This is a genomic window from Stenotrophomonas sp. YJH_SMC_8 (assembly GCF_059371315.1).
Map to the genome: position 1 here is coordinate 169,425 of NZ_JCAFUL010000004.1, position 111,952 is coordinate 281,376.

Consider the following 111,952-nt stretch of genomic DNA (forward strand, 5'->3'; position numbering starts at 1 on the left):
CGGGGATGGCGACCTGGACTTAGCACGCGTTGGCCAAGCATGGGCGCTGCCGTTGACGACGGCGCCGACCCTGCAGCAGGAGAGTCCCATGACCGACCAGAATCACCGCTCCAACCGGGGCTTCGCCTCGATGGACCAGGACAAACAGCGCGCGATCGCCGCCAAGGGCGGGCGCGCGGCGCACGCCTCCGGCAACGCGCACGAGTTCAGCCCCGACGAAGCGCGTGCTGCAGGCCGCAAGGGCGGCGAAGCGATCAGCCGCGACCGGCAGCACATGGCCGCGATCGGACGCGAAGGTGGGCACGCACGCCACGCCAATGCACGCCAGCAACAGCAGCAGATCGAGCACGGTGCAGAGGATCCACAGCCCCAGCAGGGGTGAACCCCGCACGGTCAGGCCGGGGCGCGCTGCCGATACAGCCCAAGCGCCACAAGCAGGGCCAGCGCACCCGCAGCCGCCATCGCCCAACCGAACCCGCTGGCCATCGCACTGCGGTACCACGTCAGCACCTGCGGCGTGGTGTGCATCGAGCCTGGGTGCAGGATCAGTTCACGCGCCTGCGCAACAAGCCGCTGCTGCCCTGCGGCCTGCGCGGATGCGGCGAACTGCTGTACAGCACGCTGGCCCATCAGGCTGCCCAGCAACGCGATGCCCAGGCTCATGCCGGCCTGGCGCAGCGCGTTCATCGTGGCTGAGGCAATACCTGCGCGTTCGGCCGGTGCGTTGGCCATGATTGCCATGCCGGTCGCCGGCACTGCCAGCCCCATTCCAATGCCAAGCAGCATCAGCACGGCACTGGCATAAGCGCTCGAAGTAGCCGGTGCGAACGTGGCCATCACGCACAGCGCCACCCCGGCCAGAGCGTAGCCCAGCACCAGCGCGGCATGCAGGCCGAGGTGGGCGACCAGACGACCGAACAGCAGCGAGACGACCCCCATCAACAGGAACTGGGGAGCCAGCTGTGAGCCCGCCAGCGCGGCGCTATGTCCCTGTGCCTGCTGGAAGAACAGCGACAGGAAGAACAGGCTCGCATAGGCGGTGAAGCCCAGCACGAACGAGGCCAGGTTGAGCATGCCGAAGCGGCGGTCGGCAAACAGGTCCAGCGGCAGCAGTGGGCGTGCCACCCGCCGCTCGACGATGCCGAACAGGATCAGCCCGGCAGTTGCGGTGCCCAGCGCCAGAAGCGTCATCGAGGCCAGCAGGCCATGCTCGCCAATCGCGATCAGGCCATAGCACAGCGCGCCCAGCGCAACGATGCTGAGCAGCTGCCCGGCCGGATCCAGTGCAGCGTGCTGCGGGTGCCGCCGCTCGGCAATGCCCCAGGCGCCAAGCACAAGCGCCAGCAGCCCCAAAGGCAGGTTGATCAGGAAGATGCTGGGCCAGCCGGCGCGCTGCACCAGCGCACCGCCCAGCAACGGGCCGAGCACCAGTGCCAACGCGCTGAAGGCGGACCAGCCACCGATCACGCGCGCACGCTGGCGTGGATCGGGAAATGCATGACTCAGGATCGGCATCGCACTCGGAATCAACAGCGCACCTGCCACGCCCTGCACCGCGCGCCCGGCGACCAGGGTCGAAAGATCCTTGGCACAGGCGCACAGCAGCGAGCCCAGGGTGAAGGTGGCGACGCTCAGCAGCCACATCCGCCGATGACCGTAGCGATCCCCCAGCGGACCGGCTGACAGCATCAGCGCTGACAGTGCGATCGCGTAGGCGTTGATCACCCACTGCAGGCCTGCCATGTCGGTCTGCAGCGCCTGCTGCAGGGTTGGCAGGGCCACGTTGACGATGCTGATGTCCAGCGAAGCGAGGAACGTACCGAGGTAGGCCGCCATCACCAGGGCGGGCCGTTGGAGGCGTTTCATGCGTGGATCCCGGGGGAGGATGTGCGCGCATCCTAGCGATTGACTGACCGTCGGTCAATGACCGACGGTCAGTCAGTGCGCAAAGGCCGCTAGAATGGCGGCCGTCACACCCGGATACCGCCCACCATGCAGACCCCAGCTGTCGCCAGGCCTCGCACCAAGCCCGCCGAAGCCCGCCAGGAAGAACTGATGGACGCGGCGCAGGCGTTGTTCCTGTCGCAGGGTGTGGACGCAACCACCATCAGCGACATCGTCGCCGCGGCCGACGTGGCCAAGGGCACCTTCTATACCTATTTCGCCTCCCGCACCGAGATCCTGCAGGCGCTGGCGCAACGCTACACGCGGCAGTTCATGGAAGAGGTCGAGCAGGCCGTGCAGCAGCACCCTGCCGGTGATGGCGCAGCGCGCCTGCGCGCCTGGATCCGCGCCAACATCGAGATCTACGTGCGCACCCACGCGTTGCATGACGTGGTGTACGCCAACCATCACCACCACCAGCGCGGCAACGCCGAGCGCAACGCGATCCAGCAGCAGCTACTGGGCATCCTCGAAACGGGCAACGCAACCGGACTGTGGCAGTTGCCCGCTCCACAGGTCACCGCCTCGTTGATCTATGCCGGCGTACATGGCGCCACCGACGACCTGATCGCCACACCGGCACAGGATGCCGATGCCTTCATTGCCGCCGTGGAAGCGAATTGCCTGCGCATGGTCGGCGTTCCAGCAGCTACGACGCGCGGCGGCAGACGCCGCTGAAGCAACGCTCCCCGCTCAGGTGTGGGCGAGAATGTTCAACAGCCGCCCGAACGGGTCGCGGACGAAAAAGCGACGCACGCCCCAGGGCTCGTCGGCCGGGCCATACTCCAGCGGGATGCCGGCCGCGTGCACGCGCTCCAGCACCTGCTGCAGGTCGTCCACTTCGATCGACAGGTCGGGCACCGCGGTGCCGGAACCCCCTTCGCTGGCAAAGCTCACCTGCGCCAGCGCACTGCCCTGCCCGCCATGGGTGACGATCCACCCATGATCCATCACCACCGGCATGCCCAGCAGACTGCCATAGAACGCTGCGGCACGCGCCGGGTCGGGCGTGGCGATGTTGGCGACAATACGTTTGACGGCCATGTGCAGCGGCTCCGATGCGATTTCCCATCCTCGCCGCTGCGTGCATGGCCCGCAAGCGGGCTCGGGCCAGATGCCCGCATCGCCAACGGAGGCGATCGCTGAAACAGAAGAGCCCCGTCGATGACGGGGCTCCACGTACGGCTCAAACGGCGCGACTCACACGCCCATGCACAGATCGACCACGCAGGTGTTGTACGCCTGCTGGCATTCACCGGCATCGCTGCCACTGGCCAGGCACATCTGATAAGCCCGCCAGCAGGGCTGGTCGCAGGGCTCGACCGGCCCAGCCACCGCGACCGAACCGGTACACGCCAACGCGAATACTGCCACTGCGATCATTTTCCTGGCAACACGCATCGCCATCACTCCTTGATAAGCCTGGTGAGCCCAGGCCGGCCCACGTTAGCGAGGACATGGGGAGACGAAGTGAAGCCATCTGTCACGCACACTTAACCCGTTCACAATTTTCCTTTCAAATTCATGGGGGATATCGCCGCAGATTGGCGTTAACGGCCTTGTTGTCCGTCCATCAAGGAAGTTGCCCGATGAATCACCCGCTGCACGGCCGTTCGTCCCACTCCCGCTCCCCGCTGCACAGCCGCCTCGCCCTGGCCGTGTCCAGCGGCCTGTTGCTTGCCGCTGCATCGCCCGCCATGGCCAGCGAAGCGCTCGACGCATGGCAGCAACAGCGCCAGCTGCAGGCGGCCTGGGCACAGCCCGCCGTCAGCGCGCCTGCAGCACCGACGGCCACCACGCCAGCGGCAACCGGCACCGCCCTGCTCGGCAATCCGGGCGATGCCGCCAGCTGGCGCAGCGATGAATTCAACGCCGACTGGGGCCTGGGTGCGATGGGCGCCGACTACGCGTATGCCCGCGGCCTGACCGGCAAGGGCGTGCGCCTGGCGCTGTTTGATACCGGATCGGCACTGGCTCACCCCGAATTCGCCGGCCGCAACACCTCCAGCATCACCATCGGCCCGAACTGTGCGTCACCTGGAACCGTCGCCGGTACCGGCGCGTGCAGCCAGACACAGGGTGATCAACCGGGAATCAACTACTACACGCTCGGCGCTGGCGTGCCTGCTTCCCTGCAGGCCACCATCATTGCCGCAGGCCGTGAATGGGGCTTCCGCTATGCCGATCACGGCACGCATGTCCTCGGAACCATTGGCGCCAACCGCAATGGCACGGGGATGCACGGCGTCGCCTTCGGTGCCGATCTGACGACTGCCCGTGTATTTGGTGACACTTACTACGAGTGGAGGCGCCAGGCGAGCGGAGGCTACCTGCCTGAAGCCGTGGAACGGACGGACCCCGACGACGCAGCCACGCTGGACATGTACGCACAGCTGCAGGCACAAGGCGTGCGTGCCATCAATCACAGCTGGGGCATCTCTACCCGGAACATGACCGTCGCCGCACTGGATGCACAGTACGCACGCATCGGCGCCGGCTACGACGTGTACGGAAGCATCTATAAGGACAGCGCGAACGCCCCTGCTTCGCAGTTGATCCAGGTCTGGTCGGCCGGCAATGGCAGCGGCGCCGTCGCGGGTATCACCGCGGCCTTGCCGCGCTGGAAGCCGGAGATCGAGCCTTACTGGCTGGCCGTCGCCAACGTCCGCCAGCCCAATGCAGCCAATGGCGAAACCGACTACGTGATCAACGCAGGCTCGAGCATCTGCGGCGCTGCCGCCAACTGGTGCATTTCCGCACCGGGCACGGCAATCCTGAGCACCATCGTTTCCGGTGACATCCAGGGACGGCTGGAGAAGACCGCAGACTACGTACGCCTTCTCATCGACAGCCAGAATCCCACGTACGACTACGGCCGGAAGACCGGTACTTCCATGGCCGCCCCCCATATCACCGGCGCACTCGGCCTGTTGATCGAGCGCTTCCCCTATCTGGACAACGCCCAGGTGCGCGACGTCCTGCTGACTACCGCGCGCGATCTCGGTGCCGCTGGCGTCGACCCGATCTATGGCTGGGGCATGGTTGACCTGCGCAGGGCCATCGAGGGCTATGGCTCGCTGCGCGTGGATACCAACGTGGTGATGAACCAGAAGGCCGGCGGCCTGAAGGTGTGGGAAGGCGATGCCTGGGACGACTGGACCAATGACATCGGCGGCCCCGGCAAGCTGACCAAATCCGGCATCGGCTGGCTGCGCCTGAGCGGCAACAACAGCTTCAACGGCGCGGTGCTGCGCGAGGGCACGCTGGAATTGAACGGCACCAACACCCTCACCTCCGCGGTCGAGGTGCAGGCCGGGCAGTTCCTGCTCAACGGCAGCCTCGTCTCCACCGCACTCACCACCACCGGTGGCGTCAGCACAGTCAGCGCCAGCGGCGTGCTGAAGGACGGCAACCTGACCGTCAACGGCGGCGTGGTGTCCTTCAATGGCATGCAGAGCGGCGGCACCACCACGGTCGGTAGCAACGGCCTGCTGAAGGGTGTCGGCACGTTGGGCAGCACCCGGGTGGACGGTACCATCGCCCCCGGCAACTCGATCGGCACGCTGACCATCAACGGCAACTACGTGCAGGGCCCGACCGCCGTCTACGCCGCCGAACTCGCGCCTGGCGGGCGCAGCGACCAGTTGCACGTGACCGGTACCGCCACCCTCGGCGGCACGCTGGTCGCCTTGCCGGAACCGGGCATCTATTATCTCGGCGAGCAGTTCAACTTCATCCGCGCCGACGGTGGCATCAACGGCCAGTTCGCGAAAACCGACTTCAGCGCGTTCTCGCCGTTCCTGAAGTTCAGCCTCGCCTACGGTACCAATGGCACCCGCATCGACGTGGCGCGGGGCGCCACGCTGGCCAGTGCGGCCACCACGCCGAACCAGCGCGCGGCAGCGACGGCCGCCGATCTCCTGGCAATCAGCCAGGGCCTGCCCAAGCCGCTGACCCAGCTGTTCCCACAGCAGGTTGGCGGCGTGCTCGACGGCCTCAGCGGCGAACTGCACGCAGCCACGCCGCTCGCACTGGTGGAGGGCAGCCGCTACGTACGCGATGCCGCGCTGTCGCGCCGTGCAGGTGCGGTCGCGCCGGGCGCCGATGCGGGTGACGCCACCGGCGCCTGGGTGCAGGCTCTGGGCGGCAACAGCAAGCTGGACGGCAACAGCAACACCGCCCGCACCGAAGCCAACAGCAACGGCCTGCTGGTCGGTATCGACCGCGAGTTCTCCGGCTGGCAGGTCGGCGTGCTGGCTGGCACCGGCCGAACCGACGTCAAGCAGCAGGCGCGTCGTGCCAAGTCGAAGATCGACAATAACCACCTCGGTGCATATGCCAGTCACAACTGGGGCGGCTTCGGCCTCCGTGGCGGCGTTGCCTGGAGCAAGCACAAGGTGAAGAGCACCCGCGATGTCGACTTCGCAGGGTTCAGCGACAGCCTGAGCGCACGCTACAACGCGCATACCCGCCAGGCCTTCATCGAAGCCGGCTACCGCTTTGGTGGCCCGGAGGCCGGGCTGGAACCCTACCTGCAGGTCGCGCGCGTGGAGGTGGACCTGAAGCAGATCAACGAGCGCGGTGGTGCGGCCGCCCTGCACGGCAAGGTGGACGACACCGGCACCACGATCGCCACCGCTGGCCTGCGCTTCGACAAGGGCCTGAAGGCATCGTTCCAGCAGGACAGCTGGCTGCATCTGCGTGGTGGCGTGGGCTATCGCCGTGCATCGGGCGACCGCAGCCAAGTGGGCAACCTTGCCTTCGCCAACAGCAGCACCACGTTCACGGTCGAAGGCGCGCCGATTGCCGACAGCGCCGTGGTGGCCGAGCTGGGTCTGTCGGCGTGGCTGACCCCGCGCCAGCAGCTGGAGCTGGGTTACAGCGGCCAGTACGGCAGTGAAAGCCGCGACCACAGCGCCAACGTACGCTGGTCGGTTCGTTTCTAGACGCGTGTTCTCTTGACGGTTTGGGGCGGCCTCAAGGCCGCCCCTTTTTTATCCACGCCCCAGGACCATGCGCGATACCCCCAGGATCATCGCGTCCTGGATCCATCCGTGGAGCGTCACGCGTGGATGAAGATCGACTGGAGCCGGGTCGCCCAACCATTGCACCCGGTGGAGTTGAAGGCCTCGAGCCGGACATTCTTCCCCGATGTCAGCGCTGCCAACGCCGCCGCGTAGGCTTCCTTTGCACCCGGCCGGGACATGTCGATTGCAAAGGTATCGGTATTGCAGAAAGCCGTACTCGAAACATGCACGTACACAATTCCCGCCGGGCCGTCCATGTACGGCCGCAGCGACAGAATCGTCATCTGATCGCTGGTTGGCTCCGCCTTCAGTGGTGCAGACAGGCACAAGGCCAACGTCAAGGCCAACCCCGCTCCCAATCTCCTGCGAAGACCCGGCGTCGCGTCATTCATCATCATGTAGTTCCCCTGTGGATTCAGACATCAGGCAGCGTCACGGCCCTCAACTGCATTGTCCCCGAGATGCAGCCGTCGACACGCAACCCGACACGCAGCTTGTTCTGCCAGGCGATGAGCAGCATCGACACCATCTCCCTCTGCATCGGATGATCATTGAGGAGAATGAAGCGATTGCCGGCACCACAATCCGAGCCCGCAGGAAGCACACCTTGCGTCACGAGGTAGAACCCTTCCCCGCCCCAGCCCGTTGCGACGGATACGATCCGATGGCCTTCCAGATTGTAAGGCTCTGCTTCTGCCGTTGAGGCCAAGCCAGTTCCCAGCACGGCAACCAGCGCCAGCAGGACCTTGCCGCCAATGGCGCCACGCAGGCGCGATACAGCACGTACTCCGTCCATGTTCTTCGTTCCCCTGTCATGAATAACCGGTTGCCGGTGCGCTGCGGCCCGTGCAGTCCGCTACGCTCAGCCCAGCAGCAGCTGGTACAGCAGGGGCACGATGTCGCCCTGCGGACGCTGGACATGCGAGACATCGGACACCGGCGTGCAGCTCCCCGTGGCGCCACAGGCAAGCACGCGATACGCATAGCTGGTGGCAGGGCGTGCTGCAGACGTCCAGTTCGCCGCGCTGCCTTCGTAGACCGTGGTCCAGGTCACCCCGTCCACGCTTTCCTCGACGACGTAGCGGACGGCAGAAGCCACAGGTGACCAGCCAACGAAGTCCTTCGCCGCCGGCGAATGCCGTATCGGCACCGCCGCCTTGGCGACCAGGCTCCCGCCCAGGGTGATGTAATCGGTCCGCTTGTCCTCGCGCTCGCTCGCCTGGTAGCGGAGGACGCCGGCGTGGTCGTACATCGAGGTGATCCGTCCGAGCGACGAATCCGTCTGCGTGCGGCGTCCGTCAGCGTCGTAACGGTAGCTCTCGGAACCTGCCGCCGTACGCAGCCGGTTGCCGAAGTCGAAGGCGAACTGCTGTCCGTTCTTCGCCCGCAGGTTGCCCTGCGCATCGTAGGCCAGGCCGACCACGGTCGCCCCACCGCAACCGTTGACCTTCACGTTGGTCAGGCGCCAAGCGTTGTCATAGCAGTAGTGATGGTCACGGCCGAGAATCGTCACGCGCGTGAGGTTGTCCAGCGCGTCATAGCTGTAGCTCGCCGAGCCGAACATGGGCGAGGAAGCCGAAACGAGCCGATCCAGCGCGTCGTAGCCCAGATTGCGGTTGCCACGCTGGTTGCGGCCCGTGGCACCGTCAGTGATTGCCACCACATTGCCGACCGCATCGTAGTCGTAGCCATCGCTGAGGATCCGGGTTGCGCCAAGCGCGTCCTGGCTTACATCCGGCAACTGGCGCGCGTTCTGCACCATCGTGTGGACAATACCGTTGCCATAGGTGAACTGACGGATCGCCCCATTGGGGTAATAGCCCACGCCAACGGCGTAGGAACCCGCCTGCCCGGCCTGTCCCAGCGCGTTCGGCGCATACGCGACCACGTTGCCGGAGGGGTAGCGATGCGCGGACAGGTTGCCCAGTGCGTCGTAGGCATACCCCATCGCCAGCGCTTCGCCATCGGTGGGGCTCTGCACCTCACCGATGAGCATCCCGCGACGGTTGTACGCATAGCTGTTGTGCGTCTCCACCCCGGCGTTCAACGTGGTGACCTGCTTGACCAGGCCATCGGGCCAGTAGCTCCAGCGCTGGTTGCCATTGCCGTCGGGGAACTGCAGCGATGCGAGCCGGTTGCGTGCATCATAGGAACGCACCACCCGGCGCCCGCTCGCCGCGGCAACATCCTGGTTGCAGTTGCCAGCATCGGACAGGTCCAACCCCTGTGCGCTTCCAATCGGGTTCGATGCGGCGTCGTAATCAAATACGGTGGCGCCGGTTTCCGGCTCGATCGTCTTGCACAGCCGTTGCGCCGCATCGTAGACATAGCGCCGGGTCGACGTCACCGAGCCATTGCCGGCCCTGCGGGTGATCGACGTCGGCTTGCCGAAGACGTCCCGCGGGATGTCCAGCACGGCTCCCTCTGCCAGTTCGATACGTACCGGCCAATCAAGCTTCGCGGCATCTGCACCGGTGTAGGTCACGACAGTCGGAATACCCCTGGCATTGGTCGTGCGCACGCGCCGCCCCGGCAGGTATTCGGTTCTGCTGACCAGCGCGCCGATCTCGGAATCCTGGCTGACCTGGACCACCCGCCCCAGCGCATCGTACGTCGTACGGACGCCAGTTCCGGCGTCCTGGACCGCACCGACCCCCGCGACAGGATAGGACTGGAAAGTGACCCGCCCCTCCGTGTCATAGGCGGTCACCGAGGCCCGCTGCGTGCCGGCTTCATTGCCCGCGTCGTACTCGCGCACCAGCAATGGGCGCCACAGCGCATCGTAGTAGGTGACCTTGCGCGCATTGCCGGTGCTGACCGTCTGCCGCCAATGGCCGGCAGGAATGCCGTACTCGGCGCCGCCCACCTGGGCAAACTGTGTCGTGGTGGACGCCCAGTCCACCGTATCACCGTCGGGATAGTCGACCAGCGACATGCGCCCCATCGCGTCGTAGTCGTAACGCGTGGTGTTGCCCCGGCCGTCGGTGATCCAGCGTATCCAGCCATTGTCATCCACGCCGGCAGACTGGGACGAACCATCTGCATACTGGATGTTCCCGGGGATGCCTCGCTTCCAGCCGGACAGGCTCACCGTATTGCCACGCCCATCCACCACGGCGCGAACGGTACCGTCGCCGTTGTAGTGAATGGTCTGCTGGAGCTGGCCGAAGGCATAGATCCGCTGGGGCTTTGCGGTGGCCGGGTCATAATCCACCTGGGACTCGATCCGGCCCGTGTCCTGGTTGACCGACGTCCGGACCTGGCCAAGCACCCACTTCGACAGATCATCGTGATAGGTGATGACGTTCGTCTTGCTGTAGGACTGCGCCCCGGCACTTCCCACAAACGTGCCCAGCAACATCATCGCGGAAAGTGCATTAACTCGACGCATCGTCAGTGGACCTGTTCGCAATGGATGGCGATGGGACAACCAGGACCAGGTACCGGAAAGACCGGCGAGGCACACATCACGGCAAACCGCGCACACGCAGAAAACCGGACGCGGCTGCATCCGGTTGGCGGTTGACGTTGATGATGGACGAAGCCCCCTTCGTCATGCCGTGCCTGTTCCCTGGACTCGGCCAAGTATAACCATGAAAACGGGGCGGGACGCCCGGCCCCTCGCAGCCCTTGCGGGCTGCGAAGGTTCCCGGACCATCATGCGCCTCCGGGCATCGACGGCCGCGATGGACCGCCCGGCGCTGGACCTCAGGCGGCCTTCATGGCGTGCTTGCGTGCCCGCATGACGTTGTGGCACTCCTGCACATCCGGCAGCAGCTGGGTCACTTCCTGGCGTACCGCCGGCGGCAGATCGTTGTCCTGCAGCACATCCTTGAACGCGCCCAGCAGGCGGTCTTCGGACTCTTCCAGTTCGGCCACGTAGCCATAGTTGGTATCACCAAACGCGGCGCGCACCTTGCCGTAGAACTGCTGCATCGAACCGACCATGGTGCCGTGCTCGGCCGGCTTGCCGCCGCTGGCGGCAACCGAACCACTCAGCGCCGCGACGATCCGCGCCTTGACCCCGGCGATACGGGTGAACAGTGCCGACAGTTCGGCATCCTTTACCTTCGTTGCGGCTTCCTCATAGAAGGACTTGCCATCGCGGGCGATCTCGATCAGGTCGTTGAGGCGATGTTCGATGGTGGACTGGGTGCTCATATGTAGTCGCTCCTGTTCGCTCGAATGTTGGGGAATGGCAGTGCGTTTGCATTGCCTTCGACTCCACTGTGGACGTCCGCGTGTGCCGATCTGGTGAGCGCGAATTGATGCATGCATCACCATGCGAAACCCGTGCTGACTTCTTCATTTCGCACTTCATCGGCGTTCACGGAATCTGAGCGCACGGAGCCCTCGTCACCACGGTGCGATAACGATGATCAGAGTAACCAGCAACGCAATTGCCAGGATTACCAGCAGCACATGCCATTGCTTCCAAGTGGGTTTCGGCTTGCCAGGCGTGTTCATCTGTTCGCTCTTCATGCTGGGACGGGGCTGCCAGACTGAAGCACAGCCATATCTGTACATGTGCAGGGTTCGTGCACCGGGCGTGCATGGCTCCGGACGCGATACGCCGATGCGAGCAGCATCAGGTCGCTTCAATACCCTGCCTGGCAATCGACCGCTTTGCTGCGTACTCGGCGAACACCACACCGGATACCGCCAGCACGCCCCCTGCCAGCACCCAGCCACTGAGCGATTCGCCCAGCAGCAGCACGGCCAGTGCGGCGGTCACGATCGGCACCAGGTTGAAGAAGCCGGAAACACGCGCTGCGCCCAACCGTGACAATCCGGTCATCCAGGTCAGCGGGGCCAGGATCGACGCGCATACTGCCGCAAACCCGATGCAGCCGACCGCAGTGAGATTGTTCACCCCGGTACCGACCAGCAGCTGCACCGGCAACAGGATCAGTGACGCGGCCGTGGCCTGCAGGAACAACGATTCCAGCACCGACAGCGGAATCTTCCAGCGCTGCATCAGCACGTTGTAGGCGGCGAAGGCCAACGCACCGATCAGCATGATCGCATCACCACGGTTCAGGCCCTGGGCAGCCAGTCGCGCCAGGTCGCCCTGCGAGACCACCGCCACCACGCCGACAGTGGAAATCACCGCACCGGCAATGGAGGTACCGCGCACAGGATGCCCCATGAACACGCGCGACAACGCCAGTGCGATCAGTGGAATCAACGCCTGGATCACGCCCATGTTGGTGGCCGAGGTGAAGTGCGCCGCATAGTACGCAAGGCACTGGTACATCACCCCACCCAGGCACCCCAGCACCAGGAAGCGGCCAAGGTTGGCGCGCACGGTCTGCAGGTTGTTGCGCAGCCGCGGCAACGCGAAGGGCAACAGGACAATGGCCGCCACCAGCCAGCGGAAGAAGCCAATATCGATGGGACCGACCGAGCCCGAGGCCAGCTTGGTCACGATGGTGTTCGCGCCCCACAGCAGGCAGGCGAGTATCGGGAAGAGGTAGTTCAAGAGCGTGGGTGTACGTGGGAGAGTGGCAAGCGTACGCTTGGCGCATATCGAGGACATCCTGAAAATGCGTCACTCCGACCCCGGGTTGCGGCAACCCATGGAGCCGATTCCCACCTTCCGCCAGCTGCCTGGCCCGATCTACTTCCGGCAGGGTTCAATGGAGCCCACCGACTGGGGCACCCACAGCCATCCATGGGGCCAGTTCAACTTCGTCGCGCAGGGAGTGATGGAGATGAAGATCGACGGAGAGTGGATGGTGTCACCGCCCCACTACGCGATCTGGATCCCGCCGGGAATGCCCCACTATTCGCGCAACCGGTCGCGGCTGGCCTATCGCTCGGCCTACCTGTCGCCGGCGTTGTCACGCCGCCTGCCCGAGCGTTGCAGTGCATTGGAAGTCAGCCCGTTGCTGCGCGAGCTGCTGCACGAGCTGGCGCGGCAGGGCGTGACCGATCCCCGGACGCCGGCCCATCGCCGCATGGCCGCGGTGGTGATCGACCAGATCGTCAGCGCTGCGGTACTGCCCAGCTTCCTGCCGATCGCCAGCAGCGATGCGTTGAAGCAGGTGATGGCCTACGTGGAGAAACACTTGTCGGCATCCGAGTCGGTCGCCGAGATCGCGCAGCGGCATCACATGAGCGTGCGCAAGCTGGAACGCCTGGCGCGCAGTGAACTGGGCATGTCGCTCGGTGACTGGCGCGGGCGGGTAAAGTTCGTGCGCGCCACCGAGGCGCTGTGTACACGCCGGCCGATCAGCCGGATTGCCGAAGAGCTGGGCTACTCCGGCGTCAGCGCCTTCGCCGAGATGTTCAAGCGGCACGCGCAATGCACACCGGACCAGTACCGGAAGCTGCATCGGGCGGGGTGAGGGGCGCGTCAGGCGTTGTCGATTCCCCGCCCCGTCGTTCGTCGGAACAGAAGAAACAGGCCTTCCCGCCTGCAGGAGCGCCCCGATGTCCCCCATCCTCACCGCCTTCGCCACCTCCCCCGACCGCGGCCAGGGCCTGGCCCGTGACATGCGCGTGCGCTGGGCACTGGAGGAGCTGGGCGTGCCCTATGACGTGCAGCTGCTCACCTTCGCCGAAATGAAGCAACCCGCGCACCTGGCACGGAATCCCTTCGGACAGATTCCCACCTGGCAGGACGGCGACCAGGTCCTGTTCGAGTCCGGCGCAATCGTCCTGCACCTGGCCGAGCGGCACCCTGGCCTGCTGCCGCGCGATCCGGACGCGCGCATGCGCGCGATCATGTGGGTGTTCGCTGCGTTGAATACGGTGGAGCCGCCCATCGTCGAGCGTTCCATGGCGTGGGTGCTGGAGCGCGAGCAGCCCTGGTATGCACAGCGGTTGCTGATGCTCGACGAGCGCGTGCGGATGCGTCTCTCACAACTGTCCGCGTGGTTGGGCGCGGCGGCGTGGCTGGACGGCGATTTCAGCGTGGGCGACCTGCTGATGGTCTCGGTGCTGCTGCGCCTGAGGAGCAGTGGCCTGCTCGACGAGTACCCGCTGCTGGTTGCCTATGTGGCACGGGCGACGCAGCGTCCCGCCTATCAGCGCGCGTTCGCGGCGCAGCTGGCGGTATTCCAGAACGGGTAGTTCCACGCCACGCGTGGAAACACTCAGCGCAACCTGCGCCTGCAGGCGGCCTGCACCAGCATCAGCTGCGCCACCAGGATCAGCATCGCGCAGCCTGACAGCAGCCACGGGTCGATGTACCACTGCGCGTTGAAACTGAAATCACCGGCGGAAATGCGCTTCCAGCCGTTGAAGTGCTGCATCGCCGCGACCACGAACGCGAAGCCGCCACTGGCGAATGCAAGCCAGGGCACGACGATGCCGCCCGGCCGCGCGAACAATGTCAGCACGCCCAGCACACCGATCACCGTGCGTTGTACGCGGCAGTACGGGCAGACATAGGCCATCCCGCTCCACTCCACCGCCCAGGCCAACAGGCTGACCAGCACGGCCGCGCCTGCGGCGGTGTACAGGACTTTCGGCGTGATCGTCATGCCACCCTCGTGTGCCATCCCGTGCTCCTTGGTTGAAAGACCCGGGCAGCGTAGCAGTGCCGCAGCCTCATCCCTTCTTGATGACGGTCCGCTTGCCGATGGTGCTGGTCCTGCCGGCGGTCGGCCTGGCCAGGCCAGGAATCAGGAAATCGGTGGCCTTGTGGCCCATCGACACCTTGGACGCCAACCAGCGCGGCATGCGCCCGCGACCGGTCCAGGTCAGGCGCTTGTATTCCGGATCGCGATATTTGGGCGCGACTTTGCCGGATTTGCGGCGGGCGGGCTTGCGGGCGGACGCAGGTGTTTCCGAGGCTTCGTCACCGAAGAGTTCTTCGAGGGTGTAACCGGCCTCCGCCGCGGCGGCCTTCAACATCCGCCGCACCGCGCTGGCCGGGCGGCGGCTGGAAATGAGCTGTTTCCGCTGTTCAGCGGCAACCACCAAGGCGCCCAGCTCCCGAAGGCTGAGCGATTCAATATCGATCGTCATGGTGGAAAGGTCTCCTGCGGGCGGCCAGCTGTCAAGGCGCCTTGCCCGGTACGTAGACACGGGCTTCACTGCCGGTGGGCTCCGATCGGCTTCGCCAGCCATCTCCGAGGAACCCGACGTGAGCAACTCACCGCATTCGCTCGCCTACCTGCTTGCGCGCATCCTGCTGATGGCGCTGTTCCTGGTATCCGGCATCGGCAAGCTCGGCGACCTCAACGGTACCCAGGGCTACATGGAAGCCATGGGGGTACCCGGCATCCTGCTGTGGCCCACCATCGCCTTCGAGATCGGCAGCGGCCTGTGCATCCTGCTGGGCTTCCAGACCCGGCTGGTGTCGGTCGTGCTGGCAGGCTTCAGCCTGGTCACCGCCGTCATCTTCCACCACAACTTCGCCGATCAGACCCAGCAGATCATGTTCCTGAAGAACCTGGGGTTGGCCGGCGGGTTCCTGCTGCTGGCCTGCACCGGGGCCGGGCGGTACAGCATTGATGGCAGGGGACGGCGCGGATAGGCGCCGATCCGTGATCTGTACGCGCTAGCGGCGAAGGTCAGCCTCCGGCGCCAAGGTGTGGATCACTTTGCCCTGCGCATCGAGGAACTCGATCGCGCCGTAGCCTTCCGCAGTGACGGTCAGCCGCAGTCGGGTGCGGTCTGCCTTGTCGTTCAAGGCGATGGCAGGTGTGCCATCAGCACCGACCACCAGGCCGATGCGGGTCGGTGCCTGCACCCCGGGAATCAGCTTGTTGCCCAATGCAGGCTCGCGGATCAGTTTCGGCGCCTGGTTGATCGAAAAGCTCACCGCACCATCGGGTGATACCCGCCAGCCGATCGCATCCATTGCCGGATGGTCCAGCGCAAGCACCGCCATGCCGCCGTCGACATCGGCGGTGCCGAAGCCACCGCGCTCGCTGCCCTTGTCGTCGTACAGCACCATGCCGGCAACGTTGAAGGCGCGCTTGTACTGCAGGCCATCGATGATCGGTGCCGGTGTCTTGCCGGACAGCGTCATGCGGATAACGCCCGTGTCATCGACGATATCGATGCGGCGTGCGGTGATGCGCTCGTGATCCGGCGTCTCCACGCGTGTCTGCGGTGCTTTGTCGACAATCAGGCGCTGCAGTGTTTCAACCGATGGATGCTTGGGTGGATCAGAAGGCTCTGCCGCCGCAGGCAGCGCGGCGACGGCAGCCAAGGCAACGAACATACGGGCACTACGCTTCATGCGGCCTCCTGGTCGTGCGGAACGGCGGAAGCCGCATGATGCCACTTTTGCCGCGCCCCGCTCATCATGGAGGCGGACCTTTCGGCAGCTGGATCCCTTGCTCCAGAGCGAATGCACGTGACGCGTGCCAGTACGCCTCCGGCGGCCTCCGCAGCTCCGGCCGTGACCAGTAGTCATCGAGGTGCAGCGCGCCCATCACGCCGCACCATGCAGCGCTCGCATCGTGGACGCGCATGCGCCAACGATGATGCGGCGGAAAGTAGGCGTAGTGTTCGAGCGCCTGCTGCTGCGCCTGCTCTTCGGCAATGCCTGCCTGATGGATCAGCGTCCACGCATGCATATGGCGGGCGTGGGCAAGTGCACCGAGATACTCATCCTCATCCAGCAAGGGAACCGACTCACCGCGGGCCAGGCACAACGCATCCGACTCGGTGTCGTACTCCAGCGACGGCTGCGCCAGTTCCGGGTTCTGGTGCCAGTACCCTTCACCCAACACGTGCAGCATCGCCCAATGCCAGGGCTCGTCGTGGAAGATCAATGCGTGCTCGTACTCGCAGCCGGGGGCCTGGTCGGGATAGCGTTGGCGTGCGTGTTCGATTGCCAGTTCTTCGGCAATCTGACCGTAGTGCATCAGGCACCAGGCAAACAGATGCCGGCTGTCTTCGATCTCGGTGGTGAAGTCTTCCACCTCTGCGTTGGTGTCAGGCATGTTCGATCCTTGTCTGCGGATCAGCTATAGCCGGAGCGGCAGAATGCGCAGGGAGGCAACATTCCGCAGTCGGTGGTGCGAGGTCGATTGGTGGCCCACCAGCAACCGCAATATCAAAGTAAACCATTGATTATATTCCTATTTAATCTACTTCAATCCACTTTAGACTCACTAATCGACTCACTTCCCGAGCCTCTAGGCTGAGGGATCCAGTTCTGGCATCTAGTCGGTTCGACTATCGTAATCCGCTCTCCCAGACACTTCGCTTGCAATCAATCCGCGGACATGGCTCATCCCCAAGCCCTGGCCACTAAGAAGTCACCGCCAAACTGTCAAACTCACAGGCGGTCGCATCCCGCGGCTCTACATCAGGAATTGGCAATGTTAAGGAAGCTTGTACTCGCCGCATCGGTTGCGACTTCAGTCGTGTCAGCTGCACAAGCGCAGAATACAGAGAATGAGTGGATCACCGTCATGGAAGAGCATTTCGATGACCCTAGTCTCAGCTACTGGATCCCGTGGGCAGGGGATGTGACCGACAAGTCCGGGAAAGTGTCGTACACCTACAAGCCTGGAAATGCGTTCGTGGCCCAAGGAGACGCTGTCTTCCGCGGTGATGTCCAAGACACCTTCCCGTTCTATCAGACAGGTGGCATCTACTACCCTAGGTACTTCACCTATGGTCGCTACTCTGCCCGTGTGAAAATGACTAACACGCCAGGCGTCATTCCCGCATTCTGGCTGGTGTCATACGGGCCTGCATGCGGTGAGATAGATATCTTTGAGGCCACTGGGCTGCAGAAGTCCGACCCACGCACGATCAATGTGCAACATTACTGGTTTACGAACCCTGCCGATTGCTCCACCGCAGTGGCTGATGCAACGCTTTCAGCCTACACCAAGCTTGGATCTGTCGACTATTCCAGCAACTATCATGTGTTCTCGGCAGAGTGGAGCCCCATCCACATCGCATACTCTGTGGATGGAGTGGAGTTCTATCGAACAACACTGAATATTCCGAGCGTTCCAATGCTCGTGAATCTGAATACTAATCTTGCACCTCCGACTACAACACCTGGAGGCATCAACAATCGGATGACATCCAACACCGTTCTGCCTGCAGATTTTCATGTCGATTGGGTCAAGGTGGAGCAGTTGGCACCACGAACATGTCCTGCGCGAGGCGATCATGCAGGAAGTCTCCGCCGCGCCAATGGCAGTTGCGCTGCAGTGCGCTCTGTGGACTACAACGGTGATGGTGGCGGCGACGTCATCCTGTACAACCCATCCTCTGGCAGCGCGTCGGTGGCGACCGGACAGCTGGCCCCCCATGCGGGCCTGGTGACCCATTCCCTGACGGATGCCCCCTCGGCACCATGGGCAACCTCGGCCAAACTGGTCAGTGGCGACTTCGACGCCGATGGCTTCTCCGATCTGCTGGTGCACGGCGGCGACGGTAGCGTACGGCTCCACTATGGACGTCCTGACGCTCGATTCACCGAACATCTTCCATCACGCACTGCATGGAATGTGGGCAGTCAATTGATGGCAGGAGATTTCAACGGTGATGGACGGAGCGACGTACTCATCCTGCAGGACAGCGGCGCTCTCGAGATCCGCTACGGAGGCAGTGATCGCGGATTGCGCTTCGCCCCACAATCGCAACGGCAGGTCGCCCTGGGCAGCCGCCCGCATGTTGGCGACTTCAATGGCGACGGCCTTGATGACCTGTTGCTGTATGGACCCAACGGCGAGGTCGACCTCTTCTACGGACAGGCCACCGACGGACTGCGCGCAGAACCCGGTCAGCATGATCAATGGCGGGCTGGCCATACATTGAAGATTGCGGATTTCAACGGCGATGGATACAGCGATGTGCTGATTTATGCCGCCGACGGGGCCACTGAGATCCGCTATGGGCAGATGAACGGCGGTTTGCGCTTTGCACCGAGCACGGCCGACCTATGGTCCACCGGGCACACGCTGTTGACGGGTGATTTCAATGGCGACGGCAGAGACGACGTTGTGATCTATGCAGCGAACGGACACTCCGAAATCCGCTACGGCCAAGCCAGTGATGGTCTTCGGTTCTCCGCGCAGAGCGTCTCCAGCTGGAGCCCTGGGCATCACTTATTGACTAACGACTTCGATGGCGACGGGCGCACCGACATACTCATCCAGTCGGCGAATGATGATGTGGAAATCCGGTACGGGCAGGCAACGGATGGCCTGCTGTTCTCACCAGCTTCCGCAACCCGCTACAACCCCGGCTGGCGCTTGCATACAGGGACCCGCTGAACCAAGCGCCCCGGTTGCGAGGAATCGCGACCGGGGCCTCCAAGAGTGGAATGGGATCGTTCGATGAACACGATAGGCTCCTAGTCAGTATGGAGTCGGCATTGCGCCGACATAGAAGAGAGGCTGTAGCCTCTCCCTATCGTGTTATGGGTTTGAAATCAGGTTGAGTGATCTTCGGGGTTCCGGCTTGGCTTTCACTGTGGCAGGGTGCAGCTAGGCGCGTAGGAGCAGATCCATATGGGCACCCCAGAAACCGACGTCTCCCTGCTGAACGAGATCAAGGCACTTCGACAGCAAATAGCGGTGCTATGCGTCGATCTGTCCGGCAAGGACTGGCTTACAGCAGACGAGGCCGCCCACTACTGCGGCGTGTCTGTTAGCCAGTTCAATGCCCGCGCCCACGAATACGATCTTGATCCGCGCAAGTTCATGGGGAAGAAGCTCTATGCGAAGGCGGCTCTCTACCAGGCAATCTACGGCGCGAAGGCTTGGACGCGTCCACCCGCAACTTCCGCACCAACCCTAGCTGCGACCTCCCCTGAGATGAAGGAGGCGCTTGCCCGGCTACGGCGCTATGACGAGCGCAAGGGGAAACGCTAGTGCAACCTCCCGGCAAGCTGATGACCGCTGCAGAAGCGGCTGAGCAGAGCGCGTGCTCTGCCAAGACGATACGCAGAGCCATTGATGGCGGGCAACTCGCCGCTGTGAGACTCGGGCAAAGCGCCAAGTCGGATCGCATCCATAGAAAAGACTTGGAGGCTTGGTGGAACCAATGCCGCCTGCGACCTGTAGCAGCTCCCAGAATATCTGTACGCGACATTCCCCCGCCGCCACTCGATACGGCAGAGGCAAGAATCGAGAAAAGGCTGGGAATCAGTGCCAAGGGCAAGACGGCCCCCCGCCGACGCTAAGCAAAGAGGGGCTGCAGCGCCAGCAAGGTCCGGCAATCGCCCCCCCCCGCCTGAACGGGGGATCAGATTCGAGCTCGGGGCAATAGGTCTCTACCTGCCCTGACCCACGCCTTCATGGGATCCCTCGCCCTGAGCTTGGTCTCCTTCGGCGGCAGGCGCGGCTGCTCGGTGACTATTCCTAAGAGACGATGGTCAACACCAGCGCCACGATCAGCGCTGAAGTCAACAGGAACGACGCTAGTACGAAGCCAAATGCCCGTAGATGCCCCCCTTCATTCAGCGCGACGAAAGTCTTCGTCCGAGCCCACAAGTACCAGGCTACGGCTGCAAGACCGATCAACGGCCCCAGCGGTTTCAAAGGCCCCGTCCCCGTCGAGGTCACTGCCTGCGAAATTGCGAGCAAGATCACGAAGGGACAGGCGATAAAAGCCTGGATGGAAAAAGGTTCCCTCAGGGTCTCTCGATTCACCGGGAGGCACTGCCTCCGAAGGGTGCTCAGCGCCGCACCAAGCGCATAAATGCAGAAGATGGCGGACCTGGTCAGCAGTAGCCCCTCCTCGCTGCCAAAGAGCAGCTTGCCGACAGGGCCGGAGACCGCCAGCGGAGCCATCCGCATTGCCATCTCGATGGCATGGGCTATCGCCACAGACAGGATCAGCATGAGAACCGGACTGATCGCATCCGCAAAGCGCTGCTCCTGATCCTTCGCGAACTCCCGGCGGGTGTACTGAGCAACCTCACCTGGTCGAACCAGCACGCGCCAAAGCGTTCGCGGATAGAACACTAGCCAACCTACAAGCTCGTACAGAAATTCCTCAAGCGATCGAAGAAGTCGTATCAAGTCCATTGGATCGAGTAGGCCGCCGGTGGTATGCCCGAGGTTACAGGTGAAGCGGGCACAGCAGATCAAAGGGGGGCATCTCACTTGGCTTATCGGGAGAGCGGCTCCCTCCCCGCCCTTGCTCATGCTTTCATCGGGCCCTTCGCCATGGGCTTAGCGACCGGCGGCCTGCGCGGCTCCAGCGCCTCCTTGATCCGCGCCAGTTCCACAGCTCCGGCCTCGGCTAGGCGCCGGGCCTGTTGCTGCTGCTCGCGGGTCGGCGGCAGGCCGGGCAGTGGCGGCAGAGGCTGGATCGGGGTGCCGTCGGTCAGCCGGGCGACCGCCTGGCGCAGTGGCAGATCGGGGTAGAGCCTGGCCGCGCACCAGCGCTCAGCGTAGCGCATGCCCTGCCTGATGCTGGCCGCGAGCACATCCTTGGTCTGCCACATCTTCCGGGCGTCCAGGTGTACTCGAACGCCCTGCTCCCTCGCTGGGGAAACGCTGGCGATCTGCCGGCCGCTCCACCACAGCACCCGGCTGTCCCCCATCTGGACCCAGCCAGAGGGGATCGGGGTGGTGCTGAAGCCTTGGTAGCCGTGCGAGGGGAGCATGGCAGAGAGGATAGGACTGGGCGTCGCAAATCCTGCGAACGCACCAGCGACCTACCTGAACCGTTCTGCATTGGTAGATTCGCGATGCATCCGGATTGGCTGCCAGGGCGTATCTGGGGTGTCTGCGCACCGCAGGCAACCTATCAAGGAACGCACAGTGAACGCTCTTAAGCGCATTGCCGCCGCAGTGAGTCTCGCCGTACTCGTTTCAGCAGCTTCGTCCAGCTTCGCCGCCAGCCCAGTCATGGTCGGTGGGGCAGAGATGTATCCGACCAAGACGATCGTCGAGAACGCCATCAACTCCAAGGACCACACCACATTGGTCGCAGCGGTCAAGGCAGCAGGCCTGGTCGACACCCTCAATGGGGCCGGTCCCTTCACCGTTTTCGCCCCCACCAACGCAGCCTTCGATAAGCTGCCGGCGGGTACTGTGGATACCCTAGTAAAGCCTGAGAACAAGGCTCAGCTGACCAAGATCCTGACCTACCATGTAGTTCCTGGCAACTACAGCTCCGTCCAGCTTATGGCGGACGCCAAGAAGCATGGCGGAAAGGCCACCCTGAAGACGGTTCAGGGCGAACCGCTCACCGTAGCGCTTCGTGATGGGAAGCTCTGGGTGGTCGACGCCAAGGGAGGCAAGGCTGGGATCAGCATTGCCGACGTTGGCCAATCGAATGGCGTCATCCATGTGATCGACACCGTCTTGATGCCGAAGTGACCCAGCGCGGGCCGTAGGCACCTCAAGGGTGCCTACGCTTGAGAGGCCGGCGAGAGATCTGGCATAAACAATCTCTCAAATCCAATTTCTTAACCGTTCATGCTGTATGGTTGACGCATCAGGCTCCTCTCAGGCGCGAAATTCTTCGCCCCCGTGTCTAGCCCCTTACAGGCACGACACATGACACCCTCAACTGCTTTCCGGGTCCTTCGGATCCGCCCTGTGCTGCGCCTCAACGGAATGATCGAGCGAGTAGAGACTCTGCAGGTTAAGTGCGGCGCATGTGGGGACGAATCGCGACGGTCGCGAGGGTATGGGCTTGCCGATGTAGAGGGGGGTGTAAAGCTCACCTGTCCAGGCTGCGGGGTGACGGGAATACTGACCGGCGACCAAGCTTGGATTCTCTGGGCCGAGCAGATGAGGCAGGACAGAATCTTGGCGCTAGCAGGGGTGGAGCCGGACGACCTAAATCGGCCCTAGGTCCTGAATCACCGCCTGCCCTTCACGGAGCACGGCGGCCAGAAGGCGCCCACCCGCCACCTGCCTCCCTACCTGTTTGTTGAGCCAGGTCGCTTGGATCCTGCCGGCCGCGAGGACGTCGGCTGGAGCGAAGCTATCCGGCCTGCCCGCCAGCGGATCGCCAGGAGAAGCTAAGCCACCGTCCAACGGGTGCACTACGGTGGCTCTGGAGCTATCGCTCTTTGCGTAAGCGGTGGCCACCATTCGACCGCTCTGGGGCGACCAGCCGCCCAGCACAAATTCAGCACCAAGCTTCTCGATTGGCAAGCGCGCCTCGGCTGCCGCTCTTATGTAGTTTGGCCACAGCTGGTCCACTACCAGACCCAACTCAGCGGACAGCCGTTCCATAGTGAAGTCGGCGCGGAAGCTCGCCTGCAGCGCCAGCTCGTAGATCCTAAGGAAGAACTGAGTGGAGCCACGAGTAGCCAGCACAAGGTTGTGCTGAGGAATCAGTAGCAGCTTTGCTCCGGAGGAATGGACCCCGGTTCTCGCGTCCTCAGCAAGGGTATCAACCGCAACAAGGAGCTGGTCAGGGCGCAGCAGAACATTGAGGATGCTCATAGCGGGCTCTTCTAGGCGTCCGCAGAATATCGCCTTCCCCGCCCCTGCCTGTCGAGACCACCATGACGACCGAAATCACGGAAATCCTTGATCGCCTCCAAGCCTGCGAGGCCGGTCTCGAGATGCATCGCGGCTACCTCAAGGCGATGGAGTATGCGGTGCGGCTTTCCGTGCTGACCCATCCTGCTCAGGATCAACTTTCTGAGGCATGGCTTCAACTACTACCCGGCATCGTCGCGAAGCACAAAGAGGACGCGAGCGATCTGTTCGCTGCGGCCTTCCAACAGGCATTGACCGTACTCACCGAACAAATCGGGGATAAGCATCAGGGAGATCAGGCAGCCAGGGCGTAAGGCCCAACTAAGGCAGCTAGGAGACCCATGGCCGTCGGGTTGGCGTACTCGGCATCTCCGCGCTGATTGAATCGGGTCCAGTCGGCGTGGGCCATGCGCTTCAGCTCTCCCGGTTCTACCGGAAGCCACTTCATTGGCCAGAAGGGCAGGCGGCGCTGACCAACGCTGCCCCGCTGTAACTCCACGATGCCGTTATGGCTGCTGGCGCCAAGCACGCGGGAATAAGCCACAGACAATCCGTCCTCCGGCCCCTCCATGTATTGGAGGAAGCGTTCGCCATCGAAGAGAAGCACCCCCGTAACTCCAGCGTTACGGTTGAACCGGGCCGCGTCGTCCACAATCAGATCAAGCTTTCCGTTGACCAGACCCAGCCTATCGCCGGAGATTTCCTCGCCGGCACCGCTCACGTATACAACGGCCCTGATGGGCATGGCGCCACTCCTTGATGAGAAGCAACCTTAGCAGCCGGTGCCAAACGAGAGAGTGAGGAATCAACGCTTTGTGATGAATCGTTCATGGCGATCTCACAGTGAACAGGGAAAATCCTCACTTCGCCCATGCGGTAGACCGCGCAGCATGTTAGCTACTTTCGGGGTTGCGGCAATGCCTGATACAGGACTGTTCTACGTAGTTGATGTTGAGTCGGTGCTCGATGAACAGGGAAGAATCGCCTACGTCTCGAGCTTAGCGGTACGTTGCGCCCGCTGCAGTACGATTACTAGCTCTACAAGAGCCGAACTGGAAGCGTTGCCTGGTGGCACTGTGCTCATTTGCGGAAAGTGCGGGGCCAGGCAGATGGTCAGCAACGCCCGTTTGGTGGAGTGTGAGCACATTCTGGGCGATGGTCGTTCAGCACCAAGCGTAGACTAAGCAGAGCCAAAGCTGCATTGCCGTTGAAATCGTTTCGAAAAACGATGAGCAATGCTAGGCGAATGTCCGTTCAGTCAGAAGATGCCTGCTGCTTGGATGAAGCTTGCCTCGCATAGCGAAGGACCGTTTCTTCGTCTTGAAGGGCGATTTTTATTGAAGAAAGCCATCTCCCCGCTGCACCACGATTCTCAATCAAAATTGCAAGGTCATCACAAAGGCAATTGGCACATAGATAACCACCAGGACTTGGCCTCCGGCACCTCTTACACGGCAGCAAAGTAGTCTCTGACGGGCTACGGAGCTGATAGGCAATCCGCACCATCAAAGCCTCTGCATCCGTGCTCCTATCTCTCAACCTATCCACGGATCACCGCTCCTTCCACAGAAAAGGGGCAGCGCAAGCCTGCGCCACCCTCTCTCAACTACTCGCAGTCGATCTTACTTATTCGACTTATGAGCCCCGCCTTCATTGGCGTTGCGCTCTTTGGACTCCTTGTCCTGGCGTTCCTGCTCCTGTTGCTGTTGATGTTGCTTCTGCTTCCCTGCATCCGGCTCCGCCACAGCCGGCTTGTTGGTATTGGATGCATCACGCTTGAAGTCATTCATAACATTGCTCCATCGCGGTGGACTCACCGCATCAGAAGCATGCACGTCCCCCTGTTAGCTGCAGGTCGCTTTGCAAGAGAAGACTGAATCGGGCACATGAATGAGCCCATTCGACCAACAGGCGTACAGTCACCTCGGTACATTCGAGGAAAATGCCATGAACAGGGATAGGAGTTATGTTGATGTGGAACAAGAAATTATCCACTGGCGCGCTAAGTTCGGGACTGGCGAATTCCCAGGCGCCAGTTTCGGGCTAGATATCCAGCCGATCATCAAGATTGCATGTGATATCTACATAAGAGATCCCCACGGAAGCCGCGAAGCTTGGGCTGACGACTTGATTCAAAGGCTAGAGATGCGTTCTGGCCGTACAGGCAATGAGGCCGCTGCAAGACGCCTTGGGTCTCGATGCTGGGACCATCTCCTCTCCTGATGCCCCCTATTTTGCTGACAACCAACTTCTCAAGCAGTCGCGCTGCACGGCCATCTAGATAGCCACACACCCAACCACCTGCAGACAAATGGAACGAAGATGGACGGCGCATCTATACGCCATCCATTCCAGCTTCACACCAGTCGTTCTCACTTACCCTTGCAAGACTTCAGCACTCCAAACTTGCTCCACTAGATTCGCGCGCGACTCTCACTGAACATCTTGAGCTGGATTCGCTGCTCGCAGGAACGCAGCCTCCATGGAACGATCACTTCTGCGTCGAGCATGTACCCGTATCGCTTGAAGCCTTTCACTCCGATACTTGACCCGTATCCATATCGCTCGCAGCCCTTCAAGTTGGTGCTGGATGCGTACCTGTAGCCCTCGACGTTGTTCATACATAAATCACTCCATCGCGATGAATTCACCGCAAGACGATGGTGCGCGCTGTCTCGTTACTACACTGCGATACGACACGAAAATAATGAACGGGAGGCGCAGCAAGCCACCAGCAGTAGCTGGCCTGCCGGGTCAGCCGGGCGGTCTACACGCCGAGGAACAACCGAGAGGATCTGCTGAAGGTCGCTTGGCAACTATGGTTGGGCTTCCCGTATCGAGCAGCAGCTCCGCCTTCTCCGGCCAGGCTGCCCTCCGGCCAAGTGTGGTCGATTCCTCCTGCCGCGTGCGCTCGCACTGCTCACAGATCAGATTGGGGCGCCGAACTAGGTCGATGCCTCCACTTCCGCCCAGCGCACGTCGCTGCTTGGCAAGTGCAGCAGAACCCCACTGCACAGCTAGCAAGGCAGACAGAGGACGCGAACCAATCTGAAACACAATGCGAACGCATCCCCAAAGCATGACGAACGCATTGGAAGTCAGTCGAGCAGTTGCTCGAGGCGGCTGCCCCAAACAGAGGGCGTTCGCCCTAACGTCACAGGCGACGTCACTGTGACGTAACGGTGCAGAAGGGTTCGAGAACCACTCTTCAGCTGCTCCGTATGCGCAATCGTCCTCGGGTCTTACGACGCTGGCAAGCTCGCTGACCGTATCGGTTAGTCTCTCGCCACTTCAATACCTCCCCGGCTACCCAAGTGGCTGGGCGCATGGTCAGACGGATCGGAAAGTCTGGGCGACACGCCACCGTCTCCAGAACGGATCGAGGTGTCCGCCCCAGCAGCTCTCCTACGGCGGCTACATTTATCGCCTTGAGTTCAAATGGCACTACGCTGTCGTGCTCGTTCATGACCGCGCCCTTTGATGAGGTGGCGCCTCTCAGCCTAGCTCCGGATGTTGCCCCTGTCGCTCACCGAGGAATAGGACTCGAACACCCCTGTCCTGCATTGGTTTCGGAGCCTCTGGCGTAATTTTAGGCGCCAGATTCTTCTGCGCGCAGGGCACAATGGGCAATGTAGCGATGGAAATCGTCCTCGGCCAGGACGAGCGGCTCGGCCCGCACAGGCTGAAACACCGAAGCATGACCGGCACGAAGGGCGACAAGAGGCAAGCCTGTGGTCACAAAAATGACGTGGTGATGCACGTCTATGACCATTCTCTCCTCGTTGTTCGCGAGTCAGGGACGATCGACATGACTGACCCGAGGCGTATTCAAATCCTTGACCAGTTGGCCACCCAGTTACCGCTAGCCGTATGCAGCATTACCCGCAGCGGAACTGATAAGGTCATGGACCTGCAACGCGATGCTCTGCACTTTGGCACCGCGAGAGATCTGCTGAATCACGTCTTTGCGGTTCAAGCTGTCATCCAAGAGGTAGTCTGCCGCCTCACGCGTCTCGCGCATGGTTCGCATAGCCATGACTAGTTGAGCCTTACTGTTACCCATAGACGTCAAGCGCGGATGAATGCTTGCAGTCCGCCACTCTTGAATACGACGCAGCATTTCCCGATGCCCGATGTGCCTCGCGGAACTATCACCACGATCAGAAACCGGCAATTGCTCTACAAACGGCAGAAGGGCGTGATAGGCACCGTAATATGCTCGGCTTGCAGCTGCCCGCAATGTCGTCTCGTCCATGTCCGGGCCGCAATTCGCTTTAGCGAACCGCTGCAAATCCATTGCATTAATTGGCATGAGATTCCTTCACTTGTACCCCAATAGCCGCGAAGGCAACATCCTCCACGTCCACCAAATCAGGACTCCGCTCTGCCATGAATCCGTGCAAGTCCCATTCCGCCTCTGCGGCGTCTTCAGACGTCTGATCCACGTAGAAATTGACCAACAATCCGACATGACCATCGTCATGGGGGATCGCAGTGCTACGGACGGCCTTTACACCTGTGCTTCTGGATCTGAAAAACTGGATGGCATCTCCAACGCGATCCGCAACCCAAGCATCCTCAACACCAATAGCAGACAAGGCCCTGGCATCCGTCAGCAACTCCCTGAGAGTGATGGAAGACGGCAACCGATCATCCCCCTCCTGCTCAGAGGCAACGAAGCTAATATCCTCGAAAATTTTGTTCTCGAGTTCGTAGCCAGTCTGCACCAACTGCTGCCGTATCATGGTGGACTCAACAGCCCATCCGCAAAATCCGAGAACTTTAGCCACGCGCTCACGAGCTTGGGGAGCAAGCTCGGACAGAGTTAAAAACTCTCTGTAAACAGCGCCTGCTTTGGCTGAATAGCCAGCCGAAGCCAAGAGCATAAGGTAGCGGAAGACGCGCTCCACAGAGTTACCTGTCGCGCTGAAGACGCCACGGTACAGCCGGTCAGCCTCGTCTACGTCGCCCTCGATGCACGCCAGCATTGCCCGCAGTTCAACTGACCCCATCGGGTCAGCGTTGGCAAGCTTGGTAGCTTCAAAGCGGAGCTGTCTCAATTCAAATTCGCTCGGCGCGATAGCAATCGCGTCCGTGATCCGCTTCTTGAGCGGCTCAAAATTGGTGGCCGGCGCAGCCTGCGTCACACCGCAACTCCCTTTCCGTTTGAGGAGCCAATTACTGTCAGCCCTTGCCCAGGCTGGGCTCAGCGAGCCGCCTATTATAGCTAAGTCTCGACCATGCCCGTGAAGGGCCTTTCTCGTCCTGCAGTGGTTGCAATCTTGCACACCAAAGGAGCCTGCTGCAATGGCGCCGGCACTGAACATTGGTCAATCTCAAACCTCCCTCAGAACTTGCCGCCATCCAAACGATGGAAACCGAACTCACTTCAGTTCCGGAGGCATTCCCGGAGGAGGACCTAGAAATTTGCAAGCCATTGATTTCAATGCCTTAATTAGCAGGAATCGAACCCGTAATCACCGACTTAGAAGGCCGGCACCCAATTTCGCCATTAAGCGGCTAGCGGGCTCCACACGTAGGGACTACCCTGCAAGGCTTCTCAGCAGCCGGTTGAAGCAGCTGTAACCGAGCCATCTGCAGCGCAGCCTGCCCGAGCCCCGCGCACCGGCGTGAGAAATGCCCCAATGCGGGTGCTGATACGCTGCCCCTGAACGCCAAGGATCCGGCCATGCTTAGAGTGCCGTTCGCTGCCGTAGCCGTCCTCGTCCTCCTTGGGGGCTGCGCCAAACAGCCGGAGACTTGGACGGCCTTTGTCTACCCACCTGGAAGGTCCTTGGCGGCGGAAGACGCATCGAGGGCGATCTACGGCTACTACGAGTCATTCGAACAGTGCCAAAGCGCCTCAATTGGCGCGCTGAGGCAACTGGCATCCGAGAACCAATCGGAAGACTTCGGGAGCTATGAGTGCGGCGTTGGCTGCCGGTACGAGAAGGAGTGGGACATGTACGTCTGCAAGGAGACCCGGAAGTAGGGCTAGTGCAGTGGGAAGATATCCTGGACCGAATGGAACATGTCCACCCCGGCGATCCACCGTCCATTGCTGAAGTAGCTGACCAGCCCGCATTGGCAGTTGCCACCCCTCAGGACGGGGCATCGCCCGTCGTGCAGGTCATACGCCCTCCAAGGGGCGCCAATTGCAGCGGCAGCCACTTGCATCCGGCCCTCGAAATCCTCAGGCAGGCATTGCCGCTCGGCAGCGAAGACCTCGTAGGTCACACCATCCCAGGACTCTTGGGAGCTATCCGCTTCTAAAGTAGAGATTGCCTCTCGGTCATCAGCCACGAGCGCCCTCCGGCTCATTGTCAGCTGTCATAGGTACAAGTTGCACCGTTATGGCTCGGACCGGCTCCGAATCAGGGTCTACCCCAACTGACTGGACCGGCTTGCCGTAGCCCCGATCCAGTAGCGCCTCGCTGGCCGCTTTTGCGAGGGCAGCGTTGTCGCCCCGCATGATCGCCACCAGCTTCTCAATTGCCTCGCGGCCGTACTCTCGCGCCAACTGCCGAACCTCGAAATCCACTTTGGGCCGGCCACTCGGGTTGCCCGATTGTCCTGGCTTGAACGCCATAGTCTTCACCCATTGTTTTCAGTTGTTACCAATGTGAACCCATGCTTTCGGAAACGCTTGTCCGCTGCTTCTAGGCCGACCTCCTCGACGTGCCGCTGGAGGAACTTGGCGGCCATCTCGGTGACGTCCAAACCACCTAGGTAGACACGTTGACCCGCGTTGGATCGAAGCATCACTGCAGCGATGCCCTTCACCACTGCTGGTGACAGAGAAGGCGCCATTGCCCGTCTCCTTGGTTAGATTGCTTGGGTGTACATTTCGGGGTCGCCTCCGAACCGGCCGAGCAACTGGCTCCAGTTCGATGCGGTCTGCCAGCCACCGGCTGCGCCACCACCGCGAGTCAGGCCCATGCTCGGCGCCACTGAGCCGTAGCCGACATTGCTGCCGCCCATTGAGCCGCCGCCGCTGCCACCTCCGCCGATGAACCCGCCCACGTTGTTGCCCAGGTCAAGGTTCGATCCGGCAGGAGCGGCTACCTGCTGGCCCCACACGCTCTGCGGGTTCCACTGGCCGACGCTTGCCATGCCATTGCCAAACTGGGTGTTGCCGAAGCTACCCATGGATCCCGGTCCGCCTGTGTAGCCGTACCAGTTGCCGCCCGGGCGCTGGGCGCCTAGGCCGAGGTTCTGCGTTAGCTGGGTGGGGGTAGGTGCGGTGTATGCCCTGCTGGCCCCAGGGGCTCCGGGGATACCGACCTGCTCCATAACCGGCTTTCCGATACCGTAATCAGCCCCTCTGTTGACCCAGCCGGACAAGCCCCTGTCGACGGCCTGAGATACCAGAGGGCCAAATAGAAGACCGCTACCAAATTTCGCGACAGTGGCAAGAGCTGCCCGACCGCCATTGCCCATGTAGTTGCCACGGGTGTCGAACACTCGCCCGGGTACTACACCGTTCGCGATGCGATTACGCGCTCCCATGAAGAAGGCTGGGACTTTTGAATCTGCCATTGCGTTGCTCCTTGGGCACCTGAGTGCCCATTCATTTTGTTGAGTGTTTGCGTGGTGCAGGCGGGTGTATGCTGCCGCCACACGTATCCGATGGACGGGAAATGGACGCTTGGAAGAAGACCAGCTATCCCCTGCCGCCGCTGCTGGAAAGCAGCCGCCTGTCCGATGGACGGAAGGGCGGCCTGTACGGCCTTGCCTTTGCAAGCTTGCTGATCGCAGTACCCGTTCTACTGGCGGGCTTGGTAGTGCTCGCCTTTACGGGCTTCGCTGTCGCCTCGTAGCCTCAAGCCGATCTGCAAACGCATCCAGATCCGGATTGTCTTCACGCTCTGCAATCTCCCGCAGCAGGCGCGCTTGCGGTATCAGCTCACCGATTGGCTTCTCGCCGTTCTGCGCAACCCAGCGCACGAAGCCTGGGCTGGTCATAAGGCGGGCCAATCCATTCAAGCCACCAGCCAGCGCCATCGAGCCAGAGACAATCCCTGCGGCCAGCAGCGGGCTACCCGCCACCAATGCGCTACCGGCACTGCTCGCAGTGCCAGCCGACTGAGTTATCAGGGAGATCAGGCGAGCGGATCCTGAGGGATTGCGGAACACCGAACTTCCCTGCCGAATTCGATCCGTCATCCTGGCGATCCTGTCCATGTCCTGCCGAAAACCGAGGCCATGACGGTCAAACAACACCCGCTTCGCCTCAGGGCTCATGTTCGCCCAGTTGGTGAGGAACGTCTCCATACTGAAGACATCGCTGTCCGCGTTCTGCTGACTGCCAGTTGCGCGGCCCATGCGGCGGATGAAAGACGCCGATACTTCACGCTGAGCATCCTTCGGCAACGACTGCATCACCGCTCGCAACGTGGTCGCACCCTCTCGGGTGTTGCCAAACGCCGCCTTGTAAACAGCCTCCGGTCCGCCGCTCTTATCCACAACATGCGCCACGGCGTCGATTCGATTGCTACGCGCCGCGTAATAGGCATTGGCCCGACTCCAAGCCTGCCGCGCCTCGGGTGTCGTGGCGGCGGCCTCCATATCCTTCGTAAGTGCCCCATAGAGCGTCTTCCACTTGTCCCTGGGAACACTGTCAGCCAGAGAGTAGTTATCAAGCTCTCGCCCAACCAGCGTACGGAGCTTGGTAAGCGCCTGATACGGCAGTTGGTTGTCGGCCATTCCAGATACGGCAGTTACAACCTGTTCGTCGATCTGCTGAGGCGTTAGAACGGGAAGCGAGCCACGCATCCCCAGTGACTGAAGGCGCGCGTTCTCCGCAGCTGCCCGCTGCGCCTGCCCCTCAAGCTGCTGTTTCAGCTGCTCTGCTTGCCGCTGTACATCCGGGCGCTGCAGTGCTGCCTCCATTCCGCCAATATCCTCGTCCAATGCACCGCCGATCCCTCGAATGCGGGCGTTCTGGAATAGGCGCGCAACGTTGGGGGCTCCTTCAATGGACGCGTTCAGATCCGCAAGCGCCCTCTGTGTGTTCTCCACAGGCACCCGTGCATCCGGCGCAATTTGCTTCGAGACTCGACCGTAAAGTTCTTCCGCCCTTTGGGCTGTCTTGGGCACGAAGGCAGCAGCGCTCTTGCCCTCAATTCCTTCCAGGATGGCACGTCCCGCCTGCTCTGGACTCATGGCTCGGCCACGTGGGGAGAGGTCCGCTGCGTACTGACCAATCGCCGCGTTAGCATTGTCCGACTGATTGCGCGCAAGACGCGCAATCGGACCAGAGCCACCGGCAACGTTGCCCAACATGGTCTCTGTAGCTTGCGCGAACCGCCCGCCCGTGGCCTGGCCCACGCTTGGTGAAGCGCCTGCGGCCGCGAAATCAGAAATGGCCCGTTCCACGTCCTGGGCGGCCACGCGGTCACCCGAAGCATTGCGGCCTCTCAGTGCTGCACGGGTAGCATCCGCGACAGCCTGAGGAACGAAGCCGCTACGCATGCCAGGAAGCGCCGAAGCAACACCCGGGGCAAAGCCACCAGCCAGCCCAGCGGCTACCTGTGCACCAGTACCACCACCCGCCTCACGAACGGCTGAGCTTGCGCCTGTGCCTGCCACAGTGGCAGCGGTCTGCAGGACAGGATTTGCAGCAAAGAACTCGCCGGCAGTCTGAGCAAGCCCTCTGCCGCCGCTAGCCGCTGAACCCGCGCCCAAGGTGAGTGCGGTGCCAGTCAGCCCTTCGCCGATGTCTGAAACAATGCGCTGCGCCTTCGTCTGGGGCCGCTGCATGCCCAACTCATCCGCAATCTGCTCGCCGACCTGACGATACGGGGCAGTCGGAACGAAGCTGTCCCGCCCCGTAGCGATGTCCTCTTCCGTAGGTTCGTGGAGGCGGCGCCGAATCGGATCCACGACATAGTGATTGAAAGCGTCACCGCCAACAGCACCGAGAAGGCCGCCCGCGCCTTGAAGGACTTGGCGCCCGCCGTACAGGCCTAGCCACCGACCTAGGGCGTTGCCTGGCAACTCGGCGGTGCTATCCCAGCTGGACGCTACCTCGCTGAAATCGGGTTTGGCGGCCTGTACGGCAGGGAGCGTCACGATCTCATCGGGCTGGTCGAACTGGTCAAAGACGTTCTGCCCGGTCGAAGAAGCACCCGATGGGGCATCAAACTGATCAAATGGATTTCTTTCCATTGGCTACCTCAGGTAGTCATCTGCGCTAACGCCGTACTTCTGCTCAAAGGCGGCACGCATGTTGGGGTTCTTCCGAAGGAAGTCCACCGCAGCTGCGGGAATTGTGGAGGCGCCACGTGGTGCTGCACCGCCAGATGCAGTGGACCTACCCACTACACGCTCTGGCGCGTAGTTGTACTCCCGTGCCAAGCCCGAGTACTGCTCTCGATAGGCGTCGATCTGAGACTTTGCCTGGTCGTGCAACCCCTTGGCGGAGTTAACAAAGCCAGTTCGCTGCTCAGGGTTCAGCCGCTGACCATCTCGGAGCCTGTTGTACTCGTTGCGGATGCGGTCCGGAACGCCAGCAGCGTTCTGAGCATTCGCGAACTCGCCCTCACGAACCACCGAAGTGGGATCAAGCATGCGCATGTAAGAAAAGATCAAAGCTAGATCGTTCTGTGCAGAAGGATTCTTCGCGGCCTGCGCGATCTGCTCGTAAGAGTTGACCACCGTCTGAGGGACCTTAATCTGAGCGATGAACTCTTTCCGCAGCGCCTGCTCCGCCTGAGCCAGATCTCCGGGGGCAGGATTGTTCTTTCGATCTGCGGGGCCGCCAGGGATAGCTTCTAGCTGTGAGCCATCGGCACTAAAGCGGTAGCCAGACGGAGCTTGACGCTCCGTCTGACGAGCCGAACGATCGGGTCTGAAACCAACTTCCAGACCAGCAGTTCTCGTCGGCCTCGCCTGGTCTGCCTGCGCAAGCACCTTGGGGACATATGCCCGAGTCTCTGCCGGAGCAGATGCGAGCATGGCGTCAACGTTTCCGCCCGCTGCACGCAGGGCGCTATCGACATTGCCCGGCCCCCAGTTGTATGCGGCCAAGGCAGCACGCGGGTCTGCGTACTGGCGGAGCATGGCCCCGAGATAATCCTTGCCAACACGCTCTTGCTCAGCCGGGGACTGATCGCGGGCCGGAACAACGCCATACCCCGGATCGCGCAGCGTCCCAGGCATCGTCTGCATGGTGCCTACCGCGCCCTTACTGGACACGGCAGCCGGGTTGCCGCCCGACTCAACCTGCATCACCGCCTGCTCCAAGCCTGGAATGAGGTCGGAACCCAGCAGCCCCCCGCTGGGCATTTGCAGCCTCGCTGCATCCGGCGACAGAAGACCTGCACTCGGCAACTGCGGTGCAGCGGCTCCTGAGCCAAGCAGACCTTCACTGATGATGTTGCCTTGGAGATCCCGGTACTCTTGGGTTTCGGTGTTGCGGATGACATCCAGCAACCCCTCTTTACCCGTCTTCGGGTCGCGATAGCCGATCTGGCCCGGCTCCCATTTCGCCTTCGGACTCACCTTCTGCCGGAACTCCTGAGCGCCAACGGGGTCGACACTTGCCCACTGACTCCATGAGCCCTCATTGAGCGATCCGTCAGGGTTAAGTACGCCTCGCTGGGCCTCTTCGATAGCCGCGTTCCGCAGCATGCCCTGGCGAGTCCGAGCGAGGATTTCGTCCTTGTAGCGGGCGTTCTCGGCATCGCTCACGCCTTGATTGGCTGAGAGAAGCCCGCCTTGAATGCCGTTTGCCAATGCGGCGCCAAAGTTGCCTCCGGTCGGCCGGAGCATGGCAAGTCCAGCGGATAGCAAGCTCTGGCGAGCAACCGCGCCTTGGTCCTTCTCGGATAGGCCCTGCCATCTCGGCGTGACCCTGCCGAAGAAATTGTGAATGTAGGAGTTCATCTGCTTCCTGTGCTTCTGGGGCGTCTCATACGCCGGATGGGAGTGGGCGGCGCCACCAATAGATGACGCCGCCCAGGAGCCCGCCCTTGGGTAGTAGAGCCCCTATTACTTATGGCGTTTGGCGGGTGTAAATCGCTCCCGGGCAAATTCGCTTGGGATGAAGAACCCAGGGGAAAGGGCTGGGTTTACTGGTTACCCATGCGCCGTCACATTCAAGATCCTTCCCACGCCTACATCCCATCCTGTGCTCTCTCCGAGCTCCTCCAGCAGGGCATAGCTGGCCCGTTCAAGCCAGTCCCAGAGAATGGCTTCGACGGTCGACACTTGCTTCCGATAGGTAGCCTCTCGAACTCTGGAACTGCGCGCGCCGTCCTTGTAGCTGCGCCCGACGCCGAGAAGCTTGGCCGCCGCCGCCCTTGCCACTTCGGCTGTATGCCCCATTACGGTCAGATAGAGCTCAACCTTGGGCCATAGCTCCATCCTCTGTGCCGCGTAGACCATCAGCCATGCCTCAAGCGGGCCATCAAGCGACGCATCGGACAATGCCAGCAGCACTGGCTTCACCGGCCTCACAGTTGGGATGACCAACGCTCCCGCAGAACGGTGGTTCTCCCAGCGCCGCACGCGTCGAACACGCGTGGCGCACGCGTCCGCACGCATGTTCGCAACTTGATCGAATTCCTCAGCTGCTTGCCGGTCTTCCGCTCTGAAGGAACGTAGAGCGGCTGTCCGTGCCCGTGTACTTTTGGGCAGATATCCCCGAGCGTCCTGAACTACTCGCCCCCTGGTGTGAATGGCTAGCCCCGCTGGATCAACTGAGCCGTCTTCATCAGGCAGAACCTCCACCCATGTCGCTTGCGTTGGCAGCGACATGCATGGCCCGCACCCGAAAGCAGCGGCAAGTGCCTTGGAAGCTCGATCCACGTTAATCGATCCTTCCAGCCAGGGCTTTGACAGCCCTGGGATTTCCGGCGCTCGTACCTGCTTTAGGCCAGCTTTGAACTGTGCCCGACCGTTCAAGGGGCGCCCTCCCTGGAGCAAGGCTTCAGAAGCACTAGAAGCAATGAAGAGCACGCTCCGCTTGGTATATATCTAGAAGGGTGTACACATAGCGACCTCGAAGGGGTGTGGATAACCGCCTGACTGGCCTGCATTGCGACCTCGTAGGTCTCTATACGGGCCAACTCAGAGCGGGATTGGCCTGCATAGAGACCACATTGGCCCACATAGCGACTACCCATTGCGATTCCTCCACAGGTTCAGTGGAGTTACGGTCGGTGGCTCAAGGTGCTTTTCGGACTCATCGACGGCGTAATAGGTCAGCGCGTACAGGCTGCACATGTTCTTGCCGCCCTTGCGCGTCTCGATGATCCAACCTGCGGCAAGGAGCTCCAGCTTGGCGCCATGTACCGTCGCCTTACTCCTCCAGCCACGGGTCGAGAGCATTGACCACGGGATGCTCAAATCGCCGTTCTTGCCTGGTCGGTATTGGCGGGCCAGCTCCAGCAACAGCTTGACGGCATTACCGGACAGTTGACCAAACTCCGGCGAGTCGGAAATCCTGTGCTCAAGCATCAGGAATGGCGGGCCCTTCGACCGCCCAACGAGCTTCTGCCGTCGCCTTTCAGTGTTCTTCTTGGGTAGCGCCTGCCCATAGCGGGCGCCGCTCTCTGGAGACCGCTGCGCGCGATCCTCACTTGTGCTGTGCATACACCCCCCAAGGGCATAGGTATGAGCCCGACTAGGGCTTCTTGCGACGTGCCTTCGCGGCGCGGGACCCAGGGAGGTGCGCCCAGGTCTGTCCGCTACGAACTTGGTTCACCGTGCGAAGAGATATCCCGAGCCGCTTGACCCAAACCTTTGAGGGAATGCTCTCTGCGCTATCGCGTATTGCGCTGACTTGGTCAGGCGTCAATTTGCAGTACGGTGATCTGCAGCCGTACAGCGCCAGACTGTTCTTAGCCTGCCTGGCGCGGTTCTCTTGGGGGGTCACCAAGTCTAGGTTGGACAGCGCGTTGTTACCTGCGTCGGAGTCGAGATGATCGATCTGCATGCCCTCAGGGATAGGTCCGTGAGCGGCTTCCCACACCAGTCGGTGTGCGTACCAAGTCACGGGTGTACGGGCCTCCGATTGGCGCCGTATCACCCTCACGTAGGTGTCCGAAGTCTGGATCCCTACTTCTAATCCATCCGGGTCAAAGATCCGGCCCGTGGAAAGACTCACAAGGAGGCCAGACGACGCGTGTGGCACAAGCTGACCAATAGCTTGCTCCGTCATAGCTGCCCCTCCTCCAGGTCCCCTGAGTCAATCTCCTGTCCCCTTGAGGAGTTCAATGCCTGCCAGGCGCGCTGGACCTCTTGCGGGACGTAGTACTCGACCACCTTGTACCGTCCGTGGTCGTCCTCGTGCATGGCGGGGTAAGCCTCAATAAGCCCACGCTCCAGCAGTTCCCTGACGGCGCGCCGCGTAGGGGCTGGACGAGCGCAGCCGGCCGTCCACCCAGCCGCATCCAGAAGAGCCGACTGCTCCCGATTAAGGCAGGAAAAATTGAACCCGTTCACGCTGCGACCTCCGTGGAGGCCGCAGCGAGCCGTGCGGGTAGTGTGTAAAGGCTATCGAGGTAGACGAATCGACGTGTGCCGATGCTAACTGTCTCAAGCAGACCGGCCTTTGCCAGCTCATAAGCCTTAGAGCGGCCGATACCTACCTTCGCGCATTCCGGAATGAAGGGCCGGAAATCCCGATGTCCATATGTATCCATTGACTGCACCGTGTGGCCGCTATGCGCGGCGGGTGAGTCGAAATTTAGATACCAAGCCAAGTCCACAACATGCCATCAACAGAGGCATTTCTGACTTTTGCTCAGGTTGAACGAAAACTGCAATGACCTACTTTTGCTTCAGGTCTAGCTGACGATGCGCGAACTTGTCTCCACAGGAGCAAGTTTTGAAACTGCGGCCTCGTCCAGGTCATCGGCTTCGAAGAAAACTGAAGTCAAAGCTAGGACGACAGTCCTGTAGGGTTGACCGAACTCATTGAGAAGTTCCTTTGTCTGCCTCCGCATAAAGCTAAGACGAGCGGCGTTTGGATCGTTTGGCTTTTTGATGTGGGATTGCAGCTCGCCTAGACGCTCCGCGCCGTTCTGTATCGCATCCAAGACCAGACCTAGGTCAACCGTTGCGAGGTGGTACATAGCGAATCTTCTTTGAATGAACACATCTTCAGCCTCATCTTCGTCAAGCCCCTCATAGTCTTCGCTGTGACGCTCCTTGTAGTTCACCGCACTTGTTAGTACGGCAAAGTCCAGTTCTGGCTGGAACGGCCATCCAAGGCCAGTCACGTCGTCATGGAACGGAGACAGAAGGTCGCGTAGCGCCGCACAGTGGGACATGACTCTTTTAGAGGTATCAATCCGCTGCTTGGCGGTCATCTTCTCGAACGGCTCAAACTCAGCCAGCGAACGTTGGACCGACCAATGCAGCCAGTCCTCAAGACTCGTAGCCCAAGGGAATCGATTCCGCCTCTTTTTCCCTTCTAGAACCCTCAAACATGTTGAGAACTGCGCAGATGTCTCAAGCGTGCGCGCGATATCGGCAGCGCGCGCCGTGGGATAAGACTTGTCAGCGAACTTCATGGACTCTCCATCGGACGAGTGCATTGAGGATTTACCCGTGCGGCAATTGGATGTTAGCCCTCATCTGGCGGAAATCTGCCATAAGGGAATCCACCATACCTCTGACTTGGCGCCGCGCTTGGGACTTCGTCGTTGGCGCACTCCCATCTTTGCTCGGGGCCATCAATATTCGCATTGCAATGGAATCAAGAAGCTTGGCTGCCCTCTTTCGGCGTTCAATTGCGGCGTGCCGCTCGTTTCGAAGGGCTCGCTGACGCGCCCTCTTCTCCGCTGCCGCATGTCGCCTTTCTTGCCGCTCGTGAGCTCTTCTGAGGACATCCTCTGGAAAACCCAGCGGCAACATGTCGTCCGTTTGATCGTGGGCTGAAGCGTACCAATGGACCCCGGCACGCCGGTTGTAGGACGCCTCCTCGAAGAGATGGCGCCCGGCATCTGGGGATACCTGGTCCTGCAATGGGCTCCAGCCAATTTCCTGAGCTCGTATGAGAAGCCGACTCGCGTTCAGCCTCTCCGTCACAACTTGGCCAGCAGCATCAAAGTAGCAAATGCAGAACTTGTCACGTCGATGAAGGGCGAGCCACTCGACGCAAGGTAGTTGGTGGGCGACTAAGACCCTGGCGGGTACACCGGATTCCAGGAGCTCATCAATCGGGTCCTGATGCTGAACGGGGACACTAGCGATGGACCGGCCTCTACGCATACGTGCTGAAGCAAAATCTATAATCTTGCGATCCATGATCGACTCCTCAATAGTCGGTTGTGGTAGGCCGAGCTAGGGGTTCCCGCCCCTTTCTCGGCCGCTTTTTTTATGCGGTTCTACTGCCTTGATGGCCCTCCTTAAGGCCTCTGTGAGATTTAGGCGCGCTTGGCCTTGAAGGTCAGCACGTTCGGTTCTGCAACCCGCAGTTGGTCGAGGTAGTCGGACCAGGCCTGCATCATCTTCCGGCGTTCCGGCAGGTGAGTCGCCCGGTTGTAGGCCCGCCCAAGCGGATCCTTTACCGCATGCGCCAACTGATGTTCGATGTAGTCCGGGCGATAGCCAAGCACTTCGTCCAGCACCGTTCTTGCCATCGCTCGGAAGCCATGGCCAACCATCGTGTCTGAGTCGAAGCCAAGGTTTCGGAGCGCCGCGTTCATCGTGTTCTCGCTCATTGGCTTCAGCGAGCTGCGGACGCCAGGGAAGACAAATTCGCTCCGTTTCGTATACGGGTACAGCTCCCGGAGAACCTCAACGGCCTGATCGGACAGAGGGACGATGTGCGGCGTTTTGGTCTTGCTGGTGACGTAGCGCCACTCTGCAGCATCAAGGTCGATGTCAGCCCACTTCGCCTGCCTAAGCTCACCCGGGCGGACAAACACCATCGGTGCTAGCTTTAGCGCTGCCTGTGTGACCAGTGCCCCCTGGTAGCCCCACAGCGCGCGCAGGAGGCCTCCTATAACGGCAGGATCAGTCACGCTGGCAAAGTGCTTGGTCTGAGGCTGTTCAAGCGCCCCTGTGAGGTCCTGAGCGGGATTTCTGTCAGCACGCCCCGTCGCGATGGCGTAGCGGAAGACCCGCCCAGCATGTGCCCGGGCGCGATGCGCGGTTTCTACAACACCGCGCTGTTCCAACTTCCGCAGCGCAGCCAGCAGTACGGGGGCGGTGATGTCCCCAATAGGCAAATCCGCCAGTCCAGCCAGATCCTTCTCGATCAGCCGACGCTCACGCACAACCGATCCAGGGGAAAGGCCCTCCTTCGTTCGCTTGGCGAGCAACTCCAAGCCGATGGCCCCGAAGGTGTTCGCGGCCCGCTCTCCTTGGACTGCCTTTTCAACCCTGGCCACTTGAGCGGGATTAGCCCCGCCGCGCAGGAGCGAGCGCAGACGGTCGCGTTCGACGCGGGCAGCCTGCAGCGACATCGACGGGTACTCGTCGAGCGTAACGATGCTGGCCTTTCCCAGATAGCGGTAGCGGTAGCGCCACACCTTGGCTCCCGAGGGGCGCACTTCAATGCACAAGCCGTTGGCATCAGCCACACGGAAGGGACTGGCCTTCGGCTTGAGCGAGCGCAACTTGGTGTCGGTCAGCATGTGAGTCGAGCGCCTGTGAGTCGTTTAGGGGCGTCTAGCCCGCTGACACACAGCCTGACTCACTTTTTTTGTGGATGCAAGTGGATGCCGCTGGACGGCACTGGATGCCTCGCAGGGCTTAAATCAAGCAACTCAAGGGTTTTGCGGACGTCTCTGGACTTCGCTGGACGTCAATGTGGTGGGCCCACCAGGATTCGAACCTGGAACCAAGGGATTATGAGTCCCCTGCTCTAACCGTTGAGCTATAGGCCCGGCGCAGCTTCACAGTGTAGTAGAGCCTGCGCTCGCTCGGCTACCCGGCAATCGCGAACAGCAGCCGAGCATGGCACGGCTCTACAGAAAGCGCAGGCACCCCAAAAAGAAAAACCCCGCACCAGGCGGGGTTTCTCTCAACGCTTCAACAACCGCCCGATATCAATCGATATCCAGGAAGCTGCGCAGCTGCTCCGAGCGGCTCGGGTGACGCAGCTTGCGCAGGGCCTTCGCTTCGATCTGGCGGATGCGCTCGCGGGTCACGTCGAACTGCTTGCCGACCTCTTCCAGCGTGTGGTCGGTGTTCATGTCGATGCCGAAGCGCATGCGCAGCACCTTGGCTTCCCTCGGGGTGAGGCCGGCCAGCACGTCGCGCACGGTTTCAGACAGGTTGATGTTGGTGGTGTTCTCGATCGGGGACTCCACGTTGGTGTCCTCGATGAAGTCGCCCAGATGGGAATCCTCGTCGTCGCCGATCGGGGTTTCCATCGAGATCGGCTCCTTGGCGATCTTCATCACCTTGCGGATCTTGTCTTCCGGCATGTCCATTTCCTTGGCCAGCTCCTCCGGCGTAGCCTCGCGGCCGTACTGCTGGAGCATCTGGCGGGAAATGCGGTTCAACTTGTTGATCGTCTCGATCATGTGCACCGGAATACGGATGGTGCGTGCCTGGTCGGCGATCGAGCGGGTGATCGCCTGGCGGATCCACCAGGTGGCGTAGGTCGAGAACTTGTAACCGCGGCGGTATTCGAACTTGTCCACGGCCTTCATCAGGCCGATGTTGCCTTCCTGGATCAGGTCGAGGAACTGCAGGCCGCGGTTGGTGTACTTCTTGGCGATCGAGATCACCAGGCGCAGGTTGGCCTCGACCATTTCCTTCTTGGCCTTGCGCGCCTTGGCTTCACCGTAGGCCATGGCACGGCTGATTTCCTTCAGCTCTTCCAGGTCCAGCTGGGTCAGCGTTTCGATGTCGATCGTCGCCTGCTGTTCGGCAATGATCTGGTCCTTCACTTCGCGCAGGGCCGAGGACCACTTCTGCTTGCGCTTCAGTGCGTCTTCCACCCACTCCAGGTTGGTCTGGTTGCCTTCCCAGGAACGGATGAAGTCCTTGCGCGGCATGCGGGCAGTGACGGTGGCCAGGTTCAGCACGCGGCGCTCGTGGGCCTTGATCGACGCCATGGTGTCGCGCAGCTGCTTGGTCAGCACATCGGTCAGCGGCAGCGGCAGCTTCAGGGTGACGAACACCGCCGACATTTCCTCGCGCAGGCGCGGCAGGTTCTTCTTGTCGCCCTTGGTCGCGGCCTTCTTGAAGGCGTTGAAGGCATCGCTCAGCGCCTGCATGCGCGCAGCGACTTCCTCCGGGTCCGGACCGGTCGGTGCGGCTTCTTCATCGGCACCATCGACATCGTCGTCCTCGTCCTCGTCGCCCTCGGCGTCGGCATCGCTGCTGTCATCGGCAGCGGCCGCCGGCGGTGCCGGCTCTTCATCGGTCAGATCGTTGAAGCCGACGATCACTTCGGCCAGGCGCTTCTTGCCTTCCTTGTGGGCTTCGTAGTCGGTCAGCAGCGACTCGACCGAGACCGGGAACTGGCCCAGGGCCGCCTGGACCTGCGAAAGGCCTTCCTCGATGCGCTTGGCAATGGCGATTTCGCCTTCGCGGGTCAGCAGCTCGACGGTGCCCATTTCGCGCATGTACATGCGCACCGGGTCGGTGGTACGGCCACCTTCGGTGTCGAGCGCGCTCAGCGCGGCGGCAGCTTCTTCAGCCGCGGTGTCATCGACTTCGCGGTTGCCGGTGTTGCCGTCGTTGAGAAGCAGGGTTTCCACATCCGGCGCAACTTCATGGACATCGATGCCCATGCCGTTGATCATGCCGATGATGTCTTCGATCTGTTCCGGGTCGACCATGTCGTCCGGCAGATGGTCATTGACTTCGGCGTAGGTCAGGTAGCCCTGTTCCAGGCCCTTGCTGATCAGTTGCTTGATTTCGGATTGGGCAGGACGTTCGTTGGCCATGTAGTGCTCGCGCCACCGGCAGGGAGAAATAGGGAACGTAGCATTATACCAGCCCGGGGCCCTGCCTGCCGGGCGGTGGTCCCGCAGGCTCAGGGCCGGAGAAGGAAGGTCACAGGACCGTCATTGACCAGGCTGACGACCATATGGGCACCAAATCGGCCCGTTTCCACCCCTGAGGCGTGATTTTCACGACAGATCTCGACAAAACGGTTGAACCCGCGTTCAGCCTCCTCCGGCGGCGCGGCCGTGGTGAAGCTCGGCCGCATGCCCGAACGGGTGTCGGCGGCCAGGGTGAACTGGCTGACCAGCAGCAGGCCGCCGCCGGTATCACGCAGCGAGCGGTTCATCTTCCCGGCCTCGTCGGCGAATACCCGGTAGCCCAGCAGGCGCTCGGCCATCCGCCGCAGCTGGGCCTCGGTATCGCCCGGCTCCATGCCGACCAGGGCCAGCAGGCCGGGCCCGATCTGCCCCACGGCTTCTTCGTCGACATGGACGGCGGCCTGGCTGACACGCTGGATCAGGACGAGCATCGTGGGCTTCCAATGAACAGGGCCGGCCACGATAGCAGCGCCCTTGGCTAAACTGGCGCCGATGAATCCGCAACGCAAAGCCCGGCTGGTCTACCGCGCCACCACCCTGTTCGCCCGACTGCCCTGGCCGCTGCTGCGGGCGTTCGCGCGCGCCCTGGCGTGGGCGTGGATCGCCCTCAATGCCCGCGAGAGCCGTGTCACCCGGCGCAACCTGGAGCTGGCCTACCCCGAGCTGGACGGCGCTGCCCGCGACCGGCTGCACCGGGAGCTGCTGCGCTCCACCGCCCTGCAGGCCATCGAAACCCTGCGGCTGTGGAGCCAGACGCCGGCCGACAACCTGCGCCTGCACCTGAAGCAGCGCCATGGCGAGGCCCTGTACGACGCGGCGCTGGCCAGCGGCAAGGGCGTGATCGTGGCCGCCCCGCACTTCGGCAACTGGGAGCTGCTGAACCAGTGGCTGGCCTCGCGCGGGCAGATCGCCATCGTCTACAAGCCGCCGGAGGACGAAGCCAGCGACGCCTTCCTGCAGCTGGTGCGTGGCGGCCAGAACGTGCAGCAGGTGCGCGCCGAAGGCCCGGCCGTGCGCCAGCTGTTCAAGGTGCTCAAGGACGGCGGCGCCACCGGCATCCTGCCCGACCAGCAGCCCAAGGCCGGCGATGGCGTGTTCGTGCCGTTCTTCGGCGTGCAGGCGCTGACCATGACCCTGGTCAACCGGCTGGCCGAACGCACCGGCGCCACCGTGCTCTATGGCTGGTGCGAACGCATCGGGCCGGACATGGAATTCGCCCTGCACATCGAGCCGACCGACCCGGCCGTGGCCGATCCGGACCCGCAGGTGGCGGCCACCGCACTCAATGCCGGCATCGAACGCATCGCCCGCCGCGACCCGGCGCAGTACCAGTGGACCTACAAGCGCTATACGCTGCGGCCACCGGGCAGCGACGAGGAAGACCCCTACGCGACCGAAGAGCATCCCCACTGACGGCGACCCGCCCAGGGCCTCCCGGTCCCTGCGACCGGCGGCCGCACCGCGTTGAATTCGATGCCGTCGCCCCCATAGAGACCTCGATGTCCGCCTCCCCCGGTCCTGCCATGCCTGCTGCTTCTTCCCTGTTCGGCGATCCGGCCGCGATCCGCTGCGAGCGCGCGGTTGCCGAACTGCGTGCCGGTCGCCCGGTGCTGCTCCACGATGGCCAGGGCCAGCGCCTGGCGGTGATCGCGCTGGACAGCGCCACGGCCAGCAGCTTTGCCGCCTTCGCCACTGCTGCCCGCGAGCGCCACTATCTGTTCCTGACCGCCACCCGTGCCCGCGTGCTCGGCGTGGAGGCACCGCAGGGCGCGCGCCTGCCGCTGAGCGGTGTGGCCTTTGATGCCCTGCCCTCGCTGGGCTACCTGCGCGAACCCGGTCCGATGCCGGAAGGCTGGAGTGCCGGCGACGCCTTCGATGCCGGGGCGGTGGAACTGGCCCGCCTGGGCCTGCTGCTGCCAGCGATGGTCGCGGTGCGCCTGGACGTCGATGACCACACTTTCGACGGTGCGGCCGAGGTGGCCCTGTGCGACCTGGCCGAAGGCGCAGCACATGCGGCCCACGACTACGAACTGGTGGCGCGTTCGCCGGTGCCGCTGCGCGACGTCGGCATGACCACCTTCGCAGTCTTCCGCGGCGGCGTGGCGCAGCGTGACCAGGTCGCGATCATCGTCGGCGAGCCGGACCTGTCGGCAGTGGTGCCGGTACGCGTGCATTCTTCGTGCCTGACCGGCGACCTGTTCGGCTCCCTCAAGTGCGACTGCGGCGACCAGCTGCGGCGCGGCCTGCGCAAGCTGAAGGAGCTGGGCGGTGGCGTGCTGCTGTACCTGGACCAGGAAGGCCGCGGCACCGGCATCGCCGCCAAGATGCGCGCCTATGGCTACCAGCACGACGGCCTGGACACCATCGACGCCGATGCGCAGCTGGGCTTCGGTGCCGACGAGCGCCGCTACGGCAGCGCCGTGGCCATGCTGCGTGGCCTGGGCATTTCGCGCGTGGCGCTGCTCAGCAACAACCCGACCAAGGCGCAGCGCCTGCGCAATGCCGGCATCGAAGTGCTGGACTGCATTCCGGTCACCGGCGAGATCACTGCCGAGAACGAGAACTACCTGCGCACCAAGGCCGATCGTGCCGGCCACCTGCTGGATGTCGATGCGCTGATCCAGGCTGCCCAGTAACGCAGCCGACCTGCTACCGTCTGCGCGGTGCGGCCATGGCCGCTACCGCCCGCCCTGCTGCCTGACGGAGCCCGCGTGACCGACGCCTCGATTCCTGCACCACCTGCCACCGATTGGCAGTCACTGCCGCAACGTGCAGCCCGCCTGGCCGCACTGGAAGGTGCCTTTGGCGGCCTGTTCGTCCCGGGCCTGCCACTGGCGGCGGCGGCGTGGTTCTTCGATCTGCCCGGTGGCCTGTGGACCGCTGCAGCCGGGCTGCTGATGGGTGTGGCCTTTGGTGCATGGCTGGGCCGTCGACGCCTGGTCCGCACCCGTTGGCGGCTGGACGCACAGGGCCTGGGCCTGCGCCGCGACCTCATGTGGCAGCTGGAAACGCGAATCCCGCTCTCGCGAGTGCAGCATCTCGATCTGCGGCGGGGCCCGCTGGAGCGCCGTGCCGGGCTGGCCACGCTGATCGTGCACACCGCCGGCACCCGCATGAGCGCGGTGACCGTGAGCGGCCTGGACGAGGCCGACGCCGAACGCCTGCGTGACACCCTGTCCCACCAGCTCGACCAGGACGCCGACGCCCTGTGAGCCTGCCGCCCCCCCTGCCTGCACCGCTGCCCGCCGGTACCGAGGACCACCGGCTGCACCCGTGGTCGTGGCTGTTCGTGCTGCTGATGCAGCTGCGCCACTACTTCCTGCCGCTGGTCGCGCTGCTGGTGTTCGGCCAGCGCGGCGACCGCGATCCGATGTGGGCGCAGCTGATTCCGCTGACGGCAATTGCCGCGCTGGTGCTGGTGTCGGTGCTGCAGTACCTCAGCTACCGCTATCGCATCGGCAGCGACGCGATCACCGTGCGCAGTGGCCTGTTGGCGCGCAACCGCCGCGAGATCCCGTTCGCCCGCATCCACAACGTGGAAGTGCGGCAGAACCCGCTGCACCGCCTGTTCGGCGTGGCCGAGCTGCGCCTGGAATCGGCCGGCGGTGTGCGCCCGGAAGCGGAGATGCGGGTACTGAAGCTGGACCAGGCACTGGCGCTGGAACGGCTGGTCCGCCAGCGCGGGCAGGCGCCGCAGGCCGACGACGCCGTGGATGCGCCGCCCATTGCCGACGTCGACAGCGAACACGTGCTGCTGCGACTGTCCAGCTGGGACGTGGTGCGCATGGGACTGCTCTCCAACCGCGGCTGGGCACTGGCGGTGGCCGCGTTCGGCGTGCTGTTCCAGACGGTGCCGCGGCCGGTGATGGACGACGCCATCCAGCGCGGCGGCCGTGAGGCCTTCGGCTATGCCAGCCACCTGCATCCCGGCGTGACCGGTGCCTTCCTGCTGGTGGCAGCAGCGCTGCTGCTGGGCTGGCTGGCGCTGCGCATGCTGTCAGTGGTGCTGACCCTGTTGCGTTACCACGGCTTCACCCTCGTCGAGCAGGACCGCCGCCTGACGGTGTCGGCCGGGATGTTCAGCCGCACCCGCAGCAGCGTGGCACGTCGCCGCATACAGGCCTGGACCCTGCGCGAAGGCACCCTGCAGCGCTGGTTCGGGCTGCGCCAGCTGCGCATCGACAGTGCCGCCGGTGGCCCTTCGCGTGATGAGGACCGCGCCCTGCGCGAACTGGCGCCGCTGGCAACCCGCGAACACTGCACACAGCTGGTGCAGCACCTGCTGCCCCAGCTGCACTGGCCGCCGGCGCAATGGCAGTCCATTCCGCAGCGCGGCTGGTGGCGGCTGTGCCTGGGCGCGCTGCTGCTGGTGCCGCTGCTGGGCGTCGCCACGTATTGGCGTTGGGGCCCCTGGGGCCTGGTCGTGCTGGCCTGGCTGCCGGTCGCACTGCTGGTCGCACACCGGCAGATGGCACGCATGGGCTGGTATCTGGACGAGCACTATGTGGCCGTGCGCGGCGGCTGGTGGAAACGCTGGTGGCGCTGGGCCGAGCTGGACAAGGTGCAGGGCCTGCGCCTGCAGCGTTCACCGCTGGACAAGCTGCTGGGCACCAGCAGCCTGCAACTGGATACCGCCGGTGCACATGGCGACGTGGCACTCACCCTGCATCATCTGCCGCAGGCACAGGCACAGCAGGCGATGGATCAACTGGCGGCCGCGCTGGCGCGGCGCAAGCTGCGCTGGTGATGCGGGCATCCACGCATGGCGTGGATCTACTGGACATCACTGCGTGCGTGGACGCCCGACGGTAGAGTCGACTGACAGTCGACTATCGCGCGTAGCGCGGGGTTTTCGCGACCCGAGAGAAGAGCAGTCGACTGACAGTCGACTCTACACGGGCGACGCCGTCGCCCCCCCCCCGATCACCGCTGCGACGGGCCCCAGTAGCCCAGATCCTTGCGGATCTGCAGGTCGCGCATCCAGCTGCCGAACGGCTTGCGGCGCAGCGTCCCCATTTCACCGGACAGGAAATCCTCGGTGGCCGCGATCACCCGCTCGCTGGAAAGGCCATCGCGGTACGGGTGGATGGCATCGGCGTAGCGCACGATTTCCGCCTGCAGCGCGGCGTCCGGGTGCAGCGCGCGCTGCAGCATCGCCGGCAACTGTGCCGGGTCGTCGAAATCAATCATGTGCGGCTTCGGCACGCGGTTGCGGAAGGTCACCACCGGCTTGTGCTGGACGATGAACTCCGAAACGATCGACGAGGTGTCCGACACCAGCACATCGGCGGCACGCTGCGCGGCCATCACCTGCTCCGGCTCGATGAAGCGGGCATTGGCACCGGCCAGCGCACGGTAGCGCTCGAACAGTTCCGGCGGGCACTTGGGGTGCAGGGTCAGCAGCCAGTAGCGCTCACCGGCCGCGATATCGGCGGCGATCTGCGCATGCAGGTGCGGCGCCGCACTCAGCCGCTCGGTGAAGGTCGAGCCGAACAGGATGACCGGGCGATCGCCGGCCGGCGCGCGCAGTGCGGCGCTCTCGCCACCGTCATCGCGGAACAGCGGGTCCAGCTTCGGCCAGCCGGTCTCGGCCACCGCGAAGTGGCCCTGCTGGGCCGCGATCTCGCGGAACGGCGTCGTGGTGGCCGGCCCCTGCGTGCAGTACAGGTCGAACATGCCGCGCACCCGGAAGTGGCCGCGCGCACTGTCGCGCTTTTCCACATTGAAGCCATGGAACAGCTGTACCTTGGCCCCCGAAAGGAAGGTCGGCACCCAGTTGGCCGCGCTGAACACCGCCCGCGGGCGCATTGCCAGGGCCTGCTTCAGGCCGACGTTGGGCACCCCCGGCAGGCTGCTGCCGGCCGCGCCGCCTTCGAACCAGGCCGCAACCTCCTGCCCGGACGCGTGCAACGCCTGCGCCAACGGGGCGAGAATAGGCAGCGCATAGCGCTCCGTCGCAAACAACAGGTATCCGGCCATCATGTCCTCCACGACCGCTCCCATCGAACGGCCTCGCATCTCGGCGTGCATTATCGCGTTCAACGAGGCAGGGCGCATCGGCGACTGCCTGGCCTCGCTGGCCTTCTGCGATGAGATCGTGGTGGTGGACTCGCAGTCCACCGATGCCACCGTGGCCATCGCCAAGGCGGCCGGTGCCCGCGTGCTGCAGCGCGTGTTCGAGGGTTTCCGCAGCCAGAAGGCGTTCTGCGTCGAGCAGGCCAGCCACGACTGGGTACTGTGCCTGGATGCCGACGAGCGCATCAGCCCCGAGCTGCGTACGGCCATCGAACAGGCCCGTGACGGCGGCTTCGCCGGCCACGCCGGCTACCGTTTCGCCCGCCTGTCCGAATACTTTGGCAGGTTCCTGCGCCACGGCAACGCCTACCCGGACCGGGTGATGCGCCTGTTCGACCGCCGCCAGGGCGGCTGGCGCGGCAAGCGCGAGATCCACGAGGCGGCCAGCGTCGACGGCAGCGTCGGCACCCTGCGCGGCGATCTCATCCACTACCCCTATCGATCATTGCAGCAGCAGCTGGCCAAGACCGAGAAGTACGCACGGATGATGGCCGAGCACGAATTCGCGCGTGGCAAGCGCGCCACGCTGGGCAAGCTGGTGCTGGCCCCGGCCTGGCGGTTCTGGCGCGGCTTCCTGTTCCGGGGCGGCTTCCGCGACGGCTGGCACGGCCTGGTCTATGCCTATGTGCGTGCCAACTACGTACGGCAGAAGACCATCATGCTGTGGATGCTGGGCAACGGCCAGGCGGTGGCCGACCCTCCGGCCCCCGTGGAACGGCCCTGAGCCGGCTGTGTCACACTTGCCGCGCGTTGCCTGAAGATCCCCCATGAAAATCCTGTACACCAACTTCCACTACGGCGACGGTGGCGGCCACACCACGTACATCGTGTCCCTGGCGCGGGCCCTGCATGGCCAGCACACGCTCCATGTCGCAGCCCCCGCCGACAGCCGCCTGCTGCGCACGGTAGCCGAGGAAGGAATCGCCACCCCGCTGCCGATGGCCTTTGGCAGCGGCCTGCCGACCCTGCCACAACAACTGGCCGAGCAACACGCGCTGCGCCGGCTGGTGCGTGACGAGGGCATCGACCTGGTCCACGTCAACGGTGCTCGTGATCACCGCTTCGTGATGCAGGGACTGCTCGGCATGCGCCGCCCGCCGATCATACTGACCAAGCACAACAGCAAGCCCACCCGTACGCTGGGCAATGCCTTCAGGGCACGCTGGGCCACCGACCGCGTGATTGCGGTTTCGGCACACACCGGGCGCCTGCTGGAGCAGGGCCCCTACCGGCGCTGCCCGATCGATGTGGTCCGCAACGGCGTCGACCTGGACCGCTTCGCACCGCTGCCGGCCGATGCCGGCCAGGCGATGCGACAGCAATGGACGCAGGACCCTGATGCGCTGCTGCTGGTCAGCAACGCCGGCACCGATGACTACAAGGGCTGGATCGACCTGGCGCAGGCCATTGCCCTGCTCCCCGACGCGATCCGCCCGCATGTGCACATGGCGGTCGCCGGTCACCTGCCCAGCGCGCAGCAACGCGCGCAGGTGCAGGCTCTTGGTGACGTCGCCGCGCAGGTCCACTTCACCGGCCTGCTGGCCGATACGCGCCCACTGATCGCCGCCGGCGACGTCGGCTTCGTGCTGTCCAACGACATCGAAACGATCTCCTTTGCCTGCCGCGAAATGATGGCCAGCGCCAGGCCGATGCTGGTCAGCGACTACGCAGGGCTGCCGGAAAACATCGAGCAGGGTGTCGACGGCTGGGTCGTGCCCACCCGCGACGTGGCCGCCATCGCCGCGCAGGTGCAGGCGATGTATGAACAACGCCAGGCGCTGCCGGCGATGGGCATGGCCGCACGCCACCATGCGGAGCGCGAGTTCGGCCTGCAGACCTTCGCCGGGGCGACCCTGGCCAGTTACGAAGCGGTGCTCGCCTCGGCCTGATCTGCCCGGCGCGGCTCGGACAGGGCCAGCAGCAGGGCAACCCAGGCGGCATAGAACGAGGCGGTTCGCATGTCACGCAGCATCATTTCGGTGACCCCGAAGACGGCGAATGCCACGCAGATGCTCAACCCTGCCGCGGCATGCAACCGCGACCGTTCGTCGCCACGCCACAGGCGTGGCACGAACACCAGCGCAGGGGCCACGTAGACCAGCACCAGGCCAAGCCCTCCCAGCACGCCGTAGGTGGCCAGGAAATACAGCAGGTCGTTGTGGGTCTCGCCGAAATCACGCGCGACCATCGCCGACACCTTTCCCTGCCCGGCAAGTCGTTCCAGTTCCTGGCGGAAGCGGTCGCCACCACCAACACCGAACACCGGCTGCTCGCGGATCATGTAGCCCGCCGCGGTCCACAACTGAAGGCGGATGCAGACCGAAGTATCGGCCAGGTGGTCGGCACTGCAATCGCCATACTCGCTCACGCCAGCGTCGATGCGATCGCGCAACGCACCATCATGGGTGGCGACAATGCCGACGCCGGCCGCCAGCACCAGGCCCAGCAGGATCTTCATGCGGCCAAGCCGGCGCCCCATCACCAGCAGGCCGATCAGCAGGAAGCAGGGAATCGCCAGCAGGCCACCGCGGGTCTGCGTCCACAGGAATGCGACCAGGCCAAGGATGCCGGTCAGCAGCTTCAGCGTGGCTTCGATGCGGGTGAAACGGGTCACCGGCAGGCCCAGCGACATCAGGCTCAGCACACCGAACAACAGGGTCAGGTCGCCGTAGGTCACCGCATTGAACTGCTGGGTGGCAGGCCGCACGCCGGTCTCCAGCGCCAACCAGCCAATGATGGCTGCTGCCGACCACACCGCGGGCAGGGTGCCAAGCATCGCCCGCGCAAGGATCCTGCGCGGCACCCGCAGCGCGGCGAACAGGATCAGCAGCATCGACAACAGGCGCGCGGCCTTTTCGACCTCCGATCCCTTCCAGATGCCATGCACGCCCAGGCTGATCAGCACGCCGGCCAGCATCACGCCCATGCCGATGCCCATCCACGCATAGCGCCGGGCGGAACCGGGCAGCAGGCGCGGAGCGGCCGAGGGCAGCACCAGCAGGACGATCGACAGCAGGATCGCCAGGTAGAACCCCGCGCTGCCGCCCTCCATGGTGATCATCAGCAGCGTCGGCAACGCCCCCAGCACCACGGCGTAGGCGCCGGCCAGGAGGCCCGTCGTGCGGGAGGTAGGCGGGGAAAGCGGAGTCACGTGGTGCGGTCGGCAGGTCGGTAGCGATAGACCGGCACGGTGCCGGGAGCGGCCCTCATTCTAGGACAGAGCAGGCCGCTGGTTGACGCAGACTGGCCATGTTTGTCGCTCATTCGTTCAGTCCGCATCCGGCGGTCCCTGCAGCCGGTACTCGCGCTCCAGCTCCTTCAGGTCAGGCACGCAGGCTCCGGACACCGCCCCGGCGGGAACCAGCCACCAGCGACGGCGGTTGGATATGCCGGCCATCTCCGCCCGCGAACGATCAATGCACCCCTGCATGGCATCGTCATTCACCAGCAACCAGCGATGCCGGGGGGACAAGCGCTGCCAGCGCACGGCCGCCTGCAGCTGTTCATGCCAGCGGTTCTCGAATCCAAAGGTTGCCGCGCGGCGGTCCGCCATCAGCAGATTCTGTTCCTTCCAGGCCACCAGCCCCAGCTCCGCGTCTGGCCCGAGACGCGTGCCGACGTCACGCATCAGACCACGCGCGGAGCTTGAATCATTCAGCAACGGGTAGCCGAGCAGGCCGTAAAGCACCCAGGCCACGGCCAGGGTCGATACCAGCGCCAGATGGCTTCGACGCCAGCCAGCCACCACCAGGCTCAAGCCACCCCATAGCCCCATCGCCAGGATCGTCCACGCCAATGCATCGGTGGCGCCGGGCGGCAGTCCGCGCCCATGGGCAAGGCTCACCTCGAAGCGCGGATCACCCAGCAACGCGAGCGCCCCGACCAGGCTCAATCCCAATGCCAGCAACGCGGCAAACCCTCCCAGTACCGCCTGCACATCCCGTCGCTTCAGCAGCCCGGGCAGCAGCGGTGCCAGCGCCAGGCAGAACATCGGCAGCGCCGGCAGGATGTAGACATCACGCTTGCCCTGGGGAATCGAGAAGAAAAGCACGACCAGCACCCACCAGGCCAGCGGCAGCAGGTAGCGTGGATCGCGGCGGCACAGGCGCCGGCGCCACGCCGGGATCGCCCATGGCAGCGCCAGGAACGCCGGTATCCACATCGCTGGCATGACACCGAAGAAGTACCACCACGGCTGGTGATGGTCCCAGGACTGCGTGTAGCGGCGGGCCGTCTGCCGCACCAGGATGTCGTTGATGTAGGCGCGGTACTCGTCCGACCCGGTGCCCAGCGCGGCCAGCAGCATCGGCGCCAGCCACAGCGATACCGCCAGCAGGAAGGCCAGCGGTGCCAGCCAGAAGCGGCCATCGCGCGCGTGCAGGGAAACACGCGGCCACTGCAGGGCTGCGGCGATGGCCGCCGGCACGATCATCAGCAGCGCCAGCATGCCCACGCCCTTGGTGATCACCCCGATACCGGCAAAGAACCAGCCCAGCCACCACCAGCGCCAGGCCGGGCCCAGCAGCAGGTGGCGCAGCAGGCCATAGTTGGCCAGGGTGATGAACAGCACCAGCAGCGGATCGATCTGCGCCTTCTTCGCCTGGAAGGTGAACTGCAGCGCGAACAGCAGTGCCCACCCGGCGCAGAGCCCGACCTGGCGCGTCCACAGCCGGCGCCCCAGATCGACCACGCACCACAGCGTGCCCAGTGCGGCCAGCAGCGAGGGCAGCAGGAAGGCCACGCGCCAGTGGCCAACCAGGCCGTACAGCGAGGCCTGCCACCACATCAGCATCGGCGGCTTGTCCGAATACAGCTCGGTTCCGCGATGCGGGAACAACCAGTAACCGCTATCGACCATCTGCCTGGCCACCAGCGCGAAGCGTGGTTCGTCAGAGGGCCACGGATCGCGGAGACCGAGACCGGCCCCCAGCACCAGCAGGGCCACCACCACGAACAACCACGTCTGGCGCGACGCGTGGGTTTTCAGCATGGGACTCGAAACGGCAGCGGGGGTCAGGCTGCTTTTATCAGACGCGCGTAGAAGAAACCGTCAGCATCGTTGTCACCGGGCAGTCGCTGGCGTGCCACGCCTTCGCAATCCACGCCGAATGCATCGCCCAGCGGCTGCGCCACGGCGTCCGGATGCCACTTCAGGAACGCACGCACCTGATCGATGTTCTCCGCGCGCAGGATCGAGCAGGTGGCATACAGCAGCACGCCGCCCGGGCGCAGCATCGACCAGCAGGCTTCCAGCAGGCGCGCCTGCACGCCCACCAGTGCATCGATGTCTTCGGCGCGACGGTGGAACATCACATCCGGCTGGCGGCGGATCACGCCCGTGGCCGAACACGGCGCATCCAGCAGGATCGCGTCGAACGGCACGCCGTCCCACCACGAGCCGGGATCGCTGGCATCGGCGACCAGGGTCTGCGCATGTTCGCCCACACCGGTGCGGGTGTAGGTGTCGCGCGCACGCGCGAGCCGGCGCGCGTCGATATCCAGCGCCAGCAGGCGCAGGCTCGGGTCACGCTCCAGCAGATGCGCCGACTTGCCGCCGGGTGCCGCGCAGGCATCCAGCACGCGGGCACCGGTCGCGGGCGCCAGCGCATCGGCGGCACACTGCGCCGACAGGTCCTGCACCGACAGTGCACCGTCGCCGAAGCCCGGCAGCTGGTTCACGGCAACGGGGGCCGCCAGGCGCAACGCATCGGCACACAGTGCAGTGGCTTCAGCGGCAATGCCGGCCTCGGCCAGCGTCGCCAGGGCCTTGTCGCGACCACCGTGCTGGCGGTTGGCACGCAGCCACAACGGCGCGGGTTGCAGGCTGGCGCTGAAGATCGCTTCGGCGTGCGCCGGCCAATCGCGTTCGATCGCATCAGCCAGCCATTCCGGGAAGGCGTCGCGCGCAGGCTGTTCGGGGAACCCCTCGCGCTGGGCGCGGCGCAGGATCGCGTTGACCAGGCCAGCCTGGCGCTCACGGCCCAGCGCGCGCGCCGCATCGACCGTAGCCGAAAGTGCTGCGTGCGCAGGCAGTTCGAGCACGTCCAACTGGGCGAAGCCGACCATCAGCAGCGTGCGCAGGTCGGCATCGCGCGCCGACAGCGGCTTCTGCATCCAGGCCTGCAAGGCCGCGTCATAGGTGCTGCGACGGCGCAGCACGGCGAAACACAGGGCTTCCAGCAGCGCGCGGTCGCGGCTGTCGGCCAGCTTCGGCAGTGCCCAGGCCAGTTCGGCCTTCAGCGAACGGCCACGGGTGAACACCTGTGCCAGCACGCGTGCGGCCAGCATGCGCGTGGCCGCGCCCGGTGCCGCCTTGGCGACGGAGAAATCGTTCTGCTTGGACACCGCTTATGCCCCCACGCGCAGATCGCGGCGAGCGTTGAGGTAGTCGGCAGCGGTGATCGCCTTGCCGCCTTCACGCTGCAGCACGCGCAGGCGCAGCGCGCCCTGGCCACAGGCAATGTCGATGCCGTCGCGGCCGGCGGCCAGCACGGTGCCCGGTGCCTGGCCGTGGTCCGCCTCCAGCGCCACCGCGCCGTGGATGCGCACCCGTTCACCGGCCAGCGTCGCCTCGGCGATCGGCCACGGATTGAACGCGCGCACGGTACGCGCCAGCGCGCCGGCGTCCTGCGCCCAGTCCAGCCTGGCTTCGGCCTTGTCCAGCTTGTGCGCGTAGGTCACGCCCTGTTCCGGCTGCGGCCGCGCGATCGGCTTGATGCCGGCGCGCAGCAGGCCCAGACCGTCGGACAGCACCTGGGCACCCAGCTCGGCCAGCTTGTCGTGCAGCTGGCCGCCGGTATCGGTGGCGGCGATCGGAAGCTCCTGGTGCAGCAGCACCGGGCCGGTATCGAGGCCAGCTTCCATCTGCATCAGGCACACCCCGGTCTTCGCGTCACCGGCCTGGATCGCACGCTGGATCGGCGCGGCGCCGCGCCAGCGCGGCAGCAGCGAGGCATGCACGTTCCAGCAACCATGGGTCGGGATGGCCAGCACCGCCTTGGGCAGGATCAGGCCATAGGCCACCACCACCATCAGGTCCGGCTGCAGGTCGCGCAGCTGCTGCTGGGCGGCCGCGTCCTTCAGCGACTCCGGCTGGTAGACCGGAATGCCACGGGCCACGGCTTCGAGCTTGACCGGCGAAGGCGCCAGGCCACGGCCACGGCCGGCCGGGCGATCAGGCTGGGTGTAGACGGCCACGACCTCATGGTGGCGCGCAGCGGCGCGCAGCGACGACACCGCGAATTCCGGCGTACCGGCAAAGACAATCCTCATGGCTACCCCACTTGCAGGATGGATTCGTGCAGGAAAGAAAACGGCGCCGTCGGCCGGCGCCGTACAGCCCGCGCGAGCCGCGCAGGCACGGGCCACCCGAAGGGTGGCCCGGATTGGCGATCACGCCACGTGCTTGCGCTGCTTGGCCAGCTTCTTGCGCACCATCTCGCGCTTGAGCGGCGACAGATAGTCGATGAACAGCTTGCCGTCCAGGTGATCCATCTCGTGCTGGATGCAGGTGGCCAGCACTTCGCCGGCTTCCATCTGCTGTTCCTGGCCGTTGCGGTCCAGGTACTTCACGGTGATGGTGTCGGCACGGGTGACGTCGGCGAAGATGCCCGGAACCGACAGGCAGCCTTCCTGGTACACCCGCCCCCCGTCCTTGGCGACGATTTCCGGGTTGATGAACACATGCGGTTCATTCTTTTCTTCGCTGACGTCGATGACCATGAAGCGCTTGTGCACGTCCACCTGGGTGGCGGCCAGGCCGATGCCCGGGGCGTCGTACATGGTCAGGAACATGTTGTCGATCAGTTCCTGGAAGGCCGGCGTGGTGACTTCGGCAGCTTCGATCAACGCGGCCTTGGTACGCAGGCGCGGATCGGGGAACTCGAGAATGGGGAGAAGGGCCATGGCTGTTTCCGGATAGGGGGCCGGCACGCCGGCATACGTCGCAGATTCTAGCTCCAACGCTTGCCTTGCGCCCCGGTTTCTGGACTATAGTGCGCGGACCTGTTGGGGAATCAGGGCTTCACACCTATGTTGCTTCGTTTTCGTACGGTCGTCGCCGCGGCGATGCTGACCGTGGCTGCCTATGCTACCGCCGTGGAAGTGAATGGCGGGCACCCGGACACCTATGTGGTCCGAAAAGGGGATACGTTGTGGGATATCGCCGCACGTTTCCTGCAGAAGCCGTGGCTGTGGCCGGAGATCTGGCAGGCCAATCCGCAGATCGCCAACCCGCACCTGATCTATCCCGGTGACGTGCTCAGCCTGGCCTACCTGGACCGGGTGACCGTGGCGGCCCAGCCCGGCCCGCGCCAGGAGGCCCCGATCGACGCCATTCCGCTGGCCCAGGTCGAGCCGTTCCTGAAGCAGCTGAGCGTGGTCGACAGCATCGAGCAGCTGCCCTACGTGGCCGGCCTGGAGGAAGAACGCCTGCGCGCCACCAGCGGCCACGCCGTCTATGTGCGCCTGGCCGACGCTCAGGTGGGCCAGCGCTGGGCGGTCGTCCGCCCGACTGTGCGCTACGCCCAGCCCAAGCCGACCGAGGACCTGACCGCCAACGGCGACGTCACCCCGGGCAGCGGCAACCTGTGGCGCGCCTACAGCGCGCCCAACCACCGCCGCGGCGTGCTCGGCTATGAGCTGGCCCAGGTCGCCACCGGCACCATCACCCATGTCGCCGGCGGCAAGGTCGAGGCGTCCACCCTGGTGCTGGACAAGAACGAAGGCGGCCGCGAGGTGCGTGCCGGCGACCGCCTGGTGCCGATCGAGGCCAGGCCGTACGACCTGCAGTTCGTGCCCCATGTCCCCGCCGCCGGTGTCGAGGGCGTCGACGTACGCGTGCTGGCCGTCACCGACATGTTCACCGCCGGCGGCCCCCGCGACGTGATCGCGATCTCGGCGGGTCGCACGCAGGGCGTGGACAATGGAACCGTGTTCTCGCTGTGGCGCCCGGGCCGCCATGTGGCGCACCGCATGAAGTATCCGAACTCGTCGCGTACGGACGATTCGCTCAGCACCGGCGCCGGCCGGGTCTCGCTGCCGGACGAGTACGCGGCGCATGCCATGGTGTTCCGCACCTTCGACAACGTCAGCTACGCGCTGGTGATGCAGGGCGTGAAGCCGGTGCGCGTGGGGTACAACGCCCTGCACCCGGACGCGAAGTAGAGTCGACTGTGTAGAGTCGACTGTTAGTCGACTGCTTTTCGTCCAGATGCTCGAAAACGCCCGCGCTGCGCGCGATGGTCAACTGACAGTCGCCCCTGCAGGGGCGGTCTCCGGCAAACCCTGACGGTTACATGCGAAGGCGCCCTAGGGCGCCTTCGTTGTATCCGGCCGATAGTGGGGGAATGACCAGACAGGTGGATGAGGCGCTGCTGCGCCTGGTGATGGCAGGCGGCGCGCTGGCGCCACGGCGGGCCCTGCTGCAGGCCGCGGGCAGCGCGGAGATTGCGATCGCGCAGGGCGCCGCGAACTGGCACGCGCACGGTTGCACGCCAGAGCAGTGCGCTGCACTGGAACGCCCCGACGCCCGCGCCTGGACCGCGGTACGGCACTGGCTGGAAGACGACGACCACCATCTGCTGTCCTTCGCCGACGCGGCCTTTCCGCCGCCCCTGCTGTACGTCCCGAATCCGCCGCTGGCGCTGTTCGTGGCGGGCGATCCGAGCCTGGCCTGGCGCCCCTCCGTGGCGCTGGTCGGCAGCCGCTCGCCAACCCCGGGAGGACGCGCGCTGGCCGCGCGCTTTGCCAGCTGCTTCGTCGAGGCCGGACTGGCCGTAACCAGCGGCCTGGCGGCCGGCATCGACGCGGCCGCCCACCTGGCCACACTGGAGGCAGGCGGCTGCACCGTCGCGGTGATCGGGACTGGCCCTGATCGGGCCTATCCGGACAGCCACCAACGGTTGCAGGGGCGGATCGCCGCCGAGGGCGCGGTGCTCAGCGAGTACCTGCCGGGCACACCGGCACGCCCGGGCCACTTCCCCGCGCGCAACCGGCTGGTGGCCGGGCTGGCGCTGGCGACGGTGGTGGTCGAGGCCGCGCAACGCTCCGGCGCCCTGATCACCGCACGGCTGGCTGCCGAGGCGGGCCGCGAAGTCTGTGCCCTGCCCGGCTCGGTACTCAATCCACGCGCTGCGGGCTGCCATCGACTGATCCGCGAGGGTGCCGCGCTGGTCGAGCGCCCCGAGGAAGTGCTGGAACTGCTGGCCCCTGCCCTTCGCCAGCAGCTGCCGGGCTTGCAATCACGGCTGGCCACCCCCACTGAACAGGCACCGCCGGCACTCCTGCCGGCGCGCTGGGCCGACGACCCTGACTACCAGTGCTTGTGGCGGGCCCTGGACCACAACCCAAGCAGTATGGATTCACTGATCACGCGCTGTGGATTGACGGCGCCCCAGGTGTCCTCCATGCTGCTGGCCATGGAACTGGCGGGAATCGTGGTGTGCGTACACGGCCGCTACTGTCGAACTCCCTAGTTTCTTCACCTCCACAGCGTCGCGCGACGCAGGCCGAGGGGCAATGAAAGAGAGCATCCTGGACGTACTGCTGTACCTGTTTGAACACTATTTCAGCGAAGACGCGGACCTGATCCGTGACCGCGATTCGCTCCAGAACGGCCTGATCCAGGCCGGTTTCAGCCCAACCGAGATCAACAAGGCGTTCGACTGGCTCGACGCCCTGGCCGCGCAGCGGCCGAGCGTGGCCCAGGCACGGGTCGATGGCCCCGTGCGCGTCTACCACGGCCCCGAGCTGGACAAGCTGGACGTGGAATGCCGCGGCTTCCTGCTGTACCTGGAACAGCACGGCATCCTCGACGCCGACCAGCGCGAGCTGGTGCTGGACCGGGCGATGGCCCTGGACCAGGACGAACTGGACCTGGACGACCTGAAATGGGTCGTGCTGATGGTGCTGTTCAACCAGCCGGGCTCCGAAGCGGCCTATGCCTGGATGGAGACGCAGATGTTCATGGACGAGCCAGAACCCCTGCACTGACCGTACACTTGGGGGCATAGCGCATTCAGGAGCGTCCCCGTGAGCGAGTGGTTCCATGCAGAAGGCAACCGGCAGCAAGGCCCGCTGCCGGCGGAACAGTTGGTCGAGTTGTTCCGAAACAACCAGATCACCCTGGACACCCTGGTCTGGCGCGACGGCCTGCCGCAATGGCAGCCGTTGCGCACTGTCGTGGACGAACTCGGCCTGATCGTGCCGGCGCTGGACGCCGCCGCACCGCCGGTCGAACCCGAGCCGGAACCGGAACCCGTCGCACCGCCTCCGCCGCAGCCGCCGGTACTGCCGGCGTCCACGCCCTACGCCACCAGTGCATCGGCCACCGTCCTGCCGGCACCGAAAAAGAAACTGTCCGGCTGTGCGCTGACCGCCATCATCGGTGGTGGCCTGTTGCTGGTGTTGGTGCCGATCCTGGCCATCCTCGCCGCGATCGCGCTGCCGGCCTACAAGGATTACACCGTGCGCAGCAAAGTCGCCGGCGCCGTGGCCGCGCTGCAGCCGCTGAAGGACCAGGTGCAGCATTTCGCCGATGACGAAGGCCGCTGCCCGGGTGCCAATGACGCCGGCTTCCCGGCCCCGGGCGACTTCGCCCACGCGGGCCTGTCTGCCGTGAACATCGGCCGCTTCAACAACGGCCACTGCGGCATCGAAGCAACGCTGGCGGTACCGGGCAAGGGCATCGACGGCGACCTGCTGTGGCTGGAATACGACCGTGACAGTGGCCGCTGGGAATGCAGCGGCGAAAGCGACGACAAGTACCTGCCGCAGTCGTGCCGCGGCTGAGCCGCGCGCACGCCAGCACCTCCATGGACGATCCAACAGGGAACATGCAATGACTGAGTGGTATTACGCCGAAGGACAGCAGCGCCAGGGCCCGCTGCCGGTGCAGGAGATCCGCCAGCGCTTCCAGCGCGGCCAGTTGAACCTGGACACCCTGGTCTGGCGCGAAGGCATGGACCAGTGGGCGGCGCTGCGCCAGGTGGTCGACGAGCTCGGGCTGCAGACCCTGGCCGATGCAAGTACCGCCACAGGCAGTGGCGGTTTCGATCTGCGCAACGACTATGCGGCCATCGACAACGGTACCGCGCCACTGCCCGGCACCGGTGCCCTCAGCAGCTCGCCCTACAGTGCCCCGGCAGCGCTCGGTGCCGGCGCCCATGCGCAGCCGGTGGTCGGCGGCGAAGTCGTCTATGCGGGCTTCTGGAAGCGCGTGGCAGCCTACGTGATCGACTACTTCGTGCTGGTCATCCCCGGCAGCATCATCGGTGTCATCCTCGGGGTGATCCTCGGCGCCGGCATGGGTGCGGTGGGCAGTGACGAGTCGGCCATCGAGATCGTGGCGCAGCTGGCCAGTGCACTGATCAACTTCGCCATCGGCATGGCGTACTACACCTGGTTCCATGCCTCGAAGGGCGGCGCCACACTGGGCAAGATGGCGGTGGGCATCAAGGTCGTGCGCGGCAACGGCGAGCGCCTGACCAAGGCGCGCGCGTTCGGTCGTTACTGGGCCATGCTGCTGAGCAGCTTCACCCTCGGCATCGGTTTCCTGATGGCGGCCTTCACCGAGCGCAAGCAGGGCCTGCACGACATGATCTGCGACACCCTGGTGGTCGACCGCTGGGCCTACACCGACCAGCCCCACCTGCAGCGCCGCGAGCTGGGCACCGTCACCGTGCTGGTGCTGGTGTTGACCGGCCTGTTGTCGCTGGCGGGCCTGGCGCTGCTGGTGTTCGCGGTCGGCTTCATCGCCAAGATGGCCTCCTGAACGGCCATCCTCACGCCTGGCTGCTTGACACGGGCTGGCCGGGCGTGATTCCTCTAATAAGGTGAACCTGAACGCCCGGCACATTACCGGGCGTTCAGTTTATGGATTTGCGCGTGGCCGCTTCACTAATGCGGCCATTTGCTCCACCCTAGCGGCCCCTTCCCCACGGTTCGCCCCACAGACCCTGCTGCCATGCCCAAGCACCTGCTCATCGTCGAATCGCCGGCCAAGGCCAAGACGATCAACAAATACCTCGGCAAGGATTACACCGTCCTGGCCTCGTATGGGCATGTGCGTGACCTGATTCCGAAGGAAGGCGCGGTCGACCCGGACAACGGGTTCGCCATGCACTACGACGTGATCGACAAGAACGAGAAGCACGTCGATGCGATCGCCAAGGCCGCCAAGGGCGCCGACGACATCCTGCTGGCGACCGACCCGGATCGCGAGGGTGAGGCGATCAGCTGGCATATCGCCGAGATCCTGAAGGAACGCGGGCTGGTCAAGGACAAGCCGATGCAGCGCGTGGTGTTCACCGAGATCACCCCGCGCGCCATCAAGGAAGCCATCAGCCAGCCGCGCGCGATCGCCAGCGACCTGGTCGATGCCCAGCAGGCGCGCCGCGCGCTGGACTACCTGGTGGGCTTCAACCTGTCGCCGGTGCTGTGGCGCAAGGTCCAGCGCGGCCTGTCCGCCGGCCGCGTGCAGAGCCCGGCGCTGCGCATGATCGTCGAGCGCGAGGAAGAGATCGAAGCCTTCATCGCCCGCGAGTACTGGTCGATCGCCGCCGAGTGCGCGCACCCGTCGCAGCACTTCAACGCCAAGCTGATCAAGCTGGACGGGCAGAAGTTCGAGCAGTTCACCATCACCGACGGCGACACCGCTGAAGCGGCGCGCATGCGCATCCAGCAGGCCGCGCAGGGTTCGCTGCACGTCACCGACGTGGCCAGCAAGGAGCGCAAGCGCCGCCCGGCGCCGCCGTTCACCACCTCCACCCTGCAGCAGGAAGCCTCGCGCAAGCTCGGCTTCACCACCCGCAAGACCATGCAGGTGGCGCAGAAGCTGTATGAAGGCGTGGCGATCGGCGACGAAGGCACCGTCGGCCTGATCTCGTACATGCGTACCGACTCGGTGAACCTGTCGCAGGATGCGCTGGCCGAGATCCGCGATGTGATCGCCCGTGATTACGGCATCGCCTCGCTGCCCGACCAGCCCAACACCTACCAGACCAAGTCCAAGAACGCCCAGGAAGCGCACGAAGCGGTGCGCCCGACCTCGGCCCTGCGTACCCCGTCCCAGGTGGCGCGCTACCTCAGCGACGACGAGCGCCGCCTGTACGAACTGATCTGGAAGCGTGCAGTGGCCTGCCAGATGATTCCGGCCACGCTCAACACCGTCAGCGTCGACCTGTCGGCCGGCAGCGAGCACGTGTTCCGTGCCAGCGGCACCACCGTGGTCGTGCCCGGCTTCCTGGCCGTGTACGAGGAAGGCAAGGACAACAAGAGCGCCGAGGACGAGGACGAAGGCCGCAAGCTGCCGGCGATGAAGCCCGGCGACCGCGTGCCGCTGGAACGCATCCAGGCCGAACAGCATTTCACCCAGCCGCCGCCGCGCTACACCGAAGCGGCGCTGGTGAAGGCGCTGGAAGAGTACGGCATCGGCCGTCCCTCGACCTACGCCTCGATCATCCAGACCCTGTTGTTCCGCAAGTACGTGGAAATGGAAGGTCGCAGCTTCCGCCCGTCCGACGTCGGCCGTGCGGTGTCCAAGTTCCTGTCCAGCCACTTCACCCAGTACGTGGATTACGACTTCACCGCCAAGCTTGAAGACGAGCTCGATGCCGTCTCGCGTGGCGAAGAAGAGTGGATCCCGCTGATGTCGCGCTTCTGGGAACCGTTCAAGGAACTGGTCGAAGACAAGAAGGAATCGGTCGACCGTGCCGAGGCCAGTGGCGCGCGCGAGCTGGGCACCGACCCCAAGACCGGCAAGCCGGTCAGCGTGCGGCTGGGCCGCTTCGGGCCGTATGCCGCCATCGGCAGCACCGCCGAGGATGCCGAGGAGAAGCCGAAGTTCGCTTCGCTGCGCCCCGGCCAGTCGATGCACACCATCTCGCTGGAAGACGCGCTGGAACTGTTCCTGATGCCGCGCGCGCTGGGCGAGGACAAGGGCGAGCCGGTCAGCGTCGGCATTGGCCGCTTCGGACCGTTCGCCAAGCGTGGCAGCACCTATGCCTCGCTGAAGAAGGAAGATGACCCGTACACCATCGACCTGGCCCGCGCCGTGTTCCTGATCGAAGAGAAGGAAGAGATCGCGCGCAACCGGATCATCAAGGAATTCGACGGCAGCGACATCCAGGTGCTGAACGGCCGCTTCGGCCCGTACATCAGCGACGGCAGGATGAACGGCAAGATCCCCAAGGATCGCGAACCGGCATCGCTGACCCTGGCTGAAGTGCAGCAGCTGATGGAAGAAACCGGCAAGCCGGTGCGCAAGGGCTTCGGTGCCAAGAAGGCCGCTGCGAAGAAGGCGCCGGCCAAGAAGGCCGCGGTGAAGAAGGAAGCCGCGCCGAAGAAGGCTGCCGCCAAGAAGGCCCCGGCCAAGAAAGCGGTGAAGAAGGCTGCCCCGAAGAAGGCGCCGGCCAAGAAGGCCGTCAAGAAGGCTGCCAAGAAATAGATCCACGCCATGCGTGGATGAGGGTCAAGGTGTGCGGACCAACGGTCCGCACCCACCCGGGTTGCAGGTTCCACCCCATCTGCACGCTGCAGGGGGATAATGAAGGCCCACGCCGGGCCGGTCGCCGCCATGAAAGAACTCACCCTGGACTCTGCCGTCGCCACGCTCCGCGCGGGCGGCGTGATTGCCTACCCGACCGAAGCGGTCTGGGGCCTGGGCTGTGACCCTTCGCACGAGGCGGCGGTGCACATGGTGCTGCGACTGAAACAGCGACCGATCGAGAAGGGCATGATCCTCGTTGCCGCCGAACTGCCTCAGCTGGAAGGCTGGGTGCGCCTGCAGGCGCTGCCGGACGCACGCCAACGCGCGGTGCTGGCCAGCTGGCCCGGCGCCAACACCTGGATCCTGCCCGCCGGACCCCGTGCCCAGCCGTGGGTCACCGGGGAGCACAGCGGCATCGCCGTGCGCATCAGCGCCCACCCGCTGGTGGCCGAACTCTGCCGTGCCTGGGGAGGCCCACTGGTCTCCACCAGCGCCAACCTGGCCGGCGAGCCCCCGGCGCGCCGCCGCGAAGAACTGGATCCACGCCTGCTGCGCCTGCTCGACGGCATCCTGGATGGCGAAACCGGTGGCCTGGCCCAGCCCACCCCGATCCGCGACGCGCTCAGCGGCAACGTGCTGCGCTCCTGAGCGGCCGATTGCGCTGCCCCTGACAATCGCGCACCCTGCCGTCATGAACCTGCTGCGCACCGCCTTGGGCCTGTGCCTGCTGCTGCCATCGATGGCACCGGCGGCCGAGGATGTGCGGGTCTACCGCTGCGTCGCCAGCAACGGTGCGGTGGCCCTGCAGGACACGCCCTGCAACAGCGGCCGCCAGGAAGTCCGCGACCTGCAGCGCCCGCGCGATCCATCGCCGCAGGTGGTACGCAGCGATGCGACGCCCGCACCGCTGGACGAAGCTCCGGTGATGCGTGACCGCGAGGTCCGCCACGTCTACATCCAACCGCCGCAGCCGCTGTACGAATGCGTGCGCGACGACGGCCAGCGCTATACCAGCGACAGCAACGAGGGCAATCCGCGTTGGGTGCCGTTGTGGACCAGCGTCTGGCTGCCACACGGGCATCGGGGCCCGGCCTACCCGGGTCCGCGCCCGGCCGTCGGCACACCGATCGGTTCGCCCGTCGGCGAGGGTGCAGGTTACCGGCCGCCCGCAGTCGGCGTAGGCGTGCAGGTCCCGGCCGGCAGCGTGCTGGTGCGCGACAGCTGCCACGCGCTGCCACCACAGGAGGTCTGCGCGCGCCTGCGCGACCGTCGCTGGGAACTGGATCGTCGCTACAACAGCGCATTGCAGAGCGAGCGCACCGCCATCAGCAACGAACAGCGTGGCATCGACGCGCGCCTGTCACGCGACTGCCAGCGCTGAGCGCAGCCCTGCATCGCTGCCTGTACGCTGTGCGCATGAACAGACTGATCTGGCTGGCCCTGGCGTTGTTGCCCGGCACGGCACTGGCCGAAGCCGGCGTGGTGTACCGCTGCACGTCCAGCAACAGCGACATACCGACCCTGCAACGTACGCCCTGCCCGTCCGGAACCAAGCAGCAGGTGTTGCGCGTGCCCGAGCCGGCCAGCGCACAGCCGGCGGTGGTCGCCGCGCCCCAGGCGCCAGCACCTGTTGCCACCGGGACGCCCGCCGCGGCTCCGACCAGGCCCGAAGCAGTGCCTGCGGCCGCAGCGGCACCAAGGCGCGCGGACGAAGGGCGCACCATCATGGAAGCGGGAATGGTTGAACGCGAAGGTGGCAACCAGATTCTCGACAGTGCGACCCTGCGCCGTGATGCCGACGCTCGTGCCGAAGCAGGCAACGGACCACCGAAGCCACCACTTCCCCCGATCTTCCAGTGCACCGACGGACAGGGTGGTGGCTATCTGCACGAGTACGAGGCATCACCCGGCCGCTGCGAACCGATGACGGTGCAGGGCCTGGGCGGGGTCACGCCGATGAACGCGGCCGGCTGCGAAGTCGTGCGCGACCGTTGCGAGGAACTGCCCGAAGCACAGCGATGCGGCAGCTGGCAGCAGCGCTTCCGCGATGCACGCGGCCGCGAACGATTCACCACGCCCGAGAACCGCGACGCTGCACGGGGCGAGCGGGAACGGCTGCAGGGTGTGCTGGAGGCCAGCAACTGCCCGGTACCGGGGTGACCGCATCCACGCATGGCGTGGATCTACCGGTACCGGGGTGATCGGGCGCCGTCGCGGTAGCGCCGGGCCATGCCCGGCGAAAAAACGACCTGCGCTCAGAACCCGTAACGCAGGAAACCGCCGTCCACCGCGATGCACTCGCCGGTGACATAGCTGGCCGCCGGCAGGCACAGGAAGCCCACGGCCGCGGCCACTTCCTCCGGCTCGCCAATGCGGCGCATCGGCGTGCGGTTGATCACTTCCTCGTAGTAATCCGGGTCCGACAACGGACCGGAGGTCCGCCGCGTGCGGATGTACCACGGCGCCACCGCGTTGACCCGGATGCCATCCTCGGCCCACTCGACGGCCAGGTTGCGGGTCATCTGGTGCATCGCCGCCTTGGTCATGCCGTAGACCACGCCGCTGCGCACATGGGTCAGGCCGGACACGCTGCCGACGTTGACGATCGACGACGATGCATGGCGTGCCAGCAACGGATGCGCGTAGCGCGACAGCTCGAACGCCGAGAACAGGTTGGTCTCGAAGATCTTCCGCCATTCGTCCTCGGAATACTCCGTGGCCGCCTTGGTGACGTTGCCGCCGGCGTTGTTGACCAGGATGTGCAGGCCATCGCTGTGGTCTTCCACCCAGTCCAGGATCTGGCGGCGGTCCTCGTCGTCGGAGACATCGGCGGCCAGCGCGTGCACCTGCATCTGCGGATACACGTCCAGCAGCTCGTCGCGCGCGGTCTCCAGCATGTCGATATCGCGCCCGACGATCATCAGGTCCGCCCCGAAGCCGGCCAGTTCGTGCGCGATGGCCAGGCCGATACCGGCGCTGGCGCCGGTGATCAGGGCGGTCTGCCCGTCCAGGCGCCACCGTTGCTGGGTCATGTGTCCTCCGGGGCCGCGCCCGCTGTATTTCGATGCGGCAAGGATACGCGCTCACGGCTGCCCCCTGCCGGGGATGCGACACTGCACGTACGCCCACCGCGGAGAGCCGCCATGCGCATCCTGATCCTGTCCTCGTCCCTGCTGGCCAGCGTGCTGCTGGTGGCCTGCCAGCGGCCGCCGACGCCGAACCCGGAGAAGCCACCGGTGCCCAAGGCGATGTCGCGCGCGATGCAGGAGCCCCTGGACCGTGCGAAGGACGCACGGAAGGCCGTGGAAGAGGCCGCTGCACGCGAGCGCAAGGCCGAAGCCGACGCGACGCAATGACAGGTGGCTTGTGGGGTCAGAGCCCTTTGCCAAGCAAAGGGATCCGACCCCATGAACGAGAACGCCCGGCCGAAGCCGGGCGTTTCCAGTAGATCCACGCCCTGCGTGGATGCTTTCCGATCAGAACCCGCAGAAGCAATACGCCAGCGCCTTCACCGGCGCGCCGTTGCCCTTCTCGCGGGCCGCGTTCTCGACGAAGCGCAACTGGGTGTCCACTTCCGGCATCGTGCGCGCCAGCATCATCCGCGCCATGCCCGAGTCGGACAGCATCCAGGCACCGGCGCGGCTGCCGGCGAAACCGCTGACGAACTGCGCGAACGGCGTCGCCGCCTTCTCGATGTAGCGCACGCGGTAGGCATCGGCCTTGCCCAGCTTGGCACGGCTGGCGGCGTCGGCCACGGCGTCCTTCAGGCCACCGAAGGCGTCGACCAGGCCACGTTCCTTGGCCTGCGCACCGCTCCACACGCGGCCGCGGGCCACTTCATCGACCGCCTCGACCGGCTTCTTGCGGGCATCGGCGACGCGACCGGTGAAGTCGGCATAGCCCTTGTTGATCACCGTCTGGATGACCTGGCCCACGGCCGGGTCCATCGGGCGGGTGACGTCGAAGGCACCGGCGAAGCGGGTGGTGCCCACGCCGTCGGTATGCACGCCGATCTTGTCCAGCGCACGGCTGAAGTTCGGCACCATGCCGAAGATGCCGATCGAACCGGTGATGGTCGACGGATCGGCGTAGATGCGATCGGCGTTCATGCTGATCCAGTAGCCACCGGAAGCGGCCAGGTCACCCATCGACACCACCACCGGCTTGCCGGCGGCCTGCAGCGCCACCACTTCACGGCGGATCTGCTCGGAGGCGAACACTTCACCGCCCGGCGAATCCACGCGCAGCACCACCGCCTTCACGTTTTCGTCGTCACGCGCGGCACGCAGCAGCGCCGAGGTCGACTCGCCGCCGATGCGGCCGGCCGGCAGGTCGCCACCGCTGATCTCGCCCTCGGCCACCACCACCGCCACCTGCGGACGCGAGTCCACCGGGTTGCGGCGCGCGTCGAGCAGGGCCAGGTAACGACCGAAGTCGACGTTGCGGAAACCGCCGTCTGCATCGTCGTCGGCCACGCCGCGCTCGATCATCAGATCCTCGAACTCCTCGCGGGTCTTCAGCGCGGTCACCAGCTTCTGCTGCAGGGCGAACTTGGCCAGGTCGCCACCGGCGGCGGCGATGCCTTCCGGCAGCGTGTCGATGCCGGCGGCCAGCTGTGCCGGATCCAGGCGGCGTGCCTTGGCGATGTCGGCCAGGTAGCGCTGCCACACATCGTTCATCCAGAACAGGTCCGCTTCCTTGGAGGCCGGCGACGCCGCATCAAGCACGTACGGCTCGGCCGCGGACTTGTACTCGCCCACCTTGAACAGGTGCACGTCCACGCCCAGCTTGTCCTGCAGGCCGGTGCGGAAGTACTGGCGGTAGCGGCCCAGGCCCTCGAGCACCACCGACCCCATCGGGTCCAGGTAGACCTCATCGGCCTGTGCGGCCAGCAGGTACTGCGACTGGCCCATGCTCTCGCTGTAGGCCACCAGCTGCTTGCCGGACGCGCGCAGCTCCTGCAGCGCGGCGGCGACTTCACGCAGCGAGGCGAAGCCCGACGGCTGCAGCTTGTCCAGCTCCAGCACCACGCGCTCGATCTTCTTGTCTTCCTTGGCCGACTCGATCACCCGCAGCAGGTCGCGCAGCTGGATCTCTTCGGCGCCGTTGTCGCCCACCGCCTTGGCCAGCGCGCGGCTGACCGGATCGGCGCTGAACTGCTCGACCAGGCGGCCTTCCGGCGCGATCACCAGGGTGGTGCGGTCCTGCAGCGACTTGCTGGCGCCGGCGCCCATGCCGGCGGCGATGACGAACATCACCAGCAGCAGGAACAGCAGGCCGAAGAACACCAGGTTGAGGATCAACCGGCGGGTGAAGTTCATGACGTCCCACAGCCCGATGAAGAAACTGGCGACGGGGTTGCGACGCGCCGGGGGCAGCGGGGGCACGGGTTGATTCATGGAGCGCTCCGGATGGCTTCTTGCCGTGGTACCAGCATAGCCGGTGCCGCGTGATGCGGCATCGGACACAAGTCAGGGGATCGCCCGCCACGGGGGGGGGCGGGAACGGGAGGTCAGGACAGCATCGACTGGCCGATGCGCAGGCTGCTGCGGCGCAGGCGCCAGCCCATCAGGATGGCGGCGGCGGTCAGGCCGACGATCAGGCCGATCCACATGCCCTGCGGGCCCATGCCCAGGCCCAGGCCGAGCCCGGCGCCAAGCGGCATGCCCAGGCCCCAGTACGCGAACATGGCGATGAACATCGGCACGCGGGTGTCCTTCAGGCCGCGCAGCGCGCCGGCCGACAACACCTGGATGCCATCCGGGAACTGGAAGGTGGCCGCGTACAGCAGCAGCGTCGAGGCCAGGCCGGCCACCGCCAGGTCGTTGGTGTAGACACCAACGATGGCATCGTGGCCGAACAGCAGCACCGCCGCCGACAGCGTCTGCGTACCCATGATGATCGCGTAGCCGGCCCACGCCGCACGACGCACGCCGAAACCATCGCCCCGGCCGACCGCATGGCCGACGCGCACGGTGGTGGCTTCGGCCACGCCCATCGGGATCATGAAGCACAGCTGCGCCACGTTGATCGCGATCTGGTGCGCGGCCGCTTCATTGGCACCGAGGCGGCCGATCAGCAGCGCGGTGACGATGAACAGACCGCCTTCCATCAGCACGGTGATGCCGATCGGCAGGCCGGTGCGCAGCAGCTCCCAGATCGCCTTCCAGCGCGGCCCCTCGAAGTGCGAGAACAGCTGCAGGTGGGCGAAGCGCTTGGTGAACCACAGGTAGGTGGCGAACGCGATGGCCTGCAGCCACATCATCACTGCCGAGGCGATGCCGAGGCCCTCGGCGCCCATTTCCGGGAAGCCGAGCTTGCCGTTGGCCAGCACGTAGCCCATCGGTGCCAGCACCAGCAGGCCGCCGAAGCCGAGCAGCATGGTCGGCAGCGTCCAGTGCATGCCCTCGCTGAGGTAGCGCATGCAGAAGTACAGGGTCAACGCCGGGCCACCCCAGCGCACCGCATGCAGGAACGCGGTGGCACCCGGCACGATGTCCGGCGCGATGCCGAAGGCCGGCAGCAGCGGCGGCACCACGGTGAGGAAGGTGAACATGATCAGGCCCAGGCCCAGCGCCAGCCACAGTGCCTGGCGGAACAGCGGGCCGATCTCGCGCTCGCGGCCGGCGCCATGCAGCTGCGACACCGAGGCGGTAAGCGAGATCAGGGTGCCGATCGGGATCAGCATCGGCAGCCACAGCAGCGCCGTGCCGATGGTCACCGCAGCCAGGGTCGCGGTGGCGTGGTGGCCGGCAATCACGTTGTCGACGAAGGAGATCAGACCGGTGGACACATGCCCGAGCACAAGCGGCAGGGCGAGCAGACCGGTGGCGCCGACTTCCTTGCTGAAGCGCGGCGTGGAGGTTGCAGTAGACATAAGGTGCTTGACGCGAACTACGGTTGCGCGCGAAGGGCACAGGCACCGGGTTGCGGCCGGTCATCTTACGCGCGCAGCGCGCGCATTCCCATGACATGGCGTGAATGCTGGGTTCCGGCAGGCCTCGCTGCGGTAGAGTCGACTGTCAGTCGACTGCTCTTCATACAGGACCGCGAAAACCCCGCGCTGCGCGCGGAAGTCGACTGACAGTCGACTCTACCCTGTCGAGGTTACCCGTCGACGCTACGCCTTCGGGTTTACTGGCCAGCCTGGCGCTTGAGCCAGGTGTCGCGCTCGGCGGCCGGCACGGCGAGGAACGCGCCACGCACCGTGTCGCGTTCCTGCGGTGGCGTGCGCTGCGCGACCAGGGTCAGCTGGGCCAGCTGCGCCGGGCTGAGCTGGCGCAGCACGGCCAGCGCGGCCTCGCGCTGTTCCGGTGGCACGAAGCCGAACAGGCCGTGCAGCTTGGGGAACTCCAGTCCCAGCTGCGGGCCCAGCCGCCAGCCTTCACGGAACGCCTGGTCCTGCGCCTGGAACTGCTGGCGCAGACGCTGCTGCTGGTCTGCCGGCAGCGCGTTGAACCGCGCCGCAGCCTGCCGGATGCGCTCCCGCTCGCTCTCCGGCAGGGCGCGCCAGGCCGCGTAGTCGGCTCGGCGCTGACGCTGCTGCGGAGCATCGAGCTGGGCAAACGATGCGGGCGCGGCCGGCGGGGCGGATGAGGTGGCCGGCACCGGCGGCGGCAATGGCACGTTCAAGGTCTGCGGCGCAGCGGACAGCGACAGCGGCAGGGCCAGCAGCAGGCTGGCGAACAGCGTCTTATTCATCGGCGGCAGCCGTTTCCAGCGTAGCGCTGGCCGGCTCCGGCCGGCTCGGCTTGGATTGCGACTCGTCCACCGGCAGCGGGCCGCCGGCGGCGGTCCAGGCATACAGATCGGCATCAGCCACCAGCGGATAGTCGCGGTCAGCCAGCATCGTGGCGTCGTCGGAGGCCTGGGCCGGGGTCGCATCCGGCGTAGCGTTGACCTTGCTCGGCGGAAGCGCTTCCACCGTGACCGGGCCAGCTTCACCCACGACACCGTCCGGCAGTGGAGCGTCGCTACCGGATGAATGTCCTTGCCAGTAGCGCCAGCCCAGCGCCGCGGCCAACAGCACCGCCACCGTCACCAGCAGGATCGCCGGACCGCGCCAGCGCGGCCTGGCATTGGGACGCCGCCGCTTGCCCTGGGCGGCCGCACGATCATCGCGCTGTGGTGCGCGCCAACTGGTCGAGGGAGCTTCATTGCTGGCGGCTGGTGCAGCTGGCTGCTGCAGCTGCTGCAGGCGCTTGGCCGGCAGGTCGCGGATGCGCAGCTGCACCTGTTCGGCCAGCTGGCGCCAGGCCGACGCATCGGGCTGGCCGTGTGCATCGCGGGGGCAGGCATCGGCCAGCAGGTGCTGGTAGCCCGCTTCGTCCTGGTCGAGCACGCGCATGGCGATGCCCTCGTCCAGACTGCCGCCCACCCGCAGAAGGAGTGCCAAGCGTGGCAGCGGCCCCATCTCGCCCAGCGCAGCCAACGGCGGCAGCCACTGGCCGCCCACCGGCTCGCGCAGCGCCTGGCGCTGGCCCAGCAGGGTCCAGAAGCGGGTCGGCCACTGCGCCATCGGCAGGTCGCTGGCGACCGCGGCAAAGGCGCGCATCACCGCCACCAGGGTCTGCTCGGCACGCGCGGCGTCGCCGCACTGCAGCTCAGCCACCACCAGGGCGCGGCGCTCGACGCCGCGCAGGAACGCCGACAGCGCGCCGGCCGCGGTCGAGGAAACAGGGGCGGGCACAGCCGTCATCGGTCACTCCAAAGGTCTGCCAGCATGATAGCGGCAGCCCATCGGCACCCGTAGGACTTGCGCCCAAAGGCACTTCGTGCTGCAGGTTGTGCACAGCACCACGCCCGCCCCGGGGAAAACTGCGGCATCCAGCTGAATTCACTCTGTTTCAGCAATGTTTCACACTCAAGTTGTTGATTTTGAATGACTTTGAAGTGTGGCGATTTTTTGACCAACCCAAGCGTGAGCTCGTCGCCATCGGCCTCCTGCGTTCCCGTCGACCGGTAACGCACAACGTTATCCACAGAACATGTGGATAAGACTGAATCTCCAATGGACACCGATATTTAGGTGACATTTATGATTCAACGGGGGCTCCCCGGCCGCCTCTGCCCCCTGCCATTCGCGCGCGCATGGCCCGTTACACTGGCCCGATGCTTTCACCCATTCCGACCCTGCAGGTCGCCCTGCCCGTCCCGCTGCCACGCCTGTTCGACTACCTGTCGCCGGAGGGCGATGGCCCCACGGTCGTGGTCGGCTGCCGCCTGAAGGTGCCGTTCGGAAACCGCGAGCTGGTCGGCGTGGTGGCCGGCCACGGCCAGACCGATGACGGCCAGGGACTGCGCCAGGCCCTGGCCTGGTGCGACCCGCAACCGCTGCTGCAGGGCGAGCTGTGGCAGAGCCTGCAATGGCTGGCGCGCTACACCCATGCACCGCTGGGCGAGGTGCTGAGCACCGCCCTGCCGGGCCCGCTGCGCCATGGCGACGCCCTGCCCGACACCCATCACTGGGGCTGGCAGCTGACCGCCGAAGGGCGCGCCCAGCGCGAAAAACTGCGTGCCGGCAGCCGCCCCCGGCAACTGGCCGAACTGCTGGCCGACGCCATCGTCGATGAAGACGTGCTGGGCGAACGCATGGACGACTGGCGCACCGCCGCGCGCAGCCTCGCCAAGCGGGAACTGGCCGAGCGCGTGGCGCTGAGCGTGGCACCGCAGCACGCGCAGCCACTGCCCGGCCCCACCCTCAACCCGGACCAGGCCGAGGCCGTGGCGGCGATCAACGCAGTCGAGGGCTTCCAACCGTTCCTTCTGGATGGCGTAACCGGCAGCGGCAAGACCGAGGTCTACCTGCAGGCCATCATCCACTGCCTGGCGCAAGGCAAGCAGGCGCTGGTGCTGGTGCCGGAAATCGGCCTCACCCCGCAGACCCTGGCACGCTTCCGCGGCCGCCTCGGCATCGCCGTGCATGCCCTGCACTCGGGATTGAACGACAACGAGCGCGCGCGCGTCTGGGCAGCGGCCTCCCGCGGCGAAGCGCGGGTCATCGTCGGCACCCGCTCGGCGGTGTTCACGCCGCTGCCGCAGGCCGGCCTGCTGATCGTCGACGAGGAACATGACGGCAGCTACAAGCAGCAGGATGGCATCCGCTACCACGCACGCGATTTCGCCCTGGTGCGGGCCAAGGCGCTGGGCATCCCGGTGCTGCTGGGCAGCGCTACGCCTTCATTGGAAACGCTGCACAACGCCTATGCCGGGCGCTACACCCACCTGCGCCTGAAGCAGCGTGCCGGTGATGCGCGGCCACCGCGCGTGCGCATCCTGGATGTACGCAAGCGGCCATTGCATGACGGCCTCTCGGCCGATGTGCTGGCCGGTATCGGCGAGCACCTGCAGCGCGGCCAGCAGGTGCTGGTGTTCAAGAACCGCCGTGGCTACGCACCGGTGCTGCTGTGCCACGACTGCGGCTGGACCGCACCGTGCAACCGCTGCGATGCGCCGATGACCGTGCATGGCGGTGGCCGTCGCCTGCAATGCCATCACTGCGGCGCGCGGCAGCCAGCGCCGCTGGCATGCCCCGCGTGCGGGAGCCTGGCGCTGCAACCGCAGGGCATCGGCACCGAGCGCCTGGAAGAACATCTCACCGCTGCCTTCGCCGATTTCCCGGTGGTGCGCATCGACCGCGGCACCACGTCACGCCGCGATGCACTGGAACAACAGCTGGCGAAACTGGGCGACCAGCCCGGCATCCTGGTCGGCACGCAGATCCTGGCCAAGGGCCACGACCTGCCCAAGCTGACCCTGGTGGTGGTGGTCGGCATCGACGAGGGCCTGTTCTCGGCAGACTTCCGCGCCAGCGAGAAGCTGGCGCAGCAGCTGATCCAGGTGGCGGGCCGTGCGGGCCGTGCACGTGATCCCGGCGAGGTCTGGCTGCAGACCCATCACCCGGGGCACCCGCTGCTGGAAACCCTGGTCAGCGGTGGCTACCACCCCTTCGCGCAGGCTGAATTGAACCAGCGCCAGGCCGCCGGATTCCCACCGTTCGCGCACCTGGCGCTGATGCGCGCCGAAGCGCAGCAGGTGGAGCATGCCAACGCGTTCCTGCTGGCAGCGCGACAGCTGCTGGGCGAGCAGAACGTGGTGGAGGCGTATGGGCCGATGCCGGCACCGATGCCGCGGCGGGCCGGTTACCAGCGCACGCAGCTGCTGCTGTCTGCCGTGCAGCGGCCGCCATTGCACGGCGTGCTCGGGCAGCTGGTGCCACAGCTGTACGCGCTGCCGGAAGCACGCAAGGTGCGCTGGTCGCTGGATGTGGATCCGACGGATCTGTATTGAGGGGTCAGAGCCCACCCGTCGGGAGGGATCCGACCCCGCGGTATTGGGGTCGGATCCCTCTCGCAGAGAGGGCTCTGACCCCGAACGCCAGCGCTTACGTCAGCGGCGACATCACGCCGCGCTGGTAGGCGGGACGCTCGCGAAGGCGGGCATACCATTCGGCCAGGTGCGGCAGCTCCGGGCGCTGGATCGGCAATTCGAACCACGCGTAGATCTGCGAGCCCAGCGGGATGTCGCCCATCGCGAACGTATCGCCCGACAGCCACGGCTGCCTGGCCAGGGTTGCATCAGCCATCGCAAGATAGTCCCCGGCACGCACGATGGCCGCATTGATCCGCGATTCGTCGCGGTCGGCCGGTGCGGTGCGCATGATGCCCCAGACCAGGTCGCTGTACAGCGGCGCCATCCGCGAGGTGCTCCAGTCCATCCACTTCTCGGCCTGGGCGCGTTCCATCGGGTCTTCAGCGTACAGCGTGCCCAGCGCGTAGCGCGCGCTCAGGTAGCGCACGATGGCATTGGACTCCCACAGCGGCAGGCCGTGGTCTTCGATCACCGGCACCAGGCTGTTGGGATTCATCGCCTGGTATTCCGGCGTCTGCGTGCCGCCGTGGCTGCCACCGACTTCGATGGACTCGTACGGCAGGCCGATCTCCTCGGCACACCACAGCACCTTGCGGACGTTGCTGGAATTGCGACGGCCCCAGATCTTCAACATGCGGGTTTTCCTTGCTGGCAATGCGAGCGGCAACGATACGCCTGATCGGGTGGAGATATGCGTGCGGAATGACCGTGTTGGCCGTCCGCCGGGCATGGCCCGGCACTACCGGTTCTTTTTTGGCAGCGCGCGCACATAGGACGACTTGCCATCCTTCTTCAGTTCGAACAGGCCGATCGCCGCCAGCAGATCGCTGAGCTTGCCGTAGCCGTAGTTGCGCGGGTCGAACGACGCCTGGTTGCCGATCTGGCTGCCGACCGGGCCGAGGTGCGACCAGCCATCCTCGCCCTCGGCCGCGGACACCGCGCGGCGCAGCATCTTCACCAGCCGCGTGTCGCTGCGCATTTCCGCACCGCTCTTGCGCGGGCGCGCATCGTCGTTGGCCACCGGCTCGTTCGATGCCTGTTCGCTCGATGCCTGTTCGGTATCCGGCACGCTGGCATGGGTCTGGCCCAGCGCCTCCAGATAGGTGAACTTCGAGCACGCATTGACGAAGGGTTCCGGCGTCTTCTTCTCGCCGAAGCCATACACCTTCACGCCATCGGTCAGCAGGCGCATCACCATCGGGGTGAAGTCCGCATCGCTGGAGACGATGGCAAAGCCATCGAGGTTGCGTGCGTACAGAAGGTCCATGGCATCGATCACCATCGCCATGTCCGAGGCGTTCTTGCCCTTGCTGTAGGCGAACTGCTGGATCGGGCGGATCGCGTATTCGTGCAGCACGGCTTCCCAGCCCTTCAATCGCGGGCTCTTCCAGTTGCCGTAGGCGCGGCGCACGTTGGCCACGCCGTAGCGGGCCACTTCGGCCAGCACTTCGTCGATCTTCGAGGCCGGCGCATTGTCGGCGTCGATCAACAGGGCGATGCGCTTTTCCGGTTCGCTCATGGACTCCTCGCGGGCGGTTGCCTGAACCCGAGTATCGCCGATCCACGCGGGCGCTGACGTGACAGGCGGTCGCCGTGAGAAGATGCCAGGCGCTTCCCCCAATGCCCCCACTGGAGTGAGTCGATGAGTCGTGAGCGCGTTCCCCACCTGGTCGTTGTCGGCGGCGGTTTTGCCGGTCTCTGGGCCACCCGTGCCCTGGCACGCGAGCGCATACGCATCACCCTGGTCGACCGCCGCAACCATCATCTGTTCCAGCCGCTGTTGTACCAGGTGGCCACCGCAGGCCTGTCCGCGCCGGATATCGCCGCACCGCTGCGCCACATCCTCGGCCACCAGCGCAATGTGGAAGTCCGCCTGGGCGAAGTGGTGGCCATCGACAAGCAGGCCCGGCAGATCCGCATGGCCGATGGCAGCGCGCTGGACTACGACAGCCTGCTGCTGGCCACCGGCGCCACCCATGCCTACTTCGGCAACGACCAATGGGCCGATGATGCGCCCGGCCTGAAGACGCTGGACGATGCCATCGCGCTTCGCCGCAAGCTGCTGCTGGCCTTCGAACGCGCCGAGGCCGAACCGGACCCGGCAAAGAAAGCGGCGTGGCTGAGTTTCGCCATCGTCGGCGGCGGCCCTACCGGCGTCGAGCTGGCCGGCACCCTGGCCGAAATCGCGCGGCATACGCTGCGCAATGAATTCCGCCACATCGACCCGGCCAGCGCCAAGGTGCGGCTGGTCGAGGCGGGCCCGCGCGTACTGTCCTCGTTCCCGGAAGTGCTGTCGCTGAAGGCACGCCGGCAGCTGGAAAAGCTCGGCGTGGAAGTGCTGACGGGTACCCCGGTGAGCGACATCGACAGCCAGGGTTTCAAGCTCGGCGATCAGTTCGTGCCGGCACGCACCGTGGTGTGGGCCGCCGGCGTGGCCGCTTCGCCGCTGGCGCGCACGCTGGACGTGCCGCTGGACCGCGCCGGACGCGTGCAGGTGCAACCGGACCTGACCCTGCCTGGTCATCCCGAGCTGTTCGTGGCCGGCGACCTGGCCGCACTGAACCAGGCCAACGGCAAGCCGGTGCCCGGCGTGGCGCCCGCGGCCAAGCAGATGGGCAAGTACGTGGCCGAGGTCATCCGCGCTCGCCTGCACGGCAAGCCCGAACCCGGTCCGTTCAAGTACGCCGACTACGGCAACCTGGCCACCATCGGCCGCATGGCCGCCATCGTGCACCTGGGCCGACTGCAGCTGTCGGGCATCCTGGCCTGGTGGTTCTGGCTGGCCGCGCACGTATTCTTCCTGATCGGCTTCCGCAACCGCATCGTGGTGCTGCTGAACTGGGCGGTGGCGTACTGGAGCTACCAGCGCAGCGCGCGCATCATCTTCGGCGATGACCAGGACGACCGGCGGCCCAGGCGCTAGGCCCCGGGCCCCGGCGGCCTTCACGCACGGGCTGCTAGCGTAAGCCGGTCGCTCATGGAATGAAGCCGCATGGACCTGCTGAAATGGTTGCCCGCCCTGATCGCGGCCGCCCTGCTCTCCGGCTGTCCTGCGGGGCAGTCGCAGGCGGAAGTCTCCGCCCCCTCGCCAGCACCCTCTCCGCGCCTGTCACCCGGTACCTACTCGACCGAACGAGGATGGGGACAGCTGCTGCTTCAGGCACGCCCTGGCAGCACATCGCTGCAGTTCCATCTGGAGACTGAATCCTCCGGCGCCGGATGCAGCCTGGCGGGCACGCTCGGCGACGATCTGCAGTCTGTCGCGGTGGATCCCGCACCCGGCGCAGCGCAATGCCTGCTCACGATGCAACCTACCGCCCAGGGCATCGAGATCGGTACGCGCACGGGCGATGCCTGCGCCGCCTACTGCGGCAGCAACGGAGGATTCAAGGGCCACTACCTTGTGGTGAGCGACCGCTGCATGACGGACAACGTTGCCGCCGCGCTGCGCAAGGCCGCTGAAAAGACCGCGCCGTATTCCGCCGCCGGCACCGCCAGCACGCTGGAAGCGCTCCAGGCGTCCTGCGCGGACACGCTTCCATTGAGCACGATCGCCGACATCAGGCTGGCGATCGCTTCGGCCCAGCATGAGGCAGGAAACAACGCAGCCTGCCAGGCCGCACTGTCGCCCTATGCCGAGGACGCCGCGCGCAGCGATGACGAACTTGCAGACGGGATGTCACCGGCTGCAGCGGACGAGTACGTCGCCCTCATCGCATCCGTGCGCGAAGCGCTGAAGTTGTGTGGACGCACCGCCAACGGCAGGGAGAACAACCCATGAGCACGGCACCGCAGGATCGCCCGCAGCTCAGTGATGCGCAGCTGCGCACACTGGCCTACTTCGCCATCGGCGTGGCGTCCGAGGGCAGCAACGCCGGCCGCAATGTGGCCTATCAGCTGTCCTTCGCCGGCAACATCAGCGGCAATGTCATGACGCCGGTGGGCAACAGTGGTTTCTCCATCGGCACGCTGCAGATCGATCTGGGCCAGCACCCGGAGGTGGCGACCCAGCTGGTGGACGCCTATCAGCGCTGGGCACGCCAGCAGCAGCCCTCTCTGGAGCTTGATGCACACCAGCGGCAGCAGACGGTTTCCGACCTGCAGCGCGATGGCGACGGCATCAGGGCGCAGAACGGGCGCGCCCTGGATGGGAACATCCGCGGCCATCTGAACACCTTTCTCGCATCCAGCGGCGGTGTTGCGTTCGTGCATGCACACGATGTCAGCCAGGTCGACCGCCTGCTCCGCCACGGCGATGGCCGCCGGGATCCTGGCGGCGCGATGCAGCAGCTGCGCAGCACCGACCTGTACCAGCATGCGTCGCTGGATGACCAGGCCAAGCTCGCCACCATGCTGATGAAGCTGGAGAACCAGGCAGGGTTGAGCCGCTATCCTGGCGTTCTGCGATCGATTGCCAGCGGCGACCTGGCCAGCGTGGATGACATCAAGACACGGATCGACGGCATGCTTCCCAACCGCGTCGTACGCGGCAGGGAACAGCCCGACTACCTGGAAAGCGGCGTTGAGCACGCCCTGAAGGGCACCGAGGTCTTCAACCGGTTGCGGGCCGCAGGGCCGGGCAATCCGATGCGCGATGTGTTCGCCGGTGTTTCCGCCGACCCGCTGGCCAGCCCGGTGGCGCTGGCCGCCGATCGTGCACATCCCGAGGCCCTGCATCGTTACGAGGTGATCAAGACCCTGTTCCTGCAGAACACCGAGGCACCGGCCTACCTCGATGCCCTGCAGCACGGGCGCTCACATGCCTGGGGCCGCCCGCAGGCGGCAGGCAACTCGCCGGCCACCGCCGGCCTGTACGCCTCCGGCGATGATCTGGTGATCTGGAACCGGGACGGTCGCGGCCACGCCTTCATCGATGGCCAGTGGTCCACCGTGCCGCGTGCGGAACTGCATCGCCAGCAGAATGCCGACGGCTCCATCGACCTCAACCGCGCCCCGCGCAACGGGATGCCCGAACAGCTGCTGCACGTCGAACCCGCACAACCGGAGCGTCGGCGTGCCGCGCTTTCCGACCCGCTGCTGCAACAGGCCGAGGAGGCGGTACGACGCCTGGAAGACAGCCAGGCCCAGCCTTTCGGCGAGAACGCGCAACGCCTTGCAGCCAGTTCGACCTGCCTGGCCCGCGAGGCCGGGCTGACACGCATCGACCATGTCGTGCTGGGCGCCTCGCCTTCGCAGGATGGCAGGGCGGAAACGCTCTTCGTCGTGCAGGGCGATCCGTCCGACCCGGCCCATCTCAGGGCACAGATGCCGGCCGCGCAGGCATTTGCCACTCCTGTGGACACGTCATTGGCGCAGCTGCAGTCGCTGAATGACGCACATCGACAGACCGATGCGCGGTCCCGGCAGGAGGAGCAGGATCACCAGAGCACCCTGTCCCAGCAGGCGCGGTCAGTCTGATCCGCGTCCATGCGACGGTCGGGGCGGGCAGTACCCTTGGGCCCGAGCCGTGCCGGCGATCTGCCGTGACGACCAGTGCCGGGTGATCCAGATGGTCAATGCTGCCGAGCTCAGGTGCCAGCGCAGCATGCTGTGGCGTGGATGGTGCCCGAGGTGGACGCGTGCGATCCAGGAAGCTTCGAGTTCGACATCGGGCACGTTCACCTTCGCATTCACTCCCACGTGGCGCGCCATGAATCGCCATGGATCCATCGGTACGTGGTGGGCGTAGCTCGCAGCACCACACGCGCCGCCGCTCCGCGCGGAATCGACAGGTTGCGGCCGGCCCTCGGTCGCGACCAATCCCAGCAGATACACCAGGCCCGGCAACAGGGCCAGGAAGGTCAACAGCAGAAGCAGCGCGATCCACGCCCGGGCCGCGGCACGCATCGGTCACTGCGCCTTCGGCTTCGGGTACCACAACGCGTTGACGATGACCCAGCGTTGCCCGAAGCGCCCCATGTGGAAGTAATCGACGAACCACGGTGTTTCCAGCCGCACCGAGGCGGCGTTGCCGGTCACGTCCAGCACCGTGCAGCGGCGGTCCCATTGCTCCTTCGGAGTCTTCAACGCGCCCTGCTTCGTCAACGAGACCAGTTCTTCCTTCGACATCCGGCGCAGGCCAAGGCGCTCATCGGGTGTATCACCGAGGACCGCGCGCTTGGCCAGGTCCGAATGCAGGGAACGGGCGACGCGCTGCGGGTCGGCCTCCAGCTGGCCATCGACATAGTCGTGGCAGGTGGCTTCGATGGCCGCGAGGGTGGCCGGGTCGGCGGCAGGACTTGTGGCTGCGGAAAGGGCGAACAGCAGGGCGATCGTGGACATCCGGGTCTCCAGCGCTGAGGGCTGGACGATCATGGCATGTGCAAGCCGCATCCACGCATGGCGTGGATCTACGGCATCAGGCGCATTTCGTCGGTGCCCAGCTGCATGTACATGAACGCAGCGGCTTCTTCAGACATGGGCTGCCCCTGCGGGAAGCTGTCCAACCAGGCGGTGATGCGCGCATGGCGCCCCGCCAGCGCATCCGCCAATGCCTGCTTTTCCGCGTCAGTGGCGCGCTCCTGCATTTCGTTGCGAAGCACGTCATCGCCGATCCCCCACTTTTCCGCGAACGGGATCAGATCGACCAGATCGGGAGGGACCCGGTCACGACGCAGGTGGATCGGTTCGGGTGTGCTCGGGCCGTACGCGGCCAGCTCAGCGGCGGTGCCGATCTGCCCATGCTGCAGTGGCGGTGGCGACGGTGCCTGGGTGCAGGCCAGAAGGGCCACGCAGGCAGTCAACAGCAACATCCCGCGGTTCTTCATCGGACGGATCCATGTGTCGATGGGTGCGGCGATCATGGCATGGACAAGGCCTATCCACGCATGGCGTGGATCTACCGTAGGGCCGAGCCCCTGCCCGGGTCCTGCAACGGGCAGGCGGAACAGCAGCCGAGCGCGGGCTCGGCTCTACAGAAGCCGGGCGTCCAAGGCCTGCAGCCAGGCCAGCTTGCGCTCGCGCGGCTGCTGCTTGAGTTGCCATTCGGCGCGCGAGGCGGCGGAACGGTCCGGGTATTCGCGCACGGCCAGCACGCGCAGTGGCGGCCGGGCCCGGGTGTAGCGCGCGCCCTTGCCCGCCTGGTGGGCGGCGAAGCGTGCGTCCACGTCGGTGCTGATACCCGCGTAGTAGCTGCCATCACGGCATTCGAGCAGGTACAGGAACCACGGGCGGGGGGACGGGGCCATGCCGGGATTATGCCGTGCTGCACTGCAGCGGATATACTGGCGGCCGAATGCAGGAGAGAGGCGCCGCGCTGGCGCCCGCCGAAGGCGCAGGCTCCCATGATCGCTCAGGCCGGTGGGCTGGAATCCCACCAACCATGCATTCGACTCGCCGAGCTGGAGAGAGGTCACCGGGCATGCCCGGGACGATCCGCCGAAGGGGCACGCGGCCCACGCCGCTGAACTCTCAGGCAAAAGGACAGCGGGAGCGGCACCGGTCATCGTCATCCCGTCATTGCGCAGGCAGTGGCGGTAGTCGCGCATGGCCGGCCCCACCGCGCCCGGAGCCTGCCCCATGCTGCTGTCCATCATCTACCTGATCGCCATTTCCGCCGAAGCCATGACCGGCGCGCTGTCCGCCGGCCGCCGCCGCATGGACCTGTTCGGCGTGGTCATGATCGCCTGCGTCACCGCCCTCGGTGGTGGTTCGCTGCGCGACATCCTGCTCGGCCACTACCCGCTGGGCTGGGTGAAGCATCCCGAATACCTGGGCTTCACCGTGTGCGCGGCGCTGATCGCTACCTGGGTGGCGCGCTGGATGCACCACTTCCGCCGCACCTTCCTGGTGCTGGACGGGCTGGGCCTGATCGCCTTCACCCTGATCGGCTGCTCCATCGCGCGTGAGGCTGGGCACGCCACGCCCATCGTGTTGATTGCCGGCATGCTGACCGGTGCATTCGGTGGCGTGCTGCGCGACATCCTCTGCAACGAGGTGCCGCTGATCTTCCAGAAGGAGCTGTACGCGATCATCGCGCTGCTGACCGGCGCGGCCTACCTGTTGCTGCTGCACCTGGGCGTGGCCGATGCCACCGCGATCCTGTGCTGCCTCGGCGGCGGCTTCGCACTGCGCCTGCTGGCGATCCACTACCGCTGGGAAATGCCGAAGTTCGTGTATCACGACGAAGTGCATTGAGCCTCTTCGTAGAGTCGAGCATGGCTCGACTCTGCAAAAACCGGCATCACCACCCCGGCGATGTACCTGGCGCTGTCGCACATACGCAGCGCCAGGCGCATCGCCGGTGCGGACGGATCGGCCTCCAACTCCGACCGACCCTGATCGCGGCCGCACCCCCGCAGGCGCTGGCCGCCATCCACACACGTGCCGCACTCAGGCGGCTTCCATCAGGCTGCTTCGGACACCTTCACTTCGCGACGGGCGCGCACGGCCGCAGCCAGTCGCTCCAGCACCGTCACGGTGGTGTCCCAGTCGATGCAGCCATCGGTGATGCTCTGCCCGTAGACCAGCGGCTGGCCTTCCACCAGTTCCTGGCGGCCGCCGACCAGATGGCTCTCGATCATCACACCGACGATGCGCTGTTCACCGTCTTCCAACTGAACGGCGATGTCCTCGATCACCTTCGGCTGGTTGTCCGGATTCTTCAGGCTGTTGGCATGGCTGGCGTCGATCATCAGGCGGGTCGGCAGCTTGGCCTTGGCCAGCGCCTGGCAGGCCTCGGCAACGCTGCCCGCATCGTAGTTCGGCTGCTTGCCGCCGCGCAGGATCACATGGCAATCCGGGTTGCCGGTGGTCGACACGATGGCGGTGCCGCCCTGCTTGGTGACCGACAGGAAGTGATGCGGATTGGAGGCCGCACCCACCGCGTCGGCGGCGATCTTCACGTTGCCATCGGTGCCGTTCTTGAAGCCGACCGGGCACGACAGTCCCGAGGCCAGTTCGCGGTGCACCTGGCTTTCGGTGGTGCGCGCACCAATGGCACCCCAGGCCACCAGATCGGCAATGTACTGCGGCGAGATCACGTCGAGGAACTCGACGCCGGCCGGCAGGCCCAGCTTGTTGATGTCGCGCAGCAGGCCACGGGCGATGCGCAGGCCCTTGTCGATCCTGAAGCTGCCATCCAGGTCCGGATCGTTGATCAGGCCCTTCCAGCCCACCGTGGTACGCGGCTTCTCGAAGTACACGCGCATGACGATTTCCAGCTCGCCGGCCAGTGCGTCACGCAGCGGCTTCAGGCGCTGGGCGTACTCGATGGCGGCGTGCGGGTCGTGGATCGAGCACGGGCCGACCACCACCGCCAGGCGGTCGTCACGGCCATGCAGGATCTGGTGCAGGGCCGCGCGCGAGGCGCTGACGGTGTCGGAGGCTTCATCGTCACACGGCAGCATCGCCAGCAGCTGGGCGGGCGGTGTCAGCGGTTCTATGGTGCGGATACGCAGGTCGTCGGTGTGCGGGGGCATTGCGGGGGTTCTCCGGAACGTTGGGGGTCCCCAGCGTGGCGGCATGAAAAAAGCCGCCAGGTTCGCTGGCGGCTTTCGGGAATGCGTCTGAAGCTTTCTTCAGGGTGAGCGCAGTCCTTCCTCCGCCAGTGGCTTCGGAAAGTAATACCAGTAAAAGCTGGTGGGGGCTGCGTTCATGGGTTCTATTGATAGCACAGCTTCTGCGCAGTGCAAAATGTTTCATCCGCAACTGGGGGCGCGGTTCATTGAGTCGCGCACCTGGGCCATCCATGCGGCGCCAGGCACGCGAAGTCGCTCATCTGCCATGCACTTCCACGTCCAGCAGCAGGCCTTCATGGATGTCGGCCCAGCGCTCCAGCACGCGCCCCAGTTCCTGCCGGGCCTCATCCAGCTGCTCGGGATTGAGCAGGGAACGGGCGGTGTAAAGGTCGGACACCAGCCGCCGCAGGAGCGGTTCCGGGATCGCCACCGACGGCCCTTCCACCTGCGGCAGCTGCAGCGCCGGGGTGTCGCCAAGCGGGCCGTACAGCGTTACCTGGAGCGTGCTCTGCATGATCGACTTCCGTGCGGATGGACAGGGGCAATGCACTGTTTACCGCGTCCGGGTGACAGGCGCATGTGCCATGCGCGTCCGGAGGTGCCGCTACAAGGCAGCCAGATCGGCCAGGTGCTGCCCCATCCCATCGTCCGCGCCGACGACATTGGTGGTGGCGAAGTACTGATGCCAACCGGTGGCGGCAATGCCTTCCACCAGGGCGTCGGCGTCTTCCCGGCTCGCGCACCTCCAGACAGCATGGAACTGCTCGCTGCCGCCGTGCGCTGCATCCGCGGCCACGCGGCCCATCGCCACCGGCGTGATGCGGGCCGGATCGAACTGTTGCATGCCGGCGCCGATGCGGGCGAAGAAAGCGGTGCGCTGGTCAGGCGGGAGCGCTGTCCAGGCAGGGGTGGCCGTGTAGAGCTCGATGAGGATGTGGGACATGGGGTTCTTCCTTGAGATGTCCGCCGGGCACGGCCCGGCGCTACCGGGGTTGGAGTGAGCGCAGTGCGCGCCTGCGGATGTAGGCGTTGGCGCTGCCGTCGTGTTCACGCTGCCAGCGCGCGCACAGATCGCGCAGCCAGCGCGGCTGGGTCTTGCCGGCATCGTTGAGCCAGTTGCCCACGGAGTCCTGCACGTAGCGCTGCGGGTCGTTGGCCAGTGCTTCAAGCAGCGGCGATGCAAGTTCCGGGTGCTGCTTGAACAGCGCGATATGGGTCGCCCAGACGCCGCGCGGGCGCAGCGCCTCGCAGGCGAAACGACGCAGATAGGGTGATGCTTCCTGCGTCCATGGCTGCAGGCACTCCAGCGCCTGCAACGGTGCAGCAACGATATCTGCACGCAGCGCGAGCCACGCCCACTCACGCACGCCGAAGTGCGGATCATCGGCCAGCGGACGCATCGCACGCAGCTTGGCCGGTAACGTTGCGCTGGCATCGCTGCCAATCAGGTAGCAGGCCCAGCCACGCACGGAATCGGACGCATGATCCTGCCATTGCTCAGGAGCGCCCTGCCCGCTTTCGCGCAGCAACCGGGCAGCCAGGGCCATGCGCTGGGTGATGCCCTTGCCTTCAGCATCGCGCATACGGTGCAGCGCGTCATGTTCAAGTGCGGGTGCCACCGCCTGCAGCAGCGCAGCGAAATCCACCGCCAGGCATTCGGCCAGGTGGCTGGCGGCGACGCTGCCAGTGTTGAGCGCATTCAATCGCTCAGCCGTCAGGGGCCCGCTCATGCCCCACGACCTGTATCGGTGTGCTGCCAGACCTTGTGCAGCAGCTGCGACAACTGCTGCTGTTCTTCCGCGTCCAATCCGCTGAACAAGCCGCCTATCCATTGCGTGTGCTGGTTGAACAGCGCCTCGGCCAGGCGTTTCCCCTGTGTGGTCAGCACGATCTGCAGGCGCCTGCCATCTTCGGCGTCACTGCGCCGCTGCAGCAGCCCTTCGCGCTGCAGGCCATCGATCAGGCCACTGATCGTGGCGCGGGTGACACCTGCGCGCTCGGCCAGTTCATGCGGTGGCAGCGTGCCACCGGCACCGTGCAGCAGGAAAAGCACGATGAAACGCCCTTCACTGAGCCCGTGCGGCGCGAGGCGTGTGGCGCAGTCGCGATCGATGGCCGATGACAGCGACAGCAGCTGGAAACACAGGCGCAGCTGCGCGACGCCAGTATGGCCGCGCCGTTGCGCTTCATCCAGCAGGGCACTGTGCTTGGCTTCCAGCATGGCTCCATCCAACATGATTAGGCGCCTAATCATATGCTATATCATATGCATCACGCCAATATCCCGGTGATATCAGGAAACCGGCCCCAGCAGCAGGCGTGCGATCAGTCCGCCGCCATCACGCTGCAGCAGCAGAAGCTCGCCCCCATGCCGTCGTGCGACGTTGGCCGCCACCGCCAGGCCCAGGCCGGTCCCACCCGTGGCGCGGCTGCGCGAGCTCTCGCTGCGCTGGAAGGGTTGCAGCAGGCGTGCGCGGTCGTCCTCGGCGATGCCCGGGCCGCGGTCCATCACATCCAGCTGCATCCGATTGCCTGCCATGGCGGCGTGCAGGTCTACCGCACCGGCGTAGCGGTCTGCGTTGTCGATGAGGTTGTCGATCGCCCGCCGCAGCAGGAGCGCGTCACCCCGCCACGGCAGGGCATCCGGTCCCTCGATGGAGATTTCGATGCCGCGCAGCAGAGCACTGTGCACGCATTCCTCCAGCAACGCGGCCAGATCCAGCGGCCGCAACTGCAGTGGTTGCAGTTCGCCGCGTGCGTAATCGAGCACCTGCTCGATCATCGTATCCATGCGTTCGATGTCAGCCACCATCCGCGCGGCCTGTGCCGGCGGTGCGAACTCCGCACGCAGACGCAGGCCGGTCAACGGCGTGCGCAGGTCGTGCGCTACTGCGGCCAGCATGCGCGTCATGTCCTGGGCCTGTTCGCGCAGGCGCTCGCGCCCGGTGCTGATCGCTGCGGCCAGCATCTGTACTTCGCGTGGGCCGTCGTCCGGCAGTGGTGTGCCGTCCTGCAGTTCGACCTGTGCACTGGCCTCGGCCAGCCGCCGCAGCGGCCGTCCCAGGCGGACCGATGCCCAGGCGGCAAGGGGTGCCAACAGCACGGTCCCCGCTACCAGCGCCAGCACGACCTGCCGGCGCCACGCCGCCAGATCGCTGTGGTCGCTGCCGACCACCTGCCATCGGCCATCGGCTTGGCGCACCGCCAGTTCAAAGGGTGACCACTGCATCTTGGTCAGCACTGACACCTGCGCCTGCAACGCGTCCGTCCGTGCATTTCCATCGAGTTCCATGCCGCCTTCGATGACCTTCACATCAGGCGCCTTGCCGCGGCCACTCCAGACCAACCGCACGTGTTCCAGCGGCAGGCCCATCTGCGATGCAACCAGGTGGGTGAGCCAGCCATTGCTGCTGCCCTGCGGCGGCGACGCACGGGTTTCGAGATGCAGCCCCAGCGGCATGGCGGGCCGTTCGCCACGAACGACCTGCATGGCCTGGTCCAGCCGCATGGGGGGCGGTGCGGGTCGTGGCATCCAGCCCACCACCGCGACGCTGACCAGCGTGGCCAGCAGCAGGCTGGCCAGGGCCACCATCGCGATCCAGCGTGCAGTGGACCAACGAGCCCTCACAGCACATGTACCTCGGCGCCGAAGCGATAGCCTTCGCCGCGCAGCGTCTGCACAAGCGCTTCCGCGCCGGGAGCCGCCTGGCCCAGCTTGCGGCGCAGCCGGCTGATCGCCAGATCGACGGCGCGGTCGACGCTGTCGCTGTCTTCGCCATGGGTCAACTGCAGCAGCAGCTCCCGTCCCAGCACGCGTCCGGGGCGCTCGGCCAACGCCAGCATCAGGGCGAACTCCCCCCGGCTGAGCGCGAGTTCACGGCCATCGGGTGTGAACAGGCGGCGCTGATCGGGTAGCAATCGCCAGCCGGCAAACCGCAGCTCGCTGGCGACCTGGGCGCGCAGCTTGTCCTGCCGGCGCAACAGGGCACGCACCCGCGCCAGCAGTTCGCGTGGATCGAAGGGCTTGGCCAGATAGTCGTCCGCTCCCATTTCCAGGCCGATCACGCGGTCCGGTGTGGCCCCCATCGCCGACAGCATCAGGATCGGGATGGCCCGCGCCTGCAGCCGGCGGCACACCGACAGGCCGTCCTCGCCGGGCATCATCCAGTCCAGGATGATGGCGTCCGGACGCTCGTTCAGCAGCAGGAGATCCAGGCCTGCAGCGTCGGCTGCCACGCGCACCTGGTAGCCATGCAGCAGCAGGCAGTCGGCGATCGCGTCACGGATGCTGGCATCGTCATCGACAACGATGACCCGGGCAGGAGTGTTCATGCAGCCAGTATCCCGCAGGCGTGTATCAGGACGGTATCAACGCCGATATTCGCGGGATACGCCGATGCGCGCCAATAGGCCTCCACTTCTACTCCGGAGATCCAACGTGCGCCTGTCCGTTCTGCCCCTGCTTGCCGCTGCATTCCCCGCGCTGGCCGCCGCCCCGCCTGTACACGTGCTGCCGATGTGGATGCAGGGCAACCATCCGGCAGTGGCCGTCTCACTGAACGGAAGCGCCGAACCGCTGCGCTTCGTGGTCGACAGCGCGGCTGGGGTCACCCTCGTCGACGGTCGGGTAGCCCGCCGCCACGGGCTGGAGGATCCCCGGTCCGCCACCACGCATGCGCAGGGGGCCAGCGCCCAGAGCGCGCCGCTGCAGCGCATGCACACGACCTCCTGGCGGATTGGCGGATGGCAGCTGCGCGTCAGCGGTGTGCAGGCCGACCTTTCCAATCTGCAGAAGGACGATGACCCCGCCGTCGACGGCCTGATCGGCAACGACCTGACCGGCCGTTGGGATACCCGCTGGGACTTCAGCCGTGGTGAGCTGGCGCTGTGGAAGCCCGGGCAGCTTGGCGTCGATGGTCGCCAGTGCCAGGCCAATGCACTGCCTGATCGGCGCGACGGCCTGGAACACTTCGCCTTCATTACCGTGAAACTGGGTGAGGCGGGAGTGGAAGCCATCGCGGTGGTCGACACCGGTGCCGCGCAGACCGTGCTCAATGCCGAAGCCGCCCGCGCACTGGGCCTGCGCATCGACGGCAGCGATGAGCGCCTGCGGGTGCGGGAGAAAGGCACTCAGGGACTGGGGGGCCAGCCGCAGGCGACGTGGTTGTACACCCTGTCCGGCATGTCCGGCACCGGTTGGCAGCACCCGGCGATGGAGGTCAGGATCAGCGAACTGTCGGTGTTCAGGTCCATCGGGCTGGAGGCTCGCCCCGCACTGATCCTCGGCGCCGACGCCATGGTCGCCAGCCAGGTGGACATCAGCGCCGGCGCCGCCCGGATCTGCCTGCGCCAGCCGGCGGTGACGTGACCCCGGCGTGCCATGACGCGGACCGCGGGCTGGCGTAGCATCGCGCCACGTCCCGCCAGGAGGTCCACGCATGCGCCGTGCTGCCCTGTTGTTGCTGACGCTGTTCCCGCTGGCCGTGCTGGCCGCACCACCCCCGGTACCCTCGCCGGCCCGCATCGACGCCAAAGTGCAGCGGCTGATGCGGGCCGCACAGGCGCGTGGCCTGGCGCTGGCGGTGATCGATGGCGGCAAGGTGGTGCACGTGGCTGCCTACGGCGAACGCAACGCCGCGGGCGAGCCGCTGCGCACCGATACGGTGATGTATGCCGCCTCGCTGACCAAGATGGCATTCGGCCATCTGGTCGCGCAGCTGGCGCAGGACCGCAGGATCGATCTGGATGCCAGCATCGCCACAGCGCTGGACAAGCCGCTGCCGGACTATCCGCCCGAAACGAAGAAGTACGCCGACTACAGCGTGCTGGCCGATGATGCGCGCTGGCGCCAGCTCACCCCTCGCCTGCTGCTCAACCACGCCAGTGGCTTTGCCAACTTCGGGTTCCTCGAACCGGACGGCCGGCTGAAGTTCCACTTCGATCCGGGCAGCCGCTACGGCTATTCCGGCGAAGGGCTGATCCTGCTGCAGTTCGTGATCGAGCGCGGGCGGCTGGGCGAGGATGTGGGCGCGCTGATGCAGCAGCGGGTGTTCGACCGCTTCGGCATGACCCGCACCAGCATGATGTGGCGCGAGGACTTCGCCACCAACCTGGCAGACGGCTGGACCGTGGAGGGCACCGCCGAGCCGCACGATGAGCGCAGCCGCGTGCGTGCGGCCGGTTCGATGGATACCACCATCGCCGACATGGCCCGTTTCGCCGCTGGCTACGTGCGCGGCGATGGACTGTCAGCGGCGATGCGCAGGGAGCTGGTGCGGCCACAGCTGCCGATCACGACCGCCAGCCAGTTCCCCACCCTGCAGCCGGAGCTGCCGAAGGCGCAGCAGCGCAAGGACCTGGCGGCTGGCCTGGGCGTGGTGACGTTCCGTGGCCCGCAAGGCGCGGGCTTCTACAAGGGCGGCCACGATGACGCGGTGGGCAACACGCTGGTGTGCGTGGAGCGGCAGCAGCGCTGCGTGGTGATCCTGGGCAACGATGTGCGCGCCGAAGCGACCTTCCCGGCGCTGGTGGCCTTCGTGCTGGGCGACACCGGCGTACCGTGGCGGTGGGAATACGGCGCAGGGAAGGTGTTCGTGAAGTAGATCCATGCCATGCGTGGATGGCTTCTGCTCAACGCGCCTGCTCGAAGAACATCAGGTAGACCAGCCGCCCATTCTCCGGGCGGTCGCCGAAGGCCGGGCCAGCGGTATGCCAGAACCACGGGCGCAGGAGCACCAGCCGGTTGAAACGCATCGGGATGCGCATGGTCATCTCCCACTGGCTGTCGTCGACGCTGTCGCGCTCGATGATGTCGCGGTGCATGTCGCCGCCATTGGCGTAGCCCAGCGCGGCCAGCTCGTGGGCGTTCAGCGCCATGCGCTCGGTGTTGGTGCGGCGATGGCGGAAGAATTCGGTGCCGCCTTCGCAGTGCTCCGGAGCGCTGAGGTAGAGGATGCCGGACCAGTGCGAATGATCGGTGTGCACCTTGGCGCGACCGACATCGCTGGCCAGGGTCAGCCGGAACTTGCCGTGCGACTGCAGCGGATTGACTGGCCGCAGCGGCTCGTTGACCAGCCGCGATGCGGCCTCGGACAGGCCATCCAGCTCCAGCCGTTCGAGCGAATTACGGCCGGGGAACGCGCCCTCCTGCGCCGGGTAGGTCAGGCCCAGGCCGGCCTGGCGCAGGCCGTGCGCATCGGCCGGAGAGAGGAAGTCGTCGACGACGATGAACGAGGTAGGCATGGTCGCCGAGCGTAGCGACGCGGCGCCATGGCGGCAACCGGGCAACAAAAAACCCCGCCTCGCGGCGGGGTTTTCCTTTGCATCGGGGAGACGCGCCGGCCAGGGCCGGCAACGTCCGACGCGGGCGTGGACCTTAGAAGTCCATGCCGCCCATGCCACCCATGCCGCCCATGCCACCGGCGCCACCCATGGCCGGCTCGTCCTTCTTCGGAGCTTCGGCAACCATGGCTTCGGTGGTGATCATCAGGCCAGCGATCGAAGCAGCGTTCTGCAGCGCCGAACGGGTCACCTTGGTCGGGTCCAGGATGCCGAACTGCAGCATGTCACCGAACTCGCCGGTGGCGGCGTTGTAGCCGAAGCTGCCGGTGCCTTCCTTGACCTTGTTGATGATGACCGACGGCTCTTCACCGGCGTTGGCAACGATTTCGCGCAGCGGAGCTTCCATCGCGCGCAGGGCGATCTGGATGCCGTGGTTCTGGTCTTCGTTGGCACCCTTCAGGCCAGCCAGTGCGGTGACCGCACGGACCAGGGCAACGCCGCCGCCCGGGACCACGCCTTCTTCAACGGCTGCACGGGTCGCGTGCAGGGCGTCGTCGACGCGATCCTTCTTTTCCTTCATTTCGATTTCGGTCGAGGCACCGACCTTGATCACAGCAACGCCGCCGGCCAGCTTGGCCACGCGTTCCTGCAGCTTCTCGCGATCGTAATCGGAGGAGGTGTCCTGGATCTGGGTCTTGATCTGGCCGACGCGTGCGTCGACGGCAGCCTTGTCACCCACGCCATCGATGATGGTGGTGTTTTCCTTGGAAACCTGCACCTTCTTGGCGCGGCCCAGGTCCTTGATGGTGGCCTTTTCCAGCGACAGGCCAACTTCTTCGGAGATCACGGTGCCGCCGGTCAGCACGGCCATGTCTTCCAGCATCGCCTTGCGACGGTCGCCGAAGCCCGGTGCCTTGACGGCCACGACCTTGACGATGCCACGGATGGTGTTGACCACCAGGGTGGCCAGCGCTTCGCCTTCGACTTCTTCGGCAACGATCAGCAGCGGCTTGCCGGCCTTGGCGACGCCTTCCAGCACCGGCAGCAGGTCACGGACGTTGGAGATCTTCTTGTCGTGCAGCAGGATGAACGGGTCATCCAGGTCAGCGGTCTGCGACTGCTGGTTGTTGATGAAGTACGGGGACAGGTAGCCACGGTCGAACTGCATGCCCTTGACCACGTCCAGCTCGTTGTCCAGGCCCGAGCCTTCTTCAACGGTGATCACGCCTTCCTTGCCGACTTCCTTCATCGCGTCGGCGATGATCTGGCCGATCGACTCGTCCGAGTTGGCCGAGATGGTACCGACCTGGGCAATCGCCTTGTCGTCGGCGGTCGGCTTGGAGATGCTCTTCAGCTCGGCAACAGCGGCCACGACGGCCTTGTCGATACCGCGCTTGAGGTCCATCGGGTTCATGCCGGCGGCAACAGCCTTGGCGCCTTCGCGGATCAGGGCCTGGGCCAGCACGGTGGCGGTGGTGGTGCCGTCGCCAGCGTCGTCGTTGGTGCGCGAAGCGACTTCCTTCACCATCTGCGCGCCCATGTTCTCGAACTTGTCAGCCAGTTCGATTTCCTTGGCGACGGAGACGCCGTCCTTGGTGATGGTCGGGGCGCCGAAGCTCTTTTCCAGCACGACGTTGCGGCCCTTCGGGCCCAGGGTGGCCTTGACGGCATTGGCGAGAACGTTGACGCCGCGCACCATGCGCGAACGGGCGTCTTCACCGAAACGAATATCCTTGGCAGCCATTGCAGTTACCTCATTGGTAGCGCCGGGCCATGCCCGGCGGCTGGGTGTTTGGAATCAGGGAATGAAGCAGGTCGCGCCGAGGCTCAGCCGATGATGGCGAGCACGTCGTCTTCGCGCAGGACCTTGTACTCGACGCCTTCGCTCTTGTACGAGCTGCCGGCGTACTGGCCGTAGATGACCTTGTCGCCAACCTTCAGCGACGGCGCACGCACGCTGCCGTTGTCCAGCGGCTTGCCCGGGCCGACGGCCACGACTTCACCCTTGGTGGACTTTTCCTTGGCCGAATCCGGAATGACGATGCCACCGGCGGAGATTTCGTCGGCTTCGATCGGCTTGACCACAACGCGGTCGTGCAGCGGCTTGATGCTCATGAGAGACCTCTTAAGTTATTGATTGGTCTGAAAAAGTCTGGCGATGTTAGCAGTCGCACCGGGCGAGTGCCAGCAACGCGCGTGAAAAAGCCCGACAAGTCGGGAGCACGACAGAGATGGAGACCTCCACAGGCCTTTCAAGGGCCGATCCCGAAATTTTTCTCCGGGCCCGGAAACATCCTTCCCTGCGTGGACGCCTGTATAGGGATGCAGTGCGGCAAGCCAAGGGGGGAACAGGTGACATTTGGTGACCAATGTCCCACTGTCAGATATCTGACGTTCATTTACGACAAAGTGTCACTGGATCGGCCTTAGGCTCGGCCGCGCATTCCCAATCACAAGGAGTTGTCGATGCGATTGCTGTCCCCGCTTGCCGCCGCCTGCCTGCTGGCGCTGGCCGCCGCGCCGGCCCAGGCCGAGGTCTTCATCAACGAACTGCACTACGACGACAGCACCGCCGCCGGTGACGTCGGCGAAGCGATCGAGATCGTAGCCACCGCCGGAGAGGACCTGTCCGGCTATCGGCTTTACCTCTACAACGGCAGCAATCCTTCGGCTGCCACGGTCTACGCCAACAACCCGGTCCCGGCCGGCACCGCCGCAGGCTGCGGCAGCGCGACCATCGCCGTGGTCAACTACCCGACCAACGGCATCCAGAACGGCCCGAACGATGGCATCGCCCTGGTCGATGCCAGCGGCAAGGTGGTCCAGTTCCTCAGCTACGAGGGCGCCATCACCGCCTCCGGTGGCCCTGCCGCCGGCATGACCAGCCAGAACATTCCGGTGGCCGAGACCAACAGCACGGCCCCGGGCACCTCGCTGCAGCTGACCGGCAGCGGCAGCCAGTACGCGCACTTCACCTGGGCCGAGTCGGCCAGGCAGACCTTCGGCAGCTGCAACAACGGCCAGACCTTCAGTGGTGGCGGCACCCCGGGCCCGAACACGCCGCCGTCGGTGTCCACCACCACCCCGGCGCAGGGCAGCAGCACCTTCCCGGCCGCGGCCGATCTGGAAGTGGTGTTCAGCGAGACGGTGAACCTGGCCAGTGGCGCCTTCGCGCTGAGCTGCGGCACCTCCGGCAGCGTGCCGCTGACCTTCCCGGCCAGCGGCCGCAGCGTGAAGCTGTCCACCAACACCGCGCTGGTGGCCGGTGAGGCCTGCCGCTTCGATATCCGCGCCGCGCGCATCACCGACCTGCAGGGTGCGCATCCGGCGGCCGACAGCCGCATCGCGTTCACCGTGGCCAGCACCGGCGGCAATCCGGACCCGGGCAACCCGGGCGTGCCGGCCGGCTACTACTCCAAGGTGAACACCTCCAGCCCGAGCCAGCTGCGCTGCTCGCTGCACGCCACCATCAAGGGCCACACCGCCTACCCGTACAGCGGCTCGGGCACCAGCACCTGGACCATCCTGGAGATCGCCGACGAGGACCCGAACAACCCGAACCGCATCCTCGACGCGTATCGCAACCGCAGCTACGCCAAGGTGACCGATCGCGCCGGCAGCGGCAGTGGCCTGAAGTACAACCGCGAACACACCTGGCCGAACTCGCTGGGCTTTGCCAGCACCACCGGTGACAAGGGCCTGCCGTACGCGCCGTACACCGACACCCACATGCTGTACCTGACCGATGCACAGTGGAACGCCGACCGTGGCAACAAGCCGTTCGCCAAGTGCGACGCCAACTGCGGCGAGCGCGCCACCGAAGCCAACAACGGCCAGGGCGGCGGCAGCGGTGGCTATCCGGGCAATTCCAACTGGGTGCGCACGCCGGACGGCAACACCGGCACGTTCGAGGTGTGGGGCAAGCGCAAGGGCGACATGGCGCGTGCGGTGATGTACATGGCCATCCGCTACGAGGGCGGCAAGGATGCGGCGACCGGCCAGTCCGAGCCGGACCTGGAGCTGACCGACGACCGCAGCAAGATCGTCAAGACCAGCAGTTCGCCGGCCTACATGGGCCTGCTGTCCACGCTGATCGACTGGCACCTGTCCGACCCGCCGGATGATGCCGAACGTGCGCGCAATGACGTGATCTACAGCTTCCAGGGCAACCGCAACCCGTTCATCGACCACCCCGAGTGGGCGACCCCGGGCCTGTTCACCTCGGCCAAGCCGGCGACCTGCCAGCTGGCCAACTGACCGCGCAACGCAGCGGTCCACTGCCGCCGCCGGGCCCTGACCCGGCGGCGGCCCTATACTCGACGGCCATGTCGACCGTCGATCCCGTCCTGCTGCTGTTGACCACCTGCCCGGACCGGGCCAGTGCCGAGCGCATCGCGCACGCGCTGGTCGGCGAGCGCCTGGCCGCGTGCGTGACCCGCCTCGATGGCGCACAGTCGACCTACCGCTGGCAGGGCGAGGTGACCACCGACGCCGAGCTGCAGCTGCTGGTGAAGACCACCGCAAGCCGCGTCGATGACGCGATTGCCCGGATCGTCGAACTGCATCCGTATGAACTCCCGGAGTGCATCGCGGTCGAAACCCGGGCCGGCCTGCCGGCGTATCTGGATTGGATCCGGGCACAGACCCGGGAGGACACTGATTGAAGACTCTGTTTGCGCGTGGCGCCGCCCTGTGCGCCCTGTTGTGGCTCTCGCTGCCAGCGTTCGCGCTGGATGAGAAGGACCTGCTGCCGGTGGACCAGGCGTTCGCGCTGACCGCCACCGCCCCCGAGCGCGGCCAGGTGCAACTGCAGTTCAAGATCGCACCCGGCTACTACCTGTATCGCCACCGCACCAGCGTCAAGGCCGATCCGGCGTTCAATGCCGGCGCGCTGCAGATGCCCAAGGGCGACAAGCACCACGACGATTTCTTCGGCGAAGTCGAAACCTATCGCGAACGCCTGCAGGCCACCCTGCCCGGCACGCCGACCGACGCCGCCGGCACCATCAGCCTGGAAGTACGCTACCAGGGCTGCGCCGACGCCGGTGTCTGCTACCCGCCGCAGAAGCGCGTGGTGCAGGTCACCCTGCCCGGTGCCGGCGCACAGGCCGCGGCCCCTGCCGCGCGTGCCGGTGCCGCCAGCCCGTTCAACAATCCGCTGGCAGGTGCCGGCAACAGCGGCGGGCTGCGCCTGCCGGGTGCCGCCAGCAACAGCCAGGCGCTGCCGCTCCCGTCCGAGCAGGCGTTCGGCTTCGATGCCATCGCCAGCGACGGCAACACCCTGCTGCTGCGCTTCAGCCCCGCGCCGGGCTACTACCTGTATCGCGACCGCACCTCGCTGAAGCTGGAAGGCAGCACCGGCGTGCAGGCCGGCACGCCGCGCTGGCCGGCTGCGCAGTCGCATCGTGATGAACACTTCGGCGATGTATCGGTCTACTTCAACCAGGTGGAAGTACCGCTGCCGCTGCGCCGCTCCGTTGCCGACGCGGTCGACAGCACCCTGGTGGTGACCTTCCAGGGCTGCCAGACCGATGGCATCTGCTACCCGCCGATGACCCGCCGGGTGAAGCTGTCGATCCCGGCCGGCAAGGTCAGCGCCAGCGCCGACCAGGCACCGCCGCGCAACGAAGTGATCAACCCGCTGCCCGGTAGCGCCGGTGCACCGCGCGAAGCCGCCAACGGTGCACCGCTGCGCCTGCTGCCAACCGTGCCTAACACCGATGCGGCGGCCACTGCGGGTGACGTTGCCTCCGGCAATGAATTCGCCGCCGATGCGCAGGGTGACAACGCACTGCGCACGCGTCCGCCGGCGACCACGCCGAATCCGGACAGGTCATTCGTGTGGGTGCTGCTGCTGGCCCTGGCCGGCGGCCTGGTGCTCAACCTGATGCCGTGCGTGCTGCCGATCCTGTCGCTGAAGGTACTCAGCCTGGCGCAGAGTGGTGAAAGCCCGCAGCGCGCACGCAGCCACGCGCTCTGGTACACGCTGGGCGTGCTGGTCGCCTTCGCGGTGATCGGCGCCTTGATGGTGGGCCTGCGCGCGATCGGCAACGCCGTCGGCATCGGCTTCCAGCTGCAGCATCCGGGCGTGGTGGCGGCACTGGCCTACATCATGTTCGCGGTGGGGCTGAGCCTGTCCGGTGTGTTCACCCTCGGCGGTGGCATCGGCAACCTTGGCCAGTCGCTGGCCAGCCGCAGCGGCCCGGCCGGCGACTTCTTCACCGGTGCGCTGGCCTGCGTGGTCGGCAGTGCCTGCGTCGGCCCGTTCATGGGTGGCGCCATCGCCTACGCGTTCATTGCGCCGCCGCTGAAGGCGATGACCGTCTTCCTGTTCCTTGGCCTGGGCCTGGCGCTGCCGTTCCTGCTGATCGGCTTCGTGCCGGCGCTGGCGCGCCGCCTGCCCAAGCCGGGCCCGTGGATGGAAACGCTCAAGCACGTGCTGGCCTTCCCGATGTATGCCACCGCGCTGTGGCTGCTGTGGGTGCTGGGCAAGCAGCGTGGCGTGGACGGCATGGCGCTGGTGCTGGGTGGCCTGCTGCTGTTCGCCTTCGGCCTGTGGCTGTTCGAGCGCAACCGCTGGACCGGCTCGCGTGCAGTGACCCTGCTCGGCGTGCTGCTGGCGATCGGTGCATTGGTACCGGCCTGGGGCGTGACCCAGCTGGCACCGCCGGCACGCGCCGCACAGGCGGCCAGCGACAACGTGGTGGAGTACTCGCCGCAGCTGCTGGACCGCCTGCGCGCCGACAACCGCGTGGTGTTCGTCAACATGACCGCCGACTGGTGCGTGAGCTGCAAGGCCAACGAGCGCGCCGTGCTGTCGCGCCCGGAGTTCAAGGACCTGCTCAAGCGCACCAACGCGGTGTACATGCGCGGTGACTACACCAACGTCGATCCGCAGATCACCACGTTCCTGGAAGAACACAAAGCCGTCGGCGTGCCGCTGTACGTGGTGTACGGCCCCGGTGCACCGCCGACCGTGCTGCCGACGCTGCTGACCCAGGCCGTGGTCGAGGAAGCGCTGCTGCGCACCGCACGATGAAGTGGCAACGGCCAGCGCTGCTGTGGACAGCGGTGCTGGCCGCCGGCCTTGGCCTGTGGGCCGGCCATCGATTGGCACCGGCGCCGGTGACGCCTGGGGCCGTGCCGGCGGCGCCTGCCGTTGCAGCTGCGGCGCCGGTCCTGCAGGTGGGCGACCGCCTGCCCGCGTTGTCGCTGCCCGATCTTGAAGGCAAACCGCTGGACCTGCGCCGGCGCTTCGCCGGCCGCCCGCTGCTGGTCAATGTCTGGGCCAGCTGGTGCGCACCCTGCGTGGAAGAAATGCCGGAGCTTGCCCGCTTGGCCCATGCGCAGGGCGATAACGGTGTACAGGTGCTGGGCCTGGCACTGGATACCCCGGAAGGCGTACGCCGTTTCCTGCAGCAGGTGCCGGTGGATTACCCGATCGTGATCGAGACACCGGGCCCGCGCGACGCGAGCGTGCAGTTGGGCAACGCGCAGGGCCTGCTGCCCTACAGCGTGCTGTTCGATGCGCAGGGGCGGATGGTCAAGGCGAAGCTGGGGCCGTTCGCCCACGGCGAGATCGAACGCTGGGTGCAGTGAGGGTTCGGCAGGGTTGCACCCTGCACCCGCTTCAGGCCAGAGCAACAGCCGAAGCAACAGCTACAGCGGGCTTTCCGTGGGATGGCGGGGCGATGTCGGAGTGCGGGGACGCTGCAAGTACGTCCCGGTAAGCTTGGCAGCCGCATCCATGCGGCTGACACCCCGCACTCCGACACCGCCCCACCTCTTACAGATTCCGATGGCTGTTGGTGGATGTCGACCTTGGTCGACACGGTAGATCCACGCCATGCGTGGATGGATCTCCATCGAAATCGAATATTCCGACAATTGAACGAAGAGCATCCACGCATAGCGTGGATCTACAGATCGCGGAGATCTGTCGAAGGCGGGGTGGGTCCGGTGGCGGGGGTGTCCGCGGCATGGATGCCGCGGCCAAGCCCCCAAGGACGGGTTTACGGCGTCCCCCGCCACCGGACCCACCCTGCCATCCCACGGAATGCACGCTGTTGCTGTGGCTGTTGCCCTGGCCTGAAGCGGGTGCCGGGCGCCGCCCGGCCGATACCCCCTGCTTGACCTCAGGCAGGGCGCCCCGGAGAATTCCGCGACTAATTCTCATTTGCTGTTGCGCAGGATGCGGGCGGCAGCCTTCCGGGCCCTCCTCCTTCGATGTTCAAGAACGTCCTGTTCCAACTGCACTGGCTGCTGGGCATCACTGCCGGTGCCGTCCTGGCCGTGATGGGCCTCAGCGGCGCCGTGCTGTCCTTCGAGGACGAACTGCTGCGTGCCGCCAACCCCGGCTTCGCCGAAATCGCCGAACACCACTCCGAAGGCCAGCATCCGCTGGCGCTCACTGAACTGGTGCCGCTGCTGCAGGCCGGCAGCGAGCGACCACTGCAACGCCTGCGCATCGATGCCACCGGACAACGACCGTCAGTTGCACGGTTCGCCGGCGGCAAAGAGCACTGGGTGTACTTCGACCCGTACAGCGGCGAACGCTTCAGCGCGCTGCGCGGGCAGGCCTTCTTCGATTTCGTCGAAGACCTGCATCGCCACCTCGCTGCGGGCGAGCGCGGCAAATGGATCACCGGCAGCTGTGCCATCGCCCTGCTGTTCTTCACCCTGTCCGGCCTCTATCTGCGCTGGCCGCGGCGCTGGTGGCACTGGCGCAGCTGGTTGGCGGTGGAGTGGAAGCGCAGCGGCCGCGGGTTCCTGTGGAGCCTTCACTCGGTGGTTGGCACCTGGGTGCTGTTGATCTACCTGATGAGTGCGCTGACCGGCCTGTGGTGGTCGTTCGACTGGTACCGCAGCGCCGCCAACACCCTGCTGGGCGTCGCGCCGGCGGCCAAGCACAAGGTCGCCACCGACACGACGCTGGACCTGCGCCGCGTGGAAACCACCTTGTATGCGTTGCCCGGCGTGCGCACCGGTTTCATCGACCTGCGCCTGCCGGAAAAGCCCGGCCAGGTACTCAACGTGCGGGTGATGGCCGGTGATCCGTCTCAGCGCGGCGGCCACCATGATCGTGCACATGATCTGCTGCAACTGGATCCGGCCAGCGGGACAATCCTCGATTCGCGCCCCTACGCGCGCCAGGGCACCGGCGGCCAGCTGGCCACCAGCGTGTTCGCGTTGCACTCGGGCAGCTACTTCGGCATGCCCGGGCGCGTGGTGGTGATGCTCAGCAGCCTGGGCATGAGCCTGTTCTTCATCACCGGCTGGATGCTGTACCTGGACCGTCGCCGCAGCCAGCGCGCCGCGCGCGGGCTGCGCCAGTCGCTTCCGGTTGCCGCCGCCGATGATGGCCGCGCACCTTGGCTGGTCGTGCATGCCAGCCAGAGCGGGCTGGGCGAACAGCTGGCCTGGCGTGCTGCCGCGCAGCTGCAGGCCGCTGGCCATGCTGTGCAGGTACTGCCATTGGCCCGGGTCGATGCCACGCAGCTCGCGCGCACTGCGCAGGCCTTGTTCGTGCTGAGCACCTTTGGCGATGGCGAACCTCCGGATGCGGCGCGGGGCGCTGCGCGACGGCTGCTGGCAAAAGCGCCCGATCTGTCGGGCCTGCAGTTCGGCCTGCTCGCCCTGGGTGACCGCCAGTACCCGCACTACTGCGGCTTTGGCCGCCAATTCGATGGCTGGCTGCTGGGCAACGGTGCACGTGCGCTGTTCGGGCGCATCGATGTCGATGCCGCTGCGGTACCGGCGCTGCGCCAGTGGCAGCAACAGCTGGGCGCGCTGACCGGCATCGCCACCGATGACAGCGTGCTGCCGGCCGCCACGCAGATGCACGAGTGGCGCCTGCTCGGCCGCGACCGCCTCAATCCAGGCAGCATCGGCGGTGCGATCTGGCGCATCCGTCTTGCTGCACCGGCCGAGGTGCAGTGGCGGGCGGGCGACATCCTGCATATCGCGCCCCGCCACAACGCACGGCACGCCGGTGCGGTACTGAAGGCACATGGGCTGGATCCCCTGCAGCCGCTGCTGATCGACGGCCAGCCGCGCACGCTGCTGGCGCTGGCCAGCGAGCGCGAGCTGCCCGATGCCGATGCTGCGCTGGCGGTGCAGGATGCGTGCCTGTGGCTGGCAGGGCTGTCACTGCTGCCGGGGCGGGAGTACTCCATCGCGTCCTGTACGGATGACGGTGCGGTCGAGCTGGTGGTACGGCTGGTCCATGACGAAGCCGGACGTACCGGCCTGGGCTCGGGCTGGCTGTCAGTGCATGCGCCGATAGGCGCCAGCATCGCCTCCCGCGTGCACCGCAATCCGGGTTTCCATCGAGTGACCGGTGCACCCATGGTATTGATCGGCAACGGCACCGGCATCGCCGGCCTGCGCAGCCTGCTGCGCGAAGCCGCCCATGCGGGAGAACACGGGCACTGGCTGCTGTTTGGTGAACGCCAGCGTGCGCACGATTTCCTGTTCGCCGACGAGATCGAGGCCTGGCAGGCCAACGGTCATCTTGCGCGGGTGGACCTGGCGTTCTCGCGCGATGGCGACGGCGGCTATGTACAGGATCGCCTGCGCGTGGCGGCCGATGCCCTGCGCGACTGGATGCAGCGTGGTGCCGTCATCCACGTGTGCGGTTCGCTGCAGGGCATGGCCGAAGGCGTGGACCAGGTGCTGCGTGAAGCGCTCGGTGATGAGGCGGTGGAAACACTGCTGGAGAGCGGGCGCTACCGTCGCGACGTGTATTGATTCCTGCCACCGCGCATTGGCGTGAGCCGAGCATGGGCTCGGCCCTACAGTGTTTCCCGGGCCCGATGATGTAGAGCCGAGCCTGCACTCGGCTGATTCCCCGCCGGGCCACAGAACAGCGCCGCCTAGGCCGCCGCGCGTGCCGCCCGCTGTTCCGGCTGCAGCCGGAACGCGCCCACCGCTTCGGCCAGCGCGTGTACCTGCGCCTGCATCTGCGCGGTGGAGGCACCGGCTTCTTCCACCAGGCTGGCGTTGCGCTGGGTGCTGGCTTCCATCTGCACGATGGTCTGGTTCACCTGCGCGATGCCGGCATGCTGGTCCTGCGATGCACTGCGGATACCGGCCAGCAGCTCGGCCAGCTGCTGCACGCTGCCAACGATCTCGCCCATGGTGGTGCCCGCCTGCTCGGCCTGCTGGTTGCCTTGCCCGACCCGCGCCACCGAATCCTCGATCAATCCCTTGATCTGCTTCGCCGCCTCGGCACTGCGCTGGGCCAGCAGGCGTACTTCTGCCGCCACCACGGCAAAGCTGCGGCCCTGCTCGCCCGCACGTGCCGCCTCCACGGCCGCGTTGAGCGCAAGGATGTTGGTCTGGAACGCGATGCCATCAATCAGCTGGGTGATATCGCCGATCCGGCGTGATGCCTCGCTGATGCCCTGCATGGTCGCCACCACCTGGCCGACCGCCTCGCCGCCGCGCTGCGCCACCGCTGCGGCACCCTTGACCAGCGCGTCGGCACGCCCTGCGGCATCTGCATTGCGGCCAACGGTGTCGGTCAGCTCATGCATCGATGCGGCCGTTTCTTCCAGGTTGGCCGCTTGTTGTTCGGTGCGCTGCGAGAGGTCGTGATGGCCGGCAACGATCTCGCCAACACCGGTATCGAGGCTGGAGGTGGCGTGCTGGATGCGGGTGACGATGCGGCCGAGCTGAGCGACGGTGGCATTGGCATCGTCGCGCATGCGCGCGAACACCCCCTGCAGTTCACCCTCCATGCGCACGCTGAGGTCACCGCGGGCGAGCGCGGCAAGCAGTGCCTGCAGGTCGCCGAGATTGGTTTCAAAGGTCGCCAGCAGGCGATTGATGCTGGTCGACAGCGTGCGCACGAAGCCCTGCTTGCCCTCCAGCGCGATGCGCCCGTGCAGGTCACCGTGAGCGGCGGCGTCGACCAGCGCGGCCACTTCGGTTTCCAACAGGGTTTCCAGCGCACGGCTGCGCCATTCCACCGCTACGCCAAGGAACTGGCCTTCGTCGATGATGGCGTTGGCAATCAGCTGGTAGCGCACCCCTGCATGGCCGATCTCGCGCTCCTCGCGCTGGCGCACGCTGGCCAGGCTGCCCAGCGCTGGATGCAGGCGCACCGCGTCGCTGCCCACCAGCTCTTCGACCTGGCGCTCGAGCTGCAGCAGCAGTGCCGGGTTGGCGTAGGCAACCTGCCCTTCCGCATCGATCACCATCAGGCCGGTCTGCGCGCTGTCCAATGCCTGGCGCACGCGGGTGTTGCCGCGCGCCACCGCCCGCTCGGTCTCGATGCGCGCGCGCAGGCGCTGCTGCATGTCGACCAGGCGCTGGGCCAGCTGGCCGATCTCGTCGTTGGCGTTGTAGACGCGCAGGGTGGTGTCCAGGCGGTCGTCAGCGATGTCGCTGGCGAAACGCAGGGTGTCCTGGATCGGCTGGCGCACCGCGCGCAGGACCAGCACCAGGCTGGTGATCAATACACCGGCAACCAGCAGCAGCGTGAGTGCGAACAGCACGCTCATGGCGCGTGCGCCGGCTTGCTGGCGTGCCTGTGCACTGGCCAGCGCCGCGACCTGTGCCTGCTGGAATGCGGCCAGCGCCGGTGCCACGCCAGCGGCGGTTTCCAGCAGTGACTGTGCCTCCACATCCAGCCCGACACGCGCGGCGGTGTAGCCCAGCAACGCGACCTGGTAGCCCTCCATTCCGCTGCGCAGGGCGTCCTGCACATCGGCAGGCAGACCGGCCAGCGCCAGATCGAATGGCAGTTTTTCTTCGCTCGCACGATCGGCGTGCGTGGAATCACCATCGAGCAGCAACAGCGCCTCCTGACGGCGCATCTTCTGCAGGGACAGCGCCAGCGACGGCCGCTGCTGGGCGTCCACCTGGGTCTGCAGGGCATCGGCCGCCTGCTGCAGCTGCGCGGCAAGGCCAGCGTCGCCGCGACCCATTTCATCGACACGTTCGAACAGCGCCACCACACCCTGCGAGAACGCGTCAGCGGCCTCGGTCAGCGCCTGCAGGGCCTTGCGCCGGCTGGCATCCATCGGCATCGCACGCAGCGCCTGCAGATCGGCCTGCAGGGCTTTCTGGGTCACCAGCAACTGGTTGCGGTCGGCATCATCGAAACTGCGTGCATACTGGGTCTGCAGGCGGCGCGCTTCGGCCACCCGCGTGGCCAGGCTCGCAGCCAGATCGCTGCCGCGCTGGTAGCTGGCCTGGCTGCGTGCAGCCTGTGCGCTGGCGTGGCCGGTCCAGGCGTAGACGGCAGCGATCGCGACCAGGCCAAGCCCACAGACCCACAGGGTCGCCTTGAGCTTGTTGGCCACGCTGAGCCGATGCGGCTGCAGCCAGCGCAGCAGGCCGGGGGACGCCGAGCGCAACGTGCCAAGGCGCGCGCGCAGGGACCTGAGGTGGGGGACAACGGCCGACATGACAGACTCCAGGCGGAAGGACGCACCTGTATCGGCCGGATCTGACACAACTTTAGGAATTTTTTCGTTCGCCCACGCCGATCGCTGACGGACGCGGCCTTTGTACCGGGCACAGGCGACGGGGGGATGACATCGCCGCCGCGCTTGACCTCAACCCCGGTTGGGGGAGCACAGTGGACCTCCCTCCCCCGACCGGTGCCGCCATGACGACGCTCGATGTCCCCCGCTACCTGCAACGCCTGCAGCTGGATGCACCGCCACCGCTGACGCTGGCCGGACTGACCCTGCTGCAGCAGCGCCACAACGCGCTGCTGCCATTCGAGACGCTCAGCTGCCTGCTGCGCGACGCGGTGCCGATCGACCTGGACAGCGTGCAGCGCAAGCTGCTCGACGAGCGCCGGGGTGGCTACTGCTTCGAACTCAATGGCGGCCTGCTGGCCCTGCTGCAGGCACTGGGCTTCGATGCGCAGCCGCTGAGTGCGCGTGTACTGCTGGCCGCACAGGACGGCGAGCTGACTGCACGGACCCACCTGCTGCTGCGCGTGCATGTGGACGGCGATGATTGGCTGGTGGATGCCGGTTTCGGCAGCCTGACCCCGACCGTGCCGCTGCGCCTGCACGAGGCGCAGCCGCAGGCCACGCCGCACGAGCGCTATCTGCTGCAGCGCCTGCCCGAGCAGGGCGACTTCGTGCTGTCAGCCGAATCTAGCGACGGCTGGCGGGCGATGTACCGCTTCGATCTGCAGGCACCTGCACCGATCGACAACGTGGTGGGCAACTGGTACGTGTGCACCCACCCCGATTCCAGCTTTCCGGGCCAGCTGCGCGCGTCGCTGACCGGGCCCGACTGGCGCCGCACCATCGGCAGCGGCAACTACACCGAGTACCGCCCCGGGCAGGCGCCGGACAAGCGCCCGCTGCACGATGTCGGCGATGTGCGCGAGGTGCTGCAGCAGCGTTTCGGCATGCAACTGCCGGACGACCCGCGACTGGACCCAGCCATCAATGAATGGCTGCAGCGCTCGCGTACCGCGACCTTGTAGAGCCGAGCCCATGCTCGGCTGACGCATTGGCGGCGCAATCAACAGCAGTCGAGCATGGCTCGACTCTACAGAAGCGCGCGCGCCTGCAGCGCGATGCGGTTGCCTTCACTGTCGCGGATCTCGGCCACTCGCCAATTGCCGGCATCGGCCGGGCCGAAGCGCAGTTCGGCACCTGCCTGCAGCGCACGCGCGAGGCTGGCATCCAGGTCATCCACGCCGATGTAGATGCGCGCGCCCTGCTCGGAGGGCCGGTAGTCCGCACCTTGCACCAGCGCCATGCTGGCACCCTCCGCGTCATCCGAAAACGGCAGGTACGCCATCTGGCAGTCATGCAGCAGGATCGGCGCATCCACGTCCACCCGCAGCCATTGCTGGTAGAACGCGATGGCACGGGCCAGGTCACTGGCGGGGATCTCAACGTGCAGGATCGGGTTCATGCTTTTTCCTGGTGCCGGCAACTCAGATGATGCGCAGGGTAATCGCCTTCAGCACCGCGCGGGTGCGGTCGCGGGTGCCGAGCTTGTCGAGGATGGCCGAGACATAGTTCTTCACCGTGCCCTCCGCCAGGAACAGGCTGCGCGCGATCTCCTTGTTGCTGTAGCCACCAGCCAGCAGGCGCAGGATCGCTACTTCGCGCTCACCGAAGGTATCGGTGGGCGGCGCTTCATCATGGAAGCGGTAGCGGGCGCGTACCGGCTCGGTGCTGACCGGCAGCAGCAGGGCCTCACCGGTGGCAACGCGCTCGATCGCCTCGCGCAGGTCGGCCGGTGCTGCGTCCTTGAGCAGGAATCCCTGCGCTCCTGCCTCGGTGGCACGCAGCAGCAGATCACTTTCATCGAAGGTGGTCAGCAGCAGCAGCGGGGTGGCGTCACCGCGTGCACGCAGCTGGCGCAGCGCTTCGATGCCGTCCATCCCGGGCATGCGGATGTCACTGAGCACCACGTCCACCGGCTGGGTGGCCAGCGCATCCAGCAGCGCCTGGCCGTCTTCGGCCTCCAGCACCACCTCCACGCCCAGCCCCTGCAACAGCGCGCGCAGGCCGGCACGGACCAGCGCCTGGTCGTCGGCAAGGGCAACACGGATCGCGCCGCCGCTCATGCCGGCACCCACGCGGTCAGGTGCATGCCACCCTGTGCGGTGCGGGCCAGTTCCAGCTGGCCGCGCACTGCGGCCAGGCGCTCACGCATGCCGGCGATGCCGTTGCCCTCGCGGATACGCTCGGCGCGCTGGCCGTCATCACGGATGTCGATACGCAACCGGGAATCCTCTTCGTTGATCGTCAGCCATACGGTGTCTGCGTTGCCATGCCGGGCGGCATTGGTCAGCGCTTCCTGTACCAGGCGCAGCACAGTCTCTGCCATCAGCGGGTCAGCCACGCGCACGCTCTCGCCGATCTGCAGCTGCAGCTTCGGGCGCGGGAACGGCGCGGCCAGCGCGTGCAGCGCAGTAGCCAGATCGAGGCCGCGATCATCGCGCATCGATTGCACCACCTGGCGGATGTCGGCCAGCAACTCGCCGGACAGCTGCTCGGCCAGCACCAGTCCGTCGCGCCCGGCCAGCACAGGGTCGGCCGCAAGGGCGCGCAGGTTCAAGCGCATCGCGGTGAGCTTGTGCCCGGCCACATCGTGCAGTTCGCGGGCCAGGCGCAGGCGCTCGGCATCGCGTGCACTGTCGGCCAGCAGTGCACGTGTCGCCAGAAGATCGGCATTGACGCGGGCCAGGTCATCGCGGGCCGACGCAGTGCTGCGCGCGTAGTGTGCGGTCAGTGCGGCAAATGCCTGGAAGCCGCCATACAGCAGCACCACCAGCAACGGCTGGGTGAAACCACCGTGGCGCAGCACGAGATACATGGCGAGGTTGGCCAGCAGTGCAACACCCAGCACGAAGCGCGGTGGCCAGTGCTCGGCCAGCTGCGCCACCAGCACCACCAGCAGTACCGGCGCGGTTCCGGTGCGCGGCTGCAGGGCAACCAGCGCGATCGCCAGCACGGCCTGCAGCACCGCAGCCAGTGCACGCACGCGGGTCGGCATTGCCGCCCATCCGTGCACCACGAACAGCAGCAGGAACGCGCCAAGCGACGCCTGGCTGAGTCTGGCACCGGCGCCCTGCACGCCGAATGACAGGCCCACCACCAGCACGGTGACCAGGCCGGCGAGGCTGAGGGGACGCAACAGGTGGCGGAACAGGCTGGGCATGACCTGATGCTGACGGCCGCGGCAGCAACCGGCAATGGGTCCAACGCAGAAAGTGACTTCTGGCACGTCGGATCGATGACCACTGGCCCTGAACCCACCAACGCGCCCCGCGCAGACTGGCTCCACACCGCAGCACACCACCCACCTCCGGAGCCACCGCCATGAACCGCACCGCCCTGCTCAGCACCGCCCTGACTGCCCTGGCCCTGGCCAGTGGTGCCCACGCCGCCGATCTGGCAGTGACCGTACACGATGTCCGCGTGCAGACCGGCACGCTGCGCGTTGCACTGGTCGACAGCGCTGCCGCCTGGGACGGCAAGGCCAAGCCGGTGCAGGCGCAGCAGGCGACGCCCAGCGGCGACAGCGCCCACTTCACATTCAAGAACCTGCCGGCCGGCAGTTATGCCGTACTGCTCACCCACGACGAGAACGGCAACGGCAAGCTCGACACCAACCTGGTCGGCATGCCGGTGGAAGGCTATGGCTTCAGCAACAACCCGCAGGTGATGCGCAAGCCGACCTTCGACGAGGCGCGCGTCGACGTGCCGGCTGCCGGCGCTGCCATCGACATCACCCTGCGCTGATTCCTGCATCCAGACCCGAGGCCATCATGGACCGTCGCCGCTTTCTCCATACCCTGCTCAGCAGCAGCGCCTGCCTGGCCCTGGGCGCCACCGCACTGCGCAGCGCGCCCGCCTTCGCCGGTGACCCGGCCCGTTTCGCGCAGGGCCTGCAGGAGCACCCGTGGCTGCTGGGCTGGCGCAGCGTCACCAGCGAGAGCCTCGGCCCGGCCACCGTGCAGCTGCAGGGCCGTCTGCCGGCCGGCCTCGCCGGAACGTTGTACCGCAACGGCCCGGCCTGGACCGAGCGCGATGGCTTCCGCTACGACCACTGGTTCGACGGCGACGGCATGGTGCATGGCTGGCGCTTCAACGGCGATGGCAGCCTGACCCACCACGGCCGCATGGTGGCCACGCCGAAGTTCAGCCGTGAACAGAAGGCCGGCCGCTTCCAGTACCCGGCGGCCGGCACCAGCGTCCCCGGTGCCCTGGCGGTGCGCAACAACGATGACGCCAACGTGGCCAACACCTCGGTGACGATGATCAATGGCCGGCTGTTCGCGCTGTGCGAGTCCGGCTCAGCGTTCGAAGTGGACCCCGATTCGCTGCAGACCCTCGGGCCGGTCACCTGGCGCCCGGATCTGGCAGCGTTGCCGTTCTCCGCGCATCCGCTGCCGGACCGCGATGGCAGCGTGTGGAACTTCGGTTCGATCAGCCTGATGGGAGGCCACGGCCTGCTGGTCTGGCACATCGGCAAGGACGGCCAGCTGCGCAGTGCCAATGTGATTGAAACGCCGGAACATGGCTACCTGCATGCCTTTGCGATGACCGAGCAGCACCTGGTGTTCGTGCTGATGCCGTTCGACTTCACCGGCACCGGCGGCAGCTTCTTCGAGCGCATGCAGTTCGCACCGCAGCGCCCCGCGCGCATCGCGGTGGTGGCCAAGGATGCGCCGGACAAGGCGCAATGGTTCGAGGCACCGTTCGCGGCGATCTACCACTTCGGCGATGCCTTCACCCGCGACGGCGGCATCGTGCTGCGCGCGGTGCGCCACGACGACATCAACGAAGCGCGTTCACCAATGAAGGAAGCGATGGCCGGGGACGGCGCGCACGCTGCGAACAGCGGCGCCAGCCTGGTCGAGTTGCACCTGGACCTGCGCCGCGGACAGGCTCGCTGGGAAACCCTGGGCATCAGCGCGGTGGAGTTCCCGCTGTTCGATCCGCGTTCGGCCAGCACCCGGGGGGCGCGCCTGTACGCGCCGACCATCGATGGCCCGGCCACGGCGCCGTACTTCAACGCAGTGGCCGCATTCGATATCGAGCGCGGGCGTCGCCAGCTGTGGCACTACGGGCCGGACATCATGGCCGAGGAACATGTGTTCGTGCCGCGGCCGGGCAGTCGCAACGCCGATGACGGCTGGCTGGTCGGCACCCTGCTCGACCCGGTGAACAAGCGCAGCGGCCTGGCAGTGCTGGATGCGCGCCATGTGGATGACGGCCCGCTGGCACAGGCGTGGTTGCCGTATGCGGTGCCACTGGGCTTCCACGGCACCTTCGCCGTGCGCGGCTGAGTCCACGCCGTGCGGACACCGGCGCTGGCATGCTGGGGCTCCCCTTCCTGCGGAGCCCTGCATGTCCTTGGCCGACCATCGAAGCGCGCTGGCACCGCAGGGATTCCTGCGCGTGGCGATCAACCTCGGTAATCCCGTGCTCGCACAGGGCGATGCACGCTCGCCGCGCGGGCCGTC

Annotated in this window: 108 protein-coding genes, 1 tRNA gene and 2 riboswitches (1 of these 111 running past the window's edge); of the genes, 46 read left to right on the forward strand and 63 right to left on the reverse strand. The window is 65.7% G+C overall.

The genetic code is table 11. The annotated features are described in order from the left end of the window. Window positions 1–88: 88 nt before the first annotated feature. Window positions 89–382 (forward strand): KGG domain-containing protein, encoded by a 294-nt coding sequence (locus AC5P88_RS06425; protein ID WP_106548866.1) that lies wholly within the window; start codon window positions 89–91, stop codon window positions 380–382. A gap of 11 nt (window positions 383–393) precedes the next feature. Here AC5P88_RS06425 and AC5P88_RS06430 read toward each other — a convergent pair whose 3' ends face one another. Then, window positions 394–1,866: an MFS transporter gene (locus tag AC5P88_RS06430; protein ID WP_495224611.1), complete on the reverse strand. Its 1,473-nt coding sequence runs from the start codon at window positions 1,864–1,866 to the stop codon at window positions 394–396. A 126-nt stretch (window positions 1,867–1,992) separates the two neighbouring features. Between AC5P88_RS06430 and AC5P88_RS06435 the strand changes: the two genes are divergently transcribed. After that, a complete protein-coding gene (locus AC5P88_RS06435) occupies window positions 1,993–2,622 on the forward strand; it encodes a TetR/AcrR family transcriptional regulator (RefSeq protein ID WP_495224612.1) in 630 nt (209 codons plus the stop codon). Between the two features lie 15 nt (window positions 2,623–2,637). On the opposite strand, the gene AC5P88_RS06440 is transcribed toward AC5P88_RS06435, so the two are convergent. Beyond that, a complete protein-coding gene (locus AC5P88_RS06440) occupies window positions 2,638–2,988 on the reverse strand; it encodes a VOC family protein (protein WP_495224613.1) in 351 nt (116 codons plus the stop codon). 156 nt (window positions 2,989–3,144) lie between these two features. Further along, entirely contained in the window at window positions 3,145–3,345 is a 201-nt protein-coding gene (locus tag AC5P88_RS06445; protein WP_495224614.1) for a hypothetical protein, read from the reverse strand. A 188-nt stretch (window positions 3,346–3,533) separates the two neighbouring features. Between AC5P88_RS06445 and AC5P88_RS06450 the strand changes: the two genes are divergently transcribed. Beyond that, window positions 3,534–6,890, forward strand: coding sequence for an autotransporter domain-containing protein (locus AC5P88_RS06450; protein WP_495224615.1), 3,357 nt, complete (start codon window positions 3,534–3,536; stop codon window positions 6,888–6,890). Window positions 6,891–7,006: 116 nt separating this feature from the next. Here AC5P88_RS06450 and AC5P88_RS06455 read toward each other — a convergent pair whose 3' ends face one another. The 5 genes from AC5P88_RS06455 to AC5P88_RS06475 form a co-directional block, all read right to left on the reverse strand. Beyond that, entirely contained in the window at window positions 7,007–7,369 is a 363-nt protein-coding gene (locus AC5P88_RS06455) for a hypothetical protein (protein WP_076739635.1), read from the reverse strand. 17 nt (window positions 7,370–7,386) lie between these two features. Then, window positions 7,387–7,767 (reverse strand): hypothetical protein, encoded by a 381-nt coding sequence (locus AC5P88_RS06460; RefSeq protein WP_111113061.1) that lies wholly within the window; start codon window positions 7,765–7,767, stop codon window positions 7,387–7,389. A 66-nt stretch (window positions 7,768–7,833) separates the two neighbouring features. After that, window positions 7,834–10,362, reverse strand: coding sequence for an RHS repeat protein (locus AC5P88_RS06465; protein WP_495224616.1), 2,529 nt, complete (start codon window positions 10,360–10,362; stop codon window positions 7,834–7,836). A gap of 317 nt (window positions 10,363–10,679) precedes the next feature. After that, window positions 10,680–11,132, reverse strand: a complete 453-nt coding sequence (locus AC5P88_RS06470; protein WP_005411167.1) for a PA2169 family four-helix-bundle protein — start codon at window positions 11,130–11,132, stop codon at window positions 10,680–10,682. 427 nt (window positions 11,133–11,559) lie between these two features. Further along, window positions 11,560–12,453, reverse strand: coding sequence for a DMT family transporter (locus AC5P88_RS06475; protein ID WP_495224617.1), 894 nt, complete (start codon window positions 12,451–12,453; stop codon window positions 11,560–11,562). Window positions 12,454–12,517: 64 nt separating this feature from the next. Between AC5P88_RS06475 and AC5P88_RS06480 the strand changes: the two genes are divergently transcribed. Together AC5P88_RS06480 and AC5P88_RS06485 are read left to right on the forward strand one after the other, a co-directional pair. Continuing rightward, window positions 12,518–13,321: an AraC family transcriptional regulator gene (locus tag AC5P88_RS06480; protein ID WP_495224618.1), complete on the forward strand. Its 804-nt coding sequence runs from the start codon at window positions 12,518–12,520 to the stop codon at window positions 13,319–13,321. Window positions 13,322–13,406: 85 nt separating this feature from the next. Next, a complete protein-coding gene (locus tag AC5P88_RS06485; protein WP_495224619.1) occupies window positions 13,407–14,048 on the forward strand; it encodes a glutathione S-transferase family protein in 642 nt (213 codons plus the stop codon). A gap of 23 nt (window positions 14,049–14,071) precedes the next feature. Here AC5P88_RS06485 and AC5P88_RS06490 read toward each other — a convergent pair whose 3' ends face one another. Both AC5P88_RS06490 and AC5P88_RS06495 read right to left on the reverse strand, forming a co-directional pair. After that, on the reverse strand, window positions 14,072–14,479 hold the full coding sequence (locus AC5P88_RS06490) for a hypothetical protein (RefSeq protein WP_106548877.1): 408 nt from the start codon (window positions 14,477–14,479) through the stop codon (window positions 14,072–14,074). Between the two features lie 49 nt (window positions 14,480–14,528). Next, a complete protein-coding gene (locus AC5P88_RS06495) occupies window positions 14,529–14,948 on the reverse strand; it encodes an H-NS histone family protein (RefSeq protein WP_495224620.1) in 420 nt (139 codons plus the stop codon). Window positions 14,949–15,066: 118 nt separating this feature from the next. Here AC5P88_RS06495 and AC5P88_RS06500 point away from each other — a divergent pair, with 118 nt between their 5' ends. Then, window positions 15,067–15,459, forward strand: a complete 393-nt coding sequence (locus tag AC5P88_RS06500; RefSeq protein ID WP_495224621.1) for a DoxX family protein — start codon at window positions 15,067–15,069, stop codon at window positions 15,457–15,459. A gap of 24 nt (window positions 15,460–15,483) precedes the next feature. On the opposite strand, the gene AC5P88_RS06505 is transcribed toward AC5P88_RS06500, so the two are convergent. Both AC5P88_RS06505 and AC5P88_RS06510 read right to left on the reverse strand, forming a co-directional pair. Next, entirely contained in the window at window positions 15,484–16,170 is a 687-nt protein-coding gene (locus AC5P88_RS06505) for a hypothetical protein (protein ID WP_106548880.1), read from the reverse strand. A gap of 64 nt (window positions 16,171–16,234) precedes the next feature. Further along, on the reverse strand, window positions 16,235–16,879 hold the full coding sequence (locus tag AC5P88_RS06510) for a hypothetical protein (RefSeq protein WP_495224622.1): 645 nt from the start codon (window positions 16,877–16,879) through the stop codon (window positions 16,235–16,237). Window positions 16,880–17,353: 474 nt separating this feature from the next. Between AC5P88_RS06510 and AC5P88_RS06515 the strand changes: the two genes are divergently transcribed. The 3 genes from AC5P88_RS06515 (at window position 17,354) to AC5P88_RS06525 (ending at window position 20,088) form a co-directional block, all read left to right on the forward strand. Then, the gene (locus AC5P88_RS06515; RefSeq protein ID WP_495224623.1) at window positions 17,354–19,177 is read left to right on the forward strand and encodes an FG-GAP-like repeat-containing protein; all 1,824 of its coding nucleotides are present in this window, start codon (window positions 17,354–17,356) and stop codon (window positions 19,175–19,177) included. A 237-nt stretch (window positions 19,178–19,414) separates the two neighbouring features. Continuing rightward, window positions 19,415–19,777 carry a hypothetical protein gene (locus tag AC5P88_RS06520; protein ID WP_495224624.1) on the forward strand — a complete coding sequence of 121 codons (363 nt, stop codon included), beginning with the start codon at window positions 19,415–19,417 and terminating at the stop codon, window positions 19,775–19,777. 20 nt (window positions 19,778–19,797) lie between these two features. After that, window positions 19,798–20,088, forward strand: coding sequence for a helix-turn-helix domain-containing protein (locus tag AC5P88_RS06525; RefSeq protein ID WP_495224625.1), 291 nt, complete (start codon window positions 19,798–19,800; stop codon window positions 20,086–20,088). A 178-nt stretch (window positions 20,089–20,266) separates the two neighbouring features. Here AC5P88_RS06525 and AC5P88_RS06530 read toward each other — a convergent pair whose 3' ends face one another. Both AC5P88_RS06530 and AC5P88_RS06535 read right to left on the reverse strand, forming a co-directional pair. Continuing rightward, window positions 20,267–20,872 (reverse strand): hypothetical protein, encoded by a 606-nt coding sequence (locus AC5P88_RS06530; protein WP_495224626.1) that lies wholly within the window; start codon window positions 20,870–20,872, stop codon window positions 20,267–20,269. Between the two features lie 179 nt (window positions 20,873–21,051). Next, complete coding sequence (locus tag AC5P88_RS06535) at window positions 21,052–21,519, reverse strand: hypothetical protein (protein WP_495224627.1); 468 nt, start codon at window positions 21,517–21,519, stop codon at window positions 21,052–21,054. A gap of 157 nt (window positions 21,520–21,676) precedes the next feature. Here AC5P88_RS06535 and AC5P88_RS06540 point away from each other — a divergent pair, with 157 nt between their 5' ends. Further along, window positions 21,677–22,237 (forward strand): fasciclin domain-containing protein, encoded by a 561-nt coding sequence (locus AC5P88_RS06540; RefSeq protein WP_495224628.1) that lies wholly within the window; start codon window positions 21,677–21,679, stop codon window positions 22,235–22,237. A gap of 465 nt (window positions 22,238–22,702) precedes the next feature. On the opposite strand, the gene AC5P88_RS06545 is transcribed toward AC5P88_RS06540, so the two are convergent. Continuing rightward, window positions 22,703–23,317: a hypothetical protein gene (locus AC5P88_RS06545; RefSeq protein WP_495224629.1), complete on the reverse strand. Its 615-nt coding sequence runs from the start codon at window positions 23,315–23,317 to the stop codon at window positions 22,703–22,705. A 62-nt stretch (window positions 23,318–23,379) separates the two neighbouring features. Between AC5P88_RS06545 and AC5P88_RS06550 the strand changes: the two genes are divergently transcribed. Further along, window positions 23,380–23,670: a hypothetical protein gene (locus AC5P88_RS06550; RefSeq protein ID WP_495224630.1), complete on the forward strand. Its 291-nt coding sequence runs from the start codon at window positions 23,380–23,382 to the stop codon at window positions 23,668–23,670. Here AC5P88_RS06550 and AC5P88_RS06555 read toward each other — a convergent pair. Together AC5P88_RS06555 and AC5P88_RS06560 are read right to left on the reverse strand one after the other, a co-directional pair. Further along, entirely contained in the window at window positions 23,652–24,101 is a 450-nt protein-coding gene (locus AC5P88_RS06555; protein WP_495224631.1) for a BLUF domain-containing protein, read from the reverse strand. The two genes, AC5P88_RS06550 and AC5P88_RS06555, sit on opposite strands and share 19 nt — an antisense overlap. A gap of 877 nt (window positions 24,102–24,978) precedes the next feature. Continuing rightward, entirely contained in the window at window positions 24,979–25,146 is a 168-nt protein-coding gene (locus AC5P88_RS06560; RefSeq protein ID WP_495224632.1) for a hypothetical protein, read from the reverse strand. A 1,847-nt stretch (window positions 25,147–26,993) separates the two neighbouring features. On the opposite strand from AC5P88_RS06560, the gene AC5P88_RS06565 reads away from it, so the two are divergent. Further along, the gene (locus AC5P88_RS06565; protein ID WP_495224633.1) at window positions 26,994–27,398 is read left to right on the forward strand and encodes a hypothetical protein; all 405 of its coding nucleotides are present in this window, start codon (window positions 26,994–26,996) and stop codon (window positions 27,396–27,398) included. Window positions 27,399–27,657: 259 nt separating this feature from the next. On the opposite strand, the gene AC5P88_RS06570 is transcribed toward AC5P88_RS06565, so the two are convergent. Then, window positions 27,658–28,503 (reverse strand): hypothetical protein, encoded by an 846-nt coding sequence (locus AC5P88_RS06570; RefSeq protein WP_495224634.1) that lies wholly within the window; start codon window positions 28,501–28,503, stop codon window positions 27,658–27,660. 542 nt (window positions 28,504–29,045) lie between these two features. Here AC5P88_RS06570 and AC5P88_RS06575 point away from each other — a divergent pair. Then, window positions 29,046–29,348, forward strand: a complete 303-nt coding sequence (locus AC5P88_RS06575; RefSeq protein ID WP_495224635.1) for a hypothetical protein — start codon at window positions 29,046–29,048, stop codon at window positions 29,346–29,348. A 303-nt stretch (window positions 29,349–29,651) separates the two neighbouring features. On the opposite strand, the gene AC5P88_RS06580 is transcribed toward AC5P88_RS06575, so the two are convergent. Genes AC5P88_RS06580 through AC5P88_RS06590 form a run of 3 tightly spaced genes read right to left on the reverse strand, consistent with a single transcriptional unit; the run spans window position 29,652 to window position 30,895 of the window. Next, window positions 29,652–29,945, reverse strand: a complete 294-nt coding sequence (locus AC5P88_RS06580) for a DUF5681 domain-containing protein (RefSeq protein ID WP_204324688.1) — start codon at window positions 29,943–29,945, stop codon at window positions 29,652–29,654. A 5-nt stretch (window positions 29,946–29,950) separates the two neighbouring features. After that, complete coding sequence (locus AC5P88_RS06585; RefSeq protein WP_495224636.1) at window positions 29,951–30,166, reverse strand: hypothetical protein; 216 nt, start codon at window positions 30,164–30,166, stop codon at window positions 29,951–29,953. Between the two features lie 15 nt (window positions 30,167–30,181). Then, window positions 30,182–30,895, reverse strand: a complete 714-nt coding sequence (locus tag AC5P88_RS06590; protein ID WP_495224637.1) for a hypothetical protein — start codon at window positions 30,893–30,895, stop codon at window positions 30,182–30,184. Window positions 30,896–30,996: 101 nt separating this feature from the next. Between AC5P88_RS06590 and AC5P88_RS06595 the strand changes: the two genes are divergently transcribed. Beyond that, window positions 30,997–31,176, forward strand: a complete 180-nt coding sequence (locus tag AC5P88_RS06595) for a hypothetical protein (RefSeq protein WP_495224638.1) — start codon at window positions 30,997–30,999, stop codon at window positions 31,174–31,176. On the opposite strand, the gene AC5P88_RS06600 is transcribed toward AC5P88_RS06595, so the two are convergent. From AC5P88_RS06600 to dtd, 11 genes are all read right to left on the reverse strand, one after another. Further along, the gene (locus AC5P88_RS06600; RefSeq protein ID WP_495224639.1) at window positions 31,151–33,526 is read right to left on the reverse strand and encodes a hypothetical protein; all 2,376 of its coding nucleotides are present in this window, start codon (window positions 33,524–33,526) and stop codon (window positions 31,151–31,153) included. The genes AC5P88_RS06595 and AC5P88_RS06600 overlap by 26 nt on opposite strands. Window positions 33,527–33,529: 3 nt before the next feature. Continuing rightward, complete coding sequence (locus AC5P88_RS06605) at window positions 33,530–35,245, reverse strand: lytic transglycosylase domain-containing protein (RefSeq protein WP_495224640.1); 1,716 nt, start codon at window positions 35,243–35,245, stop codon at window positions 33,530–33,532. A gap of 192 nt (window positions 35,246–35,437) precedes the next feature. Then, window positions 35,438–35,809, reverse strand: a complete 372-nt coding sequence (locus AC5P88_RS06610; RefSeq protein WP_495224641.1) for a hypothetical protein — start codon at window positions 35,807–35,809, stop codon at window positions 35,438–35,440. Between the two features lie 669 nt (window positions 35,810–36,478). Further along, window positions 36,479–36,955, reverse strand: coding sequence for a hypothetical protein (locus tag AC5P88_RS06615; RefSeq protein WP_495224642.1), 477 nt, complete (start codon window positions 36,953–36,955; stop codon window positions 36,479–36,481). 31 nt (window positions 36,956–36,986) lie between these two features. Next, the gene (locus tag AC5P88_RS06620; RefSeq protein ID WP_495224643.1) at window positions 36,987–37,523 is read right to left on the reverse strand and encodes an HNH endonuclease signature motif containing protein; all 537 of its coding nucleotides are present in this window, start codon (window positions 37,521–37,523) and stop codon (window positions 36,987–36,989) included. Beyond that, window positions 37,520–37,807 carry a hypothetical protein gene (locus AC5P88_RS06625; protein WP_495224704.1) on the reverse strand — a complete coding sequence of 96 codons (288 nt, stop codon included), beginning with the start codon at window positions 37,805–37,807 and terminating at the stop codon, window positions 37,520–37,522. Before AC5P88_RS06625 ends, AC5P88_RS06620 begins: the two co-directional genes overlap by 4 nt. A gap of 344 nt (window positions 37,808–38,151) precedes the next feature. Next, window positions 38,152–38,880 (reverse strand): hypothetical protein, encoded by a 729-nt coding sequence (locus AC5P88_RS06630; RefSeq protein WP_165711031.1) that lies wholly within the window; start codon window positions 38,878–38,880, stop codon window positions 38,152–38,154. An 855-nt stretch (window positions 38,881–39,735) separates the two neighbouring features. After that, window positions 39,736–40,950, reverse strand: coding sequence for a tyrosine-type recombinase/integrase (locus AC5P88_RS06635; RefSeq protein ID WP_165711032.1), 1,215 nt, complete (start codon window positions 40,948–40,950; stop codon window positions 39,736–39,738). Between the two features lie 176 nt (window positions 40,951–41,126). Beyond that, window positions 41,127–41,202, reverse strand: a tRNA-Ile gene (locus AC5P88_RS06640). A 162-nt stretch (window positions 41,203–41,364) separates the two neighbouring features. Continuing rightward, the gene (rpoD, locus tag AC5P88_RS06645; protein ID WP_125426734.1) at window positions 41,365–43,218 is read right to left on the reverse strand and encodes an RNA polymerase sigma factor RpoD; all 1,854 of its coding nucleotides are present in this window, start codon (window positions 43,216–43,218) and stop codon (window positions 41,365–41,367) included. Window positions 43,219–43,307: 89 nt separating this feature from the next. Continuing rightward, window positions 43,308–43,748, reverse strand: coding sequence for a D-aminoacyl-tRNA deacylase (gene dtd / locus AC5P88_RS06650; protein WP_495224644.1), 441 nt, complete (start codon window positions 43,746–43,748; stop codon window positions 43,308–43,310). Between the two features lie 61 nt (window positions 43,749–43,809). Here dtd and AC5P88_RS06655 point away from each other — a divergent pair, with 61 nt between their 5' ends. From AC5P88_RS06655 to AC5P88_RS06670, 4 genes are all read left to right on the forward strand, one after another. After that, complete coding sequence (locus tag AC5P88_RS06655) at window positions 43,810–44,730, forward strand: lauroyl acyltransferase (RefSeq protein WP_099554591.1); 921 nt, start codon at window positions 43,810–43,812, stop codon at window positions 44,728–44,730. Window positions 44,731–44,816: 86 nt separating this feature from the next. Further along, window positions 44,817–45,953 carry a GTP cyclohydrolase II RibA gene (gene ribA, locus AC5P88_RS06660; protein WP_111204611.1) on the forward strand — a complete coding sequence of 379 codons (1,137 nt, stop codon included), beginning with the start codon at window positions 44,817–44,819 and terminating at the stop codon, window positions 45,951–45,953. A gap of 75 nt (window positions 45,954–46,028) precedes the next feature. Next, on the forward strand, window positions 46,029–46,529 hold the full coding sequence (locus tag AC5P88_RS06665; protein ID WP_111113042.1) for a PH domain-containing protein: 501 nt from the start codon (window positions 46,029–46,031) through the stop codon (window positions 46,527–46,529). Continuing rightward, complete coding sequence (locus AC5P88_RS06670) at window positions 46,526–48,064, forward strand: PH domain-containing protein (RefSeq protein ID WP_495224645.1); 1,539 nt, start codon at window positions 46,526–46,528, stop codon at window positions 48,062–48,064. Before AC5P88_RS06665 ends, AC5P88_RS06670 begins: the two co-directional genes overlap by 4 nt. Window positions 48,065–48,240: 176 nt before the next feature. Here AC5P88_RS06670 and AC5P88_RS06675 read toward each other — a convergent pair whose 3' ends face one another. Next, the gene (locus tag AC5P88_RS06675; protein ID WP_049460274.1) at window positions 48,241–49,299 is read right to left on the reverse strand and encodes a CDP-glycerol glycerophosphotransferase family protein; all 1,059 of its coding nucleotides are present in this window, start codon (window positions 49,297–49,299) and stop codon (window positions 48,241–48,243) included. Here AC5P88_RS06675 and AC5P88_RS06680 point away from each other — a divergent pair. Then, window positions 49,298–50,116: a glycosyltransferase family 2 protein gene (locus AC5P88_RS06680; RefSeq protein ID WP_495224646.1), complete on the forward strand. Its 819-nt coding sequence runs from the start codon at window positions 49,298–49,300 to the stop codon at window positions 50,114–50,116. The genes AC5P88_RS06675 and AC5P88_RS06680 overlap by 2 nt on opposite strands. 43 nt (window positions 50,117–50,159) lie before the next feature. After that, window positions 50,160–51,281 carry a glycosyltransferase family 4 protein gene (locus AC5P88_RS06685; protein ID WP_111113039.1) on the forward strand — a complete coding sequence of 374 codons (1,122 nt, stop codon included), beginning with the start codon at window positions 50,160–50,162 and terminating at the stop codon, window positions 51,279–51,281. On the opposite strand, the gene AC5P88_RS06690 is transcribed toward AC5P88_RS06685, so the two are convergent. From AC5P88_RS06690 to def, 5 genes are all read right to left on the reverse strand, one after another. Next, window positions 51,254–52,543, reverse strand: coding sequence for an O-antigen ligase family protein (locus tag AC5P88_RS06690; RefSeq protein ID WP_495224647.1), 1,290 nt, complete (start codon window positions 52,541–52,543; stop codon window positions 51,254–51,256). The genes AC5P88_RS06685 and AC5P88_RS06690 overlap by 28 nt on opposite strands. Before the next feature lie 117 nt (window positions 52,544–52,660). After that, a complete protein-coding gene (locus tag AC5P88_RS06695; protein WP_111113037.1) occupies window positions 52,661–54,382 on the reverse strand; it encodes an ArnT family glycosyltransferase in 1,722 nt (573 codons plus the stop codon). A 23-nt stretch (window positions 54,383–54,405) separates the two neighbouring features. Then, window positions 54,406–55,737, reverse strand: a complete 1,332-nt coding sequence (rsmB, locus tag AC5P88_RS06700) for a 16S rRNA (cytosine(967)-C(5))-methyltransferase RsmB (protein WP_495224648.1) — start codon at window positions 55,735–55,737, stop codon at window positions 54,406–54,408. 3 nt (window positions 55,738–55,740) lie between these two features. Beyond that, complete coding sequence (fmt, locus tag AC5P88_RS06705) at window positions 55,741–56,664, reverse strand: methionyl-tRNA formyltransferase (protein WP_111113035.1); 924 nt, start codon at window positions 56,662–56,664, stop codon at window positions 55,741–55,743. A 120-nt stretch (window positions 56,665–56,784) separates the two neighbouring features. Next, on the reverse strand, window positions 56,785–57,297 hold the full coding sequence (def, locus tag AC5P88_RS06710; RefSeq protein ID WP_010481177.1) for a peptide deformylase: 513 nt from the start codon (window positions 57,295–57,297) through the stop codon (window positions 56,785–56,787). Window positions 57,298–57,423: 126 nt separating this feature from the next. On the opposite strand from def, the gene AC5P88_RS06715 reads away from it, so the two are divergent. From AC5P88_RS06715 to AC5P88_RS06755, 9 genes are all read left to right on the forward strand, one after another. Continuing rightward, window positions 57,424–58,557, forward strand: a complete 1,134-nt coding sequence (locus tag AC5P88_RS06715; protein WP_049428928.1) for a LysM peptidoglycan-binding domain-containing protein — start codon at window positions 57,424–57,426, stop codon at window positions 58,555–58,557. Window positions 58,558–58,739: 182 nt separating this feature from the next. After that, window positions 58,740–59,867, forward strand: a complete 1,128-nt coding sequence (gene dprA, locus AC5P88_RS06720; RefSeq protein WP_495224649.1) for a DNA-processing protein DprA — start codon at window positions 58,740–58,742, stop codon at window positions 59,865–59,867. A 43-nt stretch (window positions 59,868–59,910) separates the two neighbouring features. Then, window positions 59,911–60,384: a DUF494 family protein gene (locus tag AC5P88_RS06725; protein ID WP_005411195.1), complete on the forward strand. Its 474-nt coding sequence runs from the start codon at window positions 59,911–59,913 to the stop codon at window positions 60,382–60,384. A 39-nt stretch (window positions 60,385–60,423) separates the two neighbouring features. Continuing rightward, window positions 60,424–61,182, forward strand: coding sequence for a pilin (locus AC5P88_RS06730; RefSeq protein WP_111113033.1), 759 nt, complete (start codon window positions 60,424–60,426; stop codon window positions 61,180–61,182). A 49-nt stretch (window positions 61,183–61,231) separates the two neighbouring features. Continuing rightward, window positions 61,232–62,164: an RDD family protein gene (locus AC5P88_RS06735; protein ID WP_106548896.1), complete on the forward strand. Its 933-nt coding sequence runs from the start codon at window positions 61,232–61,234 to the stop codon at window positions 62,162–62,164. 192 nt (window positions 62,165–62,356) lie between these two features. Next, entirely contained in the window at window positions 62,357–64,837 is a 2,481-nt protein-coding gene (locus AC5P88_RS06740) for a DNA topoisomerase I (RefSeq protein ID WP_495224650.1), read from the forward strand. Window positions 64,838–64,936: 99 nt separating this feature from the next. Then, a complete protein-coding gene (gene tsaC, locus AC5P88_RS06745; RefSeq protein ID WP_106548898.1) occupies window positions 64,937–65,527 on the forward strand; it encodes an L-threonylcarbamoyladenylate synthase type 1 TsaC in 591 nt (196 codons plus the stop codon). Window positions 65,528–65,570: 43 nt separating this feature from the next. After that, window positions 65,571–66,260 carry a DUF4124 domain-containing protein gene (locus AC5P88_RS06750; protein ID WP_106548899.1) on the forward strand — a complete coding sequence of 230 codons (690 nt, stop codon included), beginning with the start codon at window positions 65,571–65,573 and terminating at the stop codon, window positions 66,258–66,260. A 35-nt stretch (window positions 66,261–66,295) separates the two neighbouring features. Beyond that, entirely contained in the window at window positions 66,296–67,039 is a 744-nt protein-coding gene (locus tag AC5P88_RS06755; protein ID WP_106548900.1) for a hypothetical protein, read from the forward strand. 95 nt (window positions 67,040–67,134) lie between these two features. Here AC5P88_RS06755 and AC5P88_RS06760 read toward each other — a convergent pair whose 3' ends face one another. Further along, window positions 67,135–67,911, reverse strand: coding sequence for an SDR family oxidoreductase (locus AC5P88_RS06760; RefSeq protein ID WP_019660789.1), 777 nt, complete (start codon window positions 67,909–67,911; stop codon window positions 67,135–67,137). 111 nt (window positions 67,912–68,022) lie between these two features. On the opposite strand from AC5P88_RS06760, the gene AC5P88_RS06765 reads away from it, so the two are divergent. Beyond that, the gene (locus tag AC5P88_RS06765) at window positions 68,023–68,235 is read left to right on the forward strand and encodes a hypothetical protein (protein ID WP_099554540.1); all 213 of its coding nucleotides are present in this window, start codon (window positions 68,023–68,025) and stop codon (window positions 68,233–68,235) included. Window positions 68,236–68,355: 120 nt separating this feature from the next. Here AC5P88_RS06765 and sppA read toward each other — a convergent pair whose 3' ends face one another. The 4 genes from sppA to AC5P88_RS06785 all read right to left on the reverse strand — a co-directional run bounded on the left by sppA (window position 68,356) and on the right by AC5P88_RS06785 (window position 73,577). Next, entirely contained in the window at window positions 68,356–70,278 is a 1,923-nt protein-coding gene (sppA, locus tag AC5P88_RS06770; protein WP_495224651.1) for a signal peptide peptidase SppA, read from the reverse strand. A 113-nt stretch (window positions 70,279–70,391) separates the two neighbouring features. Continuing rightward, window positions 70,392–71,756 carry an MATE family efflux transporter gene (locus AC5P88_RS06775; RefSeq protein ID WP_014038646.1) on the reverse strand — a complete coding sequence of 455 codons (1,365 nt, stop codon included), beginning with the start codon at window positions 71,754–71,756 and terminating at the stop codon, window positions 70,392–70,394. A 257-nt stretch (window positions 71,757–72,013) separates the two neighbouring features. Then, the gene (locus tag AC5P88_RS06780; protein WP_495224652.1) at window positions 72,014–72,580 is read right to left on the reverse strand and encodes a DUF3106 domain-containing protein; all 567 of its coding nucleotides are present in this window, start codon (window positions 72,578–72,580) and stop codon (window positions 72,014–72,016) included. After that, window positions 72,573–73,577, reverse strand: coding sequence for a hypothetical protein (locus AC5P88_RS06785; protein WP_495224653.1), 1,005 nt, complete (start codon window positions 73,575–73,577; stop codon window positions 72,573–72,575). The genes AC5P88_RS06780 and AC5P88_RS06785 overlap by 8 nt, the downstream gene beginning before the upstream one ends. Before the next feature lie 413 nt (window positions 73,578–73,990). Between AC5P88_RS06785 and AC5P88_RS06790 the strand changes: the two genes are divergently transcribed. Next, a complete protein-coding gene (locus tag AC5P88_RS06790; protein ID WP_495224701.1) occupies window positions 73,991–76,168 on the forward strand; it encodes a primosomal protein N' in 2,178 nt (725 codons plus the stop codon). A gap of 94 nt (window positions 76,169–76,262) precedes the next feature. On the opposite strand, the gene AC5P88_RS06795 is transcribed toward AC5P88_RS06790, so the two are convergent. Next, complete coding sequence (locus AC5P88_RS06795; RefSeq protein ID WP_099554526.1) at window positions 76,263–76,883, reverse strand: glutathione S-transferase family protein; 621 nt, start codon at window positions 76,881–76,883, stop codon at window positions 76,263–76,265. 105 nt (window positions 76,884–76,988) lie between these two features. Then, window positions 76,989–77,768 carry an NYN domain-containing protein gene (locus AC5P88_RS06800; protein ID WP_005411210.1) on the reverse strand — a complete coding sequence of 260 codons (780 nt, stop codon included), beginning with the start codon at window positions 77,766–77,768 and terminating at the stop codon, window positions 76,989–76,991. A 123-nt stretch (window positions 77,769–77,891) separates the two neighbouring features. On the opposite strand from AC5P88_RS06800, the gene AC5P88_RS06805 reads away from it, so the two are divergent. From AC5P88_RS06805 to AC5P88_RS06815, 3 genes are all read left to right on the forward strand, one after another. After that, a complete protein-coding gene (locus AC5P88_RS06805) occupies window positions 77,892–79,172 on the forward strand; it encodes an NAD(P)/FAD-dependent oxidoreductase (RefSeq protein WP_495224654.1) in 1,281 nt (426 codons plus the stop codon). 69 nt (window positions 79,173–79,241) lie between these two features. Next, window positions 79,242–80,030 (forward strand): hypothetical protein, encoded by a 789-nt coding sequence (locus AC5P88_RS06810; protein ID WP_495224655.1) that lies wholly within the window; start codon window positions 79,242–79,244, stop codon window positions 80,028–80,030. Further along, window positions 80,027–81,667 (forward strand): XVIPCD domain-containing protein, encoded by a 1,641-nt coding sequence (locus AC5P88_RS06815; protein ID WP_495224656.1) that lies wholly within the window; start codon window positions 80,027–80,029, stop codon window positions 81,665–81,667. The genes AC5P88_RS06810 and AC5P88_RS06815 overlap by 4 nt, the downstream gene beginning before the upstream one ends. Here AC5P88_RS06815 and AC5P88_RS06820 read toward each other — a convergent pair. The 4 genes from AC5P88_RS06820 to AC5P88_RS06835 all read right to left on the reverse strand — a co-directional run bounded on the left by AC5P88_RS06820 (window position 81,659) and on the right by AC5P88_RS06835 (window position 83,436). Next, window positions 81,659–82,096, reverse strand: coding sequence for a hypothetical protein (locus AC5P88_RS06820; RefSeq protein ID WP_495224657.1), 438 nt, complete (start codon window positions 82,094–82,096; stop codon window positions 81,659–81,661). The genes AC5P88_RS06815 and AC5P88_RS06820 overlap by 9 nt on opposite strands. A gap of 3 nt (window positions 82,097–82,099) precedes the next feature. After that, window positions 82,100–82,531 (reverse strand): nuclear transport factor 2 family protein, encoded by a 432-nt coding sequence (locus AC5P88_RS06825; RefSeq protein ID WP_495224658.1) that lies wholly within the window; start codon window positions 82,529–82,531, stop codon window positions 82,100–82,102. Window positions 82,532–82,599: 68 nt separating this feature from the next. Further along, window positions 82,600–83,001 carry a hypothetical protein gene (locus AC5P88_RS06830; protein WP_459047344.1) on the reverse strand — a complete coding sequence of 134 codons (402 nt, stop codon included), beginning with the start codon at window positions 82,999–83,001 and terminating at the stop codon, window positions 82,600–82,602. 159 nt (window positions 83,002–83,160) lie between these two features. Beyond that, a complete protein-coding gene (locus AC5P88_RS06835; protein ID WP_495224659.1) occupies window positions 83,161–83,436 on the reverse strand; it encodes a GIY-YIG nuclease family protein in 276 nt (91 codons plus the stop codon). 40 nt (window positions 83,437–83,476) lie between these two features. After that, a riboswitch (glycine riboswitch) is annotated at window positions 83,477–83,566 on the forward strand. Window positions 83,567–83,579: 13 nt separating this feature from the next. Next, window positions 83,580–83,683: riboswitch (glycine riboswitch) on the forward strand. Window positions 83,684–83,767: 84 nt separating this feature from the next. Between AC5P88_RS06835 and AC5P88_RS06840 the strand changes: the two genes are divergently transcribed. Further along, window positions 83,768–84,385: a trimeric intracellular cation channel family protein gene (locus AC5P88_RS06840; RefSeq protein WP_495224660.1), complete on the forward strand. Its 618-nt coding sequence runs from the start codon at window positions 83,768–83,770 to the stop codon at window positions 84,383–84,385. Window positions 84,386–84,594: 209 nt separating this feature from the next. Here AC5P88_RS06840 and AC5P88_RS06845 read toward each other — a convergent pair whose 3' ends face one another. From AC5P88_RS06845 to AC5P88_RS06875, 7 genes are all read right to left on the reverse strand, one after another. Beyond that, complete coding sequence (locus tag AC5P88_RS06845; protein ID WP_053509967.1) at window positions 84,595–85,668, reverse strand: 3-deoxy-7-phosphoheptulonate synthase; 1,074 nt, start codon at window positions 85,666–85,668, stop codon at window positions 84,595–84,597. 295 nt (window positions 85,669–85,963) lie between these two features. Further along, window positions 85,964–86,221, reverse strand: coding sequence for a hypothetical protein (locus tag AC5P88_RS06850; protein WP_049426991.1), 258 nt, complete (start codon window positions 86,219–86,221; stop codon window positions 85,964–85,966). A 90-nt stretch (window positions 86,222–86,311) separates the two neighbouring features. Continuing rightward, on the reverse strand, window positions 86,312–86,650 hold the full coding sequence (locus AC5P88_RS06855) for a DUF6616 family protein (protein WP_111113012.1): 339 nt from the start codon (window positions 86,648–86,650) through the stop codon (window positions 86,312–86,314). A 40-nt stretch (window positions 86,651–86,690) separates the two neighbouring features. Next, window positions 86,691–87,437, reverse strand: coding sequence for a DNA alkylation repair protein (locus AC5P88_RS06860; protein ID WP_495224661.1), 747 nt, complete (start codon window positions 87,435–87,437; stop codon window positions 86,691–86,693). Continuing rightward, window positions 87,434–87,928, reverse strand: coding sequence for a MarR family winged helix-turn-helix transcriptional regulator (locus tag AC5P88_RS06865; RefSeq protein WP_106548917.1), 495 nt, complete (start codon window positions 87,926–87,928; stop codon window positions 87,434–87,436). Before AC5P88_RS06865 ends, AC5P88_RS06860 begins: the two co-directional genes overlap by 4 nt. Window positions 87,929–88,000: 72 nt before the next feature. Then, the gene (locus AC5P88_RS06870; protein ID WP_495224702.1) at window positions 88,001–89,299 is read right to left on the reverse strand and encodes a sensor histidine kinase; all 1,299 of its coding nucleotides are present in this window, start codon (window positions 89,297–89,299) and stop codon (window positions 88,001–88,003) included. 32 nt (window positions 89,300–89,331) lie between these two features. Next, complete coding sequence (locus tag AC5P88_RS06875) at window positions 89,332–90,039, reverse strand: response regulator transcription factor (RefSeq protein WP_495224662.1); 708 nt, start codon at window positions 90,037–90,039, stop codon at window positions 89,332–89,334. A gap of 106 nt (window positions 90,040–90,145) precedes the next feature. On the opposite strand from AC5P88_RS06875, the gene AC5P88_RS06880 reads away from it, so the two are divergent. Together AC5P88_RS06880 and AC5P88_RS06885 are read left to right on the forward strand one after the other, a co-directional pair. Continuing rightward, window positions 90,146–91,075: an aspartyl protease family protein gene (locus tag AC5P88_RS06880; protein ID WP_495224663.1), complete on the forward strand. Its 930-nt coding sequence runs from the start codon at window positions 90,146–90,148 to the stop codon at window positions 91,073–91,075. Window positions 91,076–91,145: 70 nt separating this feature from the next. Then, window positions 91,146–92,309 (forward strand): serine hydrolase domain-containing protein, encoded by a 1,164-nt coding sequence (locus AC5P88_RS06885; protein ID WP_495224664.1) that lies wholly within the window; start codon window positions 91,146–91,148, stop codon window positions 92,307–92,309. A 28-nt stretch (window positions 92,310–92,337) separates the two neighbouring features. Here AC5P88_RS06885 and AC5P88_RS06890 read toward each other — a convergent pair whose 3' ends face one another. The 3 genes from AC5P88_RS06890 to AC5P88_RS06900 all read right to left on the reverse strand — a co-directional run bounded on the left by AC5P88_RS06890 (window position 92,338) and on the right by AC5P88_RS06900 (window position 95,103). Beyond that, window positions 92,338–92,949, reverse strand: coding sequence for a DUF6445 family protein (locus AC5P88_RS06890; protein WP_005411225.1), 612 nt, complete (start codon window positions 92,947–92,949; stop codon window positions 92,338–92,340). A gap of 133 nt (window positions 92,950–93,082) precedes the next feature. Further along, the gene (gene groL / locus AC5P88_RS06895; protein WP_075676061.1) at window positions 93,083–94,732 is read right to left on the reverse strand and encodes a chaperonin GroEL; all 1,650 of its coding nucleotides are present in this window, start codon (window positions 94,730–94,732) and stop codon (window positions 93,083–93,085) included. A gap of 83 nt (window positions 94,733–94,815) precedes the next feature. Further along, window positions 94,816–95,103: a co-chaperone GroES gene (locus AC5P88_RS06900; protein WP_049427125.1), complete on the reverse strand. Its 288-nt coding sequence runs from the start codon at window positions 95,101–95,103 to the stop codon at window positions 94,816–94,818. A gap of 351 nt (window positions 95,104–95,454) precedes the next feature. On the opposite strand from AC5P88_RS06900, the gene AC5P88_RS06905 reads away from it, so the two are divergent. From AC5P88_RS06905 to AC5P88_RS06925, 5 genes are all read left to right on the forward strand, one after another. Continuing rightward, on the forward strand, window positions 95,455–97,245 hold the full coding sequence (locus AC5P88_RS06905; RefSeq protein ID WP_495224665.1) for an endonuclease: 1,791 nt from the start codon (window positions 95,455–95,457) through the stop codon (window positions 97,243–97,245). Between the two features lie 68 nt (window positions 97,246–97,313). Continuing rightward, a complete protein-coding gene (gene cutA, locus AC5P88_RS06910; RefSeq protein ID WP_010481118.1) occupies window positions 97,314–97,652 on the forward strand; it encodes a divalent-cation tolerance protein CutA in 339 nt (112 codons plus the stop codon). After that, on the forward strand, window positions 97,649–100,027 hold the full coding sequence (locus AC5P88_RS06915) for a protein-disulfide reductase DsbD family protein (protein WP_495224666.1): 2,379 nt from the start codon (window positions 97,649–97,651) through the stop codon (window positions 100,025–100,027). The genes cutA and AC5P88_RS06915 overlap by 4 nt, the downstream gene beginning before the upstream one ends. After that, window positions 100,024–100,587, forward strand: coding sequence for a TlpA family protein disulfide reductase (locus AC5P88_RS06920; RefSeq protein WP_495224667.1), 564 nt, complete (start codon window positions 100,024–100,026; stop codon window positions 100,585–100,587). The genes AC5P88_RS06915 and AC5P88_RS06920 overlap by 4 nt, the downstream gene beginning before the upstream one ends. 627 nt (window positions 100,588–101,214) lie before the next feature. Next, complete coding sequence (locus tag AC5P88_RS06925) at window positions 101,215–103,737, forward strand: PepSY domain-containing protein (protein WP_495224668.1); 2,523 nt, start codon at window positions 101,215–101,217, stop codon at window positions 103,735–103,737. A 125-nt stretch (window positions 103,738–103,862) separates the two neighbouring features. Here the strand turns inward: AC5P88_RS06925 and AC5P88_RS06930 are convergent, their stop codons facing one another. Beyond that, entirely contained in the window at window positions 103,863–106,403 is a 2,541-nt protein-coding gene (locus tag AC5P88_RS06930) for a methyl-accepting chemotaxis protein (protein ID WP_111112999.1), read from the reverse strand. A 203-nt stretch (window positions 106,404–106,606) separates the two neighbouring features. On the opposite strand from AC5P88_RS06930, the gene AC5P88_RS06935 reads away from it, so the two are divergent. After that, window positions 106,607–107,446, forward strand: coding sequence for an arylamine N-acetyltransferase family protein (locus AC5P88_RS06935; RefSeq protein WP_495224669.1), 840 nt, complete (start codon window positions 106,607–106,609; stop codon window positions 107,444–107,446). 65 nt (window positions 107,447–107,511) lie between these two features. On the opposite strand, the gene AC5P88_RS06940 is transcribed toward AC5P88_RS06935, so the two are convergent. The 3 genes from AC5P88_RS06940 to AC5P88_RS06950 are packed head-to-tail and all read right to left on the reverse strand — an operon-like array spanning window position 107,512 to window position 109,641. Then, entirely contained in the window at window positions 107,512–107,883 is a 372-nt protein-coding gene (locus tag AC5P88_RS06940) for a VOC family protein (RefSeq protein WP_495224670.1), read from the reverse strand. A 22-nt stretch (window positions 107,884–107,905) separates the two neighbouring features. Then, a complete protein-coding gene (locus tag AC5P88_RS06945) occupies window positions 107,906–108,544 on the reverse strand; it encodes a response regulator transcription factor (protein WP_495224671.1) in 639 nt (212 codons plus the stop codon). Further along, the gene (locus AC5P88_RS06950) at window positions 108,541–109,641 is read right to left on the reverse strand and encodes a sensor histidine kinase (RefSeq protein ID WP_495224672.1); all 1,101 of its coding nucleotides are present in this window, start codon (window positions 109,639–109,641) and stop codon (window positions 108,541–108,543) included. The genes AC5P88_RS06945 and AC5P88_RS06950 overlap by 4 nt, the downstream gene beginning before the upstream one ends. 161 nt (window positions 109,642–109,802) lie before the next feature. On the opposite strand from AC5P88_RS06950, the gene AC5P88_RS06955 reads away from it, so the two are divergent. The 3 genes from AC5P88_RS06955 to AC5P88_RS06965 form a co-directional block, all read left to right on the forward strand. Continuing rightward, window positions 109,803–110,225: a DUF2141 domain-containing protein gene (locus tag AC5P88_RS06955; protein WP_495224673.1), complete on the forward strand. Its 423-nt coding sequence runs from the start codon at window positions 109,803–109,805 to the stop codon at window positions 110,223–110,225. 26 nt (window positions 110,226–110,251) lie between these two features. Then, window positions 110,252–111,775 carry a carotenoid oxygenase family protein gene (locus tag AC5P88_RS06960; RefSeq protein WP_495224674.1) on the forward strand — a complete coding sequence of 508 codons (1,524 nt, stop codon included), beginning with the start codon at window positions 110,252–110,254 and terminating at the stop codon, window positions 111,773–111,775. Window positions 111,776–111,836: 61 nt separating this feature from the next. Then, a protein-coding gene (locus AC5P88_RS06965) for a transporter substrate-binding domain-containing protein (RefSeq protein WP_495224675.1) crosses the window boundary here: on the forward strand, window positions 111,837–111,952 show its 5' end (the start). Its footprint extends 601 nt past the window's final position; 116 of the gene's 717 nt are visible here — the first part of the coding sequence; its start codon is at window positions 111,837–111,839; the stop codon falls past the right edge of the window.

Coding starts and splice junctions, on each gene's coding strand:
- AC5P88_RS06575 (WP_495224635.1), top strand. CDS start 29,046: ATGCTTAGAGTGCCGTTCGCTGCCGTAGCCGTCCTCGTCCTCCTTGGG.
- AC5P88_RS06775 (WP_014038646.1), bottom strand. CDS start 71,756: ATGTCTACTGCAACCTCCACGCCGCGCTTCAGCAAGGAAGTCGGCGCC.
- AC5P88_RS06820 (WP_495224657.1), bottom strand. CDS start 82,096: ATGCGTGCCGCGGCCCGGGCGTGGATCGCGCTGCTTCTGCTGTTGACC.
- AC5P88_RS06435 (WP_495224612.1), top strand. CDS start 1,993: ATGCAGACCCCAGCTGTCGCCAGGCCTCGCACCAAGCCCGCCGAAGCC.
- AC5P88_RS06635 (WP_165711032.1), bottom strand. CDS start 40,950: ATGCTGACCGACACCAAGTTGCGCTCGCTCAAGCCGAAGGCCAGTCCC.
- AC5P88_RS06840 (WP_495224660.1), top strand. CDS start 83,768: ATGCTGCTGTCCATCATCTACCTGATCGCCATTTCCGCCGAAGCCATG.
- AC5P88_RS06510 (WP_495224622.1), bottom strand. CDS start 16,879: ATGCCTGACACCAACGCAGAGGTGGAAGACTTCACCACCGAGATCGAA.
- AC5P88_RS06815 (WP_495224656.1), top strand. CDS start 80,027: ATGAGCACGGCACCGCAGGATCGCCCGCAGCTCAGTGATGCGCAGCTG.
- AC5P88_RS06855 (WP_111113012.1), bottom strand. CDS start 86,650: ATGTCCCACATCCTCATCGAGCTCTACACGGCCACCCCTGCCTGGACA.
- AC5P88_RS06940 (WP_495224670.1), bottom strand. CDS start 107,883: ATGAACCCGATCCTGCACGTTGAGATCCCCGCCAGTGACCTGGCCCGT.
- AC5P88_RS06545 (WP_495224629.1), bottom strand. CDS start 23,317: ATGAGCATCCTCAATGTTCTGCTGCGCCCTGACCAGCTCCTTGTTGCG.
- cutA (WP_010481118.1), top strand. CDS start 97,314: ATGTCGACCGTCGATCCCGTCCTGCTGCTGTTGACCACCTGCCCGGAC.
- AC5P88_RS06490 (WP_106548877.1), bottom strand. CDS start 14,479: ATGGCACACGAGGGTGGCATGACGATCACGCCGAAAGTCCTGTACACC.
- AC5P88_RS06760 (WP_019660789.1), bottom strand. CDS start 67,911: ATGACCCAGCAACGGTGGCGCCTGGACGGGCAGACCGCCCTGATCACC.
- AC5P88_RS06630 (WP_165711031.1), bottom strand. CDS start 38,880: ATGAAGTTCGCTGACAAGTCTTATCCCACGGCGCGCGCTGCCGATATC.
- AC5P88_RS06805 (WP_495224654.1), top strand. CDS start 77,892: ATGAGTCGTGAGCGCGTTCCCCACCTGGTCGTTGTCGGCGGCGGTTTT.
- AC5P88_RS06675 (WP_049460274.1), bottom strand. CDS start 49,299: ATGATGGCCGGATACCTGTTGTTTGCGACGGAGCGCTATGCGCTGCCT.
- AC5P88_RS06550 (WP_495224630.1), top strand. CDS start 23,380: ATGACGACCGAAATCACGGAAATCCTTGATCGCCTCCAAGCCTGCGAG.
- fmt (WP_111113035.1), bottom strand. CDS start 56,664: ATGAGGATTGTCTTTGCCGGTACGCCGGAATTCGCGGTGTCGTCGCTG.
- AC5P88_RS06525 (WP_495224625.1), top strand. CDS start 19,798: ATGACCGCTGCAGAAGCGGCTGAGCAGAGCGCGTGCTCTGCCAAGACG.
- AC5P88_RS06715 (WP_049428928.1), top strand. CDS start 57,424: ATGTTGCTTCGTTTTCGTACGGTCGTCGCCGCGGCGATGCTGACCGTG.
- AC5P88_RS06515 (WP_495224623.1), top strand. CDS start 17,354: ATGGAAGAGCATTTCGATGACCCTAGTCTCAGCTACTGGATCCCGTGG.
- AC5P88_RS06780 (WP_495224652.1), bottom strand. CDS start 72,580: ATGAATAAGACGCTGTTCGCCAGCCTGCTGCTGGCCCTGCCGCTGTCG.
- AC5P88_RS06955 (WP_495224673.1), top strand. CDS start 109,803: ATGAACCGCACCGCCCTGCTCAGCACCGCCCTGACTGCCCTGGCCCTG.
- AC5P88_RS06960 (WP_495224674.1), top strand. CDS start 110,252: ATGGACCGTCGCCGCTTTCTCCATACCCTGCTCAGCAGCAGCGCCTGC.
- AC5P88_RS06935 (WP_495224669.1), top strand. CDS start 106,607: ATGACGACGCTCGATGTCCCCCGCTACCTGCAACGCCTGCAGCTGGAT.
- AC5P88_RS06900 (WP_049427125.1), bottom strand. CDS start 95,103: ATGAGCATCAAGCCGCTGCACGACCGCGTTGTGGTCAAGCCGATCGAA.
- AC5P88_RS06560 (WP_495224632.1), bottom strand. CDS start 25,146: ATGAATGACTTCAAGCGTGATGCATCCAATACCAACAAGCCGGCTGTG.
- AC5P88_RS06825 (WP_495224658.1), bottom strand. CDS start 82,531: ATGTCCACGATCGCCCTGCTGTTCGCCCTTTCCGCAGCCACAAGTCCT.
- AC5P88_RS06495 (WP_495224620.1), bottom strand. CDS start 14,948: ATGACGATCGATATTGAATCGCTCAGCCTTCGGGAGCTGGGCGCCTTG.
- AC5P88_RS06465 (WP_495224616.1), bottom strand. CDS start 10,362: ATGCGTCGAGTTAATGCACTTTCCGCGATGATGTTGCTGGGCACGTTT.
- AC5P88_RS06890 (WP_005411225.1), bottom strand. CDS start 92,949: ATGCCTACCTCGTTCATCGTCGTCGACGACTTCCTCTCTCCGGCCGAT.
- AC5P88_RS06520 (WP_495224624.1), top strand. CDS start 19,415: ATGGGCACCCCAGAAACCGACGTCTCCCTGCTGAACGAGATCAAGGCA.
- AC5P88_RS06485 (WP_495224619.1), top strand. CDS start 13,407: ATGTCCCCCATCCTCACCGCCTTCGCCACCTCCCCCGACCGCGGCCAG.
- AC5P88_RS06695 (WP_111113037.1), bottom strand. CDS start 54,382: ATGCTGAAAACCCACGCGTCGCGCCAGACGTGGTTGTTCGTGGTGGTG.
- AC5P88_RS06615 (WP_495224642.1), bottom strand. CDS start 36,955: ATGCACAGCACAAGTGAGGATCGCGCGCAGCGGTCTCCAGAGAGCGGC.
- ribA (WP_111204611.1), top strand. CDS start 44,817: ATGTCCGCCTCCCCCGGTCCTGCCATGCCTGCTGCTTCTTCCCTGTTC.
- AC5P88_RS06930 (WP_111112999.1), bottom strand. CDS start 106,403: ATGTCGGCCGTTGTCCCCCACCTCAGGTCCCTGCGCGCGCGCCTTGGC.
- AC5P88_RS06620 (WP_495224643.1), bottom strand. CDS start 37,523: ATGACGGAGCAAGCTATTGGTCAGCTTGTGCCACACGCGTCGTCTGGC.
- AC5P88_RS06920 (WP_495224667.1), top strand. CDS start 100,024: ATGAAGTGGCAACGGCCAGCGCTGCTGTGGACAGCGGTGCTGGCCGCC.
- AC5P88_RS06680 (WP_495224646.1), top strand. CDS start 49,298: ATGTCCTCCACGACCGCTCCCATCGAACGGCCTCGCATCTCGGCGTGC.
- AC5P88_RS06865 (WP_106548917.1), bottom strand. CDS start 87,928: ATGCTGGAAGCCAAGCACAGTGCCCTGCTGGATGAAGCGCAACGGCGC.
- dprA (WP_495224649.1), top strand. CDS start 58,740: ATGACCAGACAGGTGGATGAGGCGCTGCTGCGCCTGGTGATGGCAGGC.
- AC5P88_RS06470 (WP_005411167.1), bottom strand. CDS start 11,132: ATGAGCACCCAGTCCACCATCGAACATCGCCTCAACGACCTGATCGAG.
- AC5P88_RS06480 (WP_495224618.1), top strand. CDS start 12,518: ATGCGTCACTCCGACCCCGGGTTGCGGCAACCCATGGAGCCGATTCCC.
- AC5P88_RS06590 (WP_495224637.1), bottom strand. CDS start 30,895: ATGGCAGATTCAAAAGTCCCAGCCTTCTTCATGGGAGCGCGTAATCGC.
- AC5P88_RS06555 (WP_495224631.1), bottom strand. CDS start 24,101: ATGCCCATCAGGGCCGTTGTATACGTGAGCGGTGCCGGCGAGGAAATC.
- AC5P88_RS06565 (WP_495224633.1), top strand. CDS start 26,994: ATGGAAATCGTCCTCGGCCAGGACGAGCGGCTCGGCCCGCACAGGCTG.
- AC5P88_RS06885 (WP_495224664.1), top strand. CDS start 91,146: ATGCGCCGTGCTGCCCTGTTGTTGCTGACGCTGTTCCCGCTGGCCGTG.
- AC5P88_RS06735 (WP_106548896.1), top strand. CDS start 61,232: ATGACTGAGTGGTATTACGCCGAAGGACAGCAGCGCCAGGGCCCGCTG.
- AC5P88_RS06810 (WP_495224655.1), top strand. CDS start 79,242: ATGGACCTGCTGAAATGGTTGCCCGCCCTGATCGCGGCCGCCCTGCTC.
- AC5P88_RS06585 (WP_495224636.1), bottom strand. CDS start 30,166: ATGGCGCCTTCTCTGTCACCAGCAGTGGTGAAGGGCATCGCTGCAGTG.
- AC5P88_RS06875 (WP_495224662.1), bottom strand. CDS start 90,039: ATGAACACTCCTGCCCGGGTCATCGTTGTCGATGACGATGCCAGCATC.
- AC5P88_RS06785 (WP_495224653.1), bottom strand. CDS start 73,577: ATGACGGCTGTGCCCGCCCCTGTTTCCTCGACCGCGGCCGGCGCGCTG.
- AC5P88_RS06835 (WP_495224659.1), bottom strand. CDS start 83,436: ATGGCCCCGTCCCCCCGCCCGTGGTTCCTGTACCTGCTCGAATGCCGT.
- AC5P88_RS06750 (WP_106548899.1), top strand. CDS start 65,571: ATGAACCTGCTGCGCACCGCCTTGGGCCTGTGCCTGCTGCTGCCATCG.
- AC5P88_RS06425 (WP_106548866.1), top strand. CDS start 89: ATGACCGACCAGAATCACCGCTCCAACCGGGGCTTCGCCTCGATGGAC.
- AC5P88_RS06460 (WP_111113061.1), bottom strand. CDS start 7,767: ATGGACGGAGTACGTGCTGTATCGCGCCTGCGTGGCGCCATTGGCGGC.
- AC5P88_RS06580 (WP_204324688.1), bottom strand. CDS start 29,945: ATGGCGTTCAAGCCAGGACAATCGGGCAACCCGAGTGGCCGGCCCAAA.
- AC5P88_RS06445 (WP_495224614.1), bottom strand. CDS start 3,345: ATGCGTGTTGCCAGGAAAATGATCGCAGTGGCAGTATTCGCGTTGGCG.
- AC5P88_RS06740 (WP_495224650.1), top strand. CDS start 62,357: ATGCCCAAGCACCTGCTCATCGTCGAATCGCCGGCCAAGGCCAAGACG.
- AC5P88_RS06905 (WP_495224665.1), top strand. CDS start 95,455: ATGCGATTGCTGTCCCCGCTTGCCGCCGCCTGCCTGCTGGCGCTGGCC.
- AC5P88_RS06430 (WP_495224611.1), bottom strand. CDS start 1,866: ATGAAACGCCTCCAACGGCCCGCCCTGGTGATGGCGGCCTACCTCGGT.
- AC5P88_RS06925 (WP_495224668.1), top strand. CDS start 101,215: ATGTTCAAGAACGTCCTGTTCCAACTGCACTGGCTGCTGGGCATCACT.
- AC5P88_RS06450 (WP_495224615.1), top strand. CDS start 3,534: ATGAATCACCCGCTGCACGGCCGTTCGTCCCACTCCCGCTCCCCGCTG.
- AC5P88_RS06725 (WP_005411195.1), top strand. CDS start 59,911: ATGAAAGAGAGCATCCTGGACGTACTGCTGTACCTGTTTGAACACTAT.
- AC5P88_RS06945 (WP_495224671.1), bottom strand. CDS start 108,544: ATGAGCGGCGGCGCGATCCGTGTTGCCCTTGCCGACGACCAGGCGCTG.
- AC5P88_RS06755 (WP_106548900.1), top strand. CDS start 66,296: ATGAACAGACTGATCTGGCTGGCCCTGGCGTTGTTGCCCGGCACGGCA.
- AC5P88_RS06795 (WP_099554526.1), bottom strand. CDS start 76,883: ATGTTGAAGATCTGGGGCCGTCGCAATTCCAGCAACGTCCGCAAGGTG.
- AC5P88_RS06655 (WP_099554591.1), top strand. CDS start 43,810: ATGAATCCGCAACGCAAAGCCCGGCTGGTCTACCGCGCCACCACCCTG.
- def (WP_010481177.1), bottom strand. CDS start 57,297: ATGGCCCTTCTCCCCATTCTCGAGTTCCCCGATCCGCGCCTGCGTACC.
- AC5P88_RS06535 (WP_495224627.1), bottom strand. CDS start 21,519: ATGCTCCCCTCGCACGGCTACCAAGGCTTCAGCACCACCCCGATCCCC.
- AC5P88_RS06830 (WP_459047344.1), bottom strand. CDS start 83,001: ATGTTGCTGTTGACTGCCTGCGTGGCCCTTCTGGCCTGCACCCAGGCA.
- AC5P88_RS06440 (WP_495224613.1), bottom strand. CDS start 2,988: ATGGCCGTCAAACGTATTGTCGCCAACATCGCCACGCCCGACCCGGCG.
- AC5P88_RS06595 (WP_495224638.1), top strand. CDS start 30,997: ATGGACGCTTGGAAGAAGACCAGCTATCCCCTGCCGCCGCTGCTGGAA.
- AC5P88_RS06800 (WP_005411210.1), bottom strand. CDS start 77,768: ATGAGCGAACCGGAAAAGCGCATCGCCCTGTTGATCGACGCCGACAAT.
- AC5P88_RS06950 (WP_495224672.1), bottom strand. CDS start 109,641: ATGCCCAGCCTGTTCCGCCACCTGTTGCGTCCCCTCAGCCTCGCCGGC.
- AC5P88_RS06790 (WP_495224701.1), top strand. CDS start 73,991: ATGCTTTCACCCATTCCGACCCTGCAGGTCGCCCTGCCCGTCCCGCTG.
- sppA (WP_495224651.1), bottom strand. CDS start 70,278: ATGAATCAACCCGTGCCCCCGCTGCCCCCGGCGCGTCGCAACCCCGTC.
- AC5P88_RS06600 (WP_495224639.1), bottom strand. CDS start 33,526: ATGGAAAGAAATCCATTTGATCAGTTTGATGCCCCATCGGGTGCTTCT.
- AC5P88_RS06455 (WP_076739635.1), bottom strand. CDS start 7,369: ATGATGATGAATGACGCGACGCCGGGTCTTCGCAGGAGATTGGGAGCG.
- AC5P88_RS06860 (WP_495224661.1), bottom strand. CDS start 87,437: ATGAGCGGGCCCCTGACGGCTGAGCGATTGAATGCGCTCAACACTGGC.
- AC5P88_RS06505 (WP_106548880.1), bottom strand. CDS start 16,170: ATGAAGCGTAGTGCCCGTATGTTCGTTGCCTTGGCTGCCGTCGCCGCG.
- tsaC (WP_106548898.1), top strand. CDS start 64,937: ATGAAGGCCCACGCCGGGCCGGTCGCCGCCATGAAAGAACTCACCCTG.
- dtd (WP_495224644.1), bottom strand. CDS start 43,748: ATGCTCGTCCTGATCCAGCGTGTCAGCCAGGCCGCCGTCCATGTCGAC.
- rpoD (WP_125426734.1), bottom strand. CDS start 43,218: ATGGCCAACGAACGTCCTGCCCAATCCGAAATCAAGCAACTGATCAGC.
- AC5P88_RS06605 (WP_495224640.1), bottom strand. CDS start 35,245: ATGAACTCCTACATTCACAATTTCTTCGGCAGGGTCACGCCGAGATGG.
- AC5P88_RS06870 (WP_495224702.1), bottom strand. CDS start 89,299: ATGGTGGCCCTGGCCAGCCTGCTGCTGGCCACGCTGGTCAGCGTCGCG.
- AC5P88_RS06685 (WP_111113039.1), top strand. CDS start 50,160: ATGAAAATCCTGTACACCAACTTCCACTACGGCGACGGTGGCGGCCAC.
- groL (WP_075676061.1), bottom strand. CDS start 94,732: ATGGCTGCCAAGGATATTCGTTTCGGTGAAGACGCCCGTTCGCGCATG.
- AC5P88_RS06850 (WP_049426991.1), bottom strand. CDS start 86,221: ATGCAGAGCACGCTCCAGGTAACGCTGTACGGCCCGCTTGGCGACACC.
- AC5P88_RS06765 (WP_099554540.1), top strand. CDS start 68,023: ATGCGCATCCTGATCCTGTCCTCGTCCCTGCTGGCCAGCGTGCTGCTG.
- AC5P88_RS06845 (WP_053509967.1), bottom strand. CDS start 85,668: ATGCCCCCGCACACCGACGACCTGCGTATCCGCACCATAGAACCGCTG.